Genomic DNA, 115343 nt, shown 5'->3' on the forward strand with positions numbered 1-115343 from the left:
AGGGAGATGCTTGTGTTAGGTTTTTGATTGTAAGTCAGAATTTTTATCGATAACATGGGAATTATAAATTTTCAATAGCTTCTCGCACGGCTCAGCCGCTTTTAACTATGGACGTACAGCTTATAAACATAGGTTTCGGAAATATCGTTTCAGCCAACCGAGTGATCGCGATTGTCAGCCCCGAATCGGCTCCGATTAAACGGATTATTACCGATGCTCGCGATCGCGGACAACTCATCGATGCTACCTATGGTCGTCGCACTCGCGCCGTTATCATAACAGACTCCAGTCATGTAGTTCTCTCGGCAATTCAGCCAGAAACTGTCGCCCATCGTTTTGTAATCAGCAAAGAAGTTCCAGCAAATAATAATTGACGACTGTTACTTTTGGGCGAATGCAAACCGGGAAGTTAATCGTGCTAACGGGACCGAGTGGTGTGGGCAAAGGCACCTTAGTACGGTTACTGTTAGCACGTCATCCCGAACTCCATCTATCTGTCTCGGCAACAACGCGAAGTCCTCGTCCGGGAGAAATTGACGAAAAAGATTATTATTTCGTCAGCAAAGAGCAGTTCGAGCAAATGATTCGGGAGAAAAAATTGCTCGAATGGGCAGAATATGCGGGCAATTATTATGGAACGCCTCGCCAAAAGGTAGAAGAACAACTGGCAAGCGGTCATTCGGTCGTATTGGAAATAGAAGTCGTCGGGGCAAGAAAAATCAAAGAAACGTTTCCTCAAGCCTTACGCATCTTTATTCTTCCGCCATCGGTGGCAGAATTAGAGCGTCGCTTAAAAGGGAGAGGTAAGGATTCGGAAGACGCGATCGCCCGTCGTCTCGAACAGGCAAAAGCAGAACTGGCAGCCAGTCATGAATTCGACCATCAAATTGTCAACGACGATCTCGAAACAGCCCTAGCAGAAATTGAAGCAGCGATTTTTACTTAATGGCTGGCTGAGTTGCCAATCTTCTCGCTCAATCTTCCCGTTTAATTGAGATATGAGCCTCCAATTCAGACTCAGACGGCTTGTCAGTCTCAATAACTGACTTGACAGGAGTAGTAGTCCCAACAATGGGAGAGGCATAAGCGGGTATGGCACTAGCAACTAATGCGATGTGGCGATCGCTTATTGCGAGTCCATGAGTCGGATCGTAGCCTCTCCATCCCGCACCGGGTAAATAAACTTCTGCCCAAGCATGTAAATCCCGTTCTTCTTGTTCGAGATCGCCTTCCTGATAGCCGCTGACAAACCGCGCTGCCAAACCGATAGCGCGGCAAACTTCCATGAATAACACAGAAAAATCGCGACAAGAACCCCGTTTTGACTTCCAGGTCAGCTCAGCTTGCCAGGGTTTGCCCGTCTCTCGGATAATATACTCGCAATCTTTATAAATCCGTTCGTTTAAAGTAGAAAGAAAAGCCAACGTGTTTCCTTTAACCTCATCGGCAATTTCCAGGGCTAACTGCACTGCTGCCGGATTAAAGGCGATTCCGTAGGGTTTTAGGTAGGGCTGAAGCTGCGTCAATAAAGAACTCGGATAGTCAATTGGCAGTTTCATTGCCCAAGATTCTAACAAATAGCTAAAAGGATTTTCTACGTAGGTTTCTACTGTAGATTTAACTTCTATTGTCAATTGCTCCGTCGGTTGAGTAAACCAAAGTTGGATCGTGTTATTGCCATCCAAATCGATGGTTTGAGAAATGCCCTTTGGTTGGGGTTCGACGACGAGAGAAAAATCGAGCAGCTTTTGCCACCCATCGCAGCGAGGGCGCAGTCGCAAGAGATGGGGTTTTAAAAAGACTGGTTGATTATAGGTATAGATTGTTTTATGGAAAATATGGTAAAGCACTTTTATCAGTTATTGTTTGTCCTTTGTCTTTTGTACCGATGACTACTGACTAATGACATTCTTCGATCGTTGTTAAAAGCTTGTTGCTGTTTGAGATTGGCTATTAACCAGACTTGGCGCACAGGATTCAAGACCGAAAAAGTTGGAGCCAAGTTCGTCTCCTATCCGATTGATTTCCATTTGCATGCGATCCAAAAATTCGTGTAACCCGGTCTCAATGACATCCTCTATGGTTAAATAACCTAATTGAGAACACAATCGACCTAAAGAACGTTCTGCTCCATTGCACCAAGTTCCCCTGGGGGTAGTTGTAATTTCGTGAAGCGATCGCTGCATTCGATCTAAACAAAACGCGATCGCTCGCGGAAACTGACGGTTCAAAATCAAAAATTCAGCGACGTTACTCGGCGTAATCCGATGTTCGCATTTGCGATACATTTCATAGGCGCTTGCCGATTTTAAAAGGGCGATCCATTGAATTTGATCCAACGGCGTTCCTACCCACTGTGCCGAAGGGAGTAAATAAAAGTATTTTACGTCCAGAATTCTTGCCGTTTTATCGGCACGTTCTAGCAATCTGCCGATATGCCCGAAATGCCAGCCTTCATTATGAGTCATCGTAGCATCCATCACGCCCGCAAAGCGATGGCTAGACAGTTTGACCTGGGTAAAAAAACTCGGCAAAGTCGTCTGCGGCTGTTTTTGAGCGGCTTCTCTGACCATGTAGTAAAAAGAATTTACCTCTTCCCACATCTCAGAGGAGATAATTTCTCGAATGGAACGGGCATTTTCCCGCGCCATACAGACACAAGACAAAATTGAGTTGGGATAATCCGCATCAAAGGTGAGGAACTCAATGACATTTTCTGCCGTTGGTTCCCCATAACGCTCTTTGAAGAGTGGTAAATCTCCTGTCGTCATTACCAGAGGTTCCCACTGCTGGGTCATCATCCCCGAAGGGACATCGAGCATTAAATTGAGATTGACATCTACAAAACGAGCCACATTTTCAGCCCGTTCGATGTAACGATTTAGCCAGTAAATAGAATCAGCAACTCGACTTAGCATAGGTAATTGGTAATTGATAATTGGTCATAGAAGGCTTTTATGCAGGAGACAGTTACCAGTGATTCGATGATTCGATAAAAGGATTGGGGATGGTTAGTAGATAGTAGTTAGTAGATAGTAGTTTGTCTTCTTGCTCTTTTTCGGAATCCCCCCACACTCCCCGTCTCCGAGTCTCCCAGTCTCAGAAGTCCCCCAGTATCCCATTCACTTTCTCAGCACCCAAGTATCCTTACTGCCGCCGCCTTGGGAAGAGTTGACGACTAAGGAGCCTTTTCTGAGGGCTACGCGGGTTAATCCGCCGGGATGGACGTGAATTTCTTCGCCGCGATGGAGGATGTAGGGGCGCAAGTCTACGTGTCTTCCCTCGATTTTGTCTTCAATGAGGGTAGGAACGCGCGAGAGGCTGAGAGTAGGTTGGGCGATGTAGTTGCGGGGAGAGTCTTTAATGCGTTGGGCGAACTCTTCCCGTTCTGCTTGCGTGGATTTGATCCCGACTAACATGCCGTATCCGCCAGATTCGTTGGCGGCTTTAACGACTAATTTATCTAAGTTCTGCAAGACGAATTCTCGGTCTTTGTCTTGCCAGCACAGGTAAGTCGAAACGTTGGAGAGGATCGGTTGCTCTCCTAAATAGTAGCGAATCATGTCGGGAACGTAGGCATAGATTACCTTATCGTCTGCTACGCCCGTTCCGGGGGCATTTGCTAGGGCAACGCGACCTTGACGGTAGACTTCGACCAATCCCGGTACGCCCAACAGGGATTCGGGACGAAAAACTTGCGGATCGATGAAGTCGTCGTCTACTCGACGATAGACGACATCGACGCGACGCAGCCCTTTAGTAGTTTTCATCTGCAAATAGCCATCGACGACAACGAGGTCGCGACCTTCTACCAATTCCACGCCCATCTGTTGCGCTAGAAAGGAGTGTTCAAAATAGGCTGAGTTATAGATACCGGGAGTCAGAACGACGACAGCGGGTTCGGGCAGTTGGGGCGGTGCTAGATTGAGTAAGGTTTCCAGTAAATGACTGGGATAATCATCGACGGGTTGAATTGCCATCGTCTGGAAAATTTCGGGAAAGGTGCTTTTCATGACCCGACGATTTTCCAGTACGTAGGAAATGCCGGAGGGGACGCGCAGGTTATCTTCAAGAACGTACCATTGACCGTCGCGATCGCGCACTAGATCCGTTCCCGTCACGTGACACCAAACTCCCGCAGGCGGTTTCATCCCCACGCAAGGTTTGAGAAACCCTTTGGCAGAATAAATGATATCAGCTGGAATTTTGCCATCTTTGACGATGAGTTGTCGATCGTATATATCTCCCAGGAAGAGATTTAGCGCCCTAATCCGCTGCTTGAGTCCTTTTTCTAGATATTCCCAGTCTTGGGCAGAGACAATTCGCGGGATAATGTCGAAGGGAAATATTTTTTCTACGCCGCGATCGTCGCTATAGACATTAAAGGTAACTCCCATATTGAAGAGGGAAATCTGCGCTGTCTCCTGATGTTGCTGCAATTCTGCGACAGACAAATTTTGCATCCAATTTATTAATGATGCAGCGTGAGGTCGCGGTTTTCCATCGTCTAGGAATAATTCATCATAAAAGCTTTCTGGATCGTAGTTATCTAATAGCACAGCCACCCCTCCTAAGAAGCTCTCGTAAGATAGTTTTTAATTACCGATCGCCGCTTGCTGCTGATTCGCAGGGGTTTAGCCAATCAATCGGCTAATTACAGAATTGAACGAATTTCCTCTCGTAATTGTAGCTAATCCTACAATTTCCACAAAGTTCAGAAAATCGGAAAAGAGCCAACTTTATATTTATAAAAAAGTTTAATAAACTTTTTTGTATTCTATCTCTAAAATATTTAATATTTTCTTTATAAAACCTTGATAGCTTATGGGATAAAGATTAAAAGATTTTCCTATTCACCAGTCATTAATCCCCGATCGCCAATCTCCACTTACCGAACGCTTCTGATAAGCTAAATAAACGGCTTCTAAAAAGAGATTAGCCGTTATTCCCTCTGGTACTTCTTCTAAAGAAATAATATTTTTAACCCGTTCGGCAAGTTTTCGACATAATTCTATTCTTGCTTTAGGCAGCATACCATCTCTTCGCTGTAAATACTCTCGAATAACAGCAAAATCTTCTGGTAACAAGTGAGAAAGATCGGCTTCTACTAACAGTTTATTTGCTATAGTTTGCGCCTCATTTGATAGGGAAAACTTTGTAGAAGTTGTAGGTCGATCTTCTTGGATGACCATCGTTCCTCCTACCCAATCTCCTAAGCGTTTTTCTCGCTTGCTAAGCATAATTAAAAATGCGCCTACAAAAAATAGATCGTCAATCGGTCGTAGGAGGGCACGAAGCGTTGATTGTTGCAGTCGAACTGGTCTACCATCATCGCAAATAACGCGAATTTTGACAAATCGTTTACCTGGCGTTTGTCCTTGCCAAATTGTTTCAAAAAAGACAAAATAACCAACGTAAGCTGCAAAGATAATGAAAACTTGAATAGCTGTTAACCAAAGGGTTAATTGCTCGGCATAAATATTGCTAAGATTTTCAGAGATAAAAACAGATAGTAGCGCCCAAATAACTAGCAAAAAAATTAAAATAAAACCCCAAATTATATAATCAACAACAAGAGCATAAGCCCTATTTCCAATTCCAGCCAAAGTGAATTCTAGTTCGACACTTTCAGGAGTTTGTAAAGTCAATCGATTAAAAAATCGCATACTATTATTTTTGAGTGAGGTATTTAACTAAAAATAATTTCTAATTTTTATTAAGTATCTCGGATTTGTAAATCGATCCCTTCTTTCCTCGCTCTCAAATCGTAGTAGATAACTCCTTTGATTGATTGCCAAAATGGGATAAAAATTGCTCCGATGGGAATACTAACAAGATTGCTTAAAATATAATTCACTATTTCGGCAGCAACTGGAGAGTTTTGTAGTAAAGATCTAGTTAGTACGGTAACAGCTAAAGACAATACTATGGCAATAGAATAAATAGGAATAATAATTAAAAAAGCCACAGAAAATATTAATATTAATTGCCAGACATATCCTTTGGTTAAATTCCAGCTTCGACCAATTGCTGCTGCCGGATCTCTTTGAGATTCAATGGCGATAGGTAACTCAACAATTGATAAGCGAGAAAAAAGCCAAGTATAACCAACAAGAAAAGCCAGAAAAACAACTAATCCCAAGAGAATTAAAAGCGCGATCGCAACAGAATTTTGCTGAAAAAGAGTTCCTAGCACTCCAAAAACAAGACCAGCAACCAATCCAAACCCAAATAAAACGCCGATCAGAATTAAGCCTACTAATATTCCTGCTAACAAAAAATTCCACAGCAGAGGATTGACCTGACGGCGTGCTTCGGGAATTGACTCCGGTCGTTCGATGACTTCGCCGTATGCCAGACGGGAAATCATTGCAAAGATAGCAGCACCTTTAGCCCATCCATACACGGGGATTAGCGACCACAGAGAACCCTGCAACGCAAGAACATAGTATGATTTGAAGCGATCGCGATAAATTCGCAATCCAGCACTGACGACATTGCCGACACTCAAAGCACCTAGAGGTTGGCGAGGCTGTAAACTTTCAGACATAGCTACACTGAAGGAAAATATCTAAGAACGAGGACGGTATCGCTATCTTAAGCTAGCTTAGAAAGAATATTGAGAAAATTTTATGAATATTCAACGTTGGATAGCCAGAAGGGAAGCTAACTGGAAAAGACTAGATGTCCTTTTGCAGCAAGTAGAAAAACAAGGGCTAAAATCTTTAAATGCCGAAGAAATCAGAGAATTAGCAAGCTTATATCGCTCTGTTTCAGCAGACTTAGCCCGTGCTAAAACTAATCAGGTTGGACAAATTCTAACCCAAAATTTACAAAAACTGACTTCTCGCAGCTACAGTCAAATATACCAAGGATCGCGTCCTCAAGAATGGGGTGCCGTCAAAGAATTTTATCGCTGGGGATTTCCGGTAATAGTGCAGCAAACTTGGATTTATACGGCTATTGCTACGGCAATTTTTCTGTTTGGAACATTAGTTGCTTGGTGGTATGCTTGGCGAGATCCGGCGTTTATTTCGCTAGTTATTCCAGAAGAGTTAATTTCTAAAGTTAGAGACGATCGCGAATTATGGATGGGAAAAATTATAGGAGTCGAACCTTTAGCTTCTAGCGGAATTATGGTTAACAATCTGTCGGTATCTTTTTATACAATTATGGGTGGGGTTACGATGTATATGCAAGAGTTACATTTCATTGCTCCACCAGGTTTATTTACTATTTATTTGCTATTAAATAACGGTATTCATCTCGGTGCAGTTTCTACATTAGTCAGTCAAAATAAATTAGCTTATCCTTTCTGGGCATTTGTTTTTCCTCACGGTTCGTTAGAATTGCCTGCAATTTTTCTAGCAGGTGGTGCGGGTTTAATACTCGCTAGAGGAATACTTTTTCCTGGCAACTATCGTCGTGCTGATGCTCTCAAGTTTTATGGTTCTCAAGCGGCTCAATTGGTATTTGGAATCGTACCGATGTTAACGATCGCTGGAATTATTGAGGGCTTTTTCTCTCCTAATCCTCTTATTCCAGAACCGATTAAATATCTTACTGGAATAATGCTATTTACTCTGTTAATTGTCTATTGTACTCGCAAGAAAAAATTAGCTTAGAAATTAGCCAAGAAATTAATTTCTTGGCTAATAGTTGAAGTCTACCTAAGTGGACTTTGGCTTTTAGCTACAATTACTTTGCGTCTGTGCGAAAGATTTTAAAGCAAATTCCGAGCTTTCAATTGCAAATATCGGTCTACTAATTGCTCGCTAATTTTATTCGCAGGGGCATCCAAAACCAATACTCCTTTTTGCTTTAATTGAGCAAAAGCCACTTGACATTGCTCTAATAAATCAAGCGCAACTGCACGAGCATAAGCGGTTTTAATATTATCAGAAGGAGTATGAGCGATCGCATCCACTTGCGGATCTCGCAGAGTGACGCAGAAAGGCAAATAACGAGGAGTAAGCCGTTTCATAGCAGCTAATAACTCGGCAGAAGCCGTCGCGTCTACGATATCCGTAATTAAAACTACCAAAGCACGACGGGTTTGTTCGTTGACAACTTTAGTGACGGCACCCATGTAGTCGGGTTCCAGCAAAACGGGTTGAATGGGCGTAAGACGTTCGATGAGATGGAATAATTGCTGTTGACCCCTCTCTGGAGGAATCCAAGTAGTTGTAGCGCGATCGAAAACGCCTACTCCCACGCGATCGCCGCGATGTAGTCCTGCCAGTGCCAGAGAAAGTGTAGCATTCAATCCCCAATCGAATCGCTTTAATCCCTGCACCTGTGCCGTCATCAACCGTCCGCGATCTAATAGAATAATCAAAGTCTGCTCTCTGTCGGGTTCTAATACCCGTACCAAAGGACGACCGTGACGTGCCGTTGCTTTCCAATCGATCGCGCGAAGATCGTCTCCTTGACCGTATTCTCGCAATTCAGCAAATTCTGTCCCCATTCCCAAGCGTCGCAGTTGGCGCATCGTTCCCGTACTTTGTAGCGTCAGGCGAATCGAGAGCGATCGCAGTCCGGCTAAATCGGGATATACCGATACTTTCTGACTGGTGGGGATTTTCCAGTCGTGCCATGCCAATCCCCATTGTCCTAACTGTCGGACTTGAATGTCCCCCCACTCAAACTCTCCCCGACTATCGGGATAAACTTGATAGGTGAGTTCCTCAGTGCTATTGCGAGCCAAGGTAGCTTGTAAGCTAGGCGAAGAAACTTTAAATGCGATCGGATAATAATCTCGTATGCGAATTTTTGCTTTTTTATTTCCCGCTTTAACAAAGAATCTGACAGGATTATCCCGTCCTATCGACAGCCGTTCTAAAGGAAGACGAAAGACTTCGACGCGGTGAGATTTTACTCGTTGTGCGTCTGCGAACGTCAAACTCAGGACGATCCCATCATAAAATAACGTTCCTAGAATGCCGACTTGTTGGTTAATGAAGATAGCGAGTAGAAGTGCGAGTGCAACTCCTAGCAGTAACAGAAAATAGCAGCGCGGTGCAGGAATCATTGGTTTGTCAAAAGTCCTTTGTCATTGGTCATCGATCATTGGGGATTAGTTAGTAGTTAGTAGTTAATTGTCTCCTTTGTCTCCCCGTCTCTGAGTCTCTCCAACTTCCGAATTCCGACTTCCGACTTCTTAAAGACTTCCGATTTCATCTCGGTACTGCTACCTGTTTCAGGATTGAGGCGACTACCGCATCCATCTGTACGCCATCTAAATGTGCTTCTGGTTTGAGGATGAGACGATGGCGTAATAAAGGTAGCGCAACGGCTTTGAGATCGTCGGGGGTAACGTAATCTCGTTCGGATAGCCAAGCAATAGCTTTACTTGTTTGCAACCAAGCAACGGCCGCTCTCGGAGAGGCACCTAAGATTAAATCGGGGTGTTTTCGGGTTTTTTCCACCACGGTAAGGAGATAATCGATGATTTTCTCGTCAACCATCACCGCCTGTACGGCTTTTCTTGCACTCAGAATTTGCTCTACCGTTGCGACGGGTTGAAGGCGTTCTAAATAAGGTCGTTTGGGTTGAAATCCCTGCTGAACGTTGAGAAGCATTTGCTTTTCTGAGGCTACATCGGGATAATCTACGACTAATTTGAATAAAAAACGGTCTAACTGTGCTTCCGGTAGGGGATAAGTTCCCTCAAACTCCAGGGGATTTTGCGTCGCGATCGCCCAAAATAAAGGAGGTAATGCCAACGTTTCGCCATCCAAGGTGATCTGTTGTTCCTCCATCGCTTCTAGGAGTGCTGACTGGGTTTTTGGCGGGGTACGGTTGATTTCATCTGCTAGTAAGATTTCGGTGAAGACGGGACCCTTTTTGAGGCTAAAACTGTGAGTATTGAGATCGAAAACATTGACCCCCAAAATATCTGACGGCAAAATATCTGGCGTAAGCTGAACCCGTCTGAAATCTGCCTGAATTAACCTGGCTAGCACTTTTACCAGAAGGGTTTTTCCGGTTCCCGGCACTCCCTCAATAATGACGTGTCCCCCACTCAGCAGCGCAACGAGCAACTGTTGCACTAGGGCAGATTGACCCACAATAATTGTGTTGAGGGTCTGCGCGAGATTATGAAAGGTAGCTCGATCGACTGTCATTGGTTATTTAGTTATTTGTCAAAGGATTGGCGGATATTCTGCCATTTTTCCATCCAGGCAAGCAAATCTCCTTCAGTCATGGCACTTTTTCGAGATGAGGCGTTCAGGAGAGATTCTAAATCCGCTGGCGATCGCCCCGTTTGCTGTACCCAAGCATCCACTATAACTTGCGATTCTAGCGGTTTGTCTTCTAATCCCAGTGCTTTTTGCAGTTGTCGCCGTTCTTCTTTGGCAATTGTCAATACCAGAAACTCGCTACTTTTCGCTTTTTGCAGGACACCTGCTAAGGCTTCAATATAGGCTTTGCTGTTTTCTGTAGTAGGTGTAGATAGTTGAGTCGGCTTCCCAAAGCGGCGATTTCCTGACCAGATAGCGATAATTGTGGCGATCGCAGCTTGTATTAACAGTGGCAGTAGCGGAGTTTTAGCTAAGTAGCTAAATAAATTTTCCCCGATTTCCCGTGCGATTACCTCTTTATCTTTATAACCATGCAGATACTCATCTACCCACACGGAATTTCCACCTTGAGTCACCAGTCGGGCAAGAAATTCATAGTTGCTGCGAAAATCTTGATAGGCATTGGCGGCTAAATGGGGCGTAACGCAATAAATAACTCGTCCTTTGCCGATTTTTTCCGCCCAAACGACGGCACCAAAGCGATCGCCGAGTAGTTTTTCTGAGGGATTCTTGTTACGTCGGCTCGTGTCAATTTTAACCTTTCCCATCGAACTGTCTTGTTCGGTACTGAAAGAAGCTTCTGTCGCGGGTTGAGAGATCCCTAAAATAACTAGGGTATTTCCTTTTTTCACCCACTCATGCTCTCCCAACCAGAAAAAGCCTTCCGAGGTTAATTGAGGGTAAATCCGCAAAAAAGTACCGGAGGAATCTTGCTGAGTTTTATCCGTCAATAATTGCTCGAAGGATTTTTGCCATCTTTGGACGGGCGTTCCTCTCTCTGACATAAAAGCATACCAAGCACCGTACCCATCTGGGGCGCGACCGTAGGTAGAACCGCTATTGAGTTTCGTGGTACTGGGGGCAGCGACTAGAGTAATAACAATGACTGCTAGAAGCGCGATCGCGCTTAATATAATTAACCTGCGTCGGGAAAGTTTTATCATCGCAGCATTTCCAATTATGAGGCTTCAAGGTCTCGATAAGCTTGCTGGCATTCTTCTAATAAAGATAGGGAAGCTTGTCCGCTGCCAAAACATAACCGTTGATGGGTCATTAGTAAAAATTGATAGGCTTGGGGATGGGGTAGCTGTTGGATAATTTGTAGATATTCCCCATCGGTACGACTTGCTTGATGGGGGGCAATCCCGCGATCGTTCAATCGCTGTAGCACTGCCAGATACAAACATTGAAATGCTTTATAATAATCTCCTTGCTGTTGGTATTGTTGAGATCGTCGCAGCCAATCTGTTATGGATAATTCTTTCTCTTGTTTGTTGCGATCGCGATCGTTTGACTGCTCTCCCAGATGATAGAGAAATGGGGATAATAGTTGCCAAATTTGCCAAGCCGCTCCAATTATCAATAGAACGAGCAGACTTATTAAAATGACCTTAGTAGTTTCCCACAAAAGAGAAAAATTTATCCAATCCCAAGAAGCCGATGGGAGATTTAAATTATTAGTAAATTGGCTCGTTCGCAGTTCCCACCATTCCCCTACTCGTTGTTGTAGCTGTTGGATTTGCCAAACTACATTATTTTTCTCAAAGGATTCTGTTGACATTGCTGGTTATCTATCGATAAATAATTCACCGCATATATTGTCTTTTTATTTGACAAGCAAAATTTAAAATTTTTTTAGCTTATCAAAAAATACTAAAAATCCGAAAATTATAAGTGGTTGTATCCAAAAGATCGAGCGTCATGTTGAGCGAAGTAAAATATCTCAATGTAATCGAATAATTCATAATTCATAATTTTGAATTAAAGCGAAGCGACTTGACACAAAGCACTTTTGGGATCTCCTCTAAGAGCTAGTAACTCAAAAACCATTATATGTAAGAACAAATGACTGATATTGCTGCCTGTCAATTACCTCCATTCCTCAAACCAGGAGATTTAGTCAGGGTAGTCTCCACTAGTGGCGCATTGAAGGAATTGGAAGCCTTTAAGAAAGGAGTAGAAATTTGGCGATCGCGCGGCTATCGCGTTGAATTAGGTAGCAACTGGAACATCCGCTACGGCTACTTAGCGGGAACGGATACGCAACGCAGAGATGCCCTAGCCGAAGCGTGGGAAGATCCGGAATGTAAAGCCATTCTCTGCGCCAGAGGCGGTTATGGCAGTGCTAGATTACTAGAAAATTGGAGTTGGGAAGACGGGGAGAGTGTGGGGAGTGTAGGGGGAGTGGGGAGACAATCAATCCAAAATCTAAAATGGATCGTTGGTTTTTCCGACGTGACAGGTTTACTTTGGAGTCTTGCCGCAATTGGGATTTGCGGCGTTCACGGTTCCGTTTTGACGACGCTTGCCTCCGAACCCAATTGGTCGATTCAACGATTATTCGACTGTTTAGAAGGGCGTCCCCTTCCTCCTTTAATCGGTAAAGGTTGGGGAGAAGGTAAAATCACGGGGATATTACTGCCTGCTAATTTGACCGTCGCCACCCATCTATTAGGGACATTCGTTCAACCTTCATTCGAGGGGGCGATCTTAGCCCTAGAAGACGTGACAGAAGCGCCCTATCGCATCGATCGCATGTTAACGCAATGGCGCATGGCAGGCGCATTTAGAGGCGTGAGAGGGATTGCTTTGGGGCGTTTTAGTCGCTGCGATCCGCCGATGGGGAGTTCTAGTTGGAGTATAGAAGAAGTATTGCGCGATCGCTTGGGAGATTTGGGGATTCCAATTGTTTCCGATTTACCCTTCGGTCACGATGGCGTAAATGCCGCTTTACCTGTCGGAAGAATAGCACGACTTGATGCAGAGCAAGGAACTTTAGATATTCTAGACAACAGCAACGAGTTTCAAGGGGAAAACTACAGCTCTCAATAACACCATTTCTAAAAAAGAACGCTACAGATGCTCAATGAAAAAGCCTGACACACAGAGCTGCTGATTAATTGCGAACTGATAATTGCGAACCGACGCGGACTCCCACGAAGTGGAGGAGCATCGGCGAATTAGTATAACTACTGTAGCGACGCATCAACCAACCAGCGAACCGTTTGTGGAAAGGCGATAACAACAATCAGCACGATAACCTGCAAAATCATAAACGGAATCGCACTTTTGTGGATCTCAAGGGTACTGACTTCCTTAGGAGCAACGCTCTGCAAGTAAAACAACGAGAAACCAACTGGCGGCGAGATAAAAGCTGTCTGTAAGTTAATGGCTATCACTACGCCAAACCAGACTAAATCGATTCCCAACGCCTGGGCAGCGGGTACGAGTAGCGGTATGGCTATAAAACAAATTTCAATAAATTCCAAGAAAACACCCAGCAAGAAAATAACAAGATTGCTGACAATCATGAAAGCGATATAGCCGCCAGGTAGGTTGACTAGCAGGTCGGTGATAAAGGTTTTGCCGCCTAAGCTATCAAAAACCAAACTGAACAATGACGAGCCAAACAGAATCATAATCACCAACGATGTGATGACGGCTGTGGCGTGGGCAGCATCTCGAATCAAATTCCAGTTCAATCGCCGATTCGCAGAGGCTAAGATACAAGCGCCTACCGCGCCTACCGCCCCAGCTTCGGTGGGGGTTGCGATGCCAAAAAAGATACTACCAAGCACCGCTAAGATAAGCACGAGAGGAGTTACAACCGCTTTTATCGTGCGCCGAACCAGATCGGAACCGCTAATAGTGCGCGTTTCGAGCGGTAGGGCTGGGGCAAGCTTCGGCTTGAGAAAGGCTAAAACTAGCACGTACAGCGCATAGGAGCCAGACAGCATCAGTCCGGGAATCAAGGCTCCCAGAAATAAATCGCCGACCGAGATTCCGAGTTGATCGCTTAATACCACCAGCACCAAACTTGGTGGGATCAATTGTGCTAGCGTTCCTGATGCAACGATCGCGCCTGCCGCCAATTGTTTATCATAGCCATAGCGGAGCATGACAGGCAGCGAGATCATCCCCATGACAATCACCGTGGCCGCCACTACGCCAGTCGTAGCCGCCAGCACCGTACCGACGAGGATTACTGCCAGCGCCACTCCACCCCGCAGCGGTCCGAGTAGAATGCCGATGGTTTCGAGTAACTCCTCAGCCAACCCCGACTTTTCTAATACCGCGCCCAAAAAAACGAAAAATGGGATCGCCAACAGGGTAAAGTTGGACATGGTACCAAACCAGACGTTAGGCAATAGCAAAAGTCGGTTGGGATCGACGGGAGCGCCAACCAGCCAACCAATTACTCCGAAGAGAATGCCAGTTCCGGCAAACGAAAAGGCTACTGGATAACCGCTCATCAACATCAAAAAGAAGCCGACGAACATGGCAAGCGCCAACCATTCAAAGCCCATGATTATCTACGTCCAAAAAAGTGATTTACTCGATCGGTAAGTTTTTCTCAGTCTCAGCTTCCACTACCTGAGCTACCTGCGCGTATCCCATCAAAATAGCAAAATACTTGATCGCTTGGGAAATACTTTGTAGCAGTAACAATAGGAAAGCAACCAGAATCATCGTTTTAATGGGCGCTCGCGGCAAGCCATCGGCATCGGAAGATACTTCCCAGGTTCCCCAAGTCCCGTCGGGCAATAGCCCCCACGATAATAAAATAGGGTTGAATGTCGCCCAAATTCCGATCGCGCAAAAGGGAATCAGAAAGAGAATCGTACCGATAAAATCGACGAGCGATCGCTGTTTTTCGCTCCAATTTGCATAAAGGAAATCAACGCGAACGTTGGCTCCATGCTTGAGGATGTAAGCAAACCCCAGACAAAAAATTATCGAAAATAAATACCATTGCAGCTCGATCAAAGCGTTGGATGACAGTTTTAACCCAATAAAGCGTCCGACGTAGCGGGCTACCACATTGTAGAATCCAACCGCAATGGTGAGAATGACGATCCAATTCAAAATCCCGCCAATTTTTTCGATCGCGCGATCTATAATGCTAGAAAGTCTCAGTAAGGCATGCAAAACTTGATACCTCCCTTGAATCGGCAAGCTTTGAGGATCATCGTATCAAACAATTAGTCCTTTGTCCTTTGTCACTTGTCATTTGTATTTTGTATTGCGATCTTAAATCCGGTTGAACGATCGTAATACCCAGTAGTGCGACCATCTTGGTCGCGAGGAGAAATGATTGGCGAGCGGGAATGATTGGCGAGCGGGAATGATTGGCGAGCGGGAATGATTGGCGAGCGGGAATGATTGGCGAGCGGGAATGATTGGCGAGCGGGAATGATTGGCGAGCGGGAATGATTGGCGAGCGGGACGCTCGCACTACATACTAATTAAACAGATTTGATATAACCAATGACACTTTCATCTCTCGTCAGTGAAAGCGAGAGATGAGTTAACAATCGCTAATTGCTAATCACTAATCACTAACTCGCTGAATTTGCTCTAATAACTGTGCTTGACTTTGAGCAGGTTCAAGACAAGATAATCCCCGACAGATTATGCCAACAGCCTTCTCTGGTAAGTCAGACTCTATGCGATAAACGACGGTGGGGAAATACTGAGGAATCAATGTTTTCAACTGTTCTTCTTTCGTGCGAACGAGAGTTGCATGGAGATACCAATCTAATGCTGCAAACAAGCTAGGACAAGCTTGAGGAGACTGTTGGAGAACGGCGCTAAAAGCTTGTAAGCCTTGTTCGGCGCGATCGAGATATTCTAGATTTTCAGTCAGTAGAGCTATACGAATTAAATTTGCGATCGCAACGCCATTAGCTGCCGGAGTTGCATTATCGATATAACTGCGGGAACGCACTAACAAATCCCCGCTATCGTCTGCCGCCGTGTTGAAATATCCTCCCATCTCCAGCGACCAGAAGAATTCATCAAACTCCTGCTGTACCTCAACCGCTTTTTCTAACCAAAAGGTCTCGGTTGGCGAAGCGGCTTGTAAATCCAAAAGCGCTTTGATAAAAAAGGCGTAATCTTCCGACTGTGCTAATACCGTCGCCTGTCCTTCGTAATTCAAGCGATGGAAGCGTCCCTCAATCCACTGATACTCTAGGATAAATTTAGCCGCACGGGTCGCTAATTCCCAATAGGACGGTTCGCCAAATACAGCATAAGCTCTTGCGAGTCCAGATATCGTTAAACTATTCCAGGCAGCAATCATCTTAGTATCGGTGACGGCGGGAATGCGACCTTTCCAATTCCCGGTTTTCGCTTCCTGATTATTTCTCGCTGGCACAAACGTTTCTATCTCAGTCGATTTTGCGCCGTAGCGCACCTCAAACAATTTATCTAAGATAGCTTCTAGACTGTCTGAGAGTTTACCTGACTCCTTGCGTTGCAGGACGTTACTGCCTTCAAAGTTTCCCTTTTCTGTAATGGTAAATGCGGCTTTTAATTCTTCTAATTCATCGGCCGTCAAGATTTTTTCGAGTTCGTCGTAACGCCAAACATAAAACGCACCTTCTTCTGGTTCTGACGCTTCAGTCGAGGTGAAGCTATCGGCATCTTGCGCTGCATAGAAATAGCCTTCCGGTGTTGTCATTTCCCGTTTCAACCATGCTACTGTACCCGCGATCGCTCTCTCGAAGGCAGGTTCTTTCATCCCCGCACTCCAGAGATTGGACAAATACTCTAGAATTTGTCCGTTGTCGTAGAGCATCTTTTCAAAGTGCGGCACCGTCCAGGTCGAGTCTACCGTATAGCGATGAAATCCTCCGCCAACGTGGTCGTAAATTCCTCCTAATGCCAAGTCCTCTCCTCTGCGTGCGGATAATTGCCGTCCGTCGTAGCGAGATTCAAACTGGAAGCGACTTCCCTGAAGTGCTAAACTCGCATAGGGAATCATGGGAAAGCTGGGACGACCGAAATCGCTGGCACCAATGCTGATGACTCCGGTATTGGTTTCGACTCCTCGATAGAGCAGTTCTTTGCTTAGGGAGTCGGATGTCGATATGGGTAGGATGGTTGACTGTTTGAGACCTCCTAGAATTTCCTGTTTAAGAGCATCGAGTTTTTCTTTTTCTACGTCATAAAAGCGGCGAATTGATTGCAGGACTTGCAAAAAGCCAGGACGACCGTAGCGAGGTTCTAGAGGAAAGTAGGTTCCGCCGTAGAAGGGGACTAAATCTCCAGGTATGAGAAAGATGTTGAGGGGCCAGCCACCTTGCCCCGTCATCATCTGTAACGCCTGCATGTAAATGCTATCGATGTCGGGACGTTCTTCTCGGTCTACTTTGATGGGGAGGAAATTGGCGTTCATATATTCTGCGATCGCGCTATCCGAGAAGGCTTCCCTTTCCATTACCGTACACCAGTGACAGCTAGAGTAACCAATTGAGAGAAATATCGGTTTATCTTGCGCCTTGGCGGTTTCCAAGGCTTCTTCGCACCAAGGCCACCAGTCGATAGGATTGTCGGCGTGTTTGCGGAGGTAGAGGCTTTGAGCGGATGCAAGACGGTTAGACATGGTAACTGAGAATCGTCACTCTTTCTGTCAGTCTAACGTGGGAGAAGAGCGTAGGGAGGGGAATTTTTCTGGGCGATCGCATCTTTAAAATCCTACTTTTTTCATCTAGTCATGTCTGATGTTATTAATTGTTAGCCTTTTGAGTCTAAAATTAATCTATGTCGAAAATCTAGATTGCATTTTATCAAGCTTTGATTCTCGATTTTTTAGCATGAAACAATCTTTTTTTATTAAAAAATATCATATTTCCATCTTTTTTGTAAGTTTATTTTTTCTAATTTCTTGTCAAAGAAACCCAGAAAGCCAACGTCTTCAACCATTGGCTCAAAATCCTTACATTCAAGCTTACTTTAACCACAATCAAGCCAAAGGAGCCAACTATACCGATCCCTATCGCAACATTACTCGCCCTGGAGATAATTTAGAACAAATTATTATTGATGGGATTAACTCAGCGAACTCTAGTATTGATGTTGCCGTGCAAGAATTTCGCTTGCCGAAAATCGCTCAAGCACTGGCAGAACGATATCAAGCAGGAGTTAAAGTTAGAGTAATTTTAGAGAACATTTATAATCGTCCATTCAGCGAACTGACAGAAACAGAGATTAATCAACTTACCAAAAGAGAGCGCGATCGCTATAATGAATTTTTGGCTTTTACCGATAAAAATAAAGACGGAAAACTCAGTTCTCAGGAAGTTAATGAAGGCGATGCATTAATTATTATGCGCAATGCTAGTATTCCTATTATTGACGATACAGCAGATGGATCCGCTGGTAGCGGTTTAATGCACCACAAATTTACTATTATTGACGGTAATACTGTATTAGTAGGCTCAGCTAACTATACTATTAGCGATATTCATGGAGATTTTAGCTATCCAGAAACTAGGGGAAATGCTAATAATTTGCTAAAAATTAATAATCCTCAATTGGCACAAATTTTTACTGAAGAATTTAACCTGATGTGGGGGGATGGTCCTGGAAATCGATTAGATAGTAAATTCGGCATCAAAAAATCCATTCGAGAGTCAAAAAAAATTGCGATCGGTGACAGCAGGATTACAGTACACTTTTCTCCTGATTCATTAATGGTTCCTTGGAACTATACCAGTAATGGGTTAATTGGTAGCACGCTGAGAAAAGCTACTAATTCAATCGAATTAGCTTTATTTGTTTTTAGCGAACAAAAGTTAGCTGATATTCTTGAGACTTTACATCATCAAGACGTGAAAATAAAAGCATTGATCGAACCAGAATTTGCTTTTCGCAACTATAGTGAAAGTTTAGATATGCTGGGCGTTGCTTTGAGCGAAAAATGTCAATATGAAGAAAATAATCGTCCTTGGCGAGTTCCCCTCGCTACGGTAGGCATTCCTCAAATGCCTCAAGGCGATAAGCTCCATCACAAATTTGGTATTGTAGATAGAGATATTGTTATTACAGGATCTCACAATTGGTCGGCAGCCGCTAACTATTATAATGACGAGACTTTATTAGTTGTTGAAAGTTCTCAGGTTGCAGCTCATTTTATTAGAGAGTTTGAGCAGTTGTATAGTAAGGCAATTTTAGGAGTTCCCGCAACACTCCAACAAAAAATTAAAGCAGAAGCAAACAAATGTTCTTCAGCAAAAACCATTTTCTCTCCATCGAATACCAATGGATTAATAAATATAAATATTGCCAGCCCAGAAGAATTAGAAACACTACCAGGAATTGGAGCTAAATTAGCGCAACGTATTGTTGAAGCTCGTCAACAGCAACCATTTACTTCTCTAGAAGATTTAAAGAGAGTCTCAGGCATTAGTTCGAGTAAACTTAAAAAAATAGAAGGTAGAGTTACTTGGTAAAATACTCCTTTAGAGCGATTGAATGGTTTTTAAAAGATAGCTAAAAATAGAATTAGATCGGGGTAATTTTAAAATGGATATCGCTCGCTTATTTCTTTGGATAATTTGCGCTTCTTGCCTTATCTTCCTCATTCGCGCTGTTAGCGTTTCTTTTAGGAATAATCGTGGCTGGATTGTTGTTAGCAGTATAATTTTAGCGATCGCGCTCTTAATTTCGTCCTTCAATTCTAATTTAGCTGCTTTGATTGGCGGCATTCTATGGATAATTTTTTTATTGATTCCCAGTATTGGCTTTTCCCAGGTTAATCAATTGACTCATCAGCATCGCTACAGAGAAGCGCGTCAACTTGCTTCTTATTTGCGATGGTTGCATCCTGCCGATGGCTGGCAAGAGCGACCTAAGTTATTATTAGCATTGGAATTGGCTCAGCGAGGCGATCTTTGCGAAGTGATAACAATACTTAATAACTATCACAAAAACAATCCTAGCTCGATCCGCCATACTCAAGCTTTAATTTACTGGATGAAATCTGATTGGAAAAATTGTTTATTGTGGTTTCAGCAACAAATTCCCAAAAAAGTTTTACTAAATGAACCCAATCTTTTAATCTACTACCTAAGAACTTTAGGAGAAACGGGAGATTTAAATAGTCTGCTCAAATCTATAAAATTGTATAGAAAAAGCTTAGAAAAACTAGGTAGCGTACAGCGCGATTGCATTCGTATGTTTGCATTAGCATTTTGTGGACAAGTGACGCAAGTAAAGCAATTATTTAATGGGCCTTTAAATGGGGATTCAGAAAATATTAAAATATTTTGGCTAGCGACAGCACAGATGGTTGCTGGAAAAACAGAAGTTGCTCGCGAACAATTGTTGAGTCTTCGCATGAGTAATGATTTTATTCTAAGCAACGCAGTGGAATGGCGATTGGGTCATTCCCTTGCAGAACCAACACAAGTATTAGATTCTATTTCTAGAGACATAATCCATCAAATTGCTACGGAGATTGAACAGGAATCGAAATATAAACATATGACTAACTTTAGTTATAAAAAACTTTATATAACTTATGGATTAATTGCAATAAACTTTATCTTTTTTATGCTTGCAAACATTTTAGGAAGTAGCGAAAATGCAGAGACGTTAGATTATCTCGGCGCTTTAATTCCTGAAAAAGTATGGTTGGGAGAATGGTGGCGGTTGTTAAGTGCCAACTTTTTACATTTTGGTTGGCTACACCTAGCGATTAATATGCTAGGGCTTTATTTTTTAGGTCGATTTGTGGAAGTTTCTATAGACTACAGTCGATATCTAGCCGTTTATTTGATTAGTGGCGTTGTTTCGATGTTAGCTTTTTCTATCTTAACTATACAATTTGGAGACAAAGAACAACTTTTAGTCGGTGCATCGTCAGCAATTATGGGATTGGTTGGAGTTATTGTGGCAATGTTTCTACGAGATTGGTGGAAGGAAAAGTCTCGAATTGCTTCCAAGCGTCTATCTTTTGTTCTTTTAGTTGTTGCCATCCAGTTTTTATTTGATTTTACAACTCCAGAAATAAGCTTTTTAAGTCATATTTTAGGATTAGTTACAGGCTTCACTGTCGGTTCTATTTTCTTAATTAAGTAATTTATAAACTGGATTCGATATGAGATAATAGTCTATAGACTTATTTAGAAAATTGAGTTCGAGCAAGTGATCAAGAACGATATTTGGATTGCCAAAATGGCACAACAAGGAATGATAACTCCTTTTGAGCCTAAATTAATTCGTCGCTTTGAGAATTTACCAGTTATTTCTTATGGGTTGAGTAGCTATGGCTATGACATTAGACTCTCTCCCTCAGAGTTTCGGATTTTTAGACATATTCCCGGTACGGTTGTCGATCCAAAAAACTTTAATCCTGATAATTTAGAACCGACAAAGCTTCATACCGATGCTAACGGGAGCTACTTTATTTTACCTGCTCACTCCTATGGACTTGGAGTTGCATTAGAAAGATTAGATATTCCTGAAAATATTACAGTTCTTTGTATTGGGAAATCATCTTATGCTCGCGTCGGGTTAATTGCTAATCTCACGCCTGCTGAGGCAGGTTGGAGAGGACATTTAACTTTAGAATTTTCTAATTCTTCTAGTGCTGATTGCCGCATTTATGCCAATGAAGGGGTCGTGCAATTGATTTTCTTTGAGGGAGAACCTTGTTCTGTTAGTTACGAAACTCGTCAAGGTAAATATCAAGACCAACCCGAACAAGTTATATTTTCAAGGGTTTAACTTTTGATTTGCATTCGTAGTCGATCGCTATAAAGAATTAACAAATAATTTACTATTAATTTTGAACTTTTAACGGTCGATCTTGGGTATACACTAAGCTTTGAGGTGAAGATAGCGCTATCTCGGCTTTTTGTAATTCTGTTCCTAAATACATCGCGTGTTCGACTTGAAGACTGGGGCAATCGGCGGCGATTTGTTGATAAATAGAGCGTGCAGATTTGCCAGAGTAACAGTTAACAACTTCGCCAGAACCAGGAGTGAGATGTTCTACAATAATTTCTCGATCTTTAATATTAATAACAAAACTACCACTGGGATCGTCAAAATTTCTTGAGGAGCAAATTTTAGGATATTCAGTTTGAATGATGCGATCGGCATACTCCCAACAGTCATCATAAATATGAGCGCTTTGACTAACAGTAATTAGAGGTCCAATTTTTAAGCTATAGTCAGTTTTATGATTAATTTGTTCTTGAATATGTTGTTGTAATGCTCTTAATCCCATTGCATTAGCAACCCAAGCTGAAAACATATCATTACTACGAAAAGTAGCAGTTAAAGAGAGTTCGTCATCGACAATTCTCAACCAGATATGATTGAGACATGGCGGACTGTCGTTATTTTCATAATCTTGCACATCCCAGAGAGACATTACTGCTCTAGAAGAGTCTTTTTCTGTTGCTAATTTCTCAATAGCTTGCTCAATTTGATCTCGTCCAAACCACGATCGCAAACGCTGACCATAAGTATATTTAACACCTTCCCGAATAGGAGCATCATCTAACATTTGCGAACGATAATCTCCAATAAACTCTCGTTCGACAGGAAGATAATTAGGGTTTGGAAAATAAAGATCGGCAGGTTCTTTCGTGACAATTGCAACTAGATCGATTAACTCTTGCCATCGTCCATATTGAGAAGGTCGAATCGTTCCAGTCGTTTTAATTCGATGTAAAATCTTGACCCAAGTTTCTGCTATAGTTTCTCCTTCTATACGATGTCCGTATCTGTATCCGGGTAGAATAGCAGGATGAATTTCTACTTTCGGAAAATTATCTAAGGGATCTCCCCAAGGTTCGACTGGCGACCTGGAGGCATAGGATTTAACAAAATTAACAGCTTGAGCAATAGATTTTGCTTCTTCCCATTGTAAAGATTGACGTAATTTTTCTAATATTGAGTCAGGGATTTCGATATCAATGTAACCTCTTATTTTTGAATTAATGACCCAACATTCTCTTCCGGTATCGCTTTTGCCTTTTGTAAATCCCTGGCGAAAAAAGTCTAATAAACATTCACAACTCCCCGAATTTTTATCTTCTTTTGTTGCATTAAGAATCACTAAAAATCGTACATGAGGATTTTTTAGCAAATTCCGAATTAATGGGCTAATCCCCCTAGTCGCTGAATAAAGATTGCCTACAACAGCAAATTCTTCAGGGATTAAATGCTTTGTCACAGATTGTCTTACCGTCCATCCGGTAATCACTGCTGTTTGTCCATAACCACAAATTAACTGGTTAAATTGTTCACAAGGTATATAGTTAAATACTATAGAAGTTTGTTTTTCTACGATCATAACAATTTAATAAAAATTGCCAGTTTATTATTATAATATAAAAACTATTTTATAAAAAGTTAGTTGTCGAGCTTTAATTAATAACCGTAAATAATCTGCAAAGATCTGTCCTTATGTAGATCGATCCCAGTCTAACTTGTAATAAAAATTAACTTCAGGGTAGAATCGTCTGTTCCTAACCCACACAAAAACGACAACGATACTAGGAGAACGTTGTGTACGATCTTTTGCCAGCCAATTTAATCTTTGTCCCCATCCTGGCGCAGGCGTTCAAACCGATCCAAGATCCCGTCGCTATCTTTCTGGTATTTCTGACAATTATCCTCGTCGCCCCTCTCTTTTTTCAACGACTGCGAATGCCGGGGATTATCGGACTGATTTTGGCAGGAGTAGTCGTCGGTCCCTATGGTTTGGGCATTTTAGCGCGGGATAGCGCGATCGTGCTGTTGGGTACGGTTGGACTGCTGTTTCTGATGTTTTTAGGCGGACTGGAAACCAGTCTCGACGATCTCAAGCGCAATGCTGACAAAGCCATTATCTTTGGTTTAGCAACCTTTGCCATTCCCATGACTCTGGGCACCTTAGCCATGTTGTCTTTGGGATACAGCGTCCTGGCATCGGTGTTGGTTGCCTCTTGTTTTGCCTCGCACACCCTCCTTGCCTTACCCGTTCTTTCCAAGTTAGGTATCATGCGGACACAAGCAGTTACTGCCACCCTAGGAGGAACGTTGATTACTAACGTTCTCGCATTGCTAGTCCTGGCGATCGTGGTAAAAGCCCAACAGGGAAATTTAACGTTCCAATTCTGGCTATTTTTAATTCCCTCTTTGGCTATTTATACCTTTGCCACTCTCTGGGGCGTTCCTAAGTTGGGTCGCTGGTTTTTTCGACGATTCGGGCACGACGAAGCGGCAGAGTTCATCTTCGTGTTAGCAGCGTTGTTTGTCATCTCTTACCTGGCGGGTTTAATCGAGATCGAACCAATTGTCGGCGCATTCCTTGCCGGGGTCGCGATTTCCCAACTGATCCCACCCCTAAGTCCGCTCATGAACCGGATTCAATTTGTGGGAAATACCCTGTTTATCCCATTTTTTCTCATTTCTGTGGGAATGTTAGTCGATCCGCTCATTCTGGTCAAACAACCTCGCTCTCTGTTAGTGGCTGCCGTCATGATTGGCGCGGAATTTCTCAGCAAATTTCTAGCCGCTTGGGGATCTGGCAAAGTTTTCGGATGGCAATTTCCACCTGTAATGGTGATGTTTGGGCTTTCTGTGGCTCAAGCGGCTTCCACTCTAGCTGCCATTACCGTTGCTTTTAATATCAAGCTAGTTGACGAGCTAACCGTTAATGGTATTATCGCCATGATTCTGGTGAGTTGCGTTCTCTCTCCTTGGTTTGTCGCTCGCTGGGGAAGTCGAATTCAACCTGTTGCTGAGGGGGCAATTAAACTCGAAAAAGAAGCTTTGGGCAAGCGCATTTTAGTTCCCGTCGCCAACCCTAGTACGGAAGATAATCTACTGCAACTAGCAATCATTCTTGCCAAAAGGGCCAAGGGAACGCTTCTACCGTTACACGTCTTGTTAGATACAGGTGGCGCGATCGCAGATTCCGCTAAAACCAGACAAAAACAGCTACTCGAAGCGGCAGAAACAATTGCCCATGGGGCTGTAGTGAATGTTGAATCCATCGGTCGAATTGACGATTCGCTCGATCGCGGCATTCTCAGAACGGCGGCAGAACGCGATGCTAGCCTAACGATCTGCGGCTGGAAAGGCTACTCAACCTACACGGAGAATTTTTTTGGCAGCGTTATCGATAATGTGGTACGCATGGCAACCACACCCGTTTTGATTACTCGCTTAAGCGAACCTATCGAAAATACCCAGCGAGTCCTATTAGTCGCCAACGAGTTAATGAGTAATTCAGCGATCTTTCGTCAAACACTAACCCTAGCGCGTACTTTAGCAGAAGAACTCAAAGCCAAGTTGCAAGTTGTTCTCATGCATCATCGTGCCGGACTGCCTCAGCTCAAATTAAACGAGAAAATTCCGGTACAGAGAGTGCGAGGTGATTTAGTCGATACGGTTTCGCAGGTACTAAAAGCCAACGATCTGTTAGTTTTCATCGCCAGTACCCATGGCATAGGGCAACCCGCTTTGGGAAGAGAATCAGAAGCGATCGCTCGCTCTCACGGGAAAACTTCGATGATTATCGTTCATTTTCCTACTTCTGGTAAGTAACAGACTGCGATCCCTTGCGCTCGCCCGTGCGAAGCCCTCGATCGGCTCAGATATAAGCGAGCTTAGAATTTTCGCTTATATGGGTGACCAGGGACTCGAACCCTGAACCAGCGGATTAAGAGTCCGATGCTCTACCATTGAGCTAGTCACCCAGATCTTTATCATAACAAGCCAGGGTTCATTTTTACCCTAGCTTCAGAGGTAAACCATCTTGAAAAGCTAACAAATCTCCCGGTTGAATCGGAGTCCACAGTTCGTTATCCGTCAGGGGAGTAGTGGCGATAATGGCAACGCGATCGCTGGGTTTGGTCAACTGGCGAAAGTCCACTGTTACGTCTTGGTCGATTAAATGAGCAGCCGCGAAAGGAGCTTGACGTACAATGTAGCTAAGCTGGGTCGAACAGTGAGCAAAAAAGTACTCTCCATCCGAGAGCAGATAGTTAAATACGCCTTTTTCTGCAATGCTCTCGGTAAGATCCTTTAGCACCGGGTAAATTACTTCTAAGGAAGGCTTTTCCTTGGGAAAGTTTTGTCGCAAGGTTTCTAGAATCAGGCAGAAAGCTTTTTCGCTATCGGTATCGCCTACGGGGCGATAGAATTCCATCCCTTGGGGCGCAAAAGCAGACAAATCTCCGTTATGAGCAAACACCCAATACCATCCCCACAGTTGCCGTCGAAAAGGATGGCAGTTTTCGAGCAAAATTTTCCCTTGAGTCGCTTTGCGGATGTGAGCGATAACATGGGTAGATTTAATGGGATAGCATCGTACTAACTCTGCTACTGGAGACGCGATCGAAGATTTGGAATCTAAAAAAAGCCGACATCCCTTTCCTTCAAAAAAAGCAATGCCCCAACCGTCGCGATGCTCGTCTGTCTTTCCTCCCCTTGTCGAAAACCCCTCGAAGGAAAAGCAAATGTCTGTTGGAACATTACAGTTCATTCCCAGTAATTGGCACATAGAGGATCTAGACTACAAAACCTATTAAATTCTACAAATCTTGCAATGAAGCTGTAGCTAAACAACTTTCCAGGTAATTATTAAATCTATTGTCTTCTCGCGATCGCTGCCAGAAGTTCGTCAATTCATATTTCATTAAAGCGCTAAGATAAAAACAAAAATTCTTCTGCAAGCTTTAAAGCGAAATTTCTCATGAGTAAACCAGCGCTCCTCAAGCAACTTCGTGCCGAATGGATTACCCCAGAACGCTTTCAGCCCTACGGACAGGTCATTACCCCCTCAGAAGATGGCAAACCCTACGATCGAAGCGATGCCCAACTAAATTTGCAAAATGGAGTTCCTCGTTTTTATATCATGCGCTTGCACAAACGAGGTCGCAAGTTCCACAAAATCACTCGTCACAGTCAATGTACGCAGTGCTTGGGATCTCTAGAAGGGAAAGATTGGTTTATTGCTGTTGCCCCTCCTTCGGAAGCGAACGAACCCGATTTAGAAAAACTGGCGGCTTTTCGGATTCCGGGGAATTGTTTTATTAAGTTAGAAGTGGGAACTTGGCACGCGGGACCCTATTTCGAGCATGATGTGGTCGATTTCTATAACCTAGAATTGAGCGATACCAACATCGTCGATCATTTCACTCATAGTTTTCTCAAAAGTCACAATCTAGAGTTTGAATTATGCAGTTGACCGATTTTGTTTGTACAGAGGAGTTATTATACCCTTCTGACTTCTGACTTCTGCCTTCTGACTTCTCAAAAAACGGAGAGGGGGGGATTCGAACCCCCGTTAGGTTTCCCTAAAACGCATTTCGAGTGCGCCGCGATCGACCACTCTGCCACCTCTCCAATTATTGGAGCTTACTTGTTTATTCTACCGCGATTGCGGAGCGCTTGACCAGTAGTCTAGGGTAGGTTAGCTTCTTGCTCTTGTGTTTCTATAGTTTTCTGAAAACCGCCCTCGCGCCTCCATTGAATCGCACCATCTCGCCCCGTCCAGTATAGCTGAATTCCTCGCTGCTGTAGCTGCTGTCGAGTTTGTTGGCTAAGCGTGGGCGAAACCGCGATCGCAACTTCGGGTTTGACTAAATCCAGCCATTCTTTTCCCAGAGATTTTCCAGACCATAACAAGACCGATCCTGTTTTGGGTAGCATTGTTAAATTTGTTGGATTGACTTGACTTTCAGTTACTAATAACCAAGTTTGCTTTTGGATTTGTAATTGCAATGCATTATTAATTGACTGAATTTCTATCGAACCGATGGAGATTTTATTACCAACAGATAAAAGCTGGTATTTTATTTGTGGTATCGGGCGATCGCTCAAAAAACGTTTAATTGGTAAAGTTTTCTCAATCTCAGACCAACCATCGATGCGATTGACTCCAGAGGTAAAATCGACAGCACAATCGATTTGATTAATACCCTGGCGATTGAGAAAAGGAATAATTGTATATTTTGCCGTACTCAGATCGCCGCTATTAATTAATATGACTTTCTCCTGCTCTTGAATGATTAAAACTGGCTCTTGTTTCGTGGCAAATACCGATACTTGAAGTAAATTTAACCGATTATATCTAATCGGAACTACGATTAAAATTATTACCAGCACGCCTACCAACCACCGGCGAGACTGCCACCAGCGACTGAGCCAAACTAAGACCATTAGCCCATAAATCAGTAGCATCAGACTCAAAGACAGTTGTCCTACGGCTAAAGAACTGCCTGGTAAGGTGGTGAAAAATTGGACGATTTGGATGAGTAGTTGAGTAGGATAGTATAATATTCCCGCGATCGCACTTCCGGCAAGAGGATAAATTACGGCAGCCGTTGCACTCACCATTCCCCCCAAACTAATTACCGTTACTAAAGGCGCAGTAAGAATATTGACGGGAATGCTGTAAGTCGCCACAACGCTAAAAACATGCAGTAGTAAGGGAAATGTCCACAGGGAAGCAGCTAAGGGAAGGGCGATAAACGTTGCGATCGCGGGTGGCAGCCAATCCAATCGCTTTTCCAGCGCTGGCATGGTGACGATTAATCCAAAAGTAGCAAGAAAACTAAGTTGAAACCCCAAATCCCAAATCCACAGAGGGTTGAATAATAGTAAGATCGTTCCTGCCAGCAACAGCGAACCCAATTGCCTCACTTTCCTATCCGCAACTAGCGCAATGAGTGCTCCGATCCCCATCACTGCTGCTCTCATTACGGATGGTTGAATGCCAGTCAAACCAACATAAACTCCTAGCGTACAAAGTCCAGAAATAAATTGCTTGCGAGGAGAAAACTCCTTTGTCAATCTGATGACGGCACCCAACAACAAAGATACTTGAAATCCAGAAGCTGCTAGCACGTGAGCTAAACCAGCTTTAATAAACGAATCGCGGATATTGTGCGGTAAATCGACTGTCCGTTGTCCCAAAACCATCGAACTGACAAGCAATCCTTCCCGATTGCCCAACCAGCGAATTTGAGCGTTGATAATTCGTTGTCGCAGTTGCCACAATCCCCAAGGTGGTGCTTTTTCTCCTTCTTTGAACCGGATTTGTTGCCCTTTTAATCCGGCGAACGCCCCTTGACGTGCTAGATAAGTCTTAAAATCAAACGCTCCCGGATTAACTGGCGATCGCGGTTGATATAAAATGCCAGTAACACTTAGCTGCCGACCTGGATATAAACTATTGTCCTCAGATAAGGGGACAGTGACATATAACTTACCTGTCACATGCTTGTTAGTATTCTCAAGCTTCTTCGCCTCAAACCAAAATTGAACTCGCTGATTGCTTGTCAGTCTCCCTTGCGTTAAAATCTTGCCTTCGACGGTAACGATTTGACTCTGAGAATTTCCCTTCTCTAACACGCGACTGATATCGTTACTACCTGGCTGAGGAATTCGGAATTGAAAGTACGCAAAAGCCAAAATAGCCACTAATCCTGCTGCAAGCCATAGCTGCCATCTCGGCCCTCTGCGCCAAAATCGCGGTATTGATATTGCTGCTACGATACTTAAAAATCCTAACCCCACGGCTACTACAATCCACTGCTGCCAGGAAGGGTTATTAGGATTAGAAAATTCTAAAACACCTGTGGACAATAATCCGATCGCATATGCCAAACAGAGAACTGTCCAACTGTCGCGGTTCATCTAGATAGAAAGTCCGAGGTTTAAACCCAGTATCGCATGAACGATAAATAAAATCATTGCCGCGCTACCCAAATAAGCATGGAAGGTTCGGAATAATTCTTTTTGTGCTTGTGCGTCGCCGAATCCAGTTAATGCAATGGTAGCTTGGATTGCCAAGACAAGCAGTACCACCGAACCCGTCCAAAAGTGAGGACTTTCTAGGATGGGCTGGCGTTGCATGACGAGGGATAACACTCCACCCGTATAACCTAGCGCGATAAATATGAACATCAAGGGGGCAAGTTGGCGATGAGCGGCGCGATTTTTCATGGCAATTTCGCCATCTTGGGTAAGTCGGCTGCGCCATCCCGCATAGGCAACGTAACTCCCCATCACGAAGACGACGATCCCCATCATAACTGGGTGTCCCCAATGAACGATGGGTTCTGGCGTGTTTAAACTACGAAACCAGTCCGCTATCGGCTCTAGCAGCTCGCTTAAGCGTTCTCCCATAGTCTTTACTTAATTTTTCTTAAATTTAATTAATTTATTGTAATCACATCTGAGAGACAGTGAAATCCTTTCTTGCCCAAACGCTTGCGATCGAAAGTAGCTGTTTCGCTACAACCTGACTGACGCGCGATTTCCTACTCCTTCAGAGAAGGCTTCGCCTACGGAAGCGCTGGTTCCCTTCGGGACGCTTCGCGAACGCGGATCGCTCCAATGAGATAATCAAAAAAATCTGTCTGTCCCTGCTTGGTGCGTTGTACGGCTTGATAGACTGCGGAACGATTTTCAAACTCGAAGGCTGGACTTTGCAGCATGGTTTCTATAGTTTTGAGGATCTCGTCTTTGCCGAACTTGTAGGGCTTTCCTTTGAGAACCCATACCATTTCGCAAAGGACTATGTTAGCAATAAACTAGCAGACCAAAGCTATACACAGTGCTATTAAGGTGGAATAACAACCCCTAACCGATGAAGTTTACAAATACCTTTTAGAGTTTAAGAAACTGCAAGAATTAATTAATCGCCTCCGTAATGAACTCATAGCTGAGTTTAGCGACCCAACAACCGATGATTAACCAATATTAATTAATCAAGGAGTCAATTATGCAATCTGCTATTCATTTCAAAACTAAAGTCTTGCCCGGTCGAAAAATCGAGCTTGAACTTCCTCAAGCGACTGAAGGTGAAGATGTTAAGGTCATAGTCATCATGCCCTCAACAAAACCATCCCAATCTCGCCCTTCTGTCATAGACATCCTCGATGAGATCCATCGCCGCCGTCCCCACGGACGCTCGACAGAAGAAATAGATAGCTCACTCCAAGCGGAGCGAGAAGCATGGGGCAATTAAACTTGCCATTAAACGCTCTTGTGTACGTTGATACCGCTGTTCTAATTTACAGCGTCGAACTAGAATCTTAAGCCCAAAATAAACCCATCAAGAAATGCTAATGCCAGATTTAGCAAATTTATCTCTATTTGTTATTGCCTCCTTAGTACTTCTACTCACGCCAGGTTCGGCGGTGCTTTATATTATTGCCAGGCCTTTTCAGCTTTATAGTAGACTTGGGCTAATCTCACGCCAGGTCCGGCGGTGCTTTATATTATTGCCAGAAGCATCCATCAGGGACGCACGGCGGGACTTGTATCCACATTAGGACTAGAAGTTGGCACTCTTCTTCAAGTTATAGCAGCAGCACTAGGTATATCAGCTTTACTAGCTTCATCGACATTGGCATTTAATGTGGTGAAATATCTCGGTGCAGCTTATCTTATCTACCTTGGCATTGGCAAACTGCTAGTTCGCGAGGAGATCAATCAGGCTGAAGTAGATGAAAATTTAAATTTAAAACGTATCTTTTTGCAAGGAGTACTCGTTAACCTTCTCAATCCAAAAACATCTCTCTTTTTTCTCGCCTTTTTGCCCCAATTTGTCGATCCTTCCCAAGGTGCAGTAGCGCTCCAAATTTTATTTTTAGGATTTCTTTTCGTTACAATGGCAACTATTAGCGATGGGCTTTACGCTCTAGTAGCCGGAACGCTTGGACAATTGCTGAGAGGCAATTTGTGTTTCCTGCGAACTCAGCGCTATTTCGCAGGAAGTGTTTATATTGGTCTTGGAGTCAGTACTGTTTTATCTGGCTCAAACAACAATAAGTAAATCCTGCATCGTGAAAGTTAGCAATCCTTTGAAGTTGCCATCGAGTCAAAAACAGCAGACAACGGGATTTAGTTACCGCATCGGAATAACGATTCTCCTAGTCAGTGCTGCTTTGATATTAACTTTTGCCATTTCTTTATCTCTGGGAGCCGTCCATCTCAGTTTATCTCAATTGTGGCAAGCCCTATGGCATCAAGGCGATTCCGTTAACCAAACCATTCTCTGGCAACTGCGCCTACCCCGCGTAGTTGCAGCGATCGCTGTTGGTGCTGCCCTGGGAACGTCTGGCGCTTTATTACAAGGAATGCTACGCAATCCCCTGGCAGAACCCTTTCTCCTGGGAATCTCAGCCGGAGCGGGTTTAATAGTAATTACGATGGTGACGCTGGGGATTTCTCAAGCTTGGATTCCCTTTGCAGCTTGGCTGGGGGCGATTTTAACGACTGCGATCGTTTATTTTCTAGCGCGAACGGACAATGGAATTGCTGTAGAACGCTTAATTTTGGGCGGTGTTGCTATCTCTTCTCTATTTGGTGCCGTGCAAACTACCTTGCTCATATTATCCGAAGAAGGTCGCATCCAAACTGCCCTAAATTGGATTGTAGGCAGCCTCAACGGACGAGGATGGCCGGAAGTATCAATGGCGGGCCCTTATATCCTTATCGCTTTAATCTGCGCCTGTTTGTTAGGGCGTTATCTCAATGTTTTAAATTTAGGAGACGAACTAGCAGTCGGTTTGGGGATTAATCTGGGGCGATCGCGCTTATTAATCGGTGCTACGGCTACCTTACTCGCTGCTAGTGCCGTCAGCATGGCAGGACTAATCGGTTTTATCGGTTTGATCGTTCCTCACGCCATGCGTTTGTTGATGGGGGGAAACGATTATCGATGGCTAATCCCTCTATCTGCGGCAGGGGGCGCTTTAGTTCTATCCATTGCCGATTTACTCGCTCGTCTGGGAGCCGTAGAATTACCCGTCGGTGTAGTAACTTCTCTATTAGGTTCGCCTCTTTTTGTTTGGTTTCTCTACCGCCGTTCGTTTGAGTGAGATCCTCTCCCTTTCCCCACGCTCATCGAAGATTGCAGTTATTTTTTACTTTAAGCGTTAAATCTACTGCATCGGCGCTAACTTTGGATCGGTTGGAGGGATAATTTTTTGTTGCCCGAGATCGGAGAATTTAATGGCTAGCGTTGCTTTTTTCCCCGAGCCTAAAATATGGGTAACTTCTCCTTCTCCATATACTTGATGAACGACGCGATCGCCAACCGACCAATTCAAGTCACGATCGCTTAAAATTGCCCCCCCAGCAGGTTTGCCAACAATGAGACGACGCGAATAAATTCTTGGCTTGATATTGCTACTAATTAATTCTTTCGGCAACTCTTGCAAAAATTGAGAGGGAATTTTTGTTTCTCGCGACCCCCAAGTATAGCGTTCCTTTGCATAGGTTAAAAATAACTGTTCTTGGGCGCGAGTAACCCCAACGTAACAAAGGCGGCGTTCTTCTTCTAATGCTAGCGGGTCGTCTATGCTGCGACCGTGAGGCAATAATCCCTGTTCTAAACCAACTAAAAACACGACGGGAAATTCGAGTCCTTTTGCAGAATGTAAGGTCATTAAAGAAACTTTCTGTTGACCTTCTTCTAGATTATCTAAATCGGAAGCTAACGAAGCATTTGCTAAAAATCCTTCTAGCGTTGTATCTTCTGTATCTTGTTGAAATTGGAGAACAGCATTATAGAGTTCGTAAACGTTTTCTAGGCGGTTATCGGCTTCCTCCGTTCCTTTGCTTTTTAACTCGTCGATATAGCCGGACTTTTCCATGATTTGATGGAGGATTTCAGCCGCAGAAAGCGTCTCGATCTGTTCTTGAAATTCCTGAATGGTTTTTACGAATTTATTAATAGCTTTTGCTGTGCGTCCCGCTATCGTATTAACTGATGTTTCATCGCTTAAAATTTCCCAGAGGGGAATGCTTAATTCCTGAGAAGCGCTTATAAGTGACTCAATTGTTGCTTTGCCAATTCCTCGACGCGGAGTATTAATAATTCGCAGCAAGCTAACTGTGTCAGCAGGATTAGAAACGACTCGTAAATACGCTAGAGCATCTTTAATTTCCTGGCGATCGTAGAATTTAAATCCCCCGACAATAGTATAGGGAACGCTTCTCTGAATCAAAGCATCTTCAAAGGAACGAGACTGGGCATTAGTTCGATATAAAATTGCAAAGCTTCCCCAATCTAATTCTGGATTTTCTGCTCTTAAATGCTTCAGTTTATTAATAACAAATTCAGCTTCTGCTTGTTCGTTATCTGCTTTATAGCAATAAATTTGTTCTCCTAATCCTCGCGTGGGTTTGAGAACTTTCTCGATGCGTTGGGTATTATTTTCGATTAAAGAATTGGCGGCTTTAAGAATATTTTCTCTGGAACGATAATTTTCTTCTAGCTTGATCATGGTACGAGTATCTTCATCTGGCAAGCCATCTCCAAAATCCGATTGGAAATTCAGCAGAATTGTAAAGTCTGCCATCCGAAAACTGTAGATCGATTGGTCGGCATCGCCGACTACAAATATAGACCTTCCTTGCCAATTCCACTCGCTTTTTCTCGTCTCGCCATTGGTGGTAAGAAGGCGAATCAATTCGTATTGAATGCGATTGGTATCTTGATATTCATCGACTAAGATATGACGAAATTGATTGTGCCAGTAACCCAAGATAGATTCATTTTGTTGAAATAGTCTGACTGGTATTAAAATTAAATCGTCGAAGTCAAGGGCGTTGTTAGCGGCAAGTTGTGCTTGATATCCGTTGTAGACTTCTGCAATAACTCGTCCTTTGTAATGAGGATTTTCTTTGAGATATTGTTCGGGAGATAAGCCTAAATTTTTAGCATTGCTAATCTGATAGCGAATGGAGCGAGGGTTGAACTTCTTCTCATCTAAATTTAATTGCTTGGTGACGATATTTTTAACCAGGCTTTGTGCGTCAGATTCATCAAAGATAGAGAAATTTCGCGTCCAAATCCGTCCTCGTTTGTCTTGGTATTTGTTGATATCGTAGCGGAGAATGCGAGCAAATAAGCTGTGGAACGTGCCAATCCAAAGTTTTTTAGTAATGGTTTTATAAATGCGCGATCGCAACTGTTTTTGCTCGTATTCTGCTAATAATTCTAATCTTTGCCCGTGTTGTTTTTGCGCCAAATCTTGAGCAAAAATTGCCTCGATTCTCTCTTTCATCTCCCGCGCAGCTTTGTTAGTGAAAGTCACGGCGAGAATATTTTCTGGATCGACTTGGTGATGGCGAATCAAGTGAGCTATTCTATAGGTCAATGCCCTAGTTTTTCCAGAACCTGCCCCAGCAACAACTAATAAAGGTCCGCAGAAATGTTCGACAGCGCGACGTTGGGAAGGGTTGAGTTGACTCAAAAAATTGCGATCGGTCGTCATGAGTCTTCAGGAGTCAAAAAAAACAACAGGACACAGAAGCTACGCTACTCAACTATGATATTCAGTTTCCCACAATTAATTAGCAGCAAAAGAAGAGTTGGCTCATCAACTTCAGAACAGACGATAGAGTAAACCTACCTAGCCTATCATTAGATCGGAGAAAAATTTTCTTAATTGAATTGAAAAGTACTCATCAAAGTGGAATTTGTCTCTTAGAATAGAGATAGCGGAGACAAATGTTTCCGTTCACTCCTCACACCACACTCCGCCCGCTTTACATTCGGGCGGTTTCTTATTTTTAAAGAATTCACCCGATTGATAAAATAGGCAGAGGAAACTCCGTGCAGCATTAGCTGCGAGTGAAGATAAATGTTTCCTAAAATTATATACACTTTTGGTTGAAATAGAGCGAGTTTTCGTTATGGTAGAATCTGTAAGTATTCAATAGAATTGAGATAGAGAAAGGATTTTCGGTATGTCAGCAGCAGCTCCCGTCACAGATGCAACTTTTAAAGAACTGGTTTTAGATAGCGACGTTCCCGTATTGGTTGACTTTTGGGCACCTTGGTGCGGACCTTGCCGCATGGTGGCACCAGTAGTAGATGAAATTGCCGAACAATATGCAGGTCAAGTCAAGGTCGTTAAACTCAACACAGATGAGAATCCTAACACTGCCAGTCAGTACGGCATCCGCAGCATTCCTACGCTAATGATCTTCAAGGGAGGTCAGAGAGTGGATATGGTGGTAGGTGCGGTTCCCAAAACTACCTTGGCAAATACTTTAGAAAAATATCTCTAAACGATACTATTATTCTGACTAAGGGTGCGCTTTAGGTTGTCTAAGGCGCATTTTGCGCTTTTATATAGTCTTGTGCCAAAGAAACGTCGCATATCATTCGATACAACAATCTTTGAGGCAGAGATCCCATAAGGATAGAATGATAGTAGCCTACCTAACAAATATATGGCTGTATCCCATCCCCAAAATAACCTCGAATCGGCTTTCCCAGAAGAATTAGCGGAACTCATCAAACAGTTGCCAACCCTTAAATATGGCAAATTAATTCAGCGAGCGCTAGCAGTGCTAGTAAGAATCGCGGGGGAAGAAGTCGATCGCTTGGATTGGAAGATTCTAACCGCTGCATTAGAAGATTTAGAACAAGGATTTCAAATTTTTTATCCCTATCGCCATATTCGTAAGATAACTATTTTCGGTTCTGCCCGCATTTCTGCCAATAGTTCGGAATATCGCTTGGCTGTAGACTTTGCTCGTAGAATAACTCAATTGGGATTTATGGTATTGACGGGCGCGGGTGGCGGTATCATGCAAGCAGGTAATGAGGGAGCGGGACGAGAGCATTCTTTTGGTTTAAATATCCGCCTACCTTTCGAGCAAGAAGCGAATCCTTTTATTGCTAACGACTCGAAGTTAATTAACTTTAAGTATTTCTTCACGCGCAAGCTCTTTTTCCTCAGAGAAAGCGACGCTGTTGCCCTTTTTCCAGGCGGATTTGGCACTCAAGATGAAGCCTTTGAAACGCTGACCCTCTGTCAAACGGGTAAATATGGTCCCGCGCCTCTAGTGTTGATTGACGAACCCGGAGGCGATTATTGGCTGAGTTGGAACCAGCACGTTCAAAAAAATTTGCTGGAGAGGGGTTTGATTAGTCCAGAGGATATCAACCTCTATACCATCACGGACAACTTAAGCATCGCTTGCGATACGATTCGTAACTTTTATCAGGTCTATCACTCCAGCCGCTACGTTGGCAAACAATTTGTCATGCGTCTCAACTGCGAACTATCAGACGCTCAAGTCGAGCAACTTAATGAAGGGTATAGCGACATCCTCGCTGAAGGCAGAATTGAAAAAAGTAGCGCCCTACCCCAAGAAATCGGGAGTGAAACCGAGCATTTACCCCGTCTGGTTTTTCACTTCAACCAACGCAGCTTTGGGCGCTTGTATCAACTAATCAATCAGATCAATCGCATGAGTTATCTTGTCTCTGAAGCCGAGCATCCCGAACGTAAATGATTGTTGGCGATTGGCGAGGATGAGATCGCGAGAATCTAGAACTTATGCCAATTCTAAGTTTCAACGCGAGGAAGGGGTGAGTGGGCGATGCCCACCCTTGTATCTTAGGCTTTGGCTGTCTTTCGCTGGTTTTGGGTTTTAGTCAAGCCATTTAAGAACATCGGCACGAACTTCTCCACAAATTCTTGGGGATTGCGATTCCATGCGCGTTTTGCAGCTTCAATTCGGATCTCCTGTAATTCGGGAGCAAATAGAGTCTGGGGCAAGCGTTCCATCAGATATTGGGGACGCTCCCAAACAGACATGGTATTGGCAATCTCCATCAGTTTGTTGATTCGGCGAAGTTCTGCACCTGCCATAATATCCATGCCAGCCTCAAAAGCAGCTTGTTCGATTGCTGCATATTTGCGTTTGGCTTGTTCTACTTTAGTTCTGTGTTCTGGGCTTGTTTGGGCAATTTTAGTAAGCCAGCGATTTCCCCAACGAACGTGACCTGCTTCTTCTGGGAAAATCTTTTCTATCGTTTCTCGAATTTTGATATTTTCTTCGGTCTGAGGAGCTTCTTTGAGGGCATGAATATGAGCAGAGAAATACTCACACCCACGCTTTTCAGTGACGTTAATCGATGCTAGAGCAGCAATAATACCTTCCTCCAGTTTGTTTTCTGAGTTGTAGGCATCTTGGTCTAGCAAGCGTTCAAATTCATCAATGTAGGACACGCCTGGAGGCTTGCCAATATCTGCCCCTAGCTCCACTAATAAATCAGTCAACCACATCGCATGGCGAGCTTCCTCAGCAATATGGCGGGACAAATCTTGTACTAATTCTTTCGGCTTACCGTTAAGCCTTTCAATTAAATCGGTGAGATCTTTACAGCTACGTTGTTCGTTATAGCGGTAGCGATTGAGGGTAATCATGTGAATTTCGCGGTTTTCCACGACTCGTTTGAGAATGTCGCGGGCACTCATAGAATTGTTGAATTTGCGGGGATAGGCGACAGTCATGTTCTTTATGTACTTTATGTACTTTTGGAAAACTATTGAGTATTTTAACGAGGTTTTCAGGGAGACGGGGGCTTGACCTTTTTTTCTCGTTGTGGGAGAAACTTTTTAGTAAGGCGATCGCTGCTCTCTATTCATTGAGTCACATCGAGCTAGATCGAATCATCATTTTCTAGGCTACTTTTATTAAGTGGCGATCGCTCGCCAGCATCTGTGACATTTTCTACTGTGCGCTTGGAGCGAGCGCCCAAAACTATTAAATTGTATAAGCTACCGCGACAGTTTGAGACGCTTTGTCATCTACTTTTGTTGTTGTGTTAGCAATTAATGATACTTTCTCTACAATTGCCTTCTCTGCAAGAACAGTTTGCATAAGCTGGACACATAGAAGGTTAAGATTACACCAATAGCGGTTATTTATAATTTGCTCGACTATGTTGGGGACTCCTTTGAATTTAGATGAGTAACGAAACCTATTTGAATCATCCAACATTTGGACTGCTCTACAGAGTATGTCTGCTCGATGAAAACCAAGAAATTTTTACTACTCTCTATGCTCAGCGCCTCTTTTTCTTGGTAACAACGACCTCACAAGGAATCTCCTTTGAAACCATTAGTCGCTCTAATGCTCGCCTGTTGGTAGAAAATCGTCTGCGCCAACTGCGCCGTGCCGAGTCGTCTCAAGAATATAAACAGCTCTATGATATTTATCAGCAAACTTTTCAGTGATTGGTTAGTAGGGGCGAGTTTATCTAAAAATGCGAGAGACTTACCGACACTTAGTCTAAAAAACCCGCCCTTACAGTAGTAATTTTCTCTAATTCCGACTTTCGACTTCCGATTTTTCTATGACGATTGCCCAACGCATCAACCAGATTCGCCAACAGATACCGCCTCAGGTGCGTTTAATCGCCGTCACCAAACAAGTATCGGTAGAGGCGATGCGAGAAGCTTATGCAGCAGGCATACGAGATTTTGGAGAGAATCGCCTACAAGAAGCGTTACTGAAACAGGAGCGACTGCAGAATTTATCTGACATTTGTTGGCATTTTATCGGGCATATACAGGCAAATAAAGCTAAAAAAGTCTTGGAACATTTTCAATGGATTCATTCCGTTGACGATCTTAAAATTGCTCAGCGTCTTAATCGTCTAGCCGCCGAGTTACCCTATCCCCCTCAAGTCTGCCTTCAAGTAAAAGTCTTGCCCGATCCTAATAAATATGGTTGGCAGATCCCCGAATTACTGAGAGCGTTACCCGATTTAGAGCAATGTCATCATCTCAAAATTCAAGGCTTGATGACAATTTTGCCGCTAGGATTATCCCAAGATCAAATTTTAACAGCTTTTCAACAAACCCGCGAACTCGCTCGGACAATCGAGCAGCGATCGCACCTGCGGATGGAGCAGCTGTCGATGGGAATGTCGAACGACTATTTGCTTGCCCTTCAAGCAGGTGCAACTATGATTCGCTTGGGAAGAATTATTTTTGGAGAAAGAACATAAAGATTTAATTAAGAGCGTTTGACAAACCCAAATTAAGACTTTACTGTTTCTTTATAAAACATTAGGCGAGCGCCTAAAATCTGCATGGATTGTCGTGCAATCCGCAAGGTGGTTTTGCCTATTCCTAGAGAGATCTAGAATCAATCGTTCAAGGGAACCAATTATAGAGTTAATACGACTAGATTAGGGAAATTAACCAAATCTAACCTCTGAAAACTCACATTGATTCAGCTTGAGAGATTGTTTAGGCGTTCATCTGTACTAACTAAGTTTTCTTCAGGATAACAGTAAAAGAAAGCGATAGCAACTCAGTAAACTGTCGATTTTTTCCTGTTTCCCGATCTTTCTCTCAAAAATCTCCTAACTAGACTGCCGTAAGGCTTGATTAAATCAAAATCTCAAGTCATAGAGGAATATATACTGTGAATACGATTCTGACAAAGCTAAAAGACTTTGTAGGCATCACTGAGCCTGACGAATACGATGATGGCTACGAGGAATGGGAGCAGTATCCCCATAATGAACCGGAAGAACCCAACGGGATAGCCGAAGAGGAGCCTCAATCTCGCAGACGAAATCGAGAACCTATAAATTTAACTACAGAAACGATAATGGGACCTAGTACGAGAAGTAATGTGATTGGCATGCCAGGAATTACCAACGGGATTGCAGAAGTCGTTGTAATCGAACCGCACTCCTTTGAAGAAATGCCCCAAGTGATTCAAACGCTGCGGGAGCGCAAATCAGTTGTTTTAAATCTCAATGCCATGAATCCGGCAGAAGCGCAACGGGCAGTAGACTTCGTGGCTGGCGGCACATATGCGATCGACGGACATCAAGAACGCATTGGAGAAAGCATTTTTCTATTCACGCCTAACTGCGTTAAAGTCAGTACCCTTTCGGGAACCGTCCACGATGTAGCGGAAATGCCAAAAGCTTCGCCTCGTCCAGCCTCACCTACTCCGGCTTGGGGAGCAGAAGTCAATCGGATTGCTCAGTAAGGATAAAGGAAAAAGGATAAAACCAAACAAAAAGATTAATTCGATTTTTGATTTGCTATCCTTTATCCTCAGTCCTCTATCTTTTAAATTATCAAAATCGGGTGTCTGTTAAATTAGGTATTATCGGCGGCGGGGTAATGGCGGAAGCGATTTTATCCCGCTTGATTACTGCGAAAGTTTACTCGACCTATGAGATATCGGTTAGCGAACCTTTGTCGCAGCGAAGAGATTTTTTGCAACAGAAGTATCGCATTCGAGTCGCTTTTGATAACAAGGCGGCGGCTGCGTCGGAAGTTTTGTTGCTGGCGATTAAACCGCAAGCGTTAGAGGCAGTCGTGTCTGAGTTGGGGGCGCTACAGGAAAAACCATCGCTAGTTATCTCAATTCTGGCTGGCGTTCCCTTAAGTCGTCTAGAGTCAGCCTTTCCAGACAAGCCCGTCATTCGTGCGATGCCCAATACTCCCGCGACGGTAGGTGCGGGAATAACTGCGATCGCACCTGGTAAAAAAGTAGAAAACCATCATCTATCCCTGGCGAGATCTATTTTTGAAGCCGTGGGGCAAGTCGTAGAAGTTTCAGAATCGCTCATGGACGCGGTAACGGGTTTATCGGGATCGGGACCCGCTTATGTCGCGATCGCGATCGAAGCCTTAGCCGATGGGGGAGTTGCTGCTGGATTGCCCCGTGCCGTTGCCTTTCAATTGGCGCTACAAACCGTACTGGGGACGGCAACACTCATCCAGGAATCGCAGCTACATCCAGCCGAATTAAAAGATAGAGTAACCAGTCCCGGTGGAACGACCATTGCTGGGGTAGCGCAGTTGGAGAGGGCTGGTTTTCGTTCGGCTTTGATCGAAGCAGTCCAGGCAGCAACTCGGCGTTCGCAGGAGTTAGGGCGATCGTAGTTACCCGCTTGGGATTTAAATCCCAAGCTAATAGCTTAAATCCTCTTTAGAGGTCTATTAGATAAACAGCTACTTCTGCTTGGGCTTAGCGCCAAAATTCTCAATCAGAATATTTTTCAAGACTGGCAATAAGTCATCGCAGGCAATGCCTTTCTGCACGCAAGTCCCGAGCCGAGCATCCTTGCCGACTTTGCCGCCCATATACAAATCTACGCCTTCTACAGTTTTGCCATCCTTGCGGACTTTCGTGCCCATCAGTCCGATATCGGCAACCTGAGGCTGCCCGCAAGAGTTAGGACACCCTGTCCAATGAATTCGTACCGAACGAGATAATTCTAATTCTTCGTCTAACGCCTTTGCTAAAGCCAGGGCACGATTTTTCGTTTCCACTAGAGCAAAATTGCAAAATTGAGCGCCCGTGCAGGAAACCAAGGCGCGTTCTAGAGGCTTGGGACTAATTGTAAATTTCTGTAGTAGCGGTTCGACTAAAAAGGCATCCAAATTCTCATTGGGAATGTTGGGAATAATCACGTTTTGTTCGACAGTGAGGCGAATTTCTCCACTGCCATAAACTTCTGCCATTCGTGCTAAGTCCAACATATCCCCAGCATACAGTCGTCCCACGGGAACGTGCAAGCCAACGAAGTTAAGACCGGGTTGTTTTTGCGGGAAAATGCCAATAAAATCGCGCTTTTCCCAGTCGATCTGGTCTTTTTGGGCCTCTGTAGCCAGAGGACGACCGAATTGCTTCTCCACCATCGAACGAAATGTTTCTATACCTACTTCGTCAATTAGCCACATCAGTCGTGCTTTCTGGCGATTGGCGCGCAAGCCATGGTCTCGAAAAACGATCAAAATAGCCCTGCATAAATCGACTACATCGTCATTGGGCGGTACCCAAGCATTGAGAGGAATTGCCGCTTCGCAACGTTTAGCCGAGAAAAAGCCGCCGACGAGTACGTTAAAGCCTAACTGTCCCTCTTTATAAGCGGGAACGAAGGCAATATCGTTAATTTCGGCGTGGACTGAGTTATCTCGTCCGCCTTCGATCGCGATATTGAATTTGCGAGGCAGATTGGTAAACTCATAATTGCCCTCGCCGCTATTGGTAATAGCATCTTGAATTTTTTGGACTAACTCGCGGGTATCGATTAACTCATCGGTATCCAGTCCCGCCACCGGAGAACCCGTAATGTTGCGAACGTTATCCATTCCAGACTGCACGGAAGTCATTCCCACAGCTTTGAGACGGCGAACGATATCGGGTACGTCTTCGATGCGAATGCCTCGCAACTGGAAATTTTGTCTGGTGGTGATGTCGGCGTTGCCATCATCGCCGTAGCGCTGGACGATTTCGGCTAGAACTCGCATCTGTTGGCTGGTGAGAATGCCATTGGGAGTCCGCATCCGCATCATGAATTTACCTGGGGTGACGGGACGGTAAAAAATCCCCATCCATTTGAGCCGATGTTCTAAGTCGGTTTTGTCCATGGCTTCCCAGCCAATTTGCGCAAAATGTTCCAGTTCGTCTTTTATTGCTAGTCCGTCTTTTTCTGCTTTAAATTTTTCAAATTTGTTCTGGGTTGCTGCTTCGTCTCGTCGGGGTGCTTGTACCACGGGATAATTCCTCCTTAAGTCCGGTCTGGATTGCTAGATTATTGAATTGACCGAAGTTTTTGCGATCGACGCCTATGAGGGCTTTACCAATATTTTGTTAAGATGTTTGACTCGGTAGCTGTATAGCTTTAAATATTGGAAAACATCTAAGATAGGATAGGTTTGCTATTAATTCATGTAAACATTTAATTAATTTTATCCGGGTAAATTTTGTAATGCTTGTAACGAAAAAGTTTATTTCATGAATAAGCTGCATTCTTAAAGTGCAATATGCGCATAGAAAGCATCCGCTCTCAAGTTCTGTACAATAATCCCGTTACAAAAACAGGAGGGGGATCCCTCCTGTTTTATGTATATTCTTTTGCCTACTAGATTCAGAAACAGGTCGGTTTAATCTTCTGTCGCTGCGATCGCCATTTCTTCGTCTAGAGCAGGAGGAATGTCTGCCTCGTCAACAACTTTTTCTTGCGCTTCAGCCAACAACTTCTGACGGTACTTCTCAGCCATTTCTTCGGCTTTCTCGAAGACTATTTGGCGATTTTTGAGCATATCGCCAGGTTCTGGTTCTAGCTGTTTGGTCGATAGCGAAATTCGCCCTCTGTTCGCATCTAGGTCGATGATCATCACTTTTAATTCATCGTTGACGTTAAAGACGCTGTGAGGCGTATCGATATGGTCGTGAGAAATTTCTGAGATATGCAGTAACCCACTGACCCCGCCAATGTCGATAAAGGCACCGTAGGGCTTGATTCCTCTCACCGTTCCCGTGACGACTTGACCGACTTCTAAACCGTGCATCTTGCGTTCTACTAAGGCGCGGCGATGGCTTAACACCAGTCGATTTCGTTCTTCATCAACTTCAAGAAATTTTAAGGGCAGTTCTTGACCGACCAAATCTTCTTTGGCTTCGCGGGCGCTGATATGAGAACCGGGAATGAATCCTCGCAATCCTTCAATTCTGACTAAAGCACCGCCACGATTGGTGGCAAAGACGTTGGCGCGTACTGTAGCGTCTTCTGCTTGCAGTTGACGCACCCTTTCCCATGCCCGCATATATTCGATGCGACGAATAGAAAGGGTTAACTGTCCGTCTTCATTTTCGTCGGTCAAGATAAAGAATTCCCGCGTCTCGTTTGGTTGCAAAACCTCTACAGGGTCGTCAACTCGATTGATTGACATTTCCTGAATAGGAATGAAGGCTGCTGTTTTTGCCCCAATATCAATCAGCGCCCCTTTAGGTTCCATACTAAACACCGTGCCCGGTACGATATCCCCAGGACTGAAGTGATAGTCATATTTGTCGAGAAGGGCGGCAAAATCTTCGTGGGTAAAACCGATCTCTTTAGTAGCTGTTTTTTTCTGACTGACCATGTACGTTTTTCAGTTATCTCCTTGTGTTGCTATGCCTCCTGTTGATGTACACTCACTTTAATTGCGTGCAGCCTACACCTAATATTATGTTGTACCTTTTACCCATTGGTTTGACAGGTTCTTCAGATAGTTCGCACAGTAACCTTTTTTTAATAATTCAGGTAGCCATCCCTCTTAAAAAGATTCATTTATTTATCTTAGCGGTTTTCGGCTGCATTAATTGGGTGCATATCAGAGCGAGGAATTTTATATTATATTCTTATTCTAAGAAGAAGTCACTATCGATGAAGAATCTTTTAAGTCTGACTCCTCTAGGACAGGCTCGTGCGAGTCTTTTGCGTCTTGCGTCACCTCCGCCGGACTTTGGAGCCGCTCCAAGGTCTTTACGAAATCCTTAATCCCCTTAAACTTGCCATATACGGAAGCAAAGCGAACATAAGCGACCTCGTTTTCGTGACGTAGGTATTGAAGAACTAACTGTCCGATTTCTTGACTGGTTACTTCTCGCTCGGAACGCTGCTGAAGTCGGGCTTCGATTTCATTGACGATCGCTTCGAGTCGTTCGAGAGGAATACCCGTTTTTTCACAAGCGCGGATTATCCCTCGCAAAAGCTTAGCACGCTCAAAATATTCTCGATGACCGTCTTGTTTGACCACTTTGATGGGAACGGATTCGACTCGTTCGTAAGTTGTGAATCGACCTTTACATCGCAAACATTCTCTACGTCGCCGAATACTTTGTCCCTCTTCTGTGGAACGCGATTCTAAAACTCGGCTATCGGTGTGCTGGCAATAAGGACATAACATGAGCTTGTTTGGGGTGGGTTGCCATCCGCAAAGCGATGACTTAGGAAATCGCTTGCTATATATTTTTCAAGCAAGAAAACAAAAAGCCGAGCCGTTGCCTATTTTCTCTCAAAAGTGAGAAATAGATAGTAGCGGCTCAAGAAGGTTATGTAATATTAAAATGTTATGCAGGTTAGTAATCTGGGACTATTTTTCGATGCGAGGGGGTTCCCGAAACGCGATCGCAAAGAAGATCACCGCGAGTGCCATGGCGACGACTAAGATATAAGCAACGCTTTCCATATCAAGACTTCCTAAAAATGCTTTAGTTAATAGTGTATCAAAAAGTTGCCTGGCGTGAATTTAGAATTAGTAGAGACGTTCTCTGGAACGTCTCTATTCTTCTAAAGGGTTGGTACGAAATGATAGGGACTCGTTAATTTATCTAACTGCTGCACCAACAAACTCAGGAATAATCCCACGTCAGTCACAATGCCGATAGACTCGACCGAACCGCGATCGCTCAGTTTCGTTACCACAGCTGGGTTAATGTCTACGCAGACCATCTTCACGCCAGCGGGGGTCATATTGCCAACCCCTATCGAGTGCAACATGCTTGAGAGCATGAGAATCATTTCCGCCCCTTGCAGCAGTCGCGCGTATTCTGCTTGCGCTTTAATTAAATCCATTTCCGTATCGGGAAGGGGACCATCGTCGCGAATCGATCCTGCCAAACAGAAAGGAACGTTATTCTTGACGCATTCGTACATGACCCCTTTAGTCAGAACGCCCTGCTCGACTGCTTTGGCGATGCTGCCGCAACGACGGATAGTATTGATAACTTTGAGGTGATGGCGATGTCCGCCGCGTACCGGCACGCCCCGTTGCATATCCACGCCGAGAGAAGTACCCATCATCGCTTGTTCGATATCGTGAACCGCGATCGCATTTCCTCCTAGGAGAACGTGGACGTATCCTTCGCGGATTAAGCGAGAGAGATGCTGAGCGCCTCCGGTATGAATGACCACCGGACCCGCCGTAACCACTACTTTCCCGCCGCGATCGCGAATTTTGCGCAGTTCCCAGGCAATTTGTTCGACGACCAATTCGACGCGGCGTTCGCTGGAAACCCCTCCCGACATAAAGGCAAATTCCTGGTGGCTATTGCGTTGTTCGCGCGATTCGGGTTTGCGAGGATTGCGAATCCCTTCTACTCCGACGATAACGCGATCGCCGACTTTAAGATCCCGTAGGAGCTTACAACGAGCGGTCAGACCATCAGGGGTTGGCTCTACGACGATTGCGGCATCCATGCGCTGCTTTTGTACTTTCACCCACTCGCAATTGACGCGCACTTCGGTAGGATAGATAGTCGTGACGTAGAAGTCATCGGGTGCGACTCCATCTTGGGTAACGACTTCAGTATTAACGTCGCAAACTTCTTGAGGCGGGGCGACGGCACCGATTTCGATCAACTGGGTCATGATGTCTTCCATGATCTCATGGGAAGGCGCCGAGACTCTGACTTCTGCCGAAGAGGTGCTCTGTCGTTCTATGCCGAGATTAAAATTGAGAACCTTAAAACTGCCGCCATTTTCGACCACTAAATCGAGGGCTTGGTTCATGATCCCTGCATCGAGGAGATGTCCTTCGAGCCTAATAATGCGGCTCTCGACGGGTTCGTTGGCATGAACGTAATCGAGAACGGGTTCGGTGACGCGCAAGGTTAAGCACTTTGCCGCACCGCCTGCTTTGAGAAATTCTGTCAGGGGTGTTTCTATCACCTCAAACCCAATCTCGGTAAGCCTTTGTTTGAGACTGTCGCTCGCCTTGTTCAGGACGATGGTTGAGTTAATATTGACCGCATTGCAGGCGAAATTGACCGCATCGGGTTCGTCGATCGCGATTCGCTTCTCTGCTGGGACGCGCAGTTCGATTAGGCGATTGGAGTAGGAATCAAATGCAGGAGGATAGTAGAGCAAATAGCCGCCCGTCAGGGGACAGAAACAAGTATCCAAGTGATAGAAGCGTTCGTCTACCAAACGCAGAGACAATACCTCAATATCTAGCCATTTAGCGAGGTAAGGATGGGAATCGAGTTCGGTCCGAAAGCCGTATCCCGCCCACAACCAACGTCCTTCGCGATCGAATAGGGCATCTCCGGCTCCTTCAAAGGGCAAGTCTTGAGGAAGTTCGTAAACCGCAAAGCCATTTTCCTCAAACCACTGTTTGAAGTAAGGTTCTTCCCCTTGGCGTTCTTTGTGCAAAAAGCGGCTGAGGACGACGTTATTGCCCAAAACCAGTCCAGCATTAGCAGTGAATACCATGTCGGGCCAACCCTTTTGAGGAGGCACTAGCTCGACGATCGCTCGATCTTTGATAACGCGATAGAGTTTTTGCCACTGCTCGACGGCGCGATCGCGCGAGGATTTGTGAATGTTGCCCTCCATCCACGGATTGATGACGTAATCTACGTCGTAGTGGTCGGGGGCACACATCAGGAAGCGAATTGTTTCTGCCATAATCAATAATTGATAAACCTCTCAAGAACTTTAAATAGCTCAGTCTGCTCTAGTGACTTTCAAGCTTATTTCTAGAAACGTTTGCGCTAACCAGAAAATTCGATTTGACAAACCAATCTTTCATTATAGGCGATGAATTTGCCTTCGGGCAAAGCTAAGCTTTGGCTGGGGGTTCGAGCGCACGATAAGCCAAAATTGCGATCGCCGCCCATGCAGGTCTATCTTGAAAAAGATTTCAGGATCGAAAGAGAGAGTCACAATAGAAATAAAGTCCGCACTTTGAATTTTAGGAAGAAGGGACTATGACTACTACTCTATCTGCTCCTGGCTCTATTGAATCTTGGCTGGGAAACGAAGCAGAAAGTTTATTGACCTATAAAGCAAAGATTCCTCAATCGCTGTTGCACCTGCCCGGACCTGATTTTATCGACAGAATCTTGGCTAGTAGCGATCGCAATCCCCAAGTTCTCCGCAGCCTTCAGCAAATCTACTCGACAGGACGACTTGCCAACACGGGCTATATTTCTATTCTGCCCGTCGATCAGGGCATCGAACATTCCGCCGCCGCTTCTTTTGCCCCCAATCCGATCTACTTCGATCCAGAAAATATTATCAAACTCGCGATCGAAGGCGGTTGCAACGCGGTAGCGACAACTTTAGGAGTTTTAGGGATGATGTCGCGCAAATACGCCCACCGCATCCCCTTTATCGTCAAACTCAATCACAACGAACTGTTGACTTATCCCAACCCCTCCGATCAGATTTTGTTCGCCAGCGTCGAACAAGCTTGGAATCTGGGTGCTGTAGCAGTTGGGGCAACAATTTATTTTGGTTCGCCAGAATCGAGCCGTCAAATTCAGGAAGTCAGCAAAGCTTTTGCCCGCGCCCACGAACTGGGCATGGTAACGATTCTCTGGTGCTACCTGCGTAACGATGTTTTTAAACAAGATAAAGATTACCATGTCGCTGCCGACTTAACGGGTCAAGCCAATCACATGGGAGTCACCATTGAAGCAGATCTCATCAAGCAAAAACTGCCAGAAAATAATCGGGGTTACGAAGCCGTTGCCAAAGCAACCGGCAGAAAATACGGCAGAACCGACGAGCGAGTCTATAGCGAACTCACTAGCGACCATCCCATCGATCTGACTCGCTATCAAGTTCTCAACTGCTATTGCGGTCGCAGCGGTTTGATCAATTCCGGCGGCGCATCCGGGAAAAATGACTTTGCCGAAGCCGTTCGCACTGCAGTAATTAACAAACGGGCGGGGGGTTGCGGATTGATATCCGGTCGCAAAACCTTCCAGCGTCCTTTTGAGGAAGGAGTTAAGTTATTCCATGCGATTCAAGATGTCTATCTCTCTCCAGAAGTAACGATTGCATAAACTATACGGGATTGGGCAATTAGATCCCGATCCCTGAATCTCAAAAATCTAAGATTATCCAATCCTTCCACTAACATATTCTCTGGTTTGCTTGTGGGAAGGATCGGAAAACATTATCGAGGTCTTGTTAAACTCCAGCATTTCGCCTAGATACATAAATGCCGTGAAGTCAGATAATCTGGCTGCCTGCTGCATGCTGTGAGTAACGATCGCAATGGTCACTCGTTTTTTTAGTTCGCTTACCAGTTCTTCAATACTAGAAGTTGCGATCGGATCCAGAGCAGAGGTCGGTTCGTCGAAAAGAATCATTTCGGGATCGGTCACTAAAGCGCGAGCAATGCACAAACGCTGCTGCTGACCCCCAGATAAATTATAAGCCGATTCGTGCAAGCGATCTTTCACCTCATCCCATAAAGCAGCTTCTTTGAGAGAATCTTCAACTTTTTCATCAATCAGACTGCGCTTCTTTTCGCCTCGAACTCGCAAACCATAGGCAACATTTTCATAGATAGATTTAGGAAAAGGATTGGGTTTTTGAAATACCATACTGACTCGCATGCGGACTTCTATTGGATCGACCTGACGACCCAGGATATTGATAGAGTCAATGAGGATTTCTCCTTCGTAGCGATTGCCGGGGTAAAGGTCGTGCATGCGATTGAAACATCGCAGCAAAGTGGTTTTACCGCACCCAGACGGACCGATCAAAGCCGTTACTTGTTTTTCTGGTATAGCCAAATTGATGTTTTTTAAGGCATGAAATGAACCATAGTAAAAATTGAGGTTAGTCACCTTAGCTTTGGGTTCGAGCGCAACTAAATTAGATTGTTGCTCGCTGTTTTTTTCTACCATTTGATACCTTGACGAAAACGATAGCGAAGATAAATAGCCAGACCGTTCATGCCAAGCGTCATGAGAGTCAGCACGGTACCTGCGGCTGCCGCGTTTAACTGAAAGGCGGGTTCGGGACGAGATACCCAGTTAAACATTTGAATGGGCATGACGGTAAAAGGCGCTTGCAGCCAGGCAAAAGAAAGATAGGGGAATTCGCTTTTAAAAGGAGGATCTGGCAAAAAAGCAATGAAGGTCAGCGCACCAATAGTTATCACGGGAGCAGTTTCTCCAATTGCCCGCGATAAACCTATGATTATGCCCGTAAGAATACTCCCAAACGAGTAAGGGAGAGTGTGATCCCAGACCATTTGCCATTTACTGGCTCCCACTGCATAGGCAGCTTCTCGCAGACTATTGGGAATAGCGCGAATTGCCTCGCGGGTTGTGACAATCACAACGGGCAGAATTAACAAGGCTAGCGTTAATCCTGCCGCCAGAATGCTCTCCCCCAAATTAAATTGATAGACAAACACGCCAAGGGCTAACAACCCGTAGACAATCGAGGGAACGCCAGCGAGATTGGTGACGTTAATTTCAATAATGTCGGTAATCCAGTTTTTGCGAGCGTATTCCTCTAAATAAATCCCCGAAGCAATGCCTAAAGGAATTGCTGCTATGGCAGTGACCAGCATCACTAAACTCGTTCCTACCCAAGCTGAGAGAATACCAGATTCTTCTGGACGGCGACTGGGAAAAGAAATAAAAAATTGTGGCGTCAGGCGCGATGCACCATCAATAGCCATTTGGATCGTCAGTCCTAGTAGGATTAAAATTGACACCAAAATTGTCGTCAAACCGATGATGGCAAAAATAGTATTAACTAACTGACGACGATTAATATCCGCTCGAATTTGCTCTAAATTTCCTATTGACATAGTCACTGTTTTCAGAACTCGGAATTTTAATAAATTTCTCGATAGCGCTTGGCGAGAAAATGTCCGATGATATTTAAGACCAAAGTCATCAACACCAAAGTCAGCCCAGAGGCAAAAATGGTTTGATACTCTAGACTACCGTGAGGCAAATCCCCAAGACTTACCTGTACTATATAAGCTGTGATGGTGGCAGCTTGATCGAAAGGGTTCCAGGTGAGATTGGGCTGAAGTCCGGCAGCAATGGCAACGATCATAGTTTCGCCGACAGCGCGGGAAATTCCCAAGATGTAAGCAGCACTAATCCCAGAAATTGCTGCCGGAAAAATGACTTGCAAGGCGGTTTGTAGGCGAGTTGCTCCCATTGCATAGGAGCCTTCCCGCAATTTTAAAGGAACAGCTCGCATTGCATCTTCGCTAATAGAACTAATCAAGGGAACGATCATTAACCCCATCACTAGCCCAGCGCTTAACATATTAAACCCAGGTAGGTCTGGAAAAATCTTCTGCAATAGCGGCGTAACAAACAGAAGAGCAAAATAACCATAAACGACGGTGGGAATAGCTGCTAATAACTCTAAGGCAGGTTTGATGGTTTCGCGCAATCGAGAAGGAGCAAATTCGCTTAAGTAAATCGCCGCAATTGTCCCTAACGGAATGGCGACTATCATCGCAACCGCTGATGTTACCAACGTTCCTGATAGCAATGGCAGAATTCCGTAATGGGGATCCGCAAATAGCGGACTCCATTGAGTATCTGTGAGAAATTCCGTTATGGGAATTTTTTTAAAGAAGTTGACGGATTCACCGATGAGAACGTCGAGAATTCCAAAGGTCGTAGCAATCGAGGAAAAGGCTGCCAAAAACAAGATCGATTCAATTGCCCCTTCTCGCACATTCCTTACCAGCTTGCGATAGCTTCTCTGTGCCTTATCTAGGTATAGCTGTTTTTCAGTCATAAAATTATTCGCCAATAAAAACCATGAGGTATCAGAGTAATGAGGACGGAAAAATAATTGATTTCTCCGTCCTTTTTCTTAATCTTCAAATAATATTGATTATTATCTGGCTTCTAGTCGAAGAAGGTCTTCAATTCTGACTCCTACTGTTTCCCGTCCAACAAAGACGCTACCCATCTTGTTGTTTTTGAAGTTGTTCATGGCTAATTGATAGGCTTGTGCTGGCAGAGGAACATAGCCAACTTCTTGAGCCAACTTGCCAACGTTGGTGAGATAATACTCGACAAACTGCTTCACTTCAGGTCGTTGAACCGCTTTTGAACTGACATAAATAAATAGGGGTCGAGACAAGGGTTGGTAGGTTCCGTTTTGCACGGTTGAAATAGAAGGACTTACAGCTCCCTTGCCATTATCGATCGCAACCGCCTTCAACTTGTCTTTGTTACCTTCGTAGTATGCCATGCCAAAGTAGCCCAAAGCGTTTTTATCGCGGGCAACCCCTTGGACGAGGACGTTGTCATCTTCACTTGGGGTATAGTCAGTTCGACTTGCTCCCTCTTTGCCAACAATAGCGTCTGTGAAGTAGTCAAATGTACCGGAGTCTGCACCCGGCCCAAATAATTTTATAGGGGCATTGGGCCAATTCGAGCGCACTTGATTCCAAGTTTTGATTTTTCCTTGAGCGCTTGGCTCCCAAATTTTCTTGATCTCGGCTACGCTCATGCTAGTTACCCAGTTGTTTTGTTTGTTAACAACGACGGTTAGAGCATCGTAGGCAACTGGTAGTTCGATATAGTTAATACCAGCCGCTTTACATGCCTGTATCTCTTCATCCTTGATTGGTCGGGAGGCGTTAGAGATATCTGTCTGCCCGGAACAAAACTTTTTGAATCCGCCACCCGTTCCAGAAAGCCCCACAGTTACGCGGACAGCACCCTGTCTAGCTTTTTGGAAATCTTCGGCAACTGCCTCGGTGATGGGATAGACCGTGCTGGAACCATCAATTTTGATTGTTGGCTGATTTTGGGATTGAACCGCAGGCACTGTCACTACTAGAATAGCAGTGACGACTGCTAAGGCGATTGCCATCATCCAACGCTTGAATTTAAAATTTATTGTTTTTGTCTTCATGTTTTGTTTCGATAACAAAATTTATTTTGTCAAGTAGATATTAGCTGATTTTTTCTTTATTTTATTCAAAAATTTTTATTGTAATCATTAAGAGTTATTTAACAAAAGTTTAAGTAAAGTTTAATTGATTATCAAATTTGTCATAATGAATTTAGCCAGCTATCAAATGAAATAACTGCTATTTGTTTTATGAAATTAGAGTTTTTTTGAAAAAAAAGTTAAATCTGAAATCGAACCTTGAATTTGATTAGTAGCGAGATCTCTTTAATGGTTTTATTTTTATTTTCTCCGATCGAGAAATTGTCAGAAAAAGCAATAACTATTATTGTTTATTAGCGATCGCTAAAAATTCATAATTCATAAATAATAAAATCCATTAGCTTGAAAACATTAAAGCGATCGCGCTTAAATGCTTCGGAAAAAAATATCCGCCTTCTAAAAGACTAGAGGCGGATAGGCTAAATCTAGAAAATGATAATTTAATTGGCACTAACGGCTAGCAACCACAACGTCGAGCGGCTGGGAAGCGAAAACCTTTACTTCGCCTCGATCGCCTGCATCGGCGATTGCAGTGTCTCCATCTTTAATCCGACCGGAGAGGATAGCTTCAGCCAAACTATCTTCCAGCAGTCTCATAATGGCACGGCGCAGAGGTCGAGCGCCATAGCTGGGATTATATCCTTCTTGAACGACGAGCGCTTTAAACGCCTCGGTTACTTCTAAGGTAATATCTCGTTGTTCCTTCAATTGAGCCGCTACTTCCTTAAGCAAGATATCGGCAATTTGTTGCACTTCTGATTTCGTCAGTTGACGGAAGACGATGATATCGTCGAGACGGTTGAGAAACTCAGGACGGAAATATTGCTTGAGTTCGTCGTTGACTAAGCCGCGAATGCGATCGTAAGCTGCTTCAGCGCGGTCTTCAGCCATCTCAAAACCAAATCCGCTTCCTCCCTTTTCAATGACCTTAGAGCCGATATTCGAGGTCATGATGACGAGGGTGTTTTTGAAGTCTACCGTGCGTCCTTTGGCATCGGTCAGACGACCGTCATCCAAAAGCTGCAAGAGCATGTTAAAGACATCGGGATGAGCCTTTTCGATTTCATCGAAGAGGATGACCGTGTAAGGTTGACGGCGGACGGCTTCGGTGAGTTGTCCTCCCTCCTCGTAACCGATGTATCCCGGCGGCGAACCAATCAGCTTGGAAACGGTATGGGATTCCATGAATTCCGACATGTCGAGTCGAATCATAGAATCTGGGGAACCGAAGAGATAGGTCGCCAATGCTTTTGCCAGTTCGGTTTTGCCAACTCCAGTCGGTCCGGCAAAGATGAAACTCGCAATCGGTCGGTTGGGATCTTTCAAGCCTACTCTGGCGCGACGAATGGCACGAGAAACGGCTTCGATCGCTTGCTCTTGTCCGATGATGCGTTCGTGCAGCCTTGCTTCTAGATGCAATAACGAATGGGACTCCGATTCTGCGATCTTGGTAACAGGAATTCCCGTCCAAGAAGCGACGATTTGAGCGATTTCCTCTTCGTCTACCACGGGAACGAGCGATTGAGGGTTAATAACGGGAGCATCGAATTCTCCTTCATCCTTCCTTGTCCGTCCTCTGTTCCTAGAAAAATGTCTGAGATGGACGCGAGAACCCGCTTCGTCGATAAGGTCGATCGCTTTATCGGGAAGGAAGCGATCTGAGATATAGCGATCTGCCAGTTTAGCAGCGGCTTCGATCGCGCGATCGCTGAATTTAACTTTGTGGTGTTCTTCGTAGTTTTTCCGCAATCCGCGCAGAATTTCAATCGTTTCTTCGACGGAAGGTTCGCCGACCATAATCGGTTGAAAACGACGCTCTAGGGCAGGATCGCGCTCGATATGCTGGCGATATTCATCGAGAGTCGTCGTTCCCAAGCATTGCAATTCGCCTCTGGCAAGAGCGGGTTTGAGCATGTTAGCTGCATCCATTGCCCCACCCATTGCTCCAGCACCGACTAGGTTATGAATTTCGTCGATGACGAGGATAATATTTCCGGCTTTGCGGACTTCCTCGACAACGGCTTTGACGCGCTCTTCAAACTCGCCTCGGAAGCGGGTTCCGGCAAGCATTAACCCCATATCGAGGCTAATGACATGCTTGTCTTTGAGGATTTCGGGAACGTCTCCGTTGACGATGCGTTGAGCGAGTCCCTCCGCGATCGCGGTTTTTCCCACTCCCGGTTCGCCCACCAGAACGGGGTTATTCTTGGTACGGCGACCTAAGACTTGAATGGTCCGCTCGACTTCTTTAGTCCGTCCGACAACCGGATCGAGCAGGCCTTCGGCAGCGAGTTTGGTGAGATCGGTTCCGAACTCTTCCAAAGCAGCGCGTGGCTGCGATTGGCGACCAAAGATCGGGGGGTTTTCTTGCGCTCCCACGGCAGCGGTGACCTTTTCTCCGGCTTTTTTAATCAGTTCCGTCCGCAGTTTGGCGAGATCGATGCCTTGCCGAACGAGAACTTTTGCGGCTACCGTATCTGGAGCGGCAGCGATCGCTAGTAGAATATGCTCTGACCCAATTGATTTATCGCCTAAGTTACGAGCTTCCTGGAGCGCTTGCTCGAAAATGTGTTTGACTGTTGGGGTAAAGGGAATATTTGTAGGGCTGTATCCAGGACCTTTGCCCGTTAATTCTTCAATGATCCGTCGCGTGTCTAGAAGGTTAATACCCAGATCTTGCAGGACTGTTGCAGCGATCGCGGTTTCTTCGCCAATTAATCCCAACAGAAGATGCTCGCTGCCTACTAAGTTGTGCCCGGCACGACGAGCCTCTTCTTGAGCTAAGATAATGGCTTTGATGGCTTTTTCGTTGAAGTATTCAAACACGATCTGAGCACTCCGGGTTTGTAATGTTTCTTCATCTTTTCTCACTGTATCGTTCGAGCCGGGGCGATTGCAGTGAGGAAACCCGTAATCTTAGGCAGTGTTGTCCCTAAATAATTCCAGCACGCGGTATTGCACTCCCGTTTCAAAAATTCTGACTCCGCCGCCCTCTGCTACAGTCTGCCGCAGTGCTTCTGCATTGGTGACGGCTATCCCTGCTAGATAGTCCACCCCGAATCGAGCTAATTCTTCTAACCAGGGAACTGTCGGTCCCATCAATACGAGCTTAGCATCTTTGGCTAGCTCTGCCAGACGGGGAAAGGTTTTATTGACAATAGAAATTGCCGTCAAAAACACCCACTCCGATTCGGGTAGTAGATACTCCGATGCTGGTGCGGGGTAGTCTCGTGCGCTAGGTTGAAGTTCGATGACGCTCAGATTCATTTCTTGTTCGTAGCGTTCTAGTCCTGGATAGCGTCCGATTATCATTACTCGTTTGCCGCGAATGAGAGGTAAAAAATGCTCGAAAACAGCTAAATTAGCCGTTCCTTGCGGAGACAACGGCTGTGCTTTGGCAGGGAGGGGAGAGCGACTATTAATCGCTGCGTTAATCGCTGCCATTGCTACGGTAGCTTGATAGCTATCCCACGATCGCAACCAAGGCGCTAATTCGGCAATCGATCTATTGACTAAAGTCCCCGACCAAGGTAAGGTACGAGTTGTCGTTCCCGGACTCATGCACAAACCAATTGATTCGGTTTGGCAAAGCGTCCAGGTTAAGCCGATTAAAACTTCTCTAATTTGAGCATTCGTATTGCCGTAATCCAAGAGCAGATCGTAGATTTCTTGCGGATGTGTCATTAGTCATTATTTTGACTTATTGAGTGGCACTACAGGTTTCGGGCGAGGGGGTAGTCGCGTTTACTTCTACTTTTTCATACCCTGCCGTCGTTAGTAACTGCGCGATCGCCAATTTAGCCCGCTCGTTCGCCTCTTCCAACAAACCTTCACTACAAGCTGTAGCGACAAATTTTTCTAGCGTTTCTCGTTGCGCCATTGTCTGCAATTGCGGCGCGACATCGGGTCCCAAACTCAAAAATCCTCGGTCATAATAGTATACGCCAGAGCGATTTATATCGATTTGATTATCGAGAATTTTTGGAGGCGGCAAGCGAATTTGAATAGTATCATTGCTTACCTTAACATTTTCAGCCGTAAGATTACTTAAATCTATCCCTGCTTTCACTTCACCGCGAGCGATATAAAGCAATTTCGTCGTTCCCAGCACAAAATTTCCCAATTTGCGCTCTTGAGCCGTTGGAACTACCGTTTCAATCGCTAAAATGGCTGTTGTTAATTCGCTTGCCCCTCGAATGCGATCGACAATTAAACTAGAAATATTAATTTGAGGCGCAGGCGGTGGCGCATTTAAAAAGGCTTCGACTTCTGCCAGAAAACGATGTCCCGCACGCCACATTCCCCACAACAAGAGTAAGATTATTAGCACGATACCTCCTTTGCTCAGCAGGAGGAAATTCTTGAGTAGAAACGAGACGCGATTGACTCGATTAGCGTTTCGCGAATCGCACCGCGATTGTTTTGACGTTCTCATATTGTGGACGGGCGGACGACTATGAACAATCGTACAATCTGTTTTAAATTCGCGATCGCTAATAATCACTACTTCCTGGTTGACTGACAAATCTTTGTCCCCTCATCCCTAAATCCCTTCTCCCACAAGGGGTGAAGGGACTTCAGGTAAAAGTCCTAAGTTGAAAGCCCCTCTCCTGTTCTGGGAGAGGGGTTGGGGTGAGGGCGATTTGAGTTTTGTCACTCAACCAGCACTACTTCATACCCTTTTAGCAATCTCAAAACTGATTTGATTAATCTTTTTTGCTTTTCTATCTTCCTATTGCCTTTTTATTTTGTAACATCCAAAAGAGCAGAATTGCTCTTTTTTTCAATTAAACTGGCTACAAATAAATTTTGTTCTTGCCATCGGATTCTATCGATCGCTACCTAACATTTTCTCTTTTTTATGTTTGAGAATGGGGAACCAAATATATCTTGGGTTAGTTGTGATAATACCAAAAGTCTTTGAAGATGACGACAACTCTCATATTTGATTGGTATCGGTAAGAATGCTGCTAGTTTTTTCTATTTGAATTGTTTTGTTTAGGGGTCTCTGTTACCGATAACTGTTCATCGTCCTTTACGGTTGTTTGTCACTCTGTGAGGTTTTAGGAAAGGGTTTTGGATAAATTAGGAAATTGGTATTAACTTAATACGCCCGTCTGCGAAACAGCCTCTCTCGTCAGGCAGACAAACTATTATCGAACCGTATCAAACCATTCAACAATTCCATCTGCTAGCGTTTGCGCTAATTTCTCTTGTTCTTGTGGATTGCTAATCCAGTCAAATTCATCGGGATTGATCATAAATCCGAGTTCTAATAAAACTGAAGGTGCCATGTAAGGACGAGTTAGAGCGAGGTTATTCCAAAACACGCCATAGGACGGACGGTTGAGTTGTTTGACTAGATAATTATGGAGAAAAACTGATAAATTGTGTGCCTGGGGATGATACCAAAATATTCCCACTCCTTTGGTATTTATCGCATCGCCCCAATCTGGCAAGGCATTATAGTGAACTGAAAGTGCAATGGTTGGTTTGACTGTATCGATCGCATTGACTCTTACTTGCAAAGAGAGTTCTTTATCTTCTTCTCTTGTCATGTAAACCGTCGCACCGCGATTGATTAATTGCTGCTCTAATAGTTTTGAAACCACTAAAACAACTTCTTTTTCTGTGTAGCCATTTGGTCCGGTTGTCCCTGTTTCTGTACCGCCATGTCCGGGGTCGAGAAGGATTTTAATTCCTTGTAAAGAGGTCGGATTTTGTTTCTGGTTTTGTGGGGGATGTCGCAGAGAAAGAATGAGAGTCGTTCCCTGATATCTCAAGTCATACCCCCATTGTTGCTCCGATTTTAAATTAAAAATGTATTGAATTTGTCCCGGTGCGATTTGTTGCCAGTCTAAGCGCTTAATTATCGGGTCGTCATTGAATTTAATCGTATCGGTTTGTGCGGTTGTATTGTAAAGCGTTAAAGTCAGCGTTTTTTCTCCCTGTTGTACGCTAACGGGAACGGGAACTTGTAGGGGAAAAACAATTTCTGTCGCTCCTTCAACCTGTCGAGAATTAATGCCTCGAATAATCGATTTTGGGGGGATATTATTGGGGAGCGATCGCGTTTCTTCTCGCTTAATCCAACCGCCATAATCTAAACGCAACCATTCTCCCTCTATCCCTGTAACAGAAGCCATCGTTCCTTTGGGTAAAGGCGTTAAACGAGAATAATCGGTACTCGGACCCGTTCTAGCCACTCCCGATGGGGCAGTTATTTCTACTACTTCCAATTTGCTCGGAGAAAGAATTTCTATTCCTCCCGCACCCGGTTGAGTAATTGTTTTTCCATCTAGGCTGAGTTGAAAGATAGGATTTCCTAATTTACCGACTTTGGAAAAGGTAGAACATCCTTGATAGTTGCCTGCTTCCGATGTGGCGGGTTCGTTGCTTGAAGTTAAAACAGCAGAATTAGGCGGTAATCGAACGGTTTGTGCTTGGGCTAATAAAGGAATGGTTTGGTTATCTAATCGCACGGAAACAGTAGCGTTCGGGGGCGCGATCGCGCTAAAACAAATGAGTTCGTCGGGCAGTCTGGCAATATCTACTGCGGGGCTAAGAGAATTTTTAGCAAAGGCAATGCCAACTGGCATTTCTGGTTCGCTGGCAATCCGAGTGACTTTGACCTGGATTTCCCGATCGCGATCGCTCAAACTAAAGAGATTTTCTCCCATCTTGAGGGGAAAACTGGGTGCGAAATGTCCGCTTTTATTGCGATCGATGGGTTGACCGTTGACTAACACTTCTCTATCGGGAGAAGCAGTTCCTATCAGGAAAATCTTGTCTGAAGTCGTTTGATGATTGTTGGGAGGGTAGGCTAAATATAGCGTTGGTTCCGATTTAGCCAAGAAAGTCCCCATATTACTTACTATTATCATTATAATGACAAATGCGATCGCTCCCAAAAATCTTTTCATGCTTCGATAGAAATTATTCGGTTTAATTTAAACAAGGTATCATAAAACCAAATTCATAATTCATCATTTGTAATTCATGATTTTTTCGATTAGTTATCTAACAATATTAGAGGTAAACTATCGATGGCTTTTTATTTTTTATTCTGCCAGGATTTTGGAATTCTCTTTTGTAAAAAAACGAGCTGGCTTTTTTCTCTAAAAATGTTATCTAGCGAACCTCAAAAAGAATTTAAAAAAAGGAAACCTATAATAGTAGATAAGCAAAATTAATTTCCAGTGTAGTGTGAGAGATCCTTCGCTTACGTTCAGGACGCTTTTCGTCTTGCTCGCGAGCGTCCTGCTCGCACTAAGTGTATTTAATGCTGAATCCTTAGTAGATAGATCGCAAGCTCGACCCTTTTAACATGACCTTTGAGAGCCTACCTCAGAAATCTCCTCACGATTACCATCCCGTCATTATTCGTTTGGAAGAAGTATCTAAAGTTTATGGCAGTGGAGAAACAGCAGTCCATGCCCTCTCTAACGTAAACTTGATTATCGACCAAGGCGAATACTGCTCGATTATGGGAGCATCAGGATCGGGAAAGTCTACTTTAATGAATATTATTGGCTGTCTCGATCGCCCTACCTCTGGACGCTACTATCTCGATAACTTAGATGTTTCAAAACTGCCGGACAACGAATTAGCCAAAATTCGCAACCGAAAAATTGGTTTTGTTTTCCAACAATTTCATCTGCTGCCTCAGATGACAGCATTGGAAAATGTCATGTTACCGATGGTATATGCAGCCGTGCCCCAACAAGAAAGGCGCGATCGCGCGATAGTTGCCTTAACGCGAGTCGGGTTGGAAAATCGAATGAACAACAAACCCAATCAACTTTCCGGAGGACAACAACAACGGGTTGCGATCGCTCGTGCTATTGTCAATAATCCTCTTCTCTTGCTAGCAGACGAACCCACGGGCGCACTCGATTCGCAGACGACTCGCGAAGTCCTAGCGATTTTTAAAGAACTACATACTAGCGGGATTACTATTGTTGTAGTCACTCACGAACAAGAGGTAGCGCGTCATTCTCAGCGCATTATTTGGTTCCGCGACGGACAAGTCGTATACCCCTATCTCACTCCAGAAGAAATGCTTCAGGTGGTAGTAAGTTAACGGTTAGTGAAGCTTGAACTGGTAACGAGAATCATACTCCATAAAATGGCAAAGCTTCCGACCAATGAGGGCGCTTTTGAGCTTGCCAATCTTGATAAGCTAGTTCGAGTAAACTATCGGCAGTCGCTCCTAGCTCGGTTGGTGCGATAATTAGTTTGTAAGGAGTTTCTGACTTTTCTAGGGTTTGTTGCCATGTTTCTGGTGTCATTACCGTATCGGGTAAATAGGCAATCAAACCCGAAGGTTGCTCGCAAACGTGATAAATTCCAACATATAATTGACCTCGCGTTGCATTCATTTGCAGAGCAATTGTTTGATTGGAAGAGGAGCGATCGCGTTTTGCCCAAGCCAGCGCTGCTAAGGTAGAAATGGCAAACAAAGGAATCTCTAACTGTTGTGCTAAAGTTCGAGCAGTTACAACACCGATGCGAGTACTGGTGAAGCTTCCAGGCCCTTTTGCTACGGCAATAAATTCTAGATCTTTCCAAGTTTGAGGCTTAAGAAATTCAACGAGATATTGATGTAAATAAGTAGATAATTCTCGATCTAAATTCCAGGTTTGAGTGCGACTGTCGCCAGCAAAATTACTCAGGCTCAGTCCCAATTGAGGACTGCTAGTATGAAGAGCGAGAGCATATTTGTTGAGGTGAGAGTTTGGCATTGTGTTAATGAATTGTAGCCCGAGAAAGTTTAGCAAGCACTGTCAATAACTGTGGAAGAATCATCTGATATTGCTCAAGCCGTTGGTAATCTTGCTCGGTTGGATAGAGAATGCGATCGAGATCCATATTGTCTTTCATATCGGCAATTTTAACTTTTAAAGCAATGGGATTAGGCATGACGCGACTGAGATATGTTTCATAATCTGCTTCAGAAAGTTTCGTCAGCGCGTCAATTGCTTCAACGACAATTTCTAAAAATCCTAATTCTCTTAGATTTTCAAAGGTTAGATCGGAATCCTCCACTACATCGCGAAGCACGCCGACAATTTTCTCCTCAACATTTGCTAAATTATTCATGACGCAGATAAGATGACCGATGTAAGGTTATCCTGCTTTATCAACCTGTCCTTCGTGGGCTTTTCTAGCCAGTTCGATAGCTCGATCTAGGAGCAATTCTGAATTCATGAGCTTAAAAATGACTCGATCGCAATTAATTCTAAAATAAGGTTGCGATCGCCTATAAGGAGCGTCTATGAGCGAACAGTTTGATTACGATTTAGTGATTATTGGTGCGGGCGTCGGCGGACACGGCGCGGCGCTACACGCGGTCAAATGCGGATTGAAAACCGCAATTGTCGAAGCAAAAGACATGGGTGGAACTTGCGTCAATCGGGGATGTATCCCTTCTAAAGCCCTCCTAGCTGCATCGGGAAGAGTCAGAGAATTGCACGATACTCACCATTTAGACAGTCTTGGAATCCACGTTGGCGGTGTAACTTTCGATCGCCAAGCGATCGCCAACCATGCCATTAATCTAGTTGAAAAGATTCGCGGCGATCTCACCAACAGCCTTAAGCGTCTTAAAGTCGATACGATTCGCGGTTGGGGAAAAATTGTCGCTCCCCAAAAAGTGAGCGTCATTACCGAAAATGGCGAAAAGATCGTCACGGCTAAGGATATTATGCTGTGTCCCGGTTCGGTGCCGTTCGTACCGCCAGGAATTGAAATCGACCACAAAACCGTCTTTACTAGCGATGAAGCAGTCAGATTAGAAACCCTGCCCAAATGGGTTGCTATCATCGGCAGCGGTTATATCGGGTTAGAGTTTTCCGATATTTATACGGCGCTAGGGTGCGAAGTTACCATGATTGAAGCCCTAAATACCCTCATGCCAGGATTCGATCCGGATATTTCTAAAATAGCCAAACGGATTTTGATCGATCCCCGCGATATCGAAACCTATGTAGGAACGCTTGCTAAAACCGTAAAACCGGGTTCTCCGGTGGTTATTGAATTGGCAGATGCACAAACAAAAGAAATTATCGATGTTCTAGAAGTCGATGCTTGCTTAGTGGCAACGGGGCGCATTCCTGCCACTAAGAATTTGGGGTTAGAATCGGTAGGCGTAGAACTCGATCGCCGAGGCTATATTCCTGTAGACGATCGTATGGCAGTCTTAAGCAATGGAGAACCAATTCCCCATCTCTGGGCAGTCGGCGATGCTACGGGGAAAATGATGCTTGCCCACGCGGCATCCGGTCAAGGAGTGGTCGCCGTCGAAAATATCTGCGGTCGTCAAAAAACCATCGATTATCGCAGCATTCCTGCTGCCGCCTTCACTCATCCAGAAATTAGCTATGTGGGACTGACAGAACCAGCAGCCAAAGAATTAGGTCAACAGGAAGGATTTGAGGTAGCGTCGGTTAAAACCTACTTTAAAGGCAATTCTAAAGCCCTTGCAGAAGGCGAAACCGAGGGGATGGCAAAAGTCGTCTATCGCCAAGATACGGGCGAAGTGTTGGGCGTTCATATTATTGGCATTCACGCTTCCGATTTGATTCAAGAAGCCGCCAACGCGATCGCAGAACGTCAATCCGTCCGAAACCTCGCCTTTAACGTCCATACCCATCCTACCCTCTCTGAAGTTCTCGACGAGGCATACAAACGGGCAGAAGTAGCAGTTTAGTGAGTAGTTAGTAGTTAGTAGTTATTACTTCTCCAACTAACCACTAACTACTATTAACTTAACTATTTAGGAGAAACGAGTGCTATGGCAACGACCGCGATCGAGCTTCAGCTAGAACCAGGGCAAAAAATTACCCTGTCTCCGGTATCCTGGCAACGCTTTGAAACGATTTTAAGGGAGTTAGGAGAGAAGCGCTCGTCTCGTATTGCTTATGCAAAAGAAATTCTGGAAATTATGACTCCACTCCCAGAACACTAACGGTCAAAAGTGTTGCTGGCGGATTTAGTCAAAACCCTACTCAGAGTTCAAAAAAGACCCTGGGAACCTTTGGGTTCGACAACGTTTAAGATCGAGGAAATAGCAGCCGGAATCGAACCCGATGAGTGTTTCTATATTCAGAATTATCTAGCTGTCATCGGTCGAGAAAGACTGGATTTGTCCGTCGATCCGCCTCCCGATTTAGCGATTGAAATGGAGCTCACCTCGAAGACAGAACAAGAAGCTTATGAGGCTTTGAGAGTACCGGAGTTGTGGATTTATAGGCAGGGAAAATTAACGATTAACGTGTTGCAGGGCGATCGCTACGTTGAATCTAAGACCAGTCCTACATTTAGCAATCTTCCGCTTATCGAGTTGATTCCACAGTTTATGCAACGAGCGAAAGAAGTTGGTGTAAGTCAGGCTTTAGAAGAGTTTGAGGAATTGATTAAGGCAGCAGTTTAGTTAGTAGATAGTAGTTAGTAGTTTTTTCCATTAACCACTAACTACTAACCTCTCCCCTTTTCTGTATCTTTTTCAAAAGCACGTCTTAAAATTGCCCGAAGCGCGATCGCGCTATCCGATGGCAGAAATTTGGCAGCCAGAAGGCGCGTGGCAGTAGCTCATTCAAGAGGCAGAGAGAACATTTGGTCGCGATGAAAAATCCGCTTAAGAATTTTTTCTCTTTTACAGAAAAAAGCAGCTTACACCTATACCTTTGAGGTCTATCTTAGATAGATAGCCTCATTTATTTTTGCTCTTTATGCTAACCCATCATCGCCGACCTATCTGCCTATCTCTTTTTTCAACCGATCTCCCCATTTGTTCGACGATTGAGGCGGCAGCAACCTTATATCAGAAAGATCGACAAAGATTTCACCTGCTGTTTTACCAGTTAGATCTGCCTCAACCAGTCGATCGCTCCCTGGAAAACGGAAGGTTACTCTGGTTGGAAATTTCCCCCTATCGAGCAATTATGACGATGCAAGGAAAAGATCGGTTAGCTTATCGTCATTATTGGGAACAAGGAATTTACGGCATTAGCCGCTATTGGTTCAATGGCAGCGGCGATCGAGACGGTCAGTCTTTCCGCCTGCGTAACTATACTCGCAGTTTGCAACTAGAAGGTTCTCCTCTACCGACGCACTTGCGAGTCGAGTACGAGTTGTGGTCGCAGAATGTTCGCTTGGGGCACTATGTCTTGCACCTGGAAATTTATCATTGAAACGGTTGAAGCCAAAAAACCCGCCTAAGCGGGTTTTAAGTTTAAGTTTACCTGGTTATTTTTTCAATCAACGTAGCCGAACGACTAATCGCCGATCGGGTTCTTGACCTCGACTTTCGGTTTCTAAATCTTCGGCATCTTTGAGAAAAGTGTGAATCTGGCGGCGTTCGGCTGAGGAAAGGGATTTCATTTCTACTTCTTGTCCGGTCTGGCGCACTTTTTGGGCAACTTCCTTAGCAAGAGTCAGAAGTTCCTCTTGACGCTTGATCCGGTAGCCAACGAGTTCTACTGTAAACGCCCGTTGGTCTTCTGGTGCTAACCCCAGATTCAGTATAGTATTGGCAAGGTATTGAATCGCATCAATCCCTTCTCCTTTTTGACCGAGCAGAATTTTTATCTGTTCTGGCGTTAAATTGGTTTCATCAATAATGAGCCAGCAGGCATTTGCATCTGCCCCATAAAGTTCTCCTTGCCCAATTTTCACCTGGGTAGGAAATCCCATTAGCCGCAATAGGTTTTCTAACCACTGCTGACCTCGCTGGATTGTTTCCTCCATCATTACTGCGATCGTCCCCTCATTCTTATGACGTTTTTTCTTTCTCCTTCTTCTTAGAACGCTTTTCAAAGGGCAGTTCTTCTCGTCCTTTTTGGGCTTTTTCTTGCTGTTCTACCAGTTTTTGGAGATTTTCCGGCAAGGGTTCTCGCATTAATATTACCGTTTGCAGGGTCTGGAAGAGGTTAGCCACTACGATGTACATCAACACTCCTGCCGGAAGGGGGAAGAAGAGGAACATAGCACTGAAAATAACTGGCGTAATCTTGTTAACGGTTTGCTGTTGCTGAGCATTAGCTCCACCGCCGCCTTGGGAAGAACCGGACAGTTCTTGGTTGATATAGATACTCAACCCAAAAAAGATTATCATGCCCAAGATATCCCAGTTAATGCTGCCATCCTCTGACGTTACGCCCACGCGCCCCAGCTTTTCAATAAAGAGAAATCCGGTATTGGCAGCAATTCCCGGAATCGTTCCCTGAATGGTTGCCTCTCCAGGGGCTAGCGCTTCGATTGTTCCGTCTTCATTGATTTTGAGTCGTTCGGAGCCTTTGATGACTTGCCATTTAGGTTGAATTTGGCTTTCTGGGTAATCTGCTGCTAACTGCTCTAAGGATTTCCCTTCAATCGTTTGAAACTCAACTTTTGTCTTGTCGCCGACGGCTAATTTATTGCCACCAGGTAGCAAGGCAGCGATCGGGTAGTGTACGCCATCGCTGACATAGATATTTTGGGGTTTGGTGGCAAAAGTTTGGGGCTGAATTTGCGCAATTTGCTCTCTAGGCAAGATTTGAACGTCAACGGTATAGTTAATATCGGCAAACGGCGATCCCCGTAAAGTAGCAAATAGCGCGAAAAGAATCGGCATCTGCAACAGCAGGGGCAAGCATCCGGCTAGGGGATTGCCAAACTCCTGCATGAGTTTTCCCATTTCCTCTTGCTGTTTTGCCGGATCGTCTTTATAGCGTTTCTGGATTTGTTCTTGCCGCTCTTTCATCAGGGGCTGGGTGATGCGCATTTTTCTCATGTTGCGAATCTGCCCCGCACTGAGAGGATAGAGTCCAAGGCGAATGACTAATGTAAGCGCAATAATCGCAAAACCATAGCTGGGGACAATCCCGTAGAAAAAGTCCAGGATTGGCAGCATGATATTTGTGGAAATAAATCCGACACCAAAATCCATTCTTCTAAATTTAAGCCTTTTTGTAACGTTTCCTCTGTAATTCTGTTAGGGATTGAGATAGGAGATGGAAAAATTGTTTATTGTCTCCTTATCCCATCGTCTCTTGTTATCTTTAATCTACAATCTACGAACTGGTAATCGCTTCTACGGAGCGACCCGTTTTAGCAGCAGTTTTTTGGGCTATGTAGTCGTAGATTTCTCGAAATCGTGGCAGCGATCGCAGCTCTAGGCGGCTTTTATCTTTTAGCGTCACGACGATATCGCCCCACAATCCAATTCCGCGGGGCACTTTAACGATTTTAACGATTTCTGAATAGATGATATCGGTGCGATCGCGTCCCATCCATCCCCCGGTCACCGAGATGCGGCGATCGGTAATCCTATAGCGCAACCAAATCGACCGAACGATCGCTCCTATGGTTAGCGGCAAACAAATTACTGTAAAGCCCAGCAAGATATTGACAATTAAATCGCCAATATGAGGACCGCCTTCATAAAACGTATTCTCTCTTATGCCCATTGATAATATCGGCTTCAACTAACAACTGTTTCAATTCTCGCAAAAAATGTTCATATTTGCACTCCAATGCCTTGGGACGCACGGCGACAACTACCTTCCATCCCGGTGAAAGGTCGGGAAGTAACTCTATAAGCGCTGCCTGGATTTGCCGCTTGATGCGATTGCGAATAACAGCTTTTTTGCTGACTTTTTGGCTAACAGAAATGCCAATGCGAGTTGCCGCTGCTCGAAGTGAATTGTCTGGTTTGGTTTCCGACAACGCCAATAGACTTAAGTGAGGACTACTGTAGCGAGTCCCCTGCTGATAAATTTTCTGAAAGTCTTTCCAGTGCTTGAGCCGATGAGCTTTAGGCAATCCCACAATAACAGCCGCTTAAACTGTTAGCTGATGCCTTCCTTTTCTACGTCGGGCTTGGAGAACTTTACGACCATTTTTGGTCTTCATCCGAGCGCGGAAGCCTGAAGTTCTCTTTTGTTTGCGATTGGTACCTTCTAGCGTTCGCCGAGTCACGTAATTATTTCCTCCTTAATGCGATTCGATCGGGATTTTATCCTGAAAAAACCAGCCTCTGATTATAACATTAATTTGAAGAGAATTAAAAAGATATAAATTCAGAAGCTAGCGATCGGTTACCAGTCACTCACTGATAAGCAACCCTGAATAATAGCGATAAATTCGATTAACTTTCCGTTCCTTCAGGCATCAATCTTGTCGAGCGATTTTCCTGTTGTCCCCGACTGCCAGAAAGTCAGAAACTTATGCAACAGCTCTATTGGCGATGGGAAAGAAAAGGGAAAAGAAGTTGAAGCGGGCGTGCTGAGTTGGGCTAAACTCCAATCGCGTCTGAGATTTTTGGCACCGCGTAGATAGGAATGATGAATCTCGACTTGGCGTTTGAAGGTATTGACTTGAATTAAAACCCGAATGCAACGTTCGATACTGCCTTTGACGGACATTTGCTGTACGTCTAGTAGAGGAACATTTTCCCAGCGAGGGCGTTCTCTTGCGATCGCAGCTGGGAAAATCGCATCTAAGTCCGGCGTTGCGGTAAAAATGACGCTGATGATATCTTCTGGATCGAGTTGGTTGTGCGTTTCGATTTCGTCAAGCAGTTCCGTGACAACTTCTCTAATTGCTTCTACCGTATTTTCTGAAGCTGTCGTCGCTCCCCGAATCGCTCGCACTTTCCACTCCACTGTCATGTTCCTCCGACAATTGTTTTTAGAGTTGAAATCTTAAAAGATCTCCAAAATCTAATTTTTTCACTCATTACGGTCTATATAACCACAATGGCTGACCGCTAGTTGCCAGTTCAAATTCTAGCCAATCTATCGCCGCGCCTATCGCAGTTTTAGATTGATTTCTGCCTCCTAAAATCCGATTGAGTAGGGGTTTGGGTTCTTCAATGGTTTGATACTCGGTTTTTTCAGGATCGAGTCCGGCTAATTCGGCTGCCCAGCGGCGAGCATCTTCTTCCGTTCCCAAGCGATCGACAACTCCCAATTCTACTGCCTGCTGACCCGTAAAAATGCGACCGTCAGCAAAGTTTTTCACCGTTTCTACTGCTAATTTGCGAGCCTCGGCGACTGTTGTTACAAATTGTTGATAACTGGTGTCGATCATTTCCTGAAGGATGTTTTGCTCCTCGGCAGTTAATTGGCGATCGAAAGCCAGAATGTCTTTGTAGGGACCGGATTTAATGACTTTAAAGGAAACGCCGACTTTATCGAGCAAACGTTCTAGGTTATTGCCACGCAGAATCACGCCAATGCTGCCCGTAATCGTGCCGGGGTTTGCCATAATGTGTTCGGCTCCCATGCCTATGTAAACGCCGCCAGAGGCAGAAATATTGCCGAAGCTAGCAACGATTTTGACTTTCTCTCGCAGACGCTTGAGAGCTTCATAAATTTCCTGGGAATCGCCTACCGTACCGCCAGGCGAATCAATCCGCAACAGCAGGGCGGGAAATTTCTTTTCTTTAACGGTTTCTAAGGCTTTGAGAACTCGTTTACGGGTATCTCCCGCGATTACTCCTGTAATTTCTATCCGTGCAATTTTCTTTGTCGTTTTTGGTTTAAAGGGCCAGATCATGCGTTATTCAGAAACTATGTTGTGAGTTTGAGCTAGCTCAACGCAGCCGCCCGAATTATTTCGGACAGAAGGTTGAGATCGTTCAAAAGAAAGACCAAACTTAAGCTTGTGCCTATATATACTCTAATCTGTTCGGTTTTGTGTGGCAGATTGCGATCGCCCATCGTACACAGATCGAAGTTTGAGCGAGTTATGATTAACAAAAATATACAATTAGTTAAGATCGATTAAATAAAATTAAAAATTATTTGTTGTTCGATCGCTAACCTCATCCAACTGAGACTAATGAACCGAAAGCTCTCAAAACCCAACTTAATCGAATCGCCAATCCTATTAATTTCTCCTTTCTTTCTCTGGGGAACTGCGATGGTAGCGATGAAAGGTACCCTCGCTAATACGACGCCGCTATTCTTAGCTGGCGTGCGCTTGCTGCCAGCAGGATTGCTCGTCCTAGCCGTGGCAGCCATTTTGGGACGACCGCAACCCAAAGGCTGGAAAGCTTGGCTGTGGATCGGTTTGTTCGCTTTGCTCGACGGAGCCATGTTTCAAGGCTTTCTTGCCGAGGGGTTGGTGAGAACGGGGGCTGGTTTGGGTTCGACGATTATCGATTCTCAACCCCTAGCCGTGGCGCTGATGTCGAGTTGGTTGTTTGGAGAAGTCATCGGCTTGTGGGGTTGGCTTGGATTAGTCATCGGCATTGCAGGCATTAGCTTAATTGGGTTGCCCGACGAGTGGTTTTTGCATGGATTGCCAGTTCAATCTTTTTTCTTGTCTTTTAGCTGGCAAAATCTCTTTGATAGCGGCGAGTGGTTGATGCTGCTAGCTTCGCTGTCAATGGCAGTGGGAACGGTTAGCATTCGCTTCGTCTGTCGCCATGCCGATCCCGTAACGGCTACGGGGTGGCATATGGTGTTAGGAGGATTGCCGTTATTTTTCCTCTCTGGAATTTACGAATCGCAACAGTGGACGCAGATTAACCCAGAAGGTTGGCTAGCATTAGGATATGCAACGATCTTTGGCAGCGCGATCGCCTACGGGATCTTTTTCTTCCTCGCCTCTAAAGGCAATCTCACCAGTCTCAGTGCCCTTACTTTTCTGACTCCTGTTTTTGCCCTCTCTTTTGGCAACCTCTTTTTATCGGAAGTTCTCAGTCCCTTGCAATGGATTGGTGTTTGTTTAACCTTGATTAGCATTTATCTCATCAATCAGCGGGAGAAAATCGCTCGGCAATTGCGCTCCTGGAAACTAATACCCTCCTTTCTCAGTTCCGAAAAAGCCGAATACCGATAACTCGGTTTTGCAATTTAAATTCATTCTTTTAGATTGAGTTGACACCCATAGAACTGTCCCTATGGAATATGCCATTTCTGTCCCAACAACTTAAGGTAGAGATAGGAACCCCAAGTCAAGTCACCAATGGTACAATTCGTCTCTTCACCGGAACCTTCAGAGCAAATTAATTCTCGCATTAACCCTTGCTTGATTCGCTTGGCGTATCCGCTAGGGTGCTATGTTGTCATGCCGCTATTTTTCGGACGGATAGAAGTTATAGGACGAGAAAATGTCCCTCAAACAGGTCCCGTCCTAGTCGCACCAACCCATCGTTCTCGCTGGGATGCTCTTATTGTTCCATATGCTATTGGTCGTCTGGCCAGCGGACGCGACTTGCGGTTTATGGTTACGATTGATGAATATCACAGACCCGTACAAGGCTGGTTTATTCGACAACTGGGAGGATTTCCCATCGATACCAAACGCCCAGGAATTAGCAGCTTGCATCATAGCGTCGAGCTGCTGCGGGCGGGTGAGATGCTGGTAATTTTTCCAGAAGGCGCTCCTGGCGGTAAAATTTATCGAGGGGAAAAGGTTCATCCTATCAAACGCGGTGTTGCTCGCATTGCCCTAGAAGTAGAATTGGCTCAACCGGGCAGTGGGATTAAAATTTTACCGATCGCTATTAAGTACAGTCAGCCATATCCGAGTTGGGGAAGCAACGTCGCCGTTACGATTGGCGAACCCATCGATGTTGTCGATTACAGCAGCGCTTCAATTAAGAAAAGCTCGCAAGCGCTAACCAACGCGCTAGAATCAGCACTTAGAGAACTCTACGAAGGCACGAGTCAAGCAATACCGATGGCGACAGCATAATTCTATAGTCTATAGAACCTTCTACAATAGACTTCTGGCATAAATGTTTTTCGATCTCACGCCAAGACGCAAAGGCGCAAAGGATTAAGATAAAATCATGACTTTTGCAAGAAGCCTAATCAGTTAACGATTCCGGAAAAACTCTGCTAGCTGGTGGATTTCTACTGAAGGGGAGCGAACTTAGTTTGTCGAGGTAGAACTCGTTCTTCTCGATAAGAAGGTTGCTGCCTTCGGGTTTTTCTACATGGTGCCAGATCTAAGTTAGTTTCTAGCAACAAAACGATTCTGAAATTGGAGGAGGTTTTTCATGAGTTGCCATCTAATCTGGCTAGTGCCACTGTTGTTAGGAGTGCTGCCATTACCCGTTAAGGCATTTCCATCGGATGATGAAATTGCTGTTTTAGCCGAACGCTTCTGTCAATTAGAAAGTGCCTCTCCACAAGACTACGAGGAGGTATTTGTAGAAGAATTTAACAAATGGATTAACAGTGGCAGCGTGACGCTCGAAGAAGTAGAAGATGAGGCAAGTAATCAAGCCTTGGGAGAAGCAGTTGGCGATCGCTTGGGAGTTCATATGGCGCAGAAATGCCCGCGTAAGATTCAAGAGTTGCAAGCCCTTGGCATTTTTGACAATTAGGTGTATCGCGATCGCGTCTATAAACAGCTTTATTATTGCGCCACTGCCTCTTTCTTAACTAGTTTGGGTTCGATAGCTCGCGTAGCGCGATCGCGTTTTCCTGTCAGCACCATCCGAACCCCACTATCGGGCGCAATGGTTAAACCGCGACGCTGGGGCTTGACGGGTTTGTTGTCTGCCAAAGTCAGTTGATAGCGAGACAAAATCGTCGCCAATACTAATTTCATCTCTAACTGTGCCAAAGCATAGCCCAAACAGCGTCGATTTCCGCCCCCAAAGGGAAGATATTCATAAGGAGAATACTGCCGTTCTAAAAATCGCTCTGGTTTAAATTGTTTCGATTGAGGATAAAGGTCTTCTCGATGGTGGACGAGATAAATGCACGATGCTAGCATCGTTCCGGGGGCAAAGGAACGTCCCATAATCTCTACTGGCTTTCTGGGCAGGCGGAAAAAAGCAATGGGGACGATGGGATAAATTCGCAGCGTTTCTTGGCAGACAGCAGTCAGATAGGGAAGTTGATAAATTGCCATCGGATCTGGATTCTCTCCCAAACTATCCAGTTCTTGCAGGAGTTTTTCGCGCACCTCCGGCAACTTATGAATCCAGTAAAACGCCCACGCTAGCGCTGTAGCAGTCGTTTCATGTCCCGCTACTAATAACGTCATCATTTCATCTTTTAATTCTTCATCGCTCATCGGCTCTCCATTCTCATCGCGAGCCAACAGCATTAAACTGAGAATGTCATTACCCGGAATTTCCCTGTCAGCGCGTCTTTCATCAATCTCCGCTTGCAGCAACTCGTAAATTTCCTGCTTGCGCCGCTTCATTCGTCTCCAAGGACTCCATGCGCCCCAATCTTGCTGTAGGAATTTGAAAAATAAAATGCTCGAACGCAGGGGAGAACCCGTTAGATCGAGCATAGCTGCTAAAAGTGGCTTGAGTCGTTGGTATCTCTCGCCTTCACATAAACCGAATACGGCTTGCAAGATAACCTCTAAGGTAATATCTTGCATTGCCGAGCGAGCAATGAATGAATTTCCCTCCGTCCATTGACTGGCTATTTTTTCGCTAATCTCGCAGATGATTTGACCGTAAGCTTGCAATCTTTCTCCATGAAAAGGCGGCATTAATAACTTGCGCTGACGCTTGTGGCGATCGCCGTCGAGCAATAATAAAGAGTTATCCCCTACCAAGGGTCGTACAATGTCATTTGCAGTTCCCGAATCGAATAGTTTGGCATCGACGCTTAAAATCTCCTGAATTCCTTGAGGATTGCTGATAATCACGAAGGGAGCAAATCCTCTCAATTTTATGCTAAATACTTCTCCGTAGCGTCTCGCTCCTGCTTCTAAATAAGCTAGCGGATCTGCAATCCATTTAATTAGTTCCCACCAAGCAAAACTTTCAGGTCCGTCGGGCAGTTTACTCACGATTGTTTTTCCTCAATGCTTCTTCTAATCTAATCAGAGATTTGGTTGCAGACAACTCTATAATCGTTTGGGAAGATACAATCCGAGCAGCGCTAAAATTCAAAATGGGATCGCCAATCGCCGCTAACAGCTTGTCGATTAAACTTGTGGTTCTGTTCGTTTTGTAGGCACTTCGGGAGCGCGTTGGATTCGCTCGATCGAATAGCCTTGTTTTTCAATGTCTTGAACGAAGCGATCGCAATCGACTGGTTCTGGCGGCCGATCTATTGACCCTTCTTGTCCGGATTTTCTCATTTTTTTGAGTTTAGATTGTTTTCCCATAACTCTTTTCTTCTAATTTTTAAGGTTTATTTTCTTGACAAAAACCTCTCTTTACTATCTAGAATTTTCTAAAAATTCTCGCATATATTGATTTACTAACTGAGGCTGTTCTTGTTGTACCCAATGACTGCAATTAGGAATATACTTAATCGTTAAATTTCTTACAAATCCTTCTGTTCCATAGGTTAATTCTTTTCCTAAAGCAGCATCTTTTTCTCCCCAAATTATTAAAGTAGGAATTTTTAATGTTCCCCGTTCTTGTTGGGGATTTTGCAAGAATTCTTGGAAAAAATTTCGATAATAATTTAACATGGCTGTTAAAGCACCCCGTTTAGCCGCAGCATCTTTATAAGCTTCTAGATCGGCTGTAGTAAAGGCACTTTTATCAACTGCCATATTTCTAAAAATAGAACCAATGAGGGAATAATCATTCGCCTGTAAGACTAACTCTGGCAACCAAGGCAATTGAAAGAAAAAGACATACGAGCTTTTTAGTAATTGTTGAGGCTTGCGCAGTCCATCACTAAATTTTGCTGGATGGGGAAGATTCAGCACGATTAATTTATCAACCATTTGAGGATAAGCATGGGCAAACTTCCAAGCAATTAATCCACCCCAATCATGTCCGACTAAGATACAATTTTCGTAGCCCAATCCTTTAATTACTCCTTCTACATCTTTAAGCAATTCCGTGGTCGCATAAGCTTCTATTTCTTTGGGTTTATCACTCTCATTATACCCTCTCAAATCGAGAGCAACGACTTGATAATTTTTGGCAAATTCGGGAATTTGATGCCGCCAGGAATACCAAAATTCAGGGAAACCATGCAACATTAACATTAATTGACCTTCCCCCTGAGTAACGTAATGGAGTTTGATTCCATTCGTAGTAATAAAACCGTGTTTCCAAAATCCTTGTATTACAGACATTTAACTAATTTTCCTCTTACGAGCAAGTAGCGTTTTCTCGACAAAACCATCGGCGATCGCGCTGCTCGGAGAGGTTATCGTTATGATGCGACGAGCGATCGCACTGAAGACAGAGATGTTTATTCGATCGACCAATTGAATGGAAGACGAGAATAGATTCCTTGGGGATCGTTAAGAGTTTGGAGAGTTGTCAGCTCTTTTTTAAACTTGAGAAATTCAACCGTTAGTGGGTCGTGAGATAGTGCGGTTTTTGTTTGCTCGGTACCCAATAGCCTTGCGAGCAATTCGGCTTCAAAACTGCGCTTAGCTGGATATTCTTCTACTTCCCAATCGTCGCCGAGATTGGCTTGATTGGCAGCTTCTTGAATGGCTGCGTCTATGCCGCCAATTTGGTCTACTAAACCAATTTTTTTGGCATCTTCTCCCGACCAAACCCGTCCCTGAGCAATTTGGGCGACTCTCTCTTTGGGCATGTTGCGAGACTTGGCTACTTTGTCGAGAAACATTTCATAGATTTGGTTAACAGAGCGCTGAAGAATGGCTAACTCCTCTTTGGTTTTTGGACGAGTTGCCGTACCTAGATCGGCTAGACGGGCAGTTTTGACGACATCCCAGCTAATGCCATTGTTGTTGGCAATTTCTTGCAAGTTAAACAAAAGACCAAAAACGCCAATAGAACCCGTAATCGTGCTTCCTTCAGCAAAAATCCGATTGCCGCCAGTAGCTATCCAGTAGCCGCCAGAAGCCGCTACATCTCCCATAGAAACGATAACGGGTTTTTGCTCGCGCAGCAGTTGAACTTCGCGTAGAATAATTTCGGAAGCGGTAGCACTGCCTCCCGGACTATTGATTCGCAAGACGACAGCTTTGACATCCTCGTTTTGTTTAAGTTTGCGCAATTCTTTGGCAAAGCGATCGCCCCCAATTTCTTGTATGGCTCCTTGACCGCTAACAATCGCTCCTTCTGCATAGAGAACGGCAATTTTATTGCGAGAAGATTTCTTTTGGGCTTCTGTGACATTAGCGCCTGCATAAGCTGGCAAATCTATCTGACGAAAGGTTTTTAACCCTTCTTCTTTCTCTTCGCCAGTCATTTGTTTGAGGTCTTCTAGGACGTTATCGAAATAGGCAACGCGATCGATCAGTCCTGCCGTGCGAGCCTCTTCTGGGTCTAAAATCCCTTTCGTGTCGGCAAATTGCTGTAACTTTTGCGCGGGGACTTTTCGACTTTTCTCGACAGTATTGAGAAAGTCCCCCCAAAGATCGTCGAGTAGAGCTTTGATTTGTTGTCGATTTTCTGGACTGAGATTTGGTCTAGTGTAGGGTTCCACGGCTGATTTGTAACTGCCGACTCGAACCACCTGCACGCCAATCCCATATTTTTTAAAGGCATCGGCTAAAAATAGCGGTTGCGAATTCAATCCGTTAACTTCGATCGCTCCCATGGGATTGAGAATACTGGTATCGGCAACTGAGGTTAAATAATACTCTTGCTCGCTGACATCTACGTCGTAAGCAATAATTTTTTTGCCGGCAGCGCGGAAACGCTCCAAAGCCATGCGGACTTCTTTGAGGGTAGCATAGCCATTACTGGTGCCCGCCTTTCTCCCATCTAGGAAAATCGCCACAATTCGTCGATCTTTCCTTGCTTTGTCGATCGCGTCGAGGACTTGGCGCAGCGTTACAGTGGGCGTTGGTTCTTCTGAAAGAACTTGAGAGAGGGTAGACGGAGGCTGAGTATCGCTAATCTGGGTTGATAGGTCAAAAACCAGAACCGTTTTATCTTTAACCGTCGGTCCGCTCTCTGTTAGGACGGCTGCAATTAATAGTAAAACTAATCCGCTCGTCCCAAGAACAAAAAAAAGAATCAGTCCGGCAAAACTGCCGATTAGACTAGCATAGATTTGTTTGAGAAATTGACCCATTTGAATTATGAATTCTGACAGTTGAATTCTGAAAGATTATTCTTATGCTAACTTTTGTAGGGCATTGGCTCGTTTTAGCGCTCTCAGATTGGCATTGCCCGTACAGAATAGCACAGTGGTTATCTCTGCCATCAGCAGTTGCACGGTTTCGTGAAGGCTCTCTATTGATTGAGACGCTGCTTGCAAAAAGGGTAGGGCTAAACCTGCAATGTCTGCCCCCAGCGCGATCGCTTTAGCTGCTTCCAGACCGTTACGCAGTCCCCCAGAGGCAATCAGGGGAATGGTCGGGTAATGCTGGCGGATATCGACGATGCATTCTGCGGTCGGAATGCCCCAATCGGCAAAGGTTCTTCCCAATTCTCGCTGTAGGGGCTTCTCGGCACGTTCGCTTTCCACTTTCGCCCAAGAAGTGCCGCCTGCCCCAGCGACATCGATCGCGCTCACGCCCGCCTCGATCAACTTTTGCGCCATTTTCGCCGAGATCCCGTTTCCAACTTCTTTGGCAATTATGGGCACTGATATTTTTGAGCATAAAGTGTTAATTTTGTCAAGAATACCTTTGAAATTCGTATCTCCTTTAGATTGAATGCACTCTTGTAGGGGATTGAGATGCAAAATGAGGGCATCTGCCGCTAAAAAATCGACCACCTGCAAGCATTGCTCTAAACCGTAAGTATAGTTGAGTTGTACGGCTCCGAGATTGGCAAACAGAAGGATGTCGGGAGCGAGCGATCGCACGGCAAAGGTATCGGCGACTTCTGGTTTTTCCAGGGCGATTCGCTGGGAACCGACTCCCATCGCCAACTTATAAATCTGAGCGATTTGAGCAAGTCGATAGTTGATCGTTTTTGCCTGCTCGGTTCCTCCCGTCATGGACGAAATTAGCAGCGGTGCGCCCAGCGACTTGCCCAAAAAGGTCGTCGTAATATCGATCTCGCTCAGATTTAACTCTGGCAAACAACAGTGGGTAAAGCGATAGCGTTCAAATCCATTGGTAATCCGGCAAGCTTGAACGTCTTCTTCCAGACAAATCCGCAAGTGATCGGCTTTGCGCGTCTGGGTGTTACTCATAGCAGTTATCGGTTATCGGGGATCAGTTATCAATTATCAGCGAATGGGGAACCAGCAACCAAGTTTTTTTAAAGCCAACGATAATGCGATCGCGCTTTGGTAAGAATCCGATGACACGAGTTTCGACCCACAGTAAGAAGACAGGCTTGATTGGAATAATTAATACTAGGCACAAACCCTTCATTAAGGAATTTCATGTGTCACAATTGTTAGCGTTATTAACAAAATAGTGAAGCGACATAAAGTAGGCATTACATAATGGAATGGCTTTATCAATATGCCTGGTTGATTCCCCTCCTCCCCTTAGTAGGAGCGATGGTGGTCGGATCGGGTCTAATCTCTCTAAATCAAGCTACCAATCGTCTCCGGCGAGTTAATTCCGTATTCGTCGTCTCCTTGCTCGGAGCGAGCATGGTACTATCCTTTGCCTTACTGTGGAGCCAAATTCACGGTCACGCCGATTATAGCCGCTCTATTGAATGGGCAGCAGCAGGAAACTTCCATCTCTCGATGGGATATGTTATCGACCATCTCAGTTCCCTCATGCTAGTCATCGTGACCACGGTTGCCTTTCTGGTGATGGTTTATACCGATGGTTACATGGCTCACGATCCGGGTTATGTACGCTTCTATGCTTATTTGAGCCTTTTCGCCTCCTCGATGCTGGGGCTGGTGATTAGTCCCAACCTAGTACAGATTTACATCTTCTGGGAACTGGTTGGCATGTGTTCCTACCTTCTGGTCGGTTTCTGGTACGATCGCCAATCAGCTGCCGATGCTGCTCAAAAAGCTTTTGTCGTCAACCGCGTTGGCGACTTCGGCTTATTGTTAGGAATCCTCGGTTTGTACTGGGCAACGAGCAGCTTTGACTTTGGCGTCATCGGAGAACGCTTAGAAGGATTAGTGTCCTCTGGCGCGTTAGGGTCTGGTTTAGCAGCTCTGTTTGCCATACTGGTCTTTTTAGGACCCGTGGCTAAGTCGGCTCAATTTCCTCTCCACGTCTGGCTGCCGGACGCGATGGAAGGTCCTACGCCCATCTCTGCCCTCATCCATGCCGCTACGATGGTAGCTGCTGGGGTCTTTTTGATCGCTCGCATGTATCCGGTGTTTGAGCCGATTCCTGCCGCAATGAACGTCATTGCTTGGACGGGGGCATTCACTGCCTTCTTGGGAGCAACCATCGCCCTTACCCAGAATGACATTAAAAAAGGCTTGGCTTATTCCACCATTTCCCAGTTGGGTTACATGGTCATGGCAATGGGATTTGGGGCTTATACGGCAGGTTTATTTCACCTGATGACCCACGCCTATTTCAAAGCGATGCTGTTCCTCTGTTCTGGTTCTGTTATTCACGGAATGGAAGGAGTTGTCGGGCACGATCCCGTTTTGGCGCAAGATATGCGCCTGATGGGCGGCTTGCGCAAGTATATGCCCATTACAGCTCTTACTTTTCTGATTGGAACGCTGGCGATTTGCGGCATTCCGCCATTTGCTGGATTCTGGTCGAAGGATGAAATCCTCGGACTTGCCTTTAACGCCAATCCGTTTTTGTGGTTTATTGGCTGGTTTACGGCAGGGCTGACGGCGTTTTATATGTTCCGCATGTACTTTATGACCTTTGAAGGCGGATTTCGTGGCAACGATACGTCTATCAAGCAAAAACTTTTAGCTGCCGCAGGCGTGGCAACCCCTGCTTTCGGTCCTGGGGCGATGGATGTCAAGGAATTGGAACACGAAGCTCGCGGATCTCATTCTCACGGTCATAGCACAACCCCCCACGAGTCTCCCATAACGATGACACTGCCTCTGGTGCTTCTAGCAGTTCCATCCGTTTTGGTTGGCTTGGTTGGTAAACCTTGGGATAATGTTTTCGAGGAATTTATTCATGCCCCCGGCGAAGCACTAGAAAAAGTTACTCACTTCGACTGGACTGAATTCTATATTATGGCAGGCAGTTCTGTCGGGATCGCTCTAATTGGCGTCACTATCGCCTCGCTAATGTATCTCCAGAAGAAAATCGATCCAGCCGCGATCGCTAAGAAATATCCCACTCTCTATCAATTCTCTCTCAATAAGTGGTATTTCGATGACATTTACGATCGCGTTTTCGTGCAAGGATGTCGTCGTCTTGCCCGACAAATCATGGAAGTGGACTACCGCGTCATCGACGGTGCGGTCAACTTAACGGGTTTAGCTACCATCCTCAGTGGAGAAGGATTGAAATACCTAGAAAACGGTCGCGCCCAATTCTATGCCCTAATCATTTTTGCAGCTGTTTTGGGCTTTGTCATTTTGTTTAGTGTTGTCTAAAGTTGTGAGCGACGCTAGCAATTGCGGGGGCAAAGACAAAATGCCCCCGTTATTTTTTGTCCTTTGTCCTTTGTCATATCAAATCCGTTTAATTAGCCATAATATATAGTGCGTTCGCATAGCGTGTGCGTAAGCGCATACGTCCCGCTCGCGAGCAGGATGCTAGCACTACATAGGTATTGCGGTTGTTTAACCGGATTTAATATCACTTGTCAAAAGTCCTTTTCTTTTTACCCTTTTCCCAAGCGAAGCTTTTATCCCCCGTTCGCGATCGCGGGCGATGAGTTTACCATCGTTTAAACATTGGCTCGGTCAAAAACTATCGTAATGTAATAAGATCTGACAAATTACCGAACGAACCTCTATGTGGATAGTCTGCAAGCAAGTCGGTCTATTTACGCATTATTTGACTCCATCTGGCACCTTTCAACCTGGATTAGAGAGAGCCAGCAAATTCGTCTCTCAACAAATGGCAGAGATAATGGCTAAAAAACACGGAGGAGTTGTCTGTCAGTTAAATTAAGTAAAGTCTTTCTTGAAGATGGGTTTTTTTGTTCGAGCTGCTTGACTCGCTTTTCTAATTCTGCTACTCGCTTTCTCAATTCAATCGTCAAATTAGCCAACCGTTCAAACAAGGGGTCGCTGCGTCCGACAATTCTTCCATCAATAGCTTGTGGGGGAATAATCTGACTGGGTTGAAAGGGAGCGCTTGGTCGAATCGTTCGCACGCCCATTCGCCTAGAAGATTCGATTTCCAAGTTATTTATACGCCTTTTAAGATCTTGAATTTCCGAGCGAACGGTGGTATCGGATTGAGCTAAAACCCTCTGAGAGCTAATAAAGGGAATGGCAATCCCAATAGATAACGCAACAAGTAAAATCAGCGAGAATTTGACAATCGATCGACCCAGCCAAGAAGATCTTTTCATAGTTTTAGCCAGAAGAAATTGAGCGGCGATCGCTCTATTTATTTTCCAGCTTAGCTATTTACTTAGAAACCATGTCTTCCTGCTTTTGGCAGAATTTATTTATTGTCGGTTTCAACTCGAACTGGTCTTACCATCGGCGCTCTAAACTTGAGTAAAGCCAACAAGCCGACCAATAGAATCGACCAATGGGCAATAACCAACCCCCAAATTAGACAAGTAATAGCGGTTGCAACGGCTAGAACCCAAAAGATATCATTATTTGTGTGCTGATACCAAAGAACGCTTCCTACTGCGACGATTAATAATAAGACCGGGAACATGGGGAGCATCATATCCATCACCTTTTAGTCGCTTGGTAAAGTGGAGCGTCTCAAAGACTTTATTCAATTAAGTCATCAAGGCTTTCGCTTTTCACCTTAGCATTCTCTTTTCAAGAGAATGGATAAATCGATTACAAAACTGAAATTTTGTTAGAAATCTTTGCAGAACTTTAAATTGAAGATTGCTCGATAGAATAAATGTTTAGTTTTGTTATTATTGTCGCCAAGTTGGAAAAAGTCAAATCTTGAGAAGATTGCAGAGCTACTATCTTTGGATTCAGATTGATTCGTTTTTTCCCAAAAACTCGACTAGCCAATCTTTTAGTTCAAAAGTAGCGCGACAGTCATCTTCATTATAGCGTAAAATTGCTTCTAAAAAGCTACGATCGCCCGTTTTCAACCATCGATCGTACCAACAAACGCAGCGATCGCCACTTGCGCCGCGATCGCGCCATTGAAATCCTATCCAATTAGCTAATGCTTTGAGAGAATAACTTTCCACCGGAAAAGTAACAGAATGAATCACTCGCTTATGAAGGTCGATGCAGCGCCATAATAAAGACTCTATTTGTCTTCTTGGCGTTTTGTATAAGTTAGCTAGACGTTTAATCGTTTCTACCTCATATTCAGAAAAGTGAAAAATGGGGGCATGTTCGTAGAAATTAACGACGGCTAAGAATTGATTCCAAATAATTTCTTCTTCCTCCGGTTTTTCTGCCAAAAATGGATAAAAACGTTCGCTATTTTTTTGGCGATCGACCAGTAAAATTCCTAAGAGATAATCTAGGTTGCGTTCCGGTTCTGCTTCGATATCGAAATACAACTCAACAGAAGCAGTGGGAATTGTCTTGCGAACGTCTAAAAATCCATTAGATTTGCGAATCGCTCGATTTTCGACAATGGCTTTAGCTTGCTGTTTTAACTGAGTGGCAACTTCCCTACCCATTGTCTCGCCCAGATTAATCGGACAAGCGTCGGCTAGAGAAGCCACCGTATCTACGCCGATTGCTTGTAAATATTCGTAGCGACTAGGAGTTACGCCGGGAACGAGAGAGAGATGCTGCTGCGATTGAGCAAGGGTATAACAGTGACCGTACCAATGACATAAGCCGCATCGCTGGCGAGAAATAAAAACTTCGGGTTCTTGACGCGCCAAGAGCATTTGCAGGCATTCTGCCAAAGTCTCCCGCATGCGAGGAAGCCATTCGGCGAGATCGACAATGTAGCAATTCTGACGGCGCAAGACAATCTCGGCAGTAGTGGGTAAAACGCCTTGGATAGTTGCCAGCAATTGAGCATAAAAGGCGGCGATCAGCTTATATTCTGGTTTCGGACGGCGACCTAATTGAATGCTAATCGGCATGTAGCACCAATTGCCAAACTTTGAGAGTCCTGACTGTTTTACCAGTAAATGAGGGGTTCCAAAGAGAATTGGTTCATCGTCTTGGGTACCTAAAACCTTCTCGGACACCAATCCCCAATCTCGGTAGTTAGGCTGGATCAAAACCCCACGGTAAATACAATCTACGCCCTGCTGCATTAATACTTCCGTTTCTTTGGCTTTTGTCTGCCAGTCCTCATCAGAAGCTTGAGGCTGCTGAGAGTTGGGATAAAACTCGGCAAGCACGGTAGCAACGTGGTGTTGGCTTTCTTGTCGGAGTTTGAGAAGAAAATCTCGTTCCGGTTCTCGTTCGTTATTATCTCCATAGAGATTTAAAAAGGCACGACGCGGACAGCGTTTATAATCTAGTAGCAGGGCATCAGTCAGCAGCATTACTTTTAGGAAAAGTTAAGCTTTCCTAGACAATAGGATCGACTTGGGGACACTCAGAATCCTCAATATAGAAGATATCCTCTCTCTCGCTTACTTGACTACATAATTCCCATGCTCGACACTTTTTCTGTAACTGCTCGCCTAGAAAAATATCGACAAGAGTTCCCCGCACTGGCGAATAAAGCTTATTTTAACTTTGGGGGACAAGGCACATTGTCTCGCACTGCATTGGAAGCCATTATTGAGACTCACAAATATTTACAAGAACGCGGACCTTTTTCTGTGGAGGTCAATGCTTGGATTTTGCAAAAGACGGCATCTCTGCGAAGCGCGATCGCAAGCGAACTGGGCGTTTCTCCTAAAACGATCGCGTTGACGGAAAACGTGACGGCTGGCTGCAATATCGTTCTGTGGGGCATTGACTGGCAAGTGGGCGATCGCATTTTAATAACGGATTGCGAACATCCTGGAGTCATCGCTATTGTCAAAGAAATTTCGCGGCGTTTCGGAGTAGACATCGATCTCTGTCCGATAATGGCAACGCTCAATGAAGGAAATCCGATTGAAGTTATTTCTCAACATTTACATCCCAAAACTCGTTTGGTCGTTTTGAGTCATTTATTATGGAATACGGGTCAGGTATTGCCTTTAGCTAAAATCGTAGGAGTTTGCCATAATTATTCCGGCAGTAATAAACCCGTACAAGTATTGGTCGATGCCGCCCAATCGGTCGGTTCTCTGCCATTAAACTTAACCGAAATCGGCGTTGATTTTTATGCATTTACCGGACATAAATGGTTGTGCGGTCCAGCGGGAGTGGGAGGATTGTATATTCGTCCCGAAGCTTTTGAGAAACTTCAACCCACATTTATTGGCTGGCGCGGCGTTAATACCAATGAAAAGGGCGAATTAATTGGATGGAAAGATGACGGACAGCGTTTTGAGGTGGCTACTTCTGCTTATCCAGAATATGAAGGGTTGAAAGCCGCGATCGCGCTTCATCAACAATGGGGAACGCCCCATGAACGCTATCAACAAATTTGTCAATTAAGCGAATATCTCTGGCAAAGTTTATCGCAAATTAATGGAATTGAGTGTTTAAAAACTTCTCCTCCCCAAGCGGGATTAGTCTCTTTTCAAGTAACCAATAATAGTTCTCACAAACAACTGGTACAAGAATTAGAGAAACAAGGGTTTCTACTCAGAACCATTGCCGAACCCGATTGCATTCGTGCCTGCGTTCATTATTTTACATTGTCAGCAGAAATCGATCGATTAGTTGAGGCAATCAAGCAAATGATTTAGCTTTTTAAGTTTTTAGCAAAAAAGCTTTTTCGATTTGAGAGTTTGAGAAATAATTTTTACTGTCCTGCTGCAAACACTTTTTGGGCTGTCAATTGCAGTTCTAGAAAGATAGAGGAAACAAGCAGATCGTCATTTCTAAACAATCGTTTTTGATACTCATCCTCGACCAGCGTACAAATCGTGATAGTTGGCTGTTTGGGTTTGCCAAGATACTCTCTTCCGCCAATGCCAAGGTAGTCCACGATCCAATATTCAGGAATGCCTAAAACCGCATAATCCTCGACCTTACGAGCGTAGTCGTTTTGCCAATTGGTGCTGACTACCTCAACAATAAGTTGAATTGAAGCTCCTGATGTAATTACAGGTTCTTGTTGCCATAACGGTTCGTTTCCCAGTTGAGTTTGGTCTATAACAAGCACATCGGGACGAAAAGCTGTCTGCGTTCCTAAAACTTTGATGAGACATCGATAGGGAATAAAGTAAGGAACCCCAAGACGATCTATTTCCACATTAAGTTTTCGCCCAATAAAAGCAGCTACTTGCTCGTGCGCCCCGGTTGGTTCCATATCTATCAACTCGCCATCGATTAGCTCGTAATGTTCGTTGTCGCCGTAGGAATTAATGAACTCATCAACCGTTAGTAGTTTTGATGCCGAGATCGTCATTGTCATTTTTCCTTATAATGAGCGCTATGCACGAGTATTCCGATCGTATTTTAGACGACTATAGCAATGCTAGATTGTCGATCGGTAGTGCGAGCATCTCGATCGCTGCGGAAATTCCGAATCAGATTCCCAGGTACAACCGTTGTAATGTTTGCCCGAGTTTCGCTCTAAAAGGATACAGATTGGGTTACTGCTTGCAAATCGTTTCCCGAATTGCCAATGCTGTCGCAGGTGCCAGTAAAACCCCATTGCGATAGTGACCTGTAGCCAGTAGCACATTGCCATAACCGGGTAATTGACCGATAATCGGCGCAGGTTCTCCTTCTGGGCGAGGACGTTTTCCGAACCAGGTACGAACGATTTTCGCCTCAGCCAAAGTCGGACAAAAAGAAATCGCCACTTGTCTTACTTTTTCTAAGGCGGCGGGTTCGGCAATAACTTCTCCCGTCTCGTCGGGGAACTCTACCGTCGCACCCACCCAGTATTCTCCGTCGCCAATCGGCACGATATGGACATCATCTCCAGTAATGACGGGTTGAAAATCTGGGTTACCCAAAGGTTTGTTAAGCTTGAGTTGCAACGCTTGTCCGAGTACCGGACGCACGTCTACGGATTTGGTTAAAGAAGCCGTTAGCGGAGTAGAGCCTAAGCCTGCTGCAATAACCAACCAATCTACATCTAAAGCTTTCTCTCCAAGGTAAACGCGATCGCAGTGACGCATATTCGAGCCATCGGGTTCGGTTGTCGCGATTTTTTGAACTTTAACTCCAAAATGACAGTTAACGCCATTTCTAGCCGCTCCTGTAACTAAGGCTTGAGTCAGGATGGTGGGGTTAACCTGGCGATCGCTGGGAGAATAAACAGCACCGATAATTTCTTCAGATTGGATTTGGGGACATTTTGCCTGAAGGCGTGCTAAATCCCAAATTTCTAATTTCCATCCTTTAGAATGCCGAATTTTGTGTAATTTTTCCCATCTTTCTAATTCTTTCCCAGCCAAACACAGCATAACAATTCCTTGCCGATTAAAAGGGATTTGCATGTCTGTGAGGGATTCTAATTCTGGAATTAGGGTTTCATAGCGTTCCAAGCTTGCTTGGCGCAACTGCCACGCTCTCCCTTTAGTTTTGTGGCTAATTGCCCCCATGAGAACACCAAGGGCAGCACTGGTAGAACCGGAGGCAGGAACCCGTTCGTCGAGGAGCGCAATCTTTAATCCCGGTACTCGACTGAGTTCGTAAGCGATCGCAGCTCCAACGACACCGCATCCAATAATTACTACTTGAGTCATAATAAATGAGATTAGTGCGCTACAGTAAATGGGCAAAGAAGCTTGGCAATTTTTGGGAGGCTGTCGTGAACTGGTGGCAAAAACTCAAGAACAATCCTCTGGCTCGTTTTGGGGCGATTTTACTACTGATTTTTTATTTGGCGGTCATTTTTGCCGATTTCGTTGCCCCTTATAGTCCTTACGCTTCTCAAACAGATGGTTCTTTGTTGCCACCCACCAAAATTTATTGGCGCATTCAGGAAGGTTCCCAACAAGGACAGTGGATAGGCCCTCACGTTTATCCGACAACTCAGAGTCAAACCGACTTAGAAACGGGCGATCGCAAGTTAATAATAGATTATAAAAACCCTTCGCCCGTGCGCCTATTCGCGAAAGGAGATTCCTATAGATTATTTCAAATTCAGCTTCCCTTACCCCCTGCCTTTGAAGAAGTAGAACTGTTCCCTGGCATTGCCTTTGATAGACACCTGTTCGGAACAGAAGGGAAAGGTAAGATAAATATACTCGGAACCGACGAACAAGGACGAGATGAATTCAGCCGTCTCGTTTTTGGTGGTAGGATCAGTCTTTTTATTGGTTTGGTTGGAATTGTTATCTCTTTTCCTTTGGGAATGCTCATTGGTGGGATTTCTGGCTATTTTGGTGGCTGGCTGGACGTTTCTTTAATGCGTCTGGTTGAAGTCTTGATGACGATTCCTGGGATTTATTTGCTAGTTGCCCTAGCGGCAGTTTTACCGCCTGGTTTATCCAGTGCCCAACGCTTTTTGCTGATCGTTCTGATTACTTCCTTTATCAGTTGGTCGGGACTAGCAAGGGTGATCCGAGGACAGGTTCTTTCGCTCAAAGAACAAGAATTCGTCCAAGCTGCGCGGGCAATGGGGGCAAAACCGCTTTACATTATCATCCAGCACGTCTTGCCTCAGACTGCCAGTTACATTATTATTTCAGCAACTCTGGCAGTGCCAGGATTTATTGTCGCTGAATCCGTCTTGAGTCTCATTGGGTTAGGCATTCAGCAACCCGATCCCAGTTGGGGCAATCTTCTTTCGCTATCGACCAATGCTTCAATTATCGTGTTACAGCCTTGGCTAATTTGGCCTCCAGCGATACTGATTATTTTGACCGTGTTGGCATTTAATTTGCTCGGTGATGGTTTGAGAGATGCCCTCGATCCAAGAAGTTTACAGAGAAGAGAATAAGAAGATTTGGGATAACAAAGCGATCGCTCTTTAGGAAAATAAAGTTTTCATCTCTCAGAAATCTCTGACTATCTTTTTCATCTCATCTAGTCCAATTAGACCGCAGACAACAAAATCCGAGAAGAGTTATTTCCCCCACAATTTACTTTTAAAGTAATAATTCTAGCCTCGATCGCTCTCTCTTCGTGAGGTAATTTACCCGTCCCAGAATTGACAGGATAAGCAGGAAAACAAGCACTACTTAAACTAAGTCGCAAGCAATTCCCTTTCGCAATTTTCATGCAAGTTGCTTGCAAAGGAATTCTGACGGGCAATCGATCGAAATTAACTCTAATGTATCCCTGTGTAAAGTTATAAGCCCTACCATCAGAATAGATCTCTGATAACATCGCACAAAGATCGAAACTAGGTGCATCTGCTTGGCAATAAATTTCTACTAGAATATCTCCTGCTATGCTCAAATCTTCTTCTAAAGGGACAGATGTATAAGTTAAAATATCGCTACGAATATCAAGACCAGAACGTTCAAAAGACCCTCCAGGAATTGAAGCATGACCTCCCAATGCGGGGACGGGTCGCCAAGGGTCATGAACTAATGTATCTTCTGAAGATTGGGGATGCGCTGCTACTAATTTCCCATCATCATCTCGAATACTCGCTAAACCATTACTCGTTAAATAATAGGATCTTTGATTATTACTTGGAAAGGCATCGAAATAACGCCATTTATTGCTTCCCATTTCAAATAAGCACACAGGAGGCGCATTCAAAATTTCTGAATCGATTCCTTTAAGGAATTTATCAAACCATGCAATTTGTAATTTATCTATCGAACTGATTGCTGCTTGACCATAATCTACTGCACCAACTTTACGCCCCCAAGGTAAATGCACCCAAGGACCAATAACTAAGTATTGAATAAATTGGGAACGGCTTACCATTTCTTTATAGAAATTCAATGTTCCTCGCAAATAAGGATCGAACCATCCCCCAATATGCAACATTGGTAAATCTACATCCTGCATCATGTTTTTTGGAGAGAGTTTTTCCCAATATTCATCGGGATAGGGATGATTTAACCAAGTATGATAAAAAGAGTCGGGTGCTAATTCTTTTAAAAGGGAAGGATTGGCAGGGATAGGATCGTATAAAGGTAAATTTCGAGAAGCTGTATAGAGTTTTTGAAAAGAGATTTCATCGCCTTGCAAGCGTGCAGTTTCTGCGGCAATTTGAATTGCCCAACCGAGATTTGCTTGCAAACAAAATGCCATATTTTCATATGCCCAATCGCTATATAAATCGTAGGCAACCATCGACGGACAAATAGTTTTTAAGGCGCTAGGACAATTTATTGCTGCATATAATTGGGTCATTCCCTGATAAGAAAAGCCATACATTCCGACTTTTTCCGTACTGCCTGGGAGTTGAGATGTCCAATTAATAGTATCAAATCCATCGTCTATTTCATGAGCAAAAAGATTGAAGTTTCCTTCAGACGATCCTCTGCCTCGAACATCTTGAATGACAACGATATATCCTTGGGCAGCATACCAACTTGGATGGGCATAAACAACCGTAGAAGCAATTGCCCTCCCATAGGGTTGTCGCATTAATAAAACGGGAAATTTTTCGGAACTATCGGGACGATAAATGTCAGCATCTAGTCTTACTCCATCGCGAGTATACATAGATGCTGTTTCTTTTTTTACTTTGAGCATGAGCTAATTTTATTTTTCTAGCTTTTTAGAAGTGTCAAAAGCCAAAGTTAACAACCCAAACAAAAGCAATGTCTGACTTAGAGTCAGCCATTTGGGAATTGAGTTAGTTTTTAATTAGCTTTCAACAGGGTACTAGAGCATCAAGTCGTTGAAGTACGCTCAAATCTTCCTCGTCTAATTGTTCTGGAATGCCGCTGCGAATTAGTTCTGAAAAATCCTCATTAGGCACCATAAAACATAGGGCATACAATCGTTCTGAACTCGGATTTCTAATTTCATGAATTCCTGTCGGTCGAACTAATAAACTATCGCCGGGACGAAGGGGAATTTGTTTGCCATCGCAGATCGCCATACCTTCGCCTTTGAGAATAAAAAACATTTCTACGGCAAAGTTATGACGATGGGTGGGAGTTCTACCGCCCGGATCGAAAATTTCTACGCAAACCGTTAGAGAATCATCAGCAATGGTTGAATCAAAAACGATCGCTAGACGATTACTATCCTGTGGACTAATGCGAAAGACTAAATAGTCTTTGGGAGACTTGACCACAGGAATCATGCAACGCTCTTTCATAGTCAGTTACCAATTATTCCTATTCCCGATCGCTGACTACTACGATAAAACCTGTCTCCTCAAATCTGACTAGATAAAATGTAAAAAATTATGAAATTTTATGAGCGCCAGATGGCATCAGCAACTCGGCAAACGTCGTACATCTCGGCAACGTCGTGAACGCGCAATAGATCGGCAGAACCCGCGATCGCAGCGCAACAAGCGGCAGCAGTTCCCCAAACGCGCAATTTAGGGTCATTGCGATCGAGAATGCGACCGATAAAACTTTTGCGCGAAGGTCCGACTAAGATGGGGACTTCTAGAGAACGGAATTCGCTCAAGCGTCTCAGCAATTCTAAACTCTGTTCGTAAGTCTTGGCAAAACCGATACCGGGGTCGATAATGAGGCGAGAGCGATCGATTCCTGCTTGAATAGCTTGCTCGATCCGCTCTTCAAAAAACTGGTAAATTTCACCCACCAAATCCTCATAATCCGTTAACTGTTGCATGGTTTTAGGAGTACCGCGAATGTGCATTAATACAATGGGAACTCCTAACTCGGCAACGACAGGTAACATCTGGTTATCATACGTCCCTCCTGAAATATCATTCACCAGATCTGCCCCTGCTTCTACCGCTGCTTGAGCGACAGATGCCCTCGTTGTATCGATAGAAATCAGCACGGAAACCTCTTCCTGCAGTGCCTTAATAAGGGGAATAACGCGGTTTAATTCTTCTTCTAAGGAGATTTGTTCTGCACCCGGTCGCGTGGACTGACCGCCAACATCAATAATATCTGCCCCATCTGCAACCAGTTTCTTTGCCTGTGCCAAAGCAGCATCGAGAGTATCGAACTCGCCCCCATCGCTAAAACTATCGGGAGTAACGTTCAAAATTCCCATCAGATAAGTGCGTTCTCCCCAATGGAAAGTATGGTCTCGGATAGTTAAAGGGGTAATCATTGTTTGTTTGTCCCTTGTCATTAGTCATTTGTCTTTTGTGGTTTAATGGACGACCGATAACCAATGACTAATAACTACTAACTACTGATAATTTACAATCCGAGCGAAACTAGTAGGGTCTAAACTCGCACCTCCCACTAAAGCGCCATCAATTTCTGGTTGCGCCATAATTTCGTCGATGTTATCGGGTTTAACCGAACCGCCATATTGAATGGTGACATTGGAATTGGTCAATTGAGCGCGAATCAAACCAATGACGCGATTGGCTTCTAGGGCTTCGCAGGTATCCCCCGTGCCGATTGCCCAGATAGGTTCGTAAGCAATTACCAAATTATGTTGGTCTACGTCTACTAAGTCTTTTTTCAACTGATTGATAATGATATTTTCGGTTTCGCCTGCATCCCGTTGTGCCTTTGATTCGCCCACACAGAGAATCGGCGTTAGACCGTGGCGTTGAGCGGCTTTTAGGCGCAGATTCACTGTTTCGTCTGTTTCTCCAAAATATTGTCGGCGTTCGCTGTGACCGATAATGACGTAACTCACGCCGATTTCTGCGAGCATCGGTGCAGCAATTTCGCCTGTGTAAGCACCTTCATCCGCCCAATGGACATTTTGCGCTCCCAGTTCGATCCGACTGCCGTGTAGACCTTTAGACAGCGCTCCCAAAGCTGTAAAGGGAGCACACAGAATAATTTTTCTCGCTTCGTCTGTATCTTCTATCTTCGATTTAAAGGCTTGTACGAACTCCAAGGCTTCTTCTTGGGTTTTGTACATTTTCCAGTTACCAGCAATGATAATTTTTCGCACAGCTTTAACTTAGGTCAACTTCTACACATATTGCTCCATTAAGTTTAAAGCTTTAAGGGACTCTATTAAAGAGTTGGCAGGAAATTTTGATGCTCAGTCTTAGCATTTTTCTTCTTTAACCCAAGTCAGACTCACCCATTCTCCTTTATCGCCATAGCTGCGAATAATTCGCTGTCGTTGGGTAGGAGAAATTAACCAACCTACTTCTAGAACGAAACGCTGCCGGGGTTTGATTTTCACGGGACAGTTGCAGGACGCGCCATCGGGGAAGAGTAGAATTTGTACGGGTGGGTCGCTGCGATCGAAATGCACAATTGAGCCTGTTATGGTTGCCGTCGATGCGATCGCGCGATCGCCAAACGTCAGTCTTTGCTCTAATTGGTTATTATCGAGAAGGGAAACTTGAAGGCGAGTAGAACAAGTATCGGAGGGTCGAAAGTCGGGATAGATCGTGACGGCTTCTCCCTGCCATTCCCCCAAAAGCTGGTCTACCGTTAGAGGCGGTCGTTCTGGCGCATTCGATCCAGCTAATTTTTCGCGAATTAGGGTGAGTTGGTCGAAATGACTGTCAGCATTAAATAACATTACCAGACGCAGACGGCGATCGCCCTCGATCAGTCCAAACTCTGCCCCAAATTCAGAAAAAGGCCCCCATTGCATCGACCCTTGAGAAAAAGCCCCATTCTCAAAGAATAAAATGCTTCGACTTAAGGAACTGTAATCTAGCACTAAATCCTGGGGCGGTTGACCGGGAGGAAAGCGACGAACGACTTGATGAATTTTTGTATTATTATCTTGTCCTTCCAAAGAAACTATCGTGGGCGTGTCTTCTATAAATTTTCCTTGGGGCGAGAAGCGAGTAAATGAGCCGTGCCATTCGCCAAGATTCTTAAGTAAATATTCCCATTGAGAGGACATAGTTGTGCCTATTGCATCAGTTCGATTGGAAATTTTGAGGGTATTCTGTTCGCAGAACCCAATGACAAAATCTTAAGATATAAAAAGTACCGCAGGGAGAAATAATGGGAACAATCAGACTAATGCACGCCAAGTTACATCGGGTGCGAGTCACAGAAGCTAATGTCAATTATGTCGGGAGCATCACTATCGATGAGGAATTATTAAATCGAGTTGGTATTCTTCCTCTTGAAGAAGTTGATGTCATCAACCTCAATAATGGCAAACGATGGTCAACCTATGCGCTTCCGGGAGAGGCAGGCAGTGGCGAGATTTGTCCCAATGGCGGTGCGGCATTGCTGTGCCAGCCTGGAGATATTCTAATTATTTATGCTTATGAAGAACGCGATCGCGCAGAAGTTTTACGTAACGGACATGAAGCGCGTGTTATCGTGGCAGACGAGAAAAATCGCACTCAACAATTTTTTTACCAAACTCTAAACCCGTCTGAGAGTGGAGATAAAGTTAAATTTCAGTCTTGGGATCTGAGTGAGAGTAATGGTCACGAGCTGATTTCTTCCCAAATCTAGCTTTGGAGCGCGAGGTTTAGCGTCGGCAGAAGCGGGCAGGATGCCCGCACTATAATTAAACTTACTTTTAGAATCGAGCATTTAAAATTTAGGATCTAATATTATGGCTGTTCGTCGAGATACGATCTGGGAAAGATTTTTAAAACCGATTTTTCAACTTTTTTTAATCGATGAAGATAAGCTATTACAGTTATATAAATCGATCGATTGGGAAAAAGAAAGCGATCGCTTTCGCCAACCGAACTTAACTTATCCCGAATATTACAGTTCTCAAAATTTCCACGGCATCCAAGGCGGTTACTTAAATGGAGATGCTCCAGTAACCTACGATCCCATTACCCAGTACGTACTACCTCCCAACGAAACTTGGGTGCGTCAAGGAGTCATTGAAGCGATCGAAGGACAGCCGCGCAGAATACTAGACTTGGGTTGCGGTACGGGTTCGACAACGCTGATGCTCAAACAAGCTTTTCCCGAAGCAGAAGTTATCGGAATCGATTTGTCACCTTATATGCTAATTATGGCAGATCGTAAAGCTAGGCAAGCCGGACTGGAAATTCAATGGCTGCACAGCAAGGCTGAGGATACGAAATTTCTAGATACTTCGTTTGATGTCGTGACTGCTTCTTTGCTATTTCATGAAACGCCGCCAAAGGTTGCGCGAGCGATTTTGCGAGAAGCGTTTCGTCTCCTAGTACCTGGAGGACAGGTTATTATCCTCGATGGCAATCAAAAAACCCTTCTACATACAGATTGGCTGACCGAGATTTTTGAAGAACCTTATATCAAAGACTATGCAGCGGGAAGCGTTGATGCTTGGATGGGTGCGGCAGGATTTGAAGCCGTGCGAACCCAAGAAATTTGGTGGGTGCATCAGGTAACGCGAGGAATGAAACCCACGCCAGTTGAAGATTCTTCGATCGCAACGCCTCAGATGGAAGAAACTAGCGATACTATTTTGGTTCCCGTGGGATAGAATTCATTGGCAAGAAATCGCAGTTGCATATTCTCTAATTTAACTATGGATTCTAATTTAACTATGGATCTTTCAAACTCAAACACTGCCAAGAATTTGTCTGAAGCTTTTGCTGGAGAGTCGATGGCTAACCGCAAGTATCTTTTTTTTGCAGAAGTGACTCGTCAGCTTGGCATGACAGAACTTTCCAAACTGTTTCGAGAGACGGCAAATCAGGAAACCGAACACGCCTTTGCCCATTTTCGATTGATGCATCCCGAATTGGCAGTAGAAAATGCCGCTTCCCTAAGTGAAGAACAAAAAAAGGCGATCGCGGCTCGCTGTTTAGAACTGGCAATTGAGGGAGAAACCTACGAATACACTACTATGTATCCTAACTTTGCGGCAGAGGCTCGCGGCGATCGCGATCGCTCGGCGGCAGCAGAATTTGAACAACAAGAGGCTGAGTCTCGCGAACATGCCCGTATTTTTCGCAAAGCTGCCCACAACTTCGGGTTGTTGACTCATATCGAAAATCATCACGCGCGTCAGTATAGCGAAGCACTTCAAGCGCTCGCTGGCGTGGCTCCTTTAGCCAAAGCCGCTAGCGGCGATCCCGCCACTCAAAAATGGATTTGTCGGCAATGTTCGATGATTTACGATCCGGTTGCAGGCGATCCCGATTCTGGGATTGCTCCAGGAACGCCTTTTGAAGCAATTCCCAACGATTGGCATTGTCCCATCTGCAAAGCTGCCAAAAACTTGTTTGTCCCTTACGAAGAGGCGGCTGCCGCATAAATTTTAAGGGTTTTTTATAGGGCTGAGTTGAGTTTGTAGGCGATCTCTAGTGCGATCGCGCAAGCCAACTCAGTTTCATAATGTTTCTTAGAAAAAAATATTATTATTTAATATTAGTGCGATCGGTTAGGATTTCATATCCGGTTTCTGTCACTAAAACTGTATGCTCAAATTGAGCGGATAGAGAATTATCAACAGTTACAACCGTCCAGCGATCGCGCAAGGTTCGAGTATGTTTTGACCCGGCATTAACAATTGGTTCGATCGCCAATGTCATGCCTGCTCGCAATTTTATATTTGGTAATTGATTTGTCCGAAAATTGAAAACTGAAGGTTCTTCATGAAGATTTCTTCCCACGCCATGACCGACGTAATCTTCTACAACACTAAATTTATTAGCTTTGATATGGTCTTCGATCGCACCTGCAATATCTAATAAATAATTTCCCGCTTTGACTTGTTCAATTCCTTTATATAAAGCTTCCTCAGCAACGCGAATCAATTTGGCAACTTTGGGGGAAACTTTGCCAACGGCAATAGTAATGCAAGAATCGCCATGATAGCCTTGGTAATAAGCTCCTGTATCAACCTTTAAAACGTCACCAGCACGAATCACTTTTTTTGAATTGGGAATCCCGTGAACGACTTCATGATTGATGCACGAACAAATCGAAGCTGGAAAGCCGTAATATCCTTTAAAACTTGGAGTAGCGCCCATTTCTCGAATCCGCTGTTCGGCATAAGCATCTAAGTCAGCCGTTGTCATCCCAGGTTGCACCATTTGCGAGATTTCTTTGAGAACCGTTGCGACAATCCTAGCTGAGGCGCGCATGATTTCTATTTCTTGCGGCGACTTGATTTCTATACCGCGACGACTTTTTTTTGCGCGAGGCTGTCCGCTTTGCTGTTGTTTTGGCTGACTCTTAGAGAAAGTTTTGGGCGAAAAGATATTGGTGAGGATGTTCATTGAATCTATACAAATAAATACGATCGCCATAGAATTTAGATCTTAAATTAATTTAAGCAGCGATCGGATCTATTCATATCTCAATTAACAAGAATTGCAATCGGCGCTAGATGCTGGAGGTGCGATCGCGTCTGTATCCGCAGACTGAACTTCAACAACTCCTCGGAACATATTCATCCCACAGGTAAACTCGTATCTGCCAGGTTTTTCTGGCGTAAACTCAATTGGTGTAATCTTATTAAGCGGCAATGCTTGAGCGATTCCAAAGTCAGGAAAACGGACTTCTTCTAGACAACTGCTGGCATCTTTGCGAACAAAGTTTAGCCGCACTTTTTGACCCGCTTGAACTACTATTTGGCTAGGTTCGTAACCACCATCTACAGTAACGGTTACTTCTTGGATTCCGGCTTGTGCGATCGCTCTTGCAGACTTAGGCTTACTGAGTAAAAACCACCAGAGTTCCAAACCAATCAGTCCCAATCCGCCTAACGTTACAGCAATTTTATTGACTATCGGTTGTTCGATCCTCTGAAACTGTTCGGTTGGCTGGTTTTGAGATGGTTGTATTCGATCCTGGTGAGGCATTTGGGCAACAGCTTTCCCAGAAACTATTCTTAACACCAGTCCTAAACTCGCGATTGTACTTACAAGGACGGTTTTGTTAACCATTGTCAAACCTCCTATACAATCGCTCCCAGCAGAAATCCCAATCCTGCCAACGTCCCGAAAAATGTGTTTTTCTGAAGCATCATCATTCTCCTAATGAACTAACCAAGTGTTTTCGGTTGAAAGTTCCGTAACCGCAGCGCATTGGTTACTACCGACACCGAACTAAACGCCATCGCTGCACCTGCAATAATGGGACTGAGTAGCCAACCAAAGAAGGGAAATAGAACTCCAGCGGCAATGGGAATGCCAGCCACGTTGTAAATAAAAGCAAAAAAGAGATTCTGACGGATATTGCGAATTGTGGCACGACTTAGTTGAATGGCAGTAACAATTCCTTGTAAGTCGCCAGAAATGAGCGTGATATCGCTAGCTGCGATCGCGATATCGGTTCCCGTACCAATCGCCATTCCTACGTCTGCTTGCGCTAAAGCAGGTGCGTCGTTGATCCCATCTCCTACCATTGCAACAATCTTGCCTTCCGATTGAATTTGTTCTACAACAGCAGCTTTTTGGTCGGGGCGAACTTCAGCCTCTACTCGCTTAATACCTACTTCGCGGGCGATGACTTCAGCAGTGCGACGATTATCTCCCGTCAACATTACCACTTCTAGCCCCATTTTCTGTAAGGAGCGAATGGCTTGGGCTGACGAGGGTTTTACTGCATCAGAAATGCCCACAATCCCCTCAAATTTGCCATCGACAGCCATCCAAATAACAGTTTTACCGAGATACTCAAGACGCTCCCAATCCTTGTGTAGGGCGCTAGTATCGATGCCTAACTCGTTCATCCAACGGTGCGTTCCGATTTGCACCCATCGATCCGAGACATAACCTTGTACGCCGCTACCCGCAAGCGCTTCAAATTCTTTAGAATCTGCTAGTTCTACCCCTTGAGATTGGGCATATTGCACCACGGCTTCCGCTAGAGGATGTTCGGAATTTCGTTCGACGGATGCCGCCAGACGCAGTAAATTTAACTCGTTACCGTTAGCTATTCCCTTGACGCTTACAAAATCAGTTACAGTAGGTTTACCTTGGGTTATTGTACCCGTTTTATCCAGGACGATCGCGCTCAGTTTATGCGCCATTTCCAGACTTTCTGCATCTTTGATGAAGATACCGTTTTCTGCCCCTTTTCCCGTTGCGACCATAATTGAAGTTGGGGTAGCTAAACCCAAGGCACAGGGACAGGCGATAATCAACACGCTGACTGTGGGAATCAACGCTATTGTCACATTGCCCGTGGCATTATACCAGATGATAAACGTCGCGATCGCAATGGCAATAACGACAGGCACAAACCATCCCGTCACGCGATCTGCCAATCGCTGAATCGGTGCTTTGGAACCTTGCGCTTGCCGCACTAGCTTGACAATTTGCGCTAAAAATGTATCTTTCCCCACTCGCGTGGCACGGAATTTAAAGCTGCCTGTTTTATTCATCGTCGCGCCAATCACTTCATTGCCAGGATGTTTCTTTACAGGGACGCTTTCACCCGTCACCATCGCTTCATCAATGGTCGAGGAACCTTCTACGATTTCACCATCGACGGGGATTTTTTCCCCCGGACGCACTAGAACGATATCTCCCAAAACCACTTCGGCAATCGGAATATCCACTTCTTGATTATTACGAATAACCCGCGCTGTTTTCGCTTGCAAACCCATCAGCTTGCGCATCGCTTCTGAAGTTTGTCCCTTGGCACGGTTTTCCAATAGCCGTCCGAGCAAAATTAAGGCAATAATTACCGATGCCACTTCAAAGTATACATCGGGTCTAAGTCCCCGATCGAGAAACCACTGGGGGAAGAAGGTGGGAAATAGGGAATAGAGGTAAGCTGCACCCGTGCCAATCGCCACCAGCGTATCCATCGTCGCTGTATGGCGTTTAAAAGCTTTCCAAGCGTTGATAAAAAAGGACGAACCACACCAAAACAGTACGGGAGTAGTCAGCACTAATTGTAGCCAAGCATCATGCAACCAGATGGAAATGAAGGGAATGTCTAATCCCGTCATAGCAGGCAGCGAACCAATGACTAAAATAGCACCGATAACACCACTAACCCACACCTTACGGGTTAGTTTTCGATTTTCGGCAAGTCGTTCTCGTCGTTCCGCATCGTCTTCTGGAACAAGTATGTCATCTTGCATGGGTACAGCAGAATATCCCGCCGCATCCACGGCATTCTGAATGGCTGCTATGTTAGTTTTACTGGGGTTATAAGTAACGGTGGCAAGTTCTGCGCCAAAATTGACGCTGCACGCCTCAACGCCTGGTACTGAGCGGATCGCATTTTCAATGTTCCTGGCACAAGAGGCACAACTCATCCCTCTGAGTTTTAAACTGGTATTTTCCATCGACCACCTCCAAACATAAATATTTAGGCAATCGGATAACCTGCTGCTGCGATCGCTCGTGCGACTCGCTTTCTGAGACTTGCGTTCTCTGTGCTAGCGACTACTTTCATTGTGATGTCTCCAGCAAACTGGAGAGTCAAGAGGCGAAAGAAAATTGCTTGAACATTTATGCGATCGCTTGTAAATAGGCAGGCAAAATTATATACACGTAGTGCGTCGCGAGCTGCTAGAAGCTGGCATTGTATCGATACTGGAAATTAATTCTGCTTATCTACTGAATTAGGGTTGACTCTCCAGTTAACTAGAGATTCCAGAATAGAAACAGGAAATTTTTAGAGAGATTTGAAAGTCTATGCAACTCCTGTCTATGAAAAAAAGCTTTTTGGCATTGACTTTAGTAGCAAGTACTGCTCTTGGCGCAACCTTGACCGCCTGTTCGGATTCTAACCAAAATGCCAGCACGGCTCAAAATTTACCTGCTACTGAAGCTGACAATAAACAAATGGAACATAATGGTTCCATGAATCATAGTATGGAGATGGATTTGGGACCTGCCGATGCCGACTATGATTTACGCTTTATTGATGCGATGGTTTTGCACCATCAAGGTGCGGTAGTAATGGCAAAAGAAGTGCAGCAGAAGTCAAAACGCCCCGAATTGAAACAGCTAGCAGATGAGATTATCGAAGCACAAGAAAAAGAAATCGCCCAGATGCAACAGTGGCGAAACGCTTGGTATCCAAAAGCTGGAGAGCAACCAATGGCTTGGTACTCCCAAATGGGTCACATGATGTTAATGTCTCCCGAACAGATGAAAGCAATGCGCATGGATAGGGATTTAGGAAAAGCTGATGCTGAGTTTGATTTGCGCTTTCTCAATGCGATGATTCCTCATCATGAAGGTGCACTGACTATGGCACGGGATGCTTTGAGTAAGTCTCAACGTCCTGAAGTGAAGCAGCTTGCTGAAAATATCATCACTTCACAGCAAAAAGAGATCGACCAAATGAAACAGTGGCAACAAGCTTGGTATAGGCAATAATATCCTAACGAAGTGAAGAATCTACCAGATCCTTCGCTTCACTACGTTACGCTCGGTATGAGACAACGATCTTTTGATAAGTATTCAACCCAACCTGATATAATACCAATTTCCTAAATCCTTGCTACAGATAGGGAAAGATAGGAGTTTGGGAAGTGTGAGAGGAGATCTATAGCGATTTTTCGCAAGATTTTAGGGAATTCATATTACGAATGATCGAGCTATTATCATTCATCAATAAATAATATTTTTTATTAGCCTTACCCTAGAGAGTAAACCCTTGAGATCTTCTACTGTTGTATCGCAGTCACACTTAGTATAAATTGTTAAAATTTTTTCTATGCCTGGAATCTCTCCCATAAAGACGACACCATTGAAAGCCGGACTGTTGGTTGTGAAGGCTATATAGCCAGAAAGATCGCCCTGTTTGTAATCTAATACATTTACATTGTCTGAACCTGGGGTTGGATTTCCCTGTGGGTCATAGTCATACCTTATCGTCTGTATAGCTTGTTCTCTTAAACTTATCGAGTTGTCCTTATCCACTAATTCAATCACTTCAGAATAGTAGCCACCTCCTCCGGTACCCCCCCCTCTAGCAACGCACTGAGAAAAGCTCAAAGTCATCGGGATGAAGAATTTCTACAGACCCATCATTTCGTTTCATAATTCTGTAGTTGTTGGGAATATCGACTTCTATACCGAATTCAGGTAACTTTATGGTTTTGTAGGTAGAAGAAGCAGGTTCGTAGTTTTCATCACCAGAACACAATTCTGGTTGGGCTTGGATTTTTTCTGGATAGATAGAATTAACTAACAACAAAAGCGAACCTGTTGCGAGTATTGCCAAGGAAAACTGCCGTGTTCCCATAAATTATCCTAAATAAACGATTAATTAGGTTCTTAAGCTATCTTATCGCAATGAGAAAAAATTTAAATTTTAGGATGCGATCGCCTGACCTTTCCTTTACACCTAGTTCACTCCTTCAAATCACTATCTTTAATACACTCAATAGCTTAAGCAGCCATCCTCTTGACTCTCTACTTAAGTGGAGAGTCTACCCTTAAGTGACAGACCCATCTTTCAGATTGTAGTTGCCAAAGGAGTGACTATGCCAAAAATTAACCGAAGACAGTTTCTTGTTCTTAGTGCAGCTGGTGCGGTGACAGCATCCGTAGCGAATTGCGCGATCGTACAAAGCAATAAAACACCTGCTGCTTCCTCTAAACTCTACAAAAGCGCTAATGGCTTACTAGAACTGAATCTCGAAGCAGGAAATCGCCCTGTTAACCTAGCAGGCATACAAGCCTATCTGATGAGTTATAACGGACAAGTGCCCGCACCGCGCCTAGAAGCAAAAGCAGGCGATGCCGTTCGCATTCTCTTCACCAATAACCTATCTCAACAAACTAACTTGCACTATCATGGACTACACGTTCCTCCCACTGGCAATGCAGATAATCCCTTCCTGAGCATTGAGCCAGGAGAAAGTTTAACTTATGAATTTATTATTCCTAAAAACCATCCCTCCGGCACCTTCTGGTATCATCCTCACCATCACGGTTATGTTGCCGAACAGTTATTTGCTGGATTAGCAGGTCTATTTATCGTTCGAGGCGAATTAGATGAAATTCCTGAAATCCAAGCAGCAAAAGAAGAATTTTTGGTGTTAAAAGATTTTGATTTAGATGAAAGTGGACGCATTCTACCGCCAAACCACATGGCTATGATGTTGGGACGCGAAGGGCAATTACTGACGGTTAACGGTCAAATCAATCCCCATTTATCCCTCGCTAAGGGCGGCTTACTACGCTTGCGAATTCTCAATGCTTCTCCTTCTCGATTTTACCGACTCTCTCTAGAAAATCATCCGCTTTATTTAATCGCTACAGATGGAGGAGGGATAAACGCACCTGTAGAATTAGAAGAACTGCTACTCGCACCTGGAGAACGGGCAGAAGTGTTGGTGCGCGGGGAAAAAGAGCCAGGACAGTATCGTCTATTAACTTTACCCTACGATCGCGGCGGAATGGGAATGATGGGCGGTCATATGATGGGACAAAATTCTCAAACCAGCCCTCAAGTTTTGGCAACCTTAAGTTATCAAGGTTCCGTTGCTACCCTGCCTTTACCCGAACGACTCATCCCCGTAGAAACGTTACCAGAACCAGAAACCGTAAGGCGTTTTGAATTATCGATGGCAATGGGTTCCGGTATGGGAATGGGTATGATGGGTTCTGGTATGGGAATGAGTTTTACCTTCAACGGACAAACATTTGACATGGCTCGAATTGATACCCAGGTTAAACTGAATACGATTGAAGATTGGGAGTTAATTAACGTCGATCCAGACCGCATGGATCATCCTTTCCATTTGCATATCAATCGCTTTCAGATTGTATCGCGCAATGGGCAGCCAGAACCTTATCGCGCTTGGAAAGATACGGTTTTAGTACGTGGCAGCGAAAACGTCCGCATTCGCATTCCTTTCCGCGATTTTGCTGGCAAGACAGTTTATCACTGCCACATTCTCGACCATGAGGATTTGGGCATGATGGGAATTGTTGAGATTAAATCTGCTGCATAAATCTAATTTTTCTAAACCTATCCCACAACATTAGTGACAAGTTAAGGTGAAAAGCAAGATTTCAAGAAGCTTTTGGGCAGAGGGAAAAAGTAGTAACTTCATGGCAAAATAAGCGATAAAGAGCAACTAGACAACCAAATGTCTCAAAAAACCAACCGCGACCATGCAAAAAAGACCCAACGCCCAATGGCACAGGATGCAGCGATCGCTTCTCAATTAGAACATAGCTTATCCCTAAATTAACAAACAATGCTCAAGCGATCGCTCAAAGCCTCACCTGCCGGAATCATCAAAGCCAAACAAGCATTTGCGCGCAAACAATGGTCCCAGGAGTACCTAGCAGCCCAGGTAGGCTTATCTACTCGCAACTCGGTTTGGAAATTTTTTGCAGGCAGACCAATCGAACGCCATATTTTTCTGGAAATCTGCTTTCAGTTAGACCTCGATTGGCAAGAGATCGCTGACTTGCCTGACGCAAATCCTCAGCCTTCAAGCCAATCTCCTAGTGCCCAGGAAAACTTGGCTTCCCAAGACTGGATACAACAACTAAAAGGACAGATCCAAGCTCAGTGCGGTATTGTCCAGTCTTTTTTTGATGTCAACCAGCCTCTCAAACTCGATCGCGTTTATACCGATGTTAACGTCCTGACCTCTTTAAGCAATCAGCGATGGTTAGAAGTATCAGATTTACAAACTTCCTCATCAGTATCTAGGCGTTTCGATTTATTTGAGCCAAATCGCAAAACTATTTCGGCACTAGATGCGATTACCAGCAATTCCAGGCTAGTCATTTTAGGAAAACCGGGTTCTGGCAAGACGACTTTTTTACAACACCTAGCTTTACTGTGCATTGAAGGCAAATTTAAAGCCGATTGCCTTCCTATCTTTATTTCTCTGAGAATTTTTGCCACCCAGGTAAAAGAGACGCACGATTTTAGTCTAGCAAACTACATCAGTCGAACTTGGGGCAGCTATGGAATCTCTAGCAAACAAGTTGAAACCTTAATCCGTCAAGGAAAGGTACTGATTTTATTAGATGGACTGGAGGAAATTTCCCCAGAAGATAGCGAACCGATCCTCGCGCAGATCCAGCAATTTGCCGAAGTCTACTACCAAAACGCGATCGCGATTACCTGTCGTATTGGTATTCAAGCTTATCCTCTGCGCGGGTTTACTTATGTTGAGTTGGCAGATTGGAATCTCAGCCAGGTCGAAACTTTTGTGCAAAAGTGGTTTGTGGCGACTAATCGGGAGTCTGAAACGGAAGGACTCGCTAAAGCTGCCCAATTTTTAGAATTATTGAAGCGTCCAGAAAATCTACCGATTTTAGAACTGGCTGTCACCCCAATCTTGTTAAGTTTATTGTGTTCGGTTTTTCAAGCGCGATCGAGCTTTCCTGCTAAACGTTCTAAACTCTACCAAGAAGCTTTAGAAATTTTACTCGGTCGTTGGGATCGCTCTAGAGGCATTCAAAGAGAGCAAACCTACTACAATTTATCCTTACCCGACAAAATTAAACTCTTTAGCCAGATTGCGGCAACAACATTCGAGCAGGGAAATTATTTTTTTGAAGGAAGCGACGTTCAAAATATTATCGCTGACTATTTGCTCGCCTTACCTCAAGTCAATCCCGATCCAGAAATACTATGGTCTCATAGTGAAGAACTTCTCCACACCATTGAGAGACAACATGGGTTGCTAGTAGAAAGAGCTAAGGGAATTTATTCTTTTTCCCATCTGACCTTTCAAGAATACCTGACCGCTCGGAAAATCGTCGCTAGCCCCAATTCTCAAACCCTACAAGAATCCTTGCAGCGTTTAGCTATTCATGTCGCCGAACCGCAATGGCGAGAAGTTATTTTCTTGACGGTGGGAATGCTACCGAGTGCCGATTTTTTACTCGAACAGATGAAAGTGCAAGTCGATTCCTTACTAGCGGCAGAATCTCGATTAGAACAGTTTATTCGTTCTATTGATGAAAAAGCGCGCTCTCTAAACGTACCTTATCAAAACGCCGCTGTCAGAGCTTTTTATTTCGGTTTGTTACAAAGTCGAGATTTAAATTTAGCGACATCCCTTGATGTAAAATTGGCAAGCGATCTCGCTCCCGAACTAGCTTTGGATGTCGCTCTGATTCGTGCTTTTACCCTTAGTTTAACTCTGTTAGATCGTCCCGAATTGGAGCAGATTTTAGAATTGAGCTTTGCGCTAGATTTAGAGCGACGTTTCCCGATGGAAGAAGGACTTAAGCAAGCACTGCAAGATCTCAAGGATAGACTGCCAAATTCAGCAGAAGGATTAGATAGTTTACAAACTTGGTGGAAAACTAACGGTCAAAGTTGGTGCGATCGCTTTAGACATTTAATCATCAAACATCGCCATATCGGTCAAGATTGGCAATTTAACTTACAACAACAAAACTTGTTATACCAGTACTACGCGGCAAATCAGTTTTTGGTAGATTGTCTTAACAATCAATGCCAGGTCGATCCCGTTCGGCGAGAAGGGATTTTAGAAACGTTGTTACTACTTTAATATGACAGGATTTCGCTACGAGAAGCAAAATTCTGTTTTAAAACCAGTCCGCTACGAATATCATTAAGAGAGATTTGATTGAAAGCAAATTCAATGGCATGAGCTAAATCAGGATAAGTTCTCGCACCAAGAGATCGTAAAATGCTTTTCTGCTGAATTAGATGTGTGCGTTAAATCGCTAGCGAGAGCAGATTGGCTAGGTCAGAAAATCGCTCTATTTCTAATTTTTCCCAAGTGCGATCGCTGTTGCACCTATGAGCGCATAGCAGTCCCCATAGCTGTTTTTGAGTAAATATGGGAGCGATTAACAGCGATCGCACGTTCGCTTGACGCAAGGATGCGATCGCATCTGAAGATAATTCGGCGCGATCGAGATTGTCAATGGCTAGGACTTGTCCCGGATGGTATTGCAAATCTAGCTTCCCAAAAGGGAAATCTTTAACAGAAGGACGATCTGACGCGACGGATTCGACTATTTGCTGGTTCGCCTTTTGATAAAAAACAATTCGTTCGACTTGAAAAAATTCCCGAATTTTAGAGATAATCGTTGGTATAATGTCCCAACTGTTGTCAAAATTAGACAACTGCTGGATAATTTCTCTGACTAACTTCTCCCAGTTCTGCTGCTGTCCTAGTTGTATAGCGATCGCGTCGGCATTAATTAACGCCTCAGAAGCACTCAACAGGCGCTGTACTCTCTGAAAAAGAACTGCCCAATGGATGGGTTTAGTGAGGTAATCCGTCGCTCCTGCTTGAAAGGCTTGGTCGATTGACTCGCAATCGTCGAGAAAGGTTAGCATGAGAATCGGGATCTGCATCCCGCTAGTTAAAGAACGCAGGCGCTGACAGCAGGTAAATCCGTCCATTACTGGCATCACTGCGTCTAACAAAACGATATTGGGTTGGCAACGCGCATATTTAGCTAAACATTCCTCGCCATTAGCAGCTTCTTCAACCTGATAGCCTTTGCTTTGAATTGCCAGCTTGAGTAACGAGCGGATAGAGTTATCGTCATCGGCAATTAAAATTAGAGGCGCTTTCTCGTTAGTCATAGGAGATTTTGTAGGATATTTTTGACTTGTTGGTACTGGGCTTCTAATTCCAGCGAAGATGCTTGAACTTTCGCAAGGTTGCCAGAACGGGCTAAATTTTCCAATTGCTTGCAAAGTTTAGCAAATCTTACTGCGCCTAAGGTGGCACTACTCGAACCTAAAGCATGGGATGACTGGCGCAATTGTTCTAAATTTGAAGAAGCGATCGCGTCTCGAATCTGTTCGAGATGTTGCGGTGCTGTTTTTAAATATTCCTCAATCAGATGGGCGATAAATTCATCAGCTTGGGCACCTACCATCTCGCGGATAGAATCTAGTACTTTAGCGTCTAAAATCAAATCTTCTGCTTGGTGCGTCTGAGGTTGGCTTTCTTGACGGTTAGCGCGATCTTTTTCTAACCGTAGAGCGGCTTTTTCTAATGCCTGGAGTAATTCGATTTCGCGGATAGGTTTGCTGATGTAGTCGTTCATCCCCACCGCCAAGCATTTCTCGCGATCGCCTTTCATGGCGTAGGCTGTCACGGCAATTAACCAGGGACGCTGACTGGGTTTCCATTCCTCGGCAATGCGTTGAGCCGCTGTCAATCCGTCCATTTCTGGCATTTCTACGTCCATCAATACCACATCATAGGGCGCTTGTCGTAAGGCGCGAATCGCTTCCCATCCATTACCCGCCACATCAGCCCGATATCCCAGTTTTTGTAGGATTAGTAAAGCAACTTGTTGGTTAATACTGTTATCTTCTGCCAGGAGAATCCGTAAGGGAAAGGGTTTAGAAACGGTAGTTTCAATCTTTTGGTTACTGGAAGACGTTTGGGCGATCGCCATTTCAGATGAAGCAGAAGTTTCTGAAACCGACTTTTGCCAGAATATCTGCACGAGAGCGTCGTAGAGTTGAGATTTTTTCACCGGATTCTGAAGCCAAGCGACAAACTGAACTGGGGTGCTTTTTTGCAATTCTTTTGGCGACAAATTAACGGCTGTGAGCATCATTAAAGGCAATGCTCGACACTCTGGTAACGCCTGGATGGATTCAGCAAGTTCTATTCCATTCATTTTCGGCATTTGTAGGTCAAGAATTGCCAAGTCAAAAGATTCTCCTTGACGCAACCAACAGAGAGCTTGAGATCCCGAATCGGCCGCGCGAGGAAGCATTCCCCACGATTGAGTTAGCTGGGTCAACAATTCTCGATTAACCGGATTATCATCCACAATTAAGATGCGTTTTCCTTTCAGTTGCGCCTGACAATCGCTAGGGGTCAAAGTAGAAGAAAAAGGGGCAGCTTTGGCAGCGATGGTAAAATAAAAGGTCGAACCTACCGTTGAGATAGTATCCCAATTTTCTTGGGAACGTAACCAGCGAGGAGGGGCTGCGCCAGCAACCGTCCCGTGACTTTCCATCCAAATGCTTCCCCCCATCATCTTTGCCAGACGCTTGCAGATAGCTAACCCCAAACCTGTCCCGCCATATTTGCGAGTCACTGAGGCATTAGCTTGGCTGAAAGACTGAAAGAGAAATCGTTGTTGTTGGGGGGCGATGCCGATTCCCGTATCTTTGACCATAAATTGAATTTCGTAGGCTTGTTCGGCTTTGTTGACGAGGGAAGCGGTTACAGCAACGCGAATTTCTCCTGCGTCGGTAAACTTGACCGCATTGCCCAGTAGATTTACCAAGATTTGACGGACTCTGGTAATGTCACCGACGATCGCGCGGGGAACTTGGGGATCGATCTGATAAATGACTTGGAGGTTTTTGGCAACCGCTTTGGGTACGATTAAATTGAGTGCTTCCTCAACACAAGATTGCACTTCAAAGGGATAGGCTTCTAATTCCAGCTTGCCAGACTCAATTTTGGAAAAATCGAGAATATCATTCAAAATAACTAGCAAAGCTTCGCTGCTACTGCGAATCGTTTCGGCAAACTGTCGCTGTTGGGAAGATAAATCTGTATCCAATAACAGTCCCGCCATGCCAATGACAGCATTCATCGGCGTGCGAATTTCATGGCTCATAGTAGCGAGAAATTCGCTTTTGGCGAGGTTAGCTGCGTCTGCCGCTTTTTTCGCCGCACTCAATTCTTGATTTTGTCGTGCTAATTGTTCGCGGTGGCTCTTTTCCCGTTCTAATAGCTGTGCCTGGGCTAAAGCAATTCCCACTTGCGCCGCTACGGCTTCGAGCCATTCTACCTCATCCCGTTCCCAGTGTCGCACCGAGCTGCATTGGTGAAGCACCAAGACTCCATAAGGCTTGTCGCGATCGCAAATCCGAATCGCTAACATTGATTTGATGTTCAGGTGGCGACAAGTATTCCAGATCGGTTCGAGGGTAGCTTCAGCAAAGATATCGTCGGATACCATAGCCCGATCCTGACTGAGGACTTGTTGTGCGTAGGAATCACCTGCATTCGGCACGCTTAGATCGAACAAAGAATTCGTATCGGGCGTTAAATATTCTGCAACGCAGAAAAGTTGTGGGGTAGGATGCTCGATATAGGAATAAATAATCGCGCGATCGACGCTTAATGCCTGTCCGACTCGCTCTGCTGTCGTCTGAAAGATTTTTTGCAGATCGAGACTTTGGCGAATTTCTGCGACGATTTCTTTGAGTAAAAGGATTTGCTGATATCGTTTTCGTAGCGTTTCTTCAGATCGCTTGCGTTCGGTAATATCTTTGTGAGTGCCCACCATTCTCAGAGGTTGTCCTTGCTCGTCGCGTTCGACAACTTGACCTCTATCTAAAATCCATTTCCATTCGCCCGATTGGGTAAGCATGCGCAACTCCATCTCGAAATAGGGCGCGCGTCCCCCCAGATGAGCTTCCAGAAGCTCCAACATGTAGGGCTTATCGTCTGGATGTACGAGTCTGTCTCGCCAATCGATATCATTTTCCAGTGCATCGGGAGAATAGCCGAGTATTGTTGCCCAACGCGGACTGCGGTAGACCTTCCCCGTCACTGGGTTCCAATCCCAAAGTCCCTCTTCAACAGCTTCGAGAGCAAGCCGTAGCCTTTCTTCGCTCTCGCGCAATCTTTGCTCTGCCTGTTTGCGAGCCGTAATATCGGTGACTGTACCGAAATATCCAGCGATCGCGCCTGCTTCATCGCGGATGGCGATCGCCATGCCAAAAACCCAGTTTACCTTGCCTGCGGGGGTTTGAAAACGATATTCCATCGTAAACTGACGCTCCGTCCTCGCACTTTCGTACCACTCGGCAAAGACTAACTCGCGATCGCTGGGGTGGATAGCCTTAACCCAACCGGTTCCGAGTGCTTCTGCCATGGACAGTCCGCTCAATTCCATCCAGCGCGGGTTAACGAACAAACAGTGACCTTGGGAGTCGGTTTGAAAGATGCCTACGGGGGCATGAGTGACGAGCAAGCGAAAACGTTTTTCTCGCTCTCGCAATTGGGCTTCGAGTTGTTTGCGATCGCTGATGTCGCGATACATCCACAACTTACCGCAGTGACGATTGTCAACCCAGATCGGTATGTCATCTCGCTCGAATATCCTGCCATCGCGCAGAAGCAGTTCTTCCGAAGTAGCGACTGGCCGATCGTTAAGAATGTTTTCAATTCGTCGATCGGCTTGGGCGAAATCAAAAAACGGTTCTTGAAAAGTTTGGGCAAGCCGTTGACAATCTACGCCGATTAGCATGTCTGGGTGTAAAGGAATGCCAAACTGCTGACAAAACTTTTGATTGACTAAGACGATCTGCCCTAGCTCATTTTCTACAAGAATGCCTGCTTGTAAATTTTGAATTAGGGCGCTTAAGCGCGATGTCGTTGCCCGCAATTGGGCTTCCACGCGGCGGCGTTCTGCCAGTTCTTGTTGCAGTTGTTGATTGGCACGGGTTAACTGTTGAGTTCGCTCTGCCACTCGCTTTTCTAATTCTTCATTGACTTGCTGTAGTGCTTGTTCTTTGCGCTTGGACTCGGTAATATCGCGGATTGCTAACACGACACTTATCTCCGATTGTTCTGTATCCGATAAATGTTGCAGGTTCAGACAAGACCACGAAATCTCTAAAATTAGATCTTGAAATTCATAATCGGTTCGTCCTTTCGATTGATTTTCGAGAGCCAAATTGACAGGATGCTCTGCCACTGAGATATCTTGTCCCGATCGCCGAAGAGGTAATAATTCTGATAGTTGCTTCCCGATAATTAAAATATGAGGAATGTTGACCAAGCGATCGAAGGTCATATTACACCACTTTACTTTCCCCTGGCCATCCGTCCACGCGATCGCCTCATTCACTGTCCCCAAGGCAATCTCCATTTTGCCTAAGGTAGTACGGAGTTGATTGAGTTGGTTGGCTAAAGTCTCTTTCATGGCAGTCTCTTAAGTTTCAAGAGGACGGCATATTTTTCCTCACAGTAATTACAGGAGCATTTTTTATTGGCGTTTGGCTTGGGGTAGCGATCGTAAGTGAAATTAGATTTTAGAGATTTTAGGCTCCCGAACCCCTATTTATTTTTCCCTTATCCACATCAAAAATTAACTTAGACAAAAGTTAGACATCTTAAATACTTGCTTAGACGCGATCTTAAATTGGCGATTGCAATACTGAGAAACATAGAGGCTTAAAGCAATGCAGGAAAACGGATATGAAACTCGTCTCAGTCATCGTACCAGTCTATAACGTCGAGAAATACATCGCTCAAACCATTCGCTCCGTACTCAATCAAACCTACTCTAATTTTGAGCTGATCGTCGTTGACGATGAATCTCCCGATAAAAGTGCCGAGATTTGTCGGCAGTTTCAAGATCCCCGGATTAGAATAATCCATCAAAAAAATCGCGGTTTGGCTGGCGCTCGCAACGCTGGAATCCGCCACGCCAAAGGCGACTATCTCGCTTTCCTCGATGGAGACGATCTCTGGTTACCCGAAAAACTCGAAAAGCACGTTCAACATCTAAAAGCTTCACCTCATGTTGGCGTTAGCTTCAGTCGCTCGCAATTTATCGATAGCGATGGCAACTCTCTCGGCATTTATCAAATGCCCAAACTCAAGGATATTAGACCCGACCATTTACTCTGTCGCAACCCCATTGGTAATGGTTCCGCTCCGGTAATTCGTCGTGAAGTCTTTGAAGCCATCCGCTTTCAAAAGAATCTCCATGGAACGATTGAAGATTTCTACTTTGACGAAAGTTTCCGACAGTCAGAGGATATCGAATGCTGGTTTCGTATTGCCATGCAAACCTCCTGGCAAATCGAAGGGATTCCAGATTCTTTAACGCTCTACCGCGTTAATGGAGAAGGACTCTCTGCCAATATTCTTAAGCAATTGGATTCTTGGGAAAAACTGATCGAAAAACATCGCACTGAATTTCCAGAATTAGTCAAACGTTGGGAAAATCCAGCCAGAGCTTACCAACTGCGCTATCTCTCTCGTCGTGCCGTTCGTCTCAAAGATGGTACCATGGCAGTTAAATTAGTCAATCGCGCTCTATTAACTCACTGGCAAATTCTGTTATCCGAACCCCGTCGCACTATTTTAACGGCAGGTGCGGCTTACTTACTTCGCTATTTCCCATCATCTCTCTATTCTCGTCTTGAATCGCTTGCTTTAAGGACAACAGGTTTTCTCCAAAAAGCCAAAATTCTGCGCGAACAACTGCGTTTTTCTTCAGCTTTAAACAATTCTGCTTATTAATTTACCACTATTATTGTTCAAAAATTTTCCAGGAGATATAGCACAATGAAAGTTTTATTGGTTTCTTCCAGTGGCGGTCATTTTAATGCTCTACAAAAGTTAAGTGTTTTTTGGGGACAACACGATTGTTGTTGGATAACTTTCCGCACTGATGCAACAGAAACGGCACTTAAAAATAAAAATGTTTACTGGGCTTATAGTCCTACCAATCGCAACTTACCAAATCTCATCCGAAATTTTATTTTAGCGTTTCAGGTAATTTTACAAGAGCGTCCCCAATTAATTCTAACTACAGGTGCAGGCGTTGCTGTTCCCTTCATTATTTTAGGTAAGTTATTGGGTGCTAAAACCGCTTTTGTTGAATCTTTTACGCGAATTAAACAGTTAAGTTTATCAGCTCGATTAGCAATGCCATTTCTCGATGTTGTTTACGTTCACTGGCAACAACTCAAACAGCGTTATGCAAAAGCTGAATTAATTATCTCTAATACGCTTTAACAACACTCCTGAATTTATCTACTATTAGTTTAGTTTACAGCACCAAACTCTCGCCGCTCTGCTCGGAAAAGTTTTCAGGATTTACATCTGCCCGGACAGCGCGGAACATACCAAATCGACAAAGCCCCGTACCAAATGCCAATCGCATCAACAGCAAGGTCGGCACTTCTCGCAAAGATTTAATCAGCCCTACTAGACCAAACTTTAACAATCCTTCTGGTCGTGTCACTCCTTGCCAGATAGAATCGAGCCAGGAAGGAAGCGTTTCTTGCGTCCAGTCTGTCGTCGTCACGTTCCCCTCCACCAGTCCGGTGGCGGCTAACAGTTCGGAGAATCCTTCAATGCTGGCAAAAGCTGGATGCGACCATTGATCGAGTAGTTGTCGCATCACTGGACGCTCCCACCAATTGAGCGGTTGGGCGCGGTCATCTCGTTGATTCCAGTCGGCAACCACTAGAATCCCACCTGGTTTGAGGACTCGCAGGAGTTCTTTGGCAAACTGAGCTTTATCGGGCATATGAGGGCCTGCCTCAATCGACCAGACCACATCAAAGCTAGCATCGGGAAACGACAGCGCCATTGCATCATCAACTGCAAATTGGACGTTCAGATCTGCGGGCGTGAGTTCTTGAGCACGCTTCACCTGCTGGGGGCTAATAGTAATCCCCGTCACGGCAAATCCATGATCTCGCGCCAAAATTCGACTGCTACCGCCAATGCCACAGCCTACATCCAAAACGGTCGTACCAGTTGGAAGGCGATCTAACCCCCCCCAGCGCACCATTTCATGTACAAAGTCATGTTTTGCTGCCATAAAGTCTTTCCGTTGTGGCGGCGAACCGTAGTGACCCAAATGAATGTGTTCTCCCCAATAAAACTCTAGAATGCCGTCATTCGTCCATTCATCATAAGAATTAGCAACGGAGGCTGAAGATTGATATTTGCGGGCAGCAAGCAAATAAGCCGCAATTCCAACGACCAACAGGAGGAGCAGAAGACCAATTCCCAAAAATAAACCGTTCATCGCATTGAGTGTTCTGTAGACTTACCGTAGATAAATTTTCGCATTAATTCCGATCGATTCATTCTTTGAAGTCGATCGAACCGTTGAATCATCGGTTGTCTGGGTATGAACCCCAGAAGACGAGCTATAAGATTCTTAATGCCTCGAAGTAGTTGTTCTGGAAGGGATTTAACCTGTTGGATACTTTGCCTGGGAGTCGTCTCTTTAACAAAGGGATGCACCGCAGTAGGAATCTGTTCAGAACGATAAAGATAATGTTTTAGCATGATGATTCTTAGTGAAGCTTTAATATGAATTTCTTCAATTTTTACTACAAAATTAATAAGTTTTTTGTTGATGTTGAATCAATCGAGTCATCTTTTTTCTCCTGTCAAGAGGGCGGACTGAGGTAGGAATTCCGACCATTCTTTGCAGACTTGTTGGTAACATTGTTTGGGTGTAATGGGTAAATTTTTTAGATAGAGAAAACTCGCTCTATCGATTGATTCCAAAAGTAAAATTGCATCGGTTTCGGGATTGTAATTATCAACTGCCTCAAGAATATGAGCATTCATATGATGACCTTGGAGAATGACTGTATCGGGGGAAGCTAACCAGGCATTTAAGAAGGCAGCTAGACAACTGCGAGGAACAAAATAGGCTTTGAAAGTTTCTCCAAATCCATCGATTAAAGGCGAACTCGTACTACAAACAACCGCACCGCGATCGCATTTTAAATAACCATTCCAGGCGTTGAATCCAATGGCTAGGAGGTTAGTGGCGATGAAATTTTGTTGCCAATCTGAAGGATTTTCTTTCGACATTTGTTACTCCTGTGACCAATTCGCAGACTGACACCAAAAATCCCTAACAGCAGAATCCCAAACACAGAAACGGGTTCGGGAACGGTAGCGGCATTAATTACGCCAATGGCTTCTAGGTCAAACCCACCCGAACCAGGAATTGGAGTCTGCCAGGGATCGTAGATTGGACGACCTGCGGTATCGAGAAAAGCACCATTCCCTGGAATATCGACAATGCGAACAAAGTTAATCTTGTTGATATCTACTTGTCCTGCTATTACAGTCGGCAGGTCAACTAACGTTTCTAGGTCAAAAGGCGTTCCCCAGGAACTTTGAATAAATTCCTCTTCAGAAACCACAATCCCATTATTGATGTGCTTTCCTGCCAGATTATAAACATTTGTTGCATCCAGTCGCCCAAACGGCGCTACAGGTTCAGGCGTGAGAGAAGTGCTAGGAAAGCGAGCAAAATTGATTCCATCGGTTGACACTTCGACATAGGCTAATTCGCCAAAGAGACTGCCATCGGAGGCAAAACCAAATCCGTTTTCAAACACGGCAAAATCAGCCCCAGTCCCGTTCCGAACCGAGGAAGCAAAGGTTAAGGTAATTTCTCCTGGCGAAACTCCTGCGGCAATTTGTTCGGCGGTTAATTCTCCCAAGGAGGCAATACTGTCGAATGCACCTGTCACTTCTCCGAGAGTCTTTTCAGGCGTTTGCCATCTTTCCAAT

102 protein-coding genes, 2 tRNA genes and 2 pseudogenes (1 of these 106 running past the window's edge) are annotated in these 115343 nt (G+C 44.6%); 37 read left to right on the plus strand and 69 right to left on the minus strand.

Going from position 1 to position 115343, the window contains the following annotated elements; all coding sequences use genetic code 11:
* Positions 1-107: 107 nt before the first annotated feature.
* Both remA and gmk read left to right on the plus strand, forming a co-directional pair.
* Positions 108-374, plus strand: coding sequence for an extracellular matrix/biofilm regulator RemA (gene remA / locus PLE7327_RS05710; protein WP_015142909.1), 267 nt, complete (start codon positions 108-110; stop codon positions 372-374).
* Between the two features lie 20 nt (positions 375-394).
* Positions 395-946, plus strand: coding sequence for a guanylate kinase (gene gmk, locus PLE7327_RS05715; protein ID WP_015142910.1), 552 nt, complete (start codon positions 395-397; stop codon positions 944-946).
* A 28-nt stretch (positions 947-974) separates the two neighbouring features.
* Here the strand turns inward: gmk and PLE7327_RS05720 are convergent, their stop codons facing one another.
* The 5 genes from PLE7327_RS05720 to PLE7327_RS05740 form a co-directional block, all read right to left on the minus strand.
* Positions 975-1850: a transglutaminase family protein gene (locus PLE7327_RS05720; RefSeq protein WP_015142911.1), complete on the minus strand. Its 876-nt coding sequence runs from the start codon at positions 1848-1850 to the stop codon at positions 975-977.
* Positions 1851-1922: 72 nt separating this feature from the next.
* Positions 1923-2918: an alpha-E domain-containing protein gene (locus PLE7327_RS05725; RefSeq protein WP_015142912.1), complete on the minus strand. Its 996-nt coding sequence runs from the start codon at positions 2916-2918 to the stop codon at positions 1923-1925.
* Between the two features lie 204 nt (positions 2919-3122).
* Positions 3123-4559: a circularly permuted type 2 ATP-grasp protein gene (locus PLE7327_RS05730; protein ID WP_015142913.1), complete on the minus strand. Its 1437-nt coding sequence runs from the start codon at positions 4557-4559 to the stop codon at positions 3123-3125.
* A 294-nt stretch (positions 4560-4853) separates the two neighbouring features.
* Complete coding sequence (locus PLE7327_RS05735) at positions 4854-5666, minus strand: RDD family protein (RefSeq protein WP_015142914.1); 813 nt, start codon at positions 5664-5666, stop codon at positions 4854-4856.
* A 50-nt stretch (positions 5667-5716) separates the two neighbouring features.
* On the minus strand, positions 5717-6550 hold the full coding sequence (locus PLE7327_RS05740; RefSeq protein WP_015142915.1) for a hypothetical protein: 834 nt from the start codon (positions 6548-6550) through the stop codon (positions 5717-5719).
* Between the two features lie 82 nt (positions 6551-6632).
* On the opposite strand from PLE7327_RS05740, the gene PLE7327_RS05745 reads away from it, so the two are divergent.
* The gene (locus tag PLE7327_RS05745) at positions 6633-7625 is read left to right on the plus strand and encodes a stage II sporulation protein M (protein WP_015142916.1); all 993 of its coding nucleotides are present in this window, start codon (positions 6633-6635) and stop codon (positions 7623-7625) included.
* Positions 7626-7723: 98 nt separating this feature from the next.
* Here PLE7327_RS05745 and PLE7327_RS05750 read toward each other — a convergent pair whose 3' ends face one another.
* From PLE7327_RS05750 to PLE7327_RS05765, 4 genes are all read right to left on the minus strand, one after another.
* Complete coding sequence (locus PLE7327_RS05750; RefSeq protein WP_015142917.1) at positions 7724-9031, minus strand: DUF58 domain-containing protein; 1308 nt, start codon at positions 9029-9031, stop codon at positions 7724-7726.
* 145 nt (positions 9032-9176) lie between these two features.
* Complete coding sequence (locus PLE7327_RS05755; RefSeq protein WP_015142918.1) at positions 9177-10127, minus strand: MoxR family ATPase; 951 nt, start codon at positions 10125-10127, stop codon at positions 9177-9179.
* Positions 10128-10138: 11 nt separating this feature from the next.
* A complete protein-coding gene (locus PLE7327_RS05760; protein ID WP_015142919.1) occupies positions 10139-11248 on the minus strand; it encodes a DUF4350 domain-containing protein in 1110 nt (369 codons plus the stop codon).
* 14 nt (positions 11249-11262) lie between these two features.
* Positions 11263-11865 (minus strand): DUF4129 domain-containing protein, encoded by a 603-nt coding sequence (locus PLE7327_RS05765; RefSeq protein ID WP_015142920.1) that lies wholly within the window; start codon positions 11863-11865, stop codon positions 11263-11265.
* 284 nt (positions 11866-12149) lie between these two features.
* On the opposite strand from PLE7327_RS05765, the gene PLE7327_RS05770 reads away from it, so the two are divergent.
* Positions 12150-13136: an LD-carboxypeptidase gene (locus PLE7327_RS05770; RefSeq protein WP_015142921.1), complete on the plus strand. Its 987-nt coding sequence runs from the start codon at positions 12150-12152 to the stop codon at positions 13134-13136.
* A gap of 137 nt (positions 13137-13273) precedes the next feature.
* On the opposite strand, the gene PLE7327_RS05775 is transcribed toward PLE7327_RS05770, so the two are convergent.
* From PLE7327_RS05775 to PLE7327_RS05785, 3 genes are all read right to left on the minus strand, one after another.
* Entirely contained in the window at positions 13274-14611 is a 1338-nt protein-coding gene (locus PLE7327_RS05775; protein WP_015142922.1) for a TRAP transporter large permease subunit, read from the minus strand.
* A gap of 25 nt (positions 14612-14636) precedes the next feature.
* On the minus strand, positions 14637-15233 hold the full coding sequence (locus tag PLE7327_RS05780) for a TRAP transporter small permease subunit (protein ID WP_015142923.1): 597 nt from the start codon (positions 15231-15233) through the stop codon (positions 14637-14639).
* 403 nt (positions 15234-15636) lie between these two features.
* Positions 15637-17694, minus strand: a complete 2058-nt coding sequence (locus tag PLE7327_RS05785; RefSeq protein ID WP_015142924.1) for a thioredoxin domain-containing protein — start codon at positions 17692-17694, stop codon at positions 15637-15639.
* A gap of 211 nt (positions 17695-17905) precedes the next feature.
* Between PLE7327_RS05785 and PLE7327_RS05790 the strand changes: the two genes are divergently transcribed.
* From PLE7327_RS05790 to dcd, 3 genes are all read left to right on the plus strand, one after another.
* Complete coding sequence (locus PLE7327_RS05790; RefSeq protein ID WP_041392858.1) at positions 17906-19543, plus strand: DUF655 domain-containing protein; 1638 nt, start codon at positions 17906-17908, stop codon at positions 19541-19543.
* Positions 19544-19616: 73 nt separating this feature from the next.
* On the plus strand, positions 19617-21173 hold the full coding sequence (locus PLE7327_RS25655) for a rhomboid family intramembrane serine protease (protein ID WP_015142926.1): 1557 nt from the start codon (positions 19617-19619) through the stop codon (positions 21171-21173).
* A gap of 66 nt (positions 21174-21239) precedes the next feature.
* On the plus strand, positions 21240-21821 hold the full coding sequence (gene dcd / locus PLE7327_RS05800; protein WP_015142927.1) for a dCTP deaminase: 582 nt from the start codon (positions 21240-21242) through the stop codon (positions 21819-21821).
* A 55-nt stretch (positions 21822-21876) separates the two neighbouring features.
* Here the strand turns inward: dcd and PLE7327_RS05805 are convergent, their stop codons facing one another.
* Entirely contained in the window at positions 21877-23400 is a 1524-nt protein-coding gene (locus PLE7327_RS05805; protein WP_015142928.1) for a thymidylate synthase, read from the minus strand.
* A 215-nt stretch (positions 23401-23615) separates the two neighbouring features.
* Between PLE7327_RS05805 and PLE7327_RS05810 the strand changes: the two genes are divergently transcribed.
* Complete coding sequence (locus PLE7327_RS05810) at positions 23616-25640, plus strand: cation:proton antiporter (RefSeq protein ID WP_015142929.1); 2025 nt, start codon at positions 23616-23618, stop codon at positions 25638-25640.
* A gap of 80 nt (positions 25641-25720) precedes the next feature.
* Here PLE7327_RS05810 and PLE7327_RS05815 read toward each other — a convergent pair.
* Positions 25721-25792 (minus strand) — tRNA-Lys (locus tag PLE7327_RS05815).
* A 32-nt stretch (positions 25793-25824) separates the two neighbouring features.
* Entirely contained in the window at positions 25825-26598 is a 774-nt protein-coding gene (locus PLE7327_RS05820) for a class II glutamine amidotransferase (RefSeq protein WP_015142930.1), read from the minus strand.
* Between the two features lie 192 nt (positions 26599-26790).
* Between PLE7327_RS05820 and PLE7327_RS05825 the strand changes: the two genes are divergently transcribed.
* The gene (locus PLE7327_RS05825) at positions 26791-27285 is read left to right on the plus strand and encodes an ureidoglycolate lyase (protein ID WP_015142931.1); all 495 of its coding nucleotides are present in this window, start codon (positions 26791-26793) and stop codon (positions 27283-27285) included.
* Between the two features lie 73 nt (positions 27286-27358).
* Here the strand turns inward: PLE7327_RS05825 and PLE7327_RS05830 are convergent.
* From PLE7327_RS05830 to PLE7327_RS24745, 4 genes are all read right to left on the minus strand, one after another.
* Positions 27359-27443: transfer RNA gene (locus tag PLE7327_RS05830), tRNA-Ser, on the minus strand.
* A 57-nt stretch (positions 27444-27500) separates the two neighbouring features.
* On the minus strand, positions 27501-29738 hold the full coding sequence (locus PLE7327_RS05835; protein WP_015142932.1) for a ComEC/Rec2 family competence protein: 2238 nt from the start codon (positions 29736-29738) through the stop codon (positions 27501-27503).
* Entirely contained in the window at positions 29739-30230 is a 492-nt protein-coding gene (locus tag PLE7327_RS05840) for a DUF4079 domain-containing protein (RefSeq protein WP_015142933.1), read from the minus strand.
* Between the two features lie 158 nt (positions 30231-30388).
* Positions 30389-30610 carry a hypothetical protein gene (locus PLE7327_RS24745; protein ID WP_186005369.1) on the minus strand — a complete coding sequence of 74 codons (222 nt, stop codon included), beginning with the start codon at positions 30608-30610 and terminating at the stop codon, positions 30389-30391.
* 218 nt (positions 30611-30828) lie between these two features.
* Here PLE7327_RS24745 and PLE7327_RS05850 point away from each other — a divergent pair, with 218 nt between their 5' ends.
* The 3 genes from PLE7327_RS05850 (at position 30829) to PLE7327_RS05860 (ending at position 32932) form a co-directional block, all read left to right on the plus strand.
* Positions 30829-31074 (plus strand): hypothetical protein, encoded by a 246-nt coding sequence (locus PLE7327_RS05850; protein ID WP_015142934.1) that lies wholly within the window; start codon positions 30829-30831, stop codon positions 31072-31074.
* Positions 31075-31317: 243 nt separating this feature from the next.
* Positions 31318-31884 carry a LysE family translocator gene (locus tag PLE7327_RS05855; RefSeq protein ID WP_015142935.1) on the plus strand — a complete coding sequence of 189 codons (567 nt, stop codon included), beginning with the start codon at positions 31318-31320 and terminating at the stop codon, positions 31882-31884.
* 10 nt (positions 31885-31894) lie between these two features.
* Complete coding sequence (locus PLE7327_RS05860) at positions 31895-32932, plus strand: iron ABC transporter permease (RefSeq protein WP_015142936.1); 1038 nt, start codon at positions 31895-31897, stop codon at positions 32930-32932.
* A gap of 63 nt (positions 32933-32995) precedes the next feature.
* Here the strand turns inward: PLE7327_RS05860 and pcrA are convergent, their stop codons facing one another.
* A complete protein-coding gene (gene pcrA, locus PLE7327_RS05865) occupies positions 32996-35335 on the minus strand; it encodes a DNA helicase PcrA (protein ID WP_015142937.1) in 2340 nt (779 codons plus the stop codon).
* Between the two features lie 475 nt (positions 35336-35810).
* Here pcrA and trxA point away from each other — a divergent pair, with 475 nt between their 5' ends.
* Together trxA and PLE7327_RS05875 are read left to right on the plus strand one after the other, a co-directional pair.
* Positions 35811-36134: a thioredoxin gene (gene trxA, locus PLE7327_RS05870; RefSeq protein ID WP_015142938.1), complete on the plus strand. Its 324-nt coding sequence runs from the start codon at positions 35811-35813 to the stop codon at positions 36132-36134.
* A 165-nt stretch (positions 36135-36299) separates the two neighbouring features.
* The gene (locus PLE7327_RS05875) at positions 36300-37370 is read left to right on the plus strand and encodes an LOG family protein (RefSeq protein ID WP_015142939.1); all 1071 of its coding nucleotides are present in this window, start codon (positions 36300-36302) and stop codon (positions 37368-37370) included.
* Between the two features lie 104 nt (positions 37371-37474).
* Here PLE7327_RS05875 and PLE7327_RS05880 read toward each other — a convergent pair whose 3' ends face one another.
* Positions 37475-38374 (minus strand): ferritin-like domain-containing protein, encoded by a 900-nt coding sequence (locus tag PLE7327_RS05880; protein WP_015142940.1) that lies wholly within the window; start codon positions 38372-38374, stop codon positions 37475-37477.
* A gap of 456 nt (positions 38375-38830) precedes the next feature.
* Here PLE7327_RS05880 and pipX point away from each other — a divergent pair, with 456 nt between their 5' ends.
* The 4 genes from pipX to proC all read left to right on the plus strand — a co-directional run bounded on the left by pipX (position 38831) and on the right by proC (position 41782).
* Positions 38831-39100 (plus strand): transcriptional coactivator PipX, encoded by a 270-nt coding sequence (pipX, locus tag PLE7327_RS05885; RefSeq protein ID WP_015142941.1) that lies wholly within the window; start codon positions 38831-38833, stop codon positions 39098-39100.
* A 119-nt stretch (positions 39101-39219) separates the two neighbouring features.
* On the plus strand, positions 39220-39876 hold the full coding sequence (locus PLE7327_RS05890) for a YggS family pyridoxal phosphate-dependent enzyme (protein ID WP_015142942.1): 657 nt from the start codon (positions 39220-39222) through the stop codon (positions 39874-39876).
* Between the two features lie 422 nt (positions 39877-40298).
* On the plus strand, positions 40299-40877 hold the full coding sequence (locus PLE7327_RS05895) for a cell division protein SepF (protein WP_015142943.1): 579 nt from the start codon (positions 40299-40301) through the stop codon (positions 40875-40877).
* A 101-nt stretch (positions 40878-40978) separates the two neighbouring features.
* On the plus strand, positions 40979-41782 hold the full coding sequence (gene proC / locus PLE7327_RS05900) for a pyrroline-5-carboxylate reductase (protein WP_041391885.1): 804 nt from the start codon (positions 40979-40981) through the stop codon (positions 41780-41782).
* Positions 41783-41851: 69 nt separating this feature from the next.
* On the opposite strand, the gene PLE7327_RS05905 is transcribed toward proC, so the two are convergent.
* From PLE7327_RS05905 to PLE7327_RS05925, 5 genes are all read right to left on the minus strand, one after another.
* A complete protein-coding gene (locus tag PLE7327_RS05905) occupies positions 41852-43399 on the minus strand; it encodes a ferredoxin--nitrite reductase (protein ID WP_015142945.1) in 1548 nt (515 codons plus the stop codon).
* Between the two features lie 390 nt (positions 43400-43789).
* Positions 43790-44770, minus strand: a complete 981-nt coding sequence (locus PLE7327_RS05910; RefSeq protein ID WP_015142947.1) for a 30S ribosomal protein S1 — start codon at positions 44768-44770, stop codon at positions 43790-43792.
* Positions 44771-45034: 264 nt separating this feature from the next.
* Positions 45035-45577, minus strand: a complete 543-nt coding sequence (gene nrdR, locus PLE7327_RS05915) for a transcriptional regulator NrdR (protein ID WP_015142948.1) — start codon at positions 45575-45577, stop codon at positions 45035-45037.
* 186 nt (positions 45578-45763) lie between these two features.
* Positions 45764-45859: a photosystem II reaction center protein T gene (locus PLE7327_RS05920; protein ID WP_015142949.1), complete on the minus strand. Its 96-nt coding sequence runs from the start codon at positions 45857-45859 to the stop codon at positions 45764-45766.
* A 101-nt stretch (positions 45860-45960) separates the two neighbouring features.
* On the minus strand, positions 45961-48078 hold the full coding sequence (locus tag PLE7327_RS05925; RefSeq protein WP_015142950.1) for a TIGR00300 family protein: 2118 nt from the start codon (positions 48076-48078) through the stop codon (positions 45961-45963).
* Between the two features lie 302 nt (positions 48079-48380).
* Between PLE7327_RS05925 and PLE7327_RS05930 the strand changes: the two genes are divergently transcribed.
* A complete protein-coding gene (locus PLE7327_RS05930; protein WP_015142951.1) occupies positions 48381-49463 on the plus strand; it encodes a class I fructose-bisphosphate aldolase in 1083 nt (360 codons plus the stop codon).
* Between the two features lie 54 nt (positions 49464-49517).
* Here the strand turns inward: PLE7327_RS05930 and pstB are convergent, their stop codons facing one another.
* From pstB to PLE7327_RS05970, 8 genes are all read right to left on the minus strand, one after another.
* Positions 49518-50315 carry a phosphate ABC transporter ATP-binding protein PstB gene (gene pstB / locus PLE7327_RS05935; RefSeq protein ID WP_015142952.1) on the minus strand — a complete coding sequence of 266 codons (798 nt, stop codon included), beginning with the start codon at positions 50313-50315 and terminating at the stop codon, positions 49518-49520.
* A complete protein-coding gene (gene pstA, locus PLE7327_RS05940) occupies positions 50309-51232 on the minus strand; it encodes a phosphate ABC transporter permease PstA (RefSeq protein ID WP_015142953.1) in 924 nt (307 codons plus the stop codon). Before pstA ends, pstB begins: the two co-directional genes overlap by 7 nt.
* 26 nt (positions 51233-51258) lie before the next feature.
* A complete protein-coding gene (gene pstC, locus PLE7327_RS05945) occupies positions 51259-52188 on the minus strand; it encodes a phosphate ABC transporter permease subunit PstC (protein WP_015142954.1) in 930 nt (309 codons plus the stop codon).
* A gap of 102 nt (positions 52189-52290) precedes the next feature.
* On the minus strand, positions 52291-53319 hold the full coding sequence (locus tag PLE7327_RS05950) for a PstS family phosphate ABC transporter substrate-binding protein (RefSeq protein WP_041391887.1): 1029 nt from the start codon (positions 53317-53319) through the stop codon (positions 52291-52293).
* A 489-nt stretch (positions 53320-53808) separates the two neighbouring features.
* The gene (locus PLE7327_RS05955; RefSeq protein WP_041392864.1) at positions 53809-56184 is read right to left on the minus strand and encodes an ATP-dependent Clp protease ATP-binding subunit; all 2376 of its coding nucleotides are present in this window, start codon (positions 56182-56184) and stop codon (positions 53809-53811) included.
* A 90-nt stretch (positions 56185-56274) separates the two neighbouring features.
* Positions 56275-57042 (minus strand): DUF364 domain-containing protein, encoded by a 768-nt coding sequence (locus tag PLE7327_RS05960; RefSeq protein WP_015142957.1) that lies wholly within the window; start codon positions 57040-57042, stop codon positions 56275-56277.
* Positions 57043-57058: 16 nt separating this feature from the next.
* The gene (locus PLE7327_RS05965) at positions 57059-57883 is read right to left on the minus strand and encodes a DUF4230 domain-containing protein (protein WP_254658100.1); all 825 of its coding nucleotides are present in this window, start codon (positions 57881-57883) and stop codon (positions 57059-57061) included.
* Between the two features lie 628 nt (positions 57884-58511).
* On the minus strand, positions 58512-60281 hold the full coding sequence (locus PLE7327_RS05970) for an N-acetylmuramoyl-L-alanine amidase (protein ID WP_015142959.1): 1770 nt from the start codon (positions 60279-60281) through the stop codon (positions 58512-58514).
* A gap of 404 nt (positions 60282-60685) precedes the next feature.
* Between PLE7327_RS05970 and PLE7327_RS05975 the strand changes: the two genes are divergently transcribed.
* Positions 60686-61441: an ABC transporter ATP-binding protein gene (locus tag PLE7327_RS05975; RefSeq protein WP_015142961.1), complete on the plus strand. Its 756-nt coding sequence runs from the start codon at positions 60686-60688 to the stop codon at positions 61439-61441.
* A 31-nt stretch (positions 61442-61472) separates the two neighbouring features.
* On the opposite strand, the gene tsaB is transcribed toward PLE7327_RS05975, so the two are convergent.
* On the minus strand, positions 61473-62102 hold the full coding sequence (gene tsaB, locus PLE7327_RS05980; RefSeq protein ID WP_015142962.1) for a tRNA (adenosine(37)-N6)-threonylcarbamoyltransferase complex dimerization subunit type 1 TsaB: 630 nt from the start codon (positions 62100-62102) through the stop codon (positions 61473-61475).
* Between the two features lie 4 nt (positions 62103-62106).
* Positions 62107-62460, minus strand: coding sequence for a hypothetical protein (locus PLE7327_RS05985; protein WP_217523336.1), 354 nt, complete (start codon positions 62458-62460; stop codon positions 62107-62109).
* A gap of 175 nt (positions 62461-62635) precedes the next feature.
* On the opposite strand from PLE7327_RS05985, the gene lpdA reads away from it, so the two are divergent.
* From lpdA to PLE7327_RS06000, 3 genes and pseudogenes are all read left to right on the plus strand, one after another.
* Positions 62636-64069, plus strand: a complete 1434-nt coding sequence (gene lpdA / locus PLE7327_RS05990; RefSeq protein ID WP_015142963.1) for a dihydrolipoyl dehydrogenase — start codon at positions 62636-62638, stop codon at positions 64067-64069.
* A gap of 84 nt (positions 64070-64153) precedes the next feature.
* Positions 64154-64792: pseudogene (locus tag PLE7327_RS05995) on the plus strand (Uma2 family endonuclease).
* A 298-nt stretch (positions 64793-65090) separates the two neighbouring features.
* Positions 65091-65552 (plus strand): hypothetical protein, encoded by a 462-nt coding sequence (locus PLE7327_RS06000; RefSeq protein ID WP_015142964.1) that lies wholly within the window; start codon positions 65091-65093, stop codon positions 65550-65552.
* A 67-nt stretch (positions 65553-65619) separates the two neighbouring features.
* Here the strand turns inward: PLE7327_RS06000 and PLE7327_RS06005 are convergent, their stop codons facing one another.
* The 7 genes and pseudogenes from PLE7327_RS06005 to sppA (PLE7327_RS06030) form a co-directional block, all read right to left on the minus strand.
* A complete protein-coding gene (locus PLE7327_RS06005; protein ID WP_015142965.1) occupies positions 65620-66111 on the minus strand; it encodes a R3H domain-containing nucleic acid-binding protein in 492 nt (163 codons plus the stop codon).
* A gap of 22 nt (positions 66112-66133) precedes the next feature.
* A complete protein-coding gene (yidC, locus tag PLE7327_RS06010; RefSeq protein ID WP_015142966.1) occupies positions 66134-67288 on the minus strand; it encodes a membrane protein insertase YidC in 1155 nt (384 codons plus the stop codon).
* Positions 67289-67412: 124 nt separating this feature from the next.
* Positions 67413-67808: a PH domain-containing protein gene (locus PLE7327_RS06015; RefSeq protein WP_015142967.1), complete on the minus strand. Its 396-nt coding sequence runs from the start codon at positions 67806-67808 to the stop codon at positions 67413-67415.
* Positions 67780-68169 carry a ribonuclease P protein component gene (gene rnpA, locus PLE7327_RS06020; protein WP_015142968.1) on the minus strand — a complete coding sequence of 130 codons (390 nt, stop codon included), beginning with the start codon at positions 68167-68169 and terminating at the stop codon, positions 67780-67782. Before rnpA ends, PLE7327_RS06015 begins: the two co-directional genes overlap by 29 nt.
* Positions 68170-68181: 12 nt before the next feature.
* Positions 68182-68319 carry a 50S ribosomal protein L34 gene (rpmH, locus tag PLE7327_RS23165; RefSeq protein WP_015142969.1) on the minus strand — a complete coding sequence of 46 codons (138 nt, stop codon included), beginning with the start codon at positions 68317-68319 and terminating at the stop codon, positions 68182-68184.
* Between the two features lie 305 nt (positions 68320-68624).
* Positions 68625-69005: pseudogene (gene aroH, locus PLE7327_RS06025) on the minus strand (chorismate mutase); the annotation flags it as partial.
* Positions 69006-69078: 73 nt separating this feature from the next.
* The gene (gene sppA, locus PLE7327_RS06030; RefSeq protein WP_015142971.1) at positions 69079-69900 is read right to left on the minus strand and encodes a signal peptide peptidase SppA; all 822 of its coding nucleotides are present in this window, start codon (positions 69898-69900) and stop codon (positions 69079-69081) included.
* 285 nt (positions 69901-70185) lie between these two features.
* On the opposite strand from sppA (PLE7327_RS06030), the gene PLE7327_RS06035 reads away from it, so the two are divergent.
* The 3 genes from PLE7327_RS06035 to PLE7327_RS06045 all read left to right on the plus strand — a co-directional run bounded on the left by PLE7327_RS06035 (position 70186) and on the right by PLE7327_RS06045 (position 72685).
* Positions 70186-71190, plus strand: a complete 1005-nt coding sequence (locus PLE7327_RS06035) for a DMT family transporter (RefSeq protein WP_015142972.1) — start codon at positions 70186-70188, stop codon at positions 71188-71190.
* Positions 71191-71316: 126 nt separating this feature from the next.
* A complete protein-coding gene (locus PLE7327_RS06040; RefSeq protein ID WP_015142973.1) occupies positions 71317-72048 on the plus strand; it encodes a 1-acyl-sn-glycerol-3-phosphate acyltransferase in 732 nt (243 codons plus the stop codon).
* A gap of 307 nt (positions 72049-72355) precedes the next feature.
* A complete protein-coding gene (locus tag PLE7327_RS06045) occupies positions 72356-72685 on the plus strand; it encodes a hypothetical protein (protein ID WP_015142974.1) in 330 nt (109 codons plus the stop codon).
* A 32-nt stretch (positions 72686-72717) separates the two neighbouring features.
* On the opposite strand, the gene PLE7327_RS06050 is transcribed toward PLE7327_RS06045, so the two are convergent.
* The 5 genes from PLE7327_RS06050 to fni all read right to left on the minus strand — a co-directional run bounded on the left by PLE7327_RS06050 (position 72718) and on the right by fni (position 78365).
* Positions 72718-74121, minus strand: a complete 1404-nt coding sequence (locus tag PLE7327_RS06050) for a cytochrome P450 (RefSeq protein ID WP_051036390.1) — start codon at positions 74119-74121, stop codon at positions 72718-72720.
* Between the two features lie 135 nt (positions 74122-74256).
* On the minus strand, positions 74257-74439 hold the full coding sequence (locus PLE7327_RS06055; RefSeq protein ID WP_015142976.1) for a hypothetical protein: 183 nt from the start codon (positions 74437-74439) through the stop codon (positions 74257-74259).
* 54 nt (positions 74440-74493) lie between these two features.
* Positions 74494-75369 carry an alpha/beta fold hydrolase gene (locus PLE7327_RS06060; RefSeq protein ID WP_015142977.1) on the minus strand — a complete coding sequence of 292 codons (876 nt, stop codon included), beginning with the start codon at positions 75367-75369 and terminating at the stop codon, positions 74494-74496.
* 119 nt (positions 75370-75488) lie between these two features.
* The gene (sppA, locus tag PLE7327_RS06065) at positions 75489-77294 is read right to left on the minus strand and encodes a signal peptide peptidase SppA (protein ID WP_015142978.1); all 1806 of its coding nucleotides are present in this window, start codon (positions 77292-77294) and stop codon (positions 75489-75491) included.
* Positions 77295-77336: 42 nt separating this feature from the next.
* A complete protein-coding gene (fni, locus tag PLE7327_RS06070; RefSeq protein WP_015142979.1) occupies positions 77337-78365 on the minus strand; it encodes a type 2 isopentenyl-diphosphate Delta-isomerase in 1029 nt (342 codons plus the stop codon).
* A gap of 258 nt (positions 78366-78623) precedes the next feature.
* Here fni and PLE7327_RS06075 point away from each other — a divergent pair, with 258 nt between their 5' ends.
* On the plus strand, positions 78624-80675 hold the full coding sequence (locus PLE7327_RS06075; protein ID WP_015142981.1) for an NAD(P)H-quinone oxidoreductase subunit 5: 2052 nt from the start codon (positions 78624-78626) through the stop codon (positions 80673-80675).
* A gap of 485 nt (positions 80676-81160) precedes the next feature.
* Here the strand turns inward: PLE7327_RS06075 and PLE7327_RS06080 are convergent, their stop codons facing one another.
* From PLE7327_RS06080 to PLE7327_RS06090, 3 genes are all read right to left on the minus strand, one after another.
* Positions 81161-81604 carry a hypothetical protein gene (locus tag PLE7327_RS06080; protein WP_015142983.1) on the minus strand — a complete coding sequence of 148 codons (444 nt, stop codon included), beginning with the start codon at positions 81602-81604 and terminating at the stop codon, positions 81161-81163.
* Positions 81605-81699: 95 nt separating this feature from the next.
* Positions 81700-81936, minus strand: a complete 237-nt coding sequence (locus tag PLE7327_RS06085) for a hypothetical protein (RefSeq protein ID WP_015142984.1) — start codon at positions 81934-81936, stop codon at positions 81700-81702.
* Positions 81937-82201: 265 nt separating this feature from the next.
* On the minus strand, positions 82202-83698 hold the full coding sequence (locus PLE7327_RS06090; protein ID WP_015142985.1) for a TM0106 family RecB-like putative nuclease: 1497 nt from the start codon (positions 83696-83698) through the stop codon (positions 82202-82204).
* A 111-nt stretch (positions 83699-83809) separates the two neighbouring features.
* On the opposite strand from PLE7327_RS06090, the gene PLE7327_RS06095 reads away from it, so the two are divergent.
* Entirely contained in the window at positions 83810-85003 is a 1194-nt protein-coding gene (locus tag PLE7327_RS06095; protein ID WP_015142986.1) for an aminotransferase class V-fold PLP-dependent enzyme, read from the plus strand.
* A gap of 56 nt (positions 85004-85059) precedes the next feature.
* Here the strand turns inward: PLE7327_RS06095 and PLE7327_RS06100 are convergent, their stop codons facing one another.
* Together PLE7327_RS06100 and PLE7327_RS06105 are read right to left on the minus strand one after the other, a co-directional pair.
* Positions 85060-85668 carry a Uma2 family endonuclease gene (locus PLE7327_RS06100; protein WP_015142987.1) on the minus strand — a complete coding sequence of 203 codons (609 nt, stop codon included), beginning with the start codon at positions 85666-85668 and terminating at the stop codon, positions 85060-85062.
* A 187-nt stretch (positions 85669-85855) separates the two neighbouring features.
* Positions 85856-86959: an FAD-binding oxidoreductase gene (locus PLE7327_RS06105; RefSeq protein ID WP_015142988.1), complete on the minus strand. Its 1104-nt coding sequence runs from the start codon at positions 86957-86959 to the stop codon at positions 85856-85858.
* Positions 86960-87024: 65 nt separating this feature from the next.
* Between PLE7327_RS06105 and PLE7327_RS06110 the strand changes: the two genes are divergently transcribed.
* Positions 87025-88158 carry an ABC transporter permease gene (locus PLE7327_RS06110; RefSeq protein ID WP_041392868.1) on the plus strand — a complete coding sequence of 378 codons (1134 nt, stop codon included), beginning with the start codon at positions 87025-87027 and terminating at the stop codon, positions 88156-88158.
* Positions 88159-88253: 95 nt separating this feature from the next.
* On the opposite strand, the gene PLE7327_RS06115 is transcribed toward PLE7327_RS06110, so the two are convergent.
* The 5 genes from PLE7327_RS06115 to PLE7327_RS06135 form a co-directional block, all read right to left on the minus strand.
* Complete coding sequence (locus tag PLE7327_RS06115; protein WP_015142990.1) at positions 88254-89876, minus strand: CocE/NonD family hydrolase; 1623 nt, start codon at positions 89874-89876, stop codon at positions 88254-88256.
* Positions 89877-89997: 121 nt separating this feature from the next.
* Complete coding sequence (locus PLE7327_RS06120; RefSeq protein WP_041391890.1) at positions 89998-90450, minus strand: cupin domain-containing protein; 453 nt, start codon at positions 90448-90450, stop codon at positions 89998-90000.
* A 98-nt stretch (positions 90451-90548) separates the two neighbouring features.
* Positions 90549-91412, minus strand: a complete 864-nt coding sequence (folP, locus tag PLE7327_RS06125; protein WP_254658106.1) for a dihydropteroate synthase — start codon at positions 91410-91412, stop codon at positions 90549-90551.
* Between the two features lie 60 nt (positions 91413-91472).
* Positions 91473-92198, minus strand: coding sequence for a triose-phosphate isomerase (gene tpiA, locus PLE7327_RS06130; RefSeq protein ID WP_041391892.1), 726 nt, complete (start codon positions 92196-92198; stop codon positions 91473-91475).
* A 99-nt stretch (positions 92199-92297) separates the two neighbouring features.
* Positions 92298-93116: a DUF3598 family protein gene (locus PLE7327_RS06135; protein WP_015142994.1), complete on the minus strand. Its 819-nt coding sequence runs from the start codon at positions 93114-93116 to the stop codon at positions 92298-92300.
* Positions 93117-93220: 104 nt separating this feature from the next.
* Here PLE7327_RS06135 and panD point away from each other — a divergent pair, with 104 nt between their 5' ends.
* The 3 genes from panD to PLE7327_RS26385 all read left to right on the plus strand — a co-directional run bounded on the left by panD (position 93221) and on the right by PLE7327_RS26385 (position 95438).
* Positions 93221-93685, plus strand: coding sequence for an aspartate 1-decarboxylase (gene panD / locus PLE7327_RS06140; protein ID WP_015142995.1), 465 nt, complete (start codon positions 93221-93223; stop codon positions 93683-93685).
* Positions 93686-93788: 103 nt separating this feature from the next.
* Positions 93789-94661 (plus strand): class I SAM-dependent methyltransferase, encoded by an 873-nt coding sequence (locus tag PLE7327_RS06145; protein ID WP_015142996.1) that lies wholly within the window; start codon positions 93789-93791, stop codon positions 94659-94661.
* 63 nt (positions 94662-94724) lie between these two features.
* Positions 94725-95438: a rubrerythrin family protein gene (locus PLE7327_RS26385; protein ID WP_041392872.1), complete on the plus strand. Its 714-nt coding sequence runs from the start codon at positions 94725-94727 to the stop codon at positions 95436-95438.
* Between the two features lie 103 nt (positions 95439-95541).
* Here PLE7327_RS26385 and map read toward each other — a convergent pair whose 3' ends face one another.
* From map to PLE7327_RS06165, 3 genes are all read right to left on the minus strand, one after another.
* Complete coding sequence (map, locus tag PLE7327_RS06155) at positions 95542-96405, minus strand: type I methionyl aminopeptidase (RefSeq protein WP_041391894.1); 864 nt, start codon at positions 96403-96405, stop codon at positions 95542-95544.
* 84 nt (positions 96406-96489) lie between these two features.
* Positions 96490-97074: a cupredoxin domain-containing protein gene (locus PLE7327_RS06160; protein ID WP_015142999.1), complete on the minus strand. Its 585-nt coding sequence runs from the start codon at positions 97072-97074 to the stop codon at positions 96490-96492.
* Positions 97075-97172: 98 nt separating this feature from the next.
* Positions 97173-99431, minus strand: a complete 2259-nt coding sequence (locus tag PLE7327_RS06165) for a heavy metal translocating P-type ATPase (RefSeq protein ID WP_015143000.1) — start codon at positions 99429-99431, stop codon at positions 97173-97175.
* Positions 99432-99783: 352 nt separating this feature from the next.
* On the opposite strand from PLE7327_RS06165, the gene PLE7327_RS06170 reads away from it, so the two are divergent.
* Entirely contained in the window at positions 99784-100473 is a 690-nt protein-coding gene (locus PLE7327_RS06170) for a DUF305 domain-containing protein (protein WP_015143001.1), read from the plus strand.
* A gap of 234 nt (positions 100474-100707) precedes the next feature.
* Here PLE7327_RS06170 and PLE7327_RS06175 read toward each other — a convergent pair whose 3' ends face one another.
* Entirely contained in the window at positions 100708-101100 is a 393-nt protein-coding gene (locus tag PLE7327_RS06175) for a hypothetical protein (RefSeq protein ID WP_041391896.1), read from the minus strand.
* Complete coding sequence (locus PLE7327_RS06180; protein WP_041391897.1) at positions 101069-101344, minus strand: hypothetical protein; 276 nt, start codon at positions 101342-101344, stop codon at positions 101069-101071. The genes PLE7327_RS06175 and PLE7327_RS06180 overlap by 32 nt, the downstream gene beginning before the upstream one ends.
* Before the next feature lie 241 nt (positions 101345-101585).
* Here PLE7327_RS06180 and PLE7327_RS06185 point away from each other — a divergent pair, with 241 nt between their 5' ends.
* Positions 101586-103061 carry a multicopper oxidase family protein gene (locus PLE7327_RS06185; protein ID WP_015143002.1) on the plus strand — a complete coding sequence of 492 codons (1476 nt, stop codon included), beginning with the start codon at positions 101586-101588 and terminating at the stop codon, positions 103059-103061.
* A 249-nt stretch (positions 103062-103310) separates the two neighbouring features.
* Entirely contained in the window at positions 103311-105596 is a 2286-nt protein-coding gene (locus PLE7327_RS06190) for an NACHT domain-containing NTPase (protein ID WP_015143003.1), read from the plus strand.
* A 170-nt stretch (positions 105597-105766) separates the two neighbouring features.
* Here PLE7327_RS06190 and PLE7327_RS06195 read toward each other — a convergent pair whose 3' ends face one another.
* A complete protein-coding gene (locus PLE7327_RS06195) occupies positions 105767-106648 on the minus strand; it encodes a response regulator (protein WP_015143004.1) in 882 nt (293 codons plus the stop codon).
* Positions 106645-110979: a PAS domain S-box protein gene (locus PLE7327_RS22575; RefSeq protein WP_015143005.1), complete on the minus strand. Its 4335-nt coding sequence runs from the start codon at positions 110977-110979 to the stop codon at positions 106645-106647. The genes PLE7327_RS06195 and PLE7327_RS22575 overlap by 4 nt, the downstream gene beginning before the upstream one ends.
* A 275-nt stretch (positions 110980-111254) precedes the next feature.
* On the opposite strand from PLE7327_RS22575, the gene PLE7327_RS06205 reads away from it, so the two are divergent.
* Both PLE7327_RS06205 and pssD read left to right on the plus strand, forming a co-directional pair.
* The gene (locus PLE7327_RS06205; RefSeq protein ID WP_015143006.1) at positions 111255-112307 is read left to right on the plus strand and encodes a glycosyltransferase family 2 protein; all 1053 of its coding nucleotides are present in this window, start codon (positions 111255-111257) and stop codon (positions 112305-112307) included.
* 45 nt (positions 112308-112352) lie between these two features.
* Positions 112353-112805, plus strand: coding sequence for a PssD/Cps14F family polysaccharide biosynthesis glycosyltransferase (gene pssD / locus PLE7327_RS06210; protein ID WP_015143007.1), 453 nt, complete (start codon positions 112353-112355; stop codon positions 112803-112805).
* A gap of 34 nt (positions 112806-112839) precedes the next feature.
* Here the strand turns inward: pssD and PLE7327_RS06215 are convergent, their stop codons facing one another.
* From PLE7327_RS06215 to PLE7327_RS06230, 4 genes are all read right to left on the minus strand, one after another.
* A complete protein-coding gene (locus PLE7327_RS06215; protein WP_015143008.1) occupies positions 112840-113829 on the minus strand; it encodes a methyltransferase domain-containing protein in 990 nt (329 codons plus the stop codon).
* Entirely contained in the window at positions 113826-114095 is a 270-nt protein-coding gene (locus tag PLE7327_RS06220; protein ID WP_015143009.1) for a hypothetical protein, read from the minus strand. Before PLE7327_RS06220 ends, PLE7327_RS06215 begins: the two co-directional genes overlap by 4 nt.
* An 87-nt stretch (positions 114096-114182) precedes the next feature.
* Positions 114183-114632 (minus strand): hypothetical protein, encoded by a 450-nt coding sequence (locus PLE7327_RS06225; RefSeq protein WP_015143010.1) that lies wholly within the window; start codon positions 114630-114632, stop codon positions 114183-114185.
* On the minus strand, positions 114575-115343 hold the 3' portion of the coding sequence (locus tag PLE7327_RS06230) for a PEP-CTERM sorting domain-containing protein (protein ID WP_186005370.1). Its footprint extends 215 nt past the window's final position; 769 of the gene's 984 nt are visible here — the last part of the coding sequence; the start codon falls outside the window, past its right edge; it ends in the stop codon at positions 114575-114577. The genes PLE7327_RS06225 and PLE7327_RS06230 overlap by 58 nt, the downstream gene beginning before the upstream one ends.

The sequence above is a fragment of the Pleurocapsa sp. PCC 7327 genome (genome assembly GCF_000317025.1).
GTDB lineage: Bacteria > Cyanobacteriota > Cyanobacteriia > Cyanobacteriales > Microcystaceae > Hydrococcus.

Coding starts and splice junctions, on each gene's coding strand:
- PLE7327_RS05760 (WP_015142919.1), bottom strand. CDS start 11,248: ATGATAAAACTTTCCCGACGCAGGTTAATTATATTAAGCGCGATCGCG.
- PLE7327_RS06100 (WP_015142987.1), bottom strand. CDS start 85,668: ATGACGATCTCGGCATCAAAACTACTAACGGTTGATGAGTTCATTAAT.
- PLE7327_RS05920 (WP_015142949.1), bottom strand. CDS start 45,859: ATGGAAAGCGTTGCTTATATCTTAGTCGTCGCCATGGCACTCGCGGTG.
- PLE7327_RS05970 (WP_015142959.1), bottom strand. CDS start 60,281: ATGAAAAGATTTTTGGGAGCGATCGCATTTGTCATTATAATGATAATA.
- PLE7327_RS06000 (WP_015142964.1), top strand. CDS start 65,091: ATGCTAACCCATCATCGCCGACCTATCTGCCTATCTCTTTTTTCAACC.
- tsaB (WP_015142962.1), bottom strand. CDS start 62,102: ATGCCAAACTCTCACCTCAACAAATATGCTCTCGCTCTTCATACTAGC.
- PLE7327_RS05960 (WP_015142957.1), bottom strand. CDS start 57,042: ATGACACATCCGCAAGAAATCTACGATCTGCTCTTGGATTACGGCAAT.
- yidC (WP_015142966.1), bottom strand. CDS start 67,288: ATGGATTTTGGTGTCGGATTTATTTCCACAAATATCATGCTGCCAATC.
- PLE7327_RS06085 (WP_015142984.1), bottom strand. CDS start 81,936: ATGATGCTCCCCATGTTCCCGGTCTTATTATTAATCGTCGCAGTAGGA.
- PLE7327_RS06035 (WP_015142972.1), top strand. CDS start 70,186: ATGAACCGAAAGCTCTCAAAACCCAACTTAATCGAATCGCCAATCCTA.
- PLE7327_RS05875 (WP_015142939.1), top strand. CDS start 36,300: ATGGCTGTATCCCATCCCCAAAATAACCTCGAATCGGCTTTCCCAGAA.
- PLE7327_RS06175 (WP_041391896.1), bottom strand. CDS start 101,100: ATGACTTTGAGCTTTTCTCAGTGCGTTGCTAGAGGGGGGGGTACCGGA.
- PLE7327_RS06080 (WP_015142983.1), bottom strand. CDS start 81,604: ATGAAAAGATCTTCTTGGCTGGGTCGATCGATTGTCAAATTCTCGCTG.
- PLE7327_RS06135 (WP_015142994.1), bottom strand. CDS start 93,116: ATGTCCTCTCAATGGGAATATTTACTTAAGAATCTTGGCGAATGGCAC.
- PLE7327_RS06215 (WP_015143008.1), bottom strand. CDS start 113,829: ATGAACGGTTTATTTTTGGGAATTGGTCTTCTGCTCCTCCTGTTGGTC.
- PLE7327_RS05825 (WP_015142931.1), top strand. CDS start 26,791: ATGAGTAAACCAGCGCTCCTCAAGCAACTTCGTGCCGAATGGATTACC.
- PLE7327_RS05880 (WP_015142940.1), bottom strand. CDS start 38,374: ATGACTGTCGCCTATCCCCGCAAATTCAACAATTCTATGAGTGCCCGC.
- sppA (WP_015142971.1), bottom strand. CDS start 69,900: ATGATCTGGCCCTTTAAACCAAAAACGACAAAGAAAATTGCACGGATA.
- PLE7327_RS05840 (WP_015142933.1), bottom strand. CDS start 30,230: ATGGGAGAACGCTTAAGCGAGCTGCTAGAGCCGATAGCGGACTGGTTT.
- PLE7327_RS05890 (WP_015142942.1), top strand. CDS start 39,220: ATGACGATTGCCCAACGCATCAACCAGATTCGCCAACAGATACCGCCT.
- PLE7327_RS06165 (WP_015143000.1), bottom strand. CDS start 99,431: ATGGAAAATACCAGTTTAAAACTCAGAGGGATGAGTTGTGCCTCTTGT.
- lpdA (WP_015142963.1), top strand. CDS start 62,636: ATGAGCGAACAGTTTGATTACGATTTAGTGATTATTGGTGCGGGCGTC.
- PLE7327_RS05775 (WP_015142922.1), bottom strand. CDS start 14,611: ATGGGCTTTGAATGGTTGGCGCTTGCCATGTTCGTCGGCTTCTTTTTG.
- PLE7327_RS06040 (WP_015142973.1), top strand. CDS start 71,317: ATGGTACAATTCGTCTCTTCACCGGAACCTTCAGAGCAAATTAATTCT.
- PLE7327_RS05790 (WP_041392858.1), top strand. CDS start 17,906: ATGAAACAATCTTTTTTTATTAAAAAATATCATATTTCCATCTTTTTT.
- PLE7327_RS06170 (WP_015143001.1), top strand. CDS start 99,784: ATGCAACTCCTGTCTATGAAAAAAAGCTTTTTGGCATTGACTTTAGTA.
- PLE7327_RS05910 (WP_015142947.1), bottom strand. CDS start 44,770: ATGGTCAGTCAGAAAAAAACAGCTACTAAAGAGATCGGTTTTACCCAC.
- remA (WP_015142909.1), top strand. CDS start 108: ATGGACGTACAGCTTATAAACATAGGTTTCGGAAATATCGTTTCAGCC.
- PLE7327_RS22575 (WP_015143005.1), bottom strand. CDS start 110,979: ATGAAAGAGACTTTAGCCAACCAACTCAATCAACTCCGTACTACCTTA.
- PLE7327_RS05975 (WP_015142961.1), top strand. CDS start 60,686: ATGACCTTTGAGAGCCTACCTCAGAAATCTCCTCACGATTACCATCCC.
- PLE7327_RS06090 (WP_015142985.1), bottom strand. CDS start 83,698: ATGCTGCTGACTGATGCCCTGCTACTAGATTATAAACGCTGTCCGCGT.
- PLE7327_RS05785 (WP_015142924.1), bottom strand. CDS start 17,694: ATGTCTAACCGTCTTGCATCCGCTCAAAGCCTCTACCTCCGCAAACAC.
- pipX (WP_015142941.1), top strand. CDS start 38,831: ATGAGTAACGAAACCTATTTGAATCATCCAACATTTGGACTGCTCTAC.
- PLE7327_RS05770 (WP_015142921.1), top strand. CDS start 12,150: ATGACTGATATTGCTGCCTGTCAATTACCTCCATTCCTCAAACCAGGA.
- PLE7327_RS25655 (WP_015142926.1), top strand. CDS start 19,617: ATGGATATCGCTCGCTTATTTCTTTGGATAATTTGCGCTTCTTGCCTT.
- PLE7327_RS05750 (WP_015142917.1), bottom strand. CDS start 9,031: ATGATTCCTGCACCGCGCTGCTATTTTCTGTTACTGCTAGGAGTTGCA.
- PLE7327_RS06205 (WP_015143006.1), top strand. CDS start 111,255: ATGAAACTCGTCTCAGTCATCGTACCAGTCTATAACGTCGAGAAATAC.
- PLE7327_RS06060 (WP_015142977.1), bottom strand. CDS start 75,369: ATGTCTGTAATACAAGGATTTTGGAAACACGGTTTTATTACTACGAAT.
- gmk (WP_015142910.1), top strand. CDS start 395: ATGCAAACCGGGAAGTTAATCGTGCTAACGGGACCGAGTGGTGTGGGC.
- panD (WP_015142995.1), top strand. CDS start 93,221: ATGGGAACAATCAGACTAATGCACGCCAAGTTACATCGGGTGCGAGTC.
- PLE7327_RS05765 (WP_015142920.1), bottom strand. CDS start 11,865: ATGTCAACAGAATCCTTTGAGAAAAATAATGTAGTTTGGCAAATCCAA.
- pcrA (WP_015142937.1), bottom strand. CDS start 35,335: ATGACGACCGATCGCAATTTTTTGAGTCAACTCAACCCTTCCCAACGT.
- pstB (WP_015142952.1), bottom strand. CDS start 50,315: ATGGTAGAAAAAAACAGCGAGCAACAATCTAATTTAGTTGCGCTCGAA.
- PLE7327_RS06015 (WP_015142967.1), bottom strand. CDS start 67,808: ATGGGCATAAGAGAGAATACGTTTTATGAAGGCGGTCCTCATATTGGC.
- PLE7327_RS05740 (WP_015142915.1), bottom strand. CDS start 6,550: ATGTCTGAAAGTTTACAGCCTCGCCAACCTCTAGGTGCTTTGAGTGTC.
- PLE7327_RS24745 (WP_186005369.1), bottom strand. CDS start 30,610: ATGGTATGGGTTCTCAAAGGAAAGCCCTACAAGTTCGGCAAAGACGAG.
- PLE7327_RS06120 (WP_041391890.1), bottom strand. CDS start 90,450: ATGAAAGAGCGTTGCATGATTCCTGTGGTCAAGTCTCCCAAAGACTAT.
- trxA (WP_015142938.1), top strand. CDS start 35,811: ATGTCAGCAGCAGCTCCCGTCACAGATGCAACTTTTAAAGAACTGGTT.
- PLE7327_RS06105 (WP_015142988.1), bottom strand. CDS start 86,959: ATGACTCAAGTAGTAATTATTGGATGCGGTGTCGTTGGAGCTGCGATC.
- PLE7327_RS06095 (WP_015142986.1), top strand. CDS start 83,810: ATGCTCGACACTTTTTCTGTAACTGCTCGCCTAGAAAAATATCGACAA.
- PLE7327_RS06045 (WP_015142974.1), top strand. CDS start 72,356: ATGAGTTGCCATCTAATCTGGCTAGTGCCACTGTTGTTAGGAGTGCTG.
- PLE7327_RS05950 (WP_041391887.1), bottom strand. CDS start 53,319: ATGAAGACAAAAACAATAAATTTTAAATTCAAGCGTTGGATGATGGCA.
- PLE7327_RS05725 (WP_015142912.1), bottom strand. CDS start 2,918: ATGCTAAGTCGAGTTGCTGATTCTATTTACTGGCTAAATCGTTACATC.
- pstC (WP_015142954.1), bottom strand. CDS start 52,188: ATGACTGAAAAACAGCTATACCTAGATAAGGCACAGAGAAGCTATCGC.
- PLE7327_RS06185 (WP_015143002.1), top strand. CDS start 101,586: ATGCCAAAAATTAACCGAAGACAGTTTCTTGTTCTTAGTGCAGCTGGT.
- PLE7327_RS05850 (WP_015142934.1), top strand. CDS start 30,829: ATGCAATCTGCTATTCATTTCAAAACTAAAGTCTTGCCCGGTCGAAAA.
- folP (WP_254658106.1), bottom strand. CDS start 91,412: ATGACAAGGGACAAACAAACAATGATTACCCCTTTAACTATCCGAGAC.
- PLE7327_RS06145 (WP_015142996.1), top strand. CDS start 93,789: ATGGCTGTTCGTCGAGATACGATCTGGGAAAGATTTTTAAAACCGATT.
- map (WP_041391894.1), bottom strand. CDS start 96,405: ATGAACATCCTCACCAATATCTTTTCGCCCAAAACTTTCTCTAAGAGT.
- PLE7327_RS06190 (WP_015143003.1), top strand. CDS start 103,311: ATGCTCAAGCGATCGCTCAAAGCCTCACCTGCCGGAATCATCAAAGCC.
- PLE7327_RS06115 (WP_015142990.1), bottom strand. CDS start 89,876: ATGCTCAAAGTAAAAAAAGAAACAGCATCTATGTATACTCGCGATGGA.
- pssD (WP_015143007.1), top strand. CDS start 112,353: ATGAAAGTTTTATTGGTTTCTTCCAGTGGCGGTCATTTTAATGCTCTA.
- PLE7327_RS06180 (WP_041391897.1), bottom strand. CDS start 101,344: ATGGGAACACGGCAGTTTTCCTTGGCAATACTCGCAACAGGTTCGCTT.
- PLE7327_RS05820 (WP_015142930.1), bottom strand. CDS start 26,598: ATGTGCCAATTACTGGGAATGAACTGTAATGTTCCAACAGACATTTGC.
- PLE7327_RS06055 (WP_015142976.1), bottom strand. CDS start 74,439: ATGGGAAAACAATCTAAACTCAAAAAAATGAGAAAATCCGGACAAGAA.
- PLE7327_RS05835 (WP_015142932.1), bottom strand. CDS start 29,738: ATGAACCGCGACAGTTGGACAGTTCTCTGTTTGGCATATGCGATCGGA.
- PLE7327_RS26385 (WP_041392872.1), top strand. CDS start 94,725: ATGGATCTTTCAAACTCAAACACTGCCAAGAATTTGTCTGAAGCTTTT.
- PLE7327_RS05745 (WP_015142916.1), top strand. CDS start 6,633: ATGAATATTCAACGTTGGATAGCCAGAAGGGAAGCTAACTGGAAAAGA.
- sppA (WP_015142978.1), bottom strand. CDS start 77,294: ATGGGTCAATTTCTCAAACAAATCTATGCTAGTCTAATCGGCAGTTTT.
- pstA (WP_015142953.1), bottom strand. CDS start 51,232: ATGTCAATAGGAAATTTAGAGCAAATTCGAGCGGATATTAATCGTCGT.
- nrdR (WP_015142948.1), bottom strand. CDS start 45,577: ATGTTATGTCCTTATTGCCAGCACACCGATAGCCGAGTTTTAGAATCG.
- PLE7327_RS05755 (WP_015142918.1), bottom strand. CDS start 10,127: ATGACAGTCGATCGAGCTACCTTTCATAATCTCGCGCAGACCCTCAAC.
- PLE7327_RS06075 (WP_015142981.1), top strand. CDS start 78,624: ATGGAATGGCTTTATCAATATGCCTGGTTGATTCCCCTCCTCCCCTTA.
- PLE7327_RS05925 (WP_015142950.1), bottom strand. CDS start 48,078: ATGGCAGAAACAATTCGCTTCCTGATGTGTGCCCCCGACCACTACGAC.
- PLE7327_RS06225 (WP_015143010.1), bottom strand. CDS start 114,632: ATGTCGAAAGAAAATCCTTCAGATTGGCAACAAAATTTCATCGCCACT.
- fni (WP_015142979.1), bottom strand. CDS start 78,365: ATGAGTAACACCCAGACGCGCAAAGCCGATCACTTGCGGATTTGTCTG.
- PLE7327_RS06160 (WP_015142999.1), bottom strand. CDS start 97,074: ATGGTTAACAAAACCGTCCTTGTAAGTACAATCGCGAGTTTAGGACTG.
- PLE7327_RS05735 (WP_015142914.1), bottom strand. CDS start 5,666: ATGCGATTTTTTAATCGATTGACTTTACAAACTCCTGAAAGTGTCGAA.
- PLE7327_RS05930 (WP_015142951.1), top strand. CDS start 48,381: ATGACTACTACTCTATCTGCTCCTGGCTCTATTGAATCTTGGCTGGGA.
- PLE7327_RS05805 (WP_015142928.1), bottom strand. CDS start 23,400: ATGATCGTAGAAAAACAAACTTCTATAGTATTTAACTATATACCTTGT.
- PLE7327_RS06005 (WP_015142965.1), bottom strand. CDS start 66,111: ATGATGGAGGAAACAATCCAGCGAGGTCAGCAGTGGTTAGAAAACCTA.
- PLE7327_RS05985 (WP_217523336.1), bottom strand. CDS start 62,460: ATGAATAATTTAGCAAATGTTGAGGAGAAAATTGTCGGCGTGCTTCGC.
- PLE7327_RS06195 (WP_015143004.1), bottom strand. CDS start 106,648: ATGACTAACGAGAAAGCGCCTCTAATTTTAATTGCCGATGACGATAAC.
- PLE7327_RS06220 (WP_015143009.1), bottom strand. CDS start 114,095: ATGCTAAAACATTATCTTTATCGTTCTGAACAGATTCCTACTGCGGTG.